The following is a 108628-nucleotide window of genomic DNA, read 5'->3' as shown; positions in this document are numbered from 1 at the left end:
GCTGCGCCCCAGGATGGGGCGTTCAGCGCGGTCCTCCCGGGAGCAAGAACGGAGCGAGGGAACCCCGGAGCGAAGCGTAGGGGCCGGATGATGGAGCGAGGATTTTTTGGTTCCTTTTTGATCCTTCAAAAAGGGACCCGCCGTAAGGGCGGAAAGGTGACGATGCGTCACCATCGCCAATGAATGCGCATGCAACGATAAAAACAAACCTCAAAACTATAGGCGCATTTAATTGAGATGCCAGCAGTCACCGGTTCCGCTTTTAAAACCACCAGCCCCGATTGACTCCACCCCCCGCCTGGGTAAGGCTACCCCTTCCCCCAAACCAAGAGACCACCAATGCTGATCGATCCCCGCAAGGCCACGCTGCTGGTCATCGACATCCAGGAAAAACTGATAGGCGCCATGAGCGACCCCGAGGGCACCGCAGCCCGCGCCCGCTGGCTCCTCGCGGCAACCGCCGAACTAAAACTCCCCACGGTAATCTCCGAGCAATACCCCAAGGGCCTGGGCCACACCCTGGCCGCCCTCAAGGCCGCAGCGCCAGCCGCCGAGATCGTCGAAAAACTGCACTTCTCCTGCGTAGCCGCCAAATGCCTGCCCAACAGCCTGCTTGAACGCGAACAGGTAATCGTCTGCGGCATGGAGACCCACGTCTGCGTGCTGCAGACCGTGCTCGGCCTGCGCACCCTGGGCAAGCAGGTGTTCGTGGTCGAGGACGCCTGCGACAGCCGCACCCCACAGAGCAAGGCTGCGGGCCTGGCGCGCATGCGTGATGCCGGGGCGCAGGTGGTCACCCGCGAGATGGTGCTGTTCGAGTTGCTGGGCAGCTCCAGCCACCCGCTGTTCCGCCAGATCAGCAAGACCTACCTGGTCGGTGAACAGCCCTGAACGCCCGCCTGCTGACCACCGCGCTGCTGACCCTGGGCCTGCTCCAGGGTTGCGCCGGGCGACGTGAGGAAGCCGCCGAGGCCGACCCGGCCAAGGTTCGCGCCCAGCTCGTGCGCCTGCTGCCGGCCCAGGTCAAGGACCGCCAGGGCTGGGCCGAGGATATCCAGGTGGCGTTCCAGGCCCAGGGCATCAGCCCGAGCAAGAGCAACCTGTGCGCGGTGCTGGCGGTGACCGAGCAGGAATCCACCTTCAACGCCGACCCGCAGGTGCCAAACCTGGGACGCATCGCCCGGGAGGAGATCGACCGCCGGGCGGCGCGCCTGCATGTGCCCCGGCTGCTGGTCGATAGCGCCCTGGACACGCCCTCGGCCAACGGCAAGACCTACCAGCAACGGCTGCTCGCCGTGCGCAGCGAGAAGCAGCTCAGTGCCCTGTACGACGAGGTGATCGGCGGCCTGCCGCTGGGGCGCTCGCTGCTGGGCGGGTTGAACCCGGTGCGCACCGGCGGGCCGATGCAGGTCAGCGTGGACTTCGCCGAGCGGCACGCCAAGGGCTATCCCTACGACCACTCGGGCAGCATCCGCCAGGAGGTGTTCAGCCGCCGTGGCGGGATGTACTTCGGCATCGCCCACCTGCTCGGCTACCCCACCCACTATGAACGCCAACTGTACCGCTTCGCCGACTTCAACGCGGGCTGGTACGCCAGTCGCAATGCGGCGTTCCAGGCGGCCTTGAGCCGGGCGAGCGGGGTGGCGCTGGCGCTCGATGGCGACCTGATCGCCCCCGGCGCCATACTGCCCGGCACCACCGAGCAGGCGGCGCGCAAGCTGGGGACGAAGCTAGGGTTGCGCAATCCGCAGATCAGGGCTCAGCTGGAGAAGGAGAATGGCCTGGAACTGGAGGACACCACGCTGTATCGCGGGGTGTTCGCCCTGGCCGAAGCGAAGGCGGGCAAGGCGTTGCCACGTGCGGTTTTGCCGGGGATCGAGCTGAAGAGCCCGAAGATCACCCGCAAGCTGACCACGGCGTGGTTTGCCGGCAGGGTGGATGAGCGGTATCAGCGGTGCATGAAGCGTTGACACGGTCCCTGCAGGAGGTCGCTGCGGCGCTGTCGATTAAGAAAGAGCTATACGCATCACCAGCGTGGGAGCGGGCTTGCCCCGCGATGAGATGCATGGCACCGGCTTCGCCGGTGTTCGCGGGTCAAGCCCGCTCCCACGCTGGTGATGCTCCCGACTTTGTTCCCTCTGCGATAGTGCAGCCTGAAGGGCTGGGCGATCTCCTGAAGGCGCTCAACTGTCACCGAGTGCCTTGACCACCTGCTCGACACTGGCCTTGAGCCCCGCCACGGTGTCGTCAGGATCGGCGTCCACCACCAGCAACTTCGCCCCGGACGCGGCGATCACCTCGGCCACCCTGGCATCCGGCTGACGATGATGCAGCACCAGCGCCACATCCTGCGCCTTGAGGTGCTCGCCCAGCGCCTTGAGCGCCGTCTCGTCCCATTTGTCGTCGGCGGGCAGTGGCTGTTCGACCACATCCAGGTTCAACCCGCTGGCCAGGTAGCCCAGGCGCTCGGACAGGCTGACCACAGTCAGGTTGTCGACCTCGGCCAGGCGTGTCTGGCTGTTGGCGGTCAGCTCCAGCATCTGCCGCTTGAGGCCGGCCAGGTTGCCCTGGATCTTCGCCTTGTCGGCTGGCGCAAGTCGTTCCAGGTCGTTGGCGACGACATCGGCCATGCGCCCCAGGTTGGTCGGGTTCAGCCAGGGGTAGGCGGTAAACGCCTCATCACCCTTGACCGCGATACCAGGCAGGGCGCCATCCACCGGCCGCGCGGCGTCGATCTCGACGATGCGGATATTGCTGCGCCGGGCCGTGGGATAGAGCGGGTCGTCACGCCAGATCGAGCGCACGCCGATCACCGCGTCGGCCTTCGACGCCGCCTTCTGCAGGCCGGCGCCGCCACGGCCGCTGAAGTACGACGGCTGGCGGCTGGCCGGCAGATTGGCCGGGGCGGCGCGCTTGAGCTGCACCGAGGTGCCGTCGAGCAATACGCTGGCCAGGCTGTGGGTCACCGGCAGGGTGGTCAGCACTTCAGTAGCATTGGCCAGCAGCGGCAGGCCACTCAGGGTCAGGGCCAGGGTCAGTTTCTTCAGGGTCATGCCGGGTTTCCTTGCAGGCGGGGGACGAGGGCGCGGGCCAGGGCGGCGAGGGCGAAGCAGATCCCGGCGACCAGGATGATCGCCGCGCCCGAGGGCACCGGCAGGTCGAAGACGATCGGCAGCAGGATGCCGAGCAGGGTGCTCAGGGTGGCGATGATCACCGAGACGAAGAAGAAGCCCTTGAGCGACTGGCTGACCAGCCGCGCCGCCGCCGCCGGGATCACCAGCAGGGCGCCGACCAGGATCGCGCCGATCACCTTCACCGAGGCCACGGTGACCAGGGTCACCAGGACCACGAACAGGTAGTCCAGGGTCTTCACCGCCACCCCGCGCACCGCCGCCAGCTGCGGGTTGAAACTAGCCAGCATGATGCGGTTGTACAGCGGCAGGGCCAGGGCCAGCACCAGCACGGCGACGATACCCAGCACCAGCAGGTCGTGGGCGCTGACGGTGAGCACCGAACCGAACAGCACGTTCTCGAGGATGTGCACGTTGATCTTGCCGGCCAGCATCAGCAACAGGCTCGCGCCCAGGGCCAGCGACACCGAGAGGAACACGCCGATCAGCGTATCCGGGGACAAGCCGGTGCGGTTGCGCAGGAAGTTGAGCAGGATGCCGAACAGCAGGCAGTAGCCGAACAGGCTGCCGTACGGGCCGGTGTAGGGCTCGCCGAGCAGGATGCCGATGGCCACGCCGGTCAGCGCGGCATGGCCGACCGCCTCGGAGAAGAAGGCGAAGCGCTTGACCACCACCAGGGTACCCAGCCCGCCCAGCACCGGGCCGATCATCAGGCCTGCCAGCAGGGCGTTGACCACGAAACCGTAGGCCAGCGCCTCCGGCAGGTAACCAGCGGTGGCCCAGTCCTGGACCAGCTGGCGGAAGGATTCGAAACTCATCAGGCAAGGCTCTCGCTGCGCGGATGGACGGAGAACAGCCCAAGCAGGCGCTCGGGAGTCAGGGCCTGGGCTGGCGGGGCGTCGAACAGCACCTGGCGGCTCAGCCCGGTGACCCGGTCGGCCAGGCGCAGCACCGCTTCCAGGTCGTGCTCGATCCACAGAACGGTGGTGCCGGCCTGGCGCCAGCCGTGCAGCAGTTGCTCGAACACCTGGATGCCGGCCTCGTCGAGGGCCGACATCGGCTCGTCCAGCACCAGCAGCTGTGGCTCGGGGATCAGCCCCTGGGCCAGCAGCACGCGCTGGCGCTCGCCGCCGGACAGCGCGCCCATGCGCCGCTTGCGCTTGTCGAGCATGCCTACCCGCGCCAGCGCCGCGTCGATCGCCGGGCGCACGCGTCGGGACAGGCCGAGGAATGCCGGGCGGCGCTGGCACATGGCGGCCATGAAGTCGTCCACGGTCATTGGCAGGCCACGGTCGAATTCCAGGGCCTGGGGCACGTAGCCGATCACTTCACGCTCGGTGGGCCAGTGCAGGGTCAACAGGCCCTGGTGCGGCATCTGCCCGAGCAGGGTCTTGATCAGCGAACTCTTGCCGCCACCGTTGGGGCCGACGATGGCGTGCACGCTGCCGGGGGCGACGCTGAAGCGCACGTTCTCGAGGATGCGTGTGCGGCCAAGGGTGAGGTCGATGCCGTCGAATTCGATACGCGGCCCGCTGGCGGTTGTGAGGTTGGCGGCGGCGGTCACGTGCGGTTCTCCTGGATGGCCTGGACCACCGTGTCGAGGTTGCGCTTCATCTCCACCTCGTACTTCTCGGTGGTGTATTCGCCGTAGGAGATGTGCGTGAGCGGGTAGATGCGCACGCCGGACTCGCGGTGGATGGTGTCGACGTAGGCCGAGGGGAAGTCCATCTCCGAGAAGATCACCTTCACATCCAGGGCCTTGAGCTGGTCGATGGTCTTCTTCAGCTGCGCCGGGCTCGGTTCGATGCCGTGGGCTGGTTCCACCACGGCGGTGACTTCCAGGCCGAAGTCGCGCACCAGGTAGTCGTAGGCGGCGTGGATGGTGGCGACACGGAAGGTCGCGTCCGGTGCCTCGGTGACCTTGGCCAGCGCCTCGGCACGCAGGGCACGCAGGCGCTTGGCGTAGGCCCGGGCGTTCTGCGTGTAGAACTTGGCGTTGTCCGGGTCGAGCTTGCCCAGTTCGCGGGCGATGTTGTTGACCTGGGCAATGGTGGCGCTGATCGACAGGAAGGTGTGGGGGTTGACCACCTTGCCGGCGCCGCGGGCGGCGATGCCGGTGGCCGCCAGCAGCGGCACGTTGGCGTTGGACTCGATGGTCTTGATGTCGGGCTTTTCGCTGGCGGCGATCATGCGGTCGGCGAAGTCGTCGTGGCCGACACCGTTGAGCACGATCACGTCGAGGCTGCCGATGCGCTTGATGTCCTCGGCGCGGGGCTCGTAGGCGTGGGGATTGAAGCCGGCCGGGATCAGCGGCACCACCTCGGCCTTGTCGCCGACGATGTTGCTCACGTAGCTGTAGTAGGGGTGCAGGGTGATGCCGATGCGCAGCGGCTTGCCATTGTCGGCGAGGGCCACGGCGGGCAGGGCGCAGGCCAGGAGCAGCGCCAGGGTGCGGCGGGCGAAGCGGAGCATGGGCAGGTCCTTAGTGACGGTGTTGGCGGGTGACCCCGGCGTCGTAGTGGGTGACGATCTGCTGCCAGCCGGCGGCGATCAGCGCATCGCTGTCCAGCGCGTCCGGGGGCAGGGCGGTGCTGTCGCGGCGCAGCCAGACATCCGGCTGGGCGTCGCTGGCGGCGGGCAGGATCACCAGGAAGCTGCCGGCCACCTGGGTGTCCTGACTGCGGCCCAGGTAGGCGCCGTTGGCCAGCAGCGACCACTGGTGGCTGCCGCGGCTCTGGCTGCTGGCGTCGTTGACGAACGGCGGCAGCCCCTCGTCGGCCAGGGCCTGGGCGTCCGGGGCGGTGCCGTTGTCCTCGCGCAGGGCGCGGATCTCCTCGACGGCCACCCACAGGTCGGTGTGGATGCCCTGTTCGGCGGCATTGAGGTCGCGGCGGGCGTCGAGCTGGTGGGCGGCGATGGCCTGTTCATCCTCGCGCTCGCCGCGCGCGGCCACCACGCTGGCGGCCAGCACCACGATCAGCAGCGCGGCCAGCAGCACATAAAGGGTCTCGTGCCCGGCGCCGGCCGGGCGCACCACCTGGGCGCGGCTCATGGCGCACCGATGTCGGCGTGGTCCACTTCCACCACGTGGCCGGGGCCGGCATCGAACAGCACGTAGAACTCACCGTCGGGGCGCTTGAAGGTCAGGGTCGAGTCGTCGCCGAGCTTGCTCGCCACCAGCACCTGCTCGTCGTAGCCGATCACGTCCAGGGTCACCCCGGGAGCGCCGCTGCCGTCGGAGAAGCCGCCCTTGCAGGTGATCTGCTCGCCGTGCTCGGTGCACTCGCACATCGGGTTGTGCGCCAGCGCCGGGGTGGCGGCCAGGGCCAAGAGGGGCAGGGCGAGCCTGCACATCAGCTGTTTCATTTGTTGCCTCCTTGTTTCTCGAGCCAGGCCGCGGTGGCGGGGGATGCCTTGGCCAGCGGCACCGCGGCCTGGTACATCTTGCCGTCCCAGCCTTCGATGGTGATCCAGATGTCGGCGTCGGGTCGGGTGCGTGGCGGGATCGGCAGCGAAGTGCCCATGCGCGCCGGCGCACCAAAGAAGATCGTGCCGGCGGCGCGCAGGCTGCGCGGCTTGCCCACCCGCAGGTAGATGGCCTTGGCGCCGTCGTTGCAGTTGCCGCAGGCGGCGTTGAAGGCCTTGAAGTAGCCGGCCGGGCCTTCGGCGCGCGGCGCCTCGTCGCGCAGTTCGGCCAGGTCCAGGGTCCAGCGTCCGACCTGGATATCCTCGACGATGTTGGCGCCCAGGCCGCTGTCGCCGCGGAACAGGCTGGCGTCGGCGAAGTACTTGGGCATGAAGCCCAGCGGCACGAGGATCAGCAGGATGTTCAGGTGGAAGCGCCATTTCAGCCACAGCTGCTTCAGGCCGCTGGGCGGCAAGGTATCGGTCTGGCTCAAGGTTGGGCCTCCAGGGTGGTTGGGCTGGCCGCGGCGCGCTTGCGTGCCGGACGCTCGCTGCGCTTGAGGGCGGCGAGGGTGGCCTGGGTGGTGCGTTTGGTCCAGATCAGCAGGCCGCTGAACACCATCAGGGTCAGTACCAGGCCGAAGAAGAACCAGATCAGCTTGATCGCCAGGCCACCGAAATCACCGGTGTGCAGCGGGCGCATGGATTCGGTGACGAACTCGAGGGCCGAGCGGTCGCCGAGCAGGAACTGGCTGTCGACGTTGCGCGTGTAGGGGTTGACCTCGGCGGTCTGGAACATCAGCGGGTACCAGCCGCGCCCGCCCATGCTGTAGTGGCTGTAGGCGGTGGCGGGCAGCGAGATGAAGCTGATGTCCAGGCCGGGAACTTTCTCGGTGGCGATGCGTGCCGCCTGGTCCAGGTCGATGCGTGGCGCCGGGCTGCCGTCGGCAGTCTGCGGTACCTGCTCGCGGGCGATGACCGGCACGATCGGCTCGGTGGAAACTGTCACATGGTTGTCGCCGAGGATCGCCTGGATCAGGAACCAGGTGCCGGTGATGGAAATGACCGCGATGAACCAGATCGACCACACCCCGGCCAGGCGGTGCAGGTCGCCCCAGAAGATCCGTGGGCCGTGGCCGGTACGTACTGGCTTGAAGAAACCGCGCCAGAACTTCTTGTACACCACCAGCCCCGTGACCAGCGAGGCCAGCATCGGCAGCCCGAGCAGCGACACCAGGTACCAGCCCCAGCTGTAGCCGTTGGTGAAGGGCACCAGCCACCAGCCGTGCAGGGCGCGGGTGAAGGCCTCGAAGTCGAAGTCCGGACGCTGCCCCTGTATGGCCCCGCTGTACGGGTTGACGTAGAGCAGCGCATTGGTGCCGTCGGCGCGGGTCACCGAGGCCTGCAGGGCGAAGTGCGAACCGTCTGGCTGGCTGAAGAAACGCACTGCCAGGTCCGGTTCGGCCTTGTGCATGGCGTCGAGCACCTGCTGGTAGCTCAGGCGCTGGCTGTCGTCGTCGGGCTTGCTGGCGCGCACATCAGCGTTGGCCAGCCAGACGATCTCCTGGCTGACCACCGCGAGCATGCCGGTGAAGCAGACGATCAGGACGAAGAACCAGATCGGCAGGGCAAGCCAGCTGTGGACCAGGAACCACAGCTTGGAATTGGATTTCTTTCTCGATTGTCGGGCCATCGCTCGGTCTTCTGCATATAAAAATACGGTCGAGTCTGTGCTCAACCTGGAAGGCTGCATAAGTAAGGACGAATGAGAATCAGAAAGCTGCCAAAGCAAATGAAAGAAAATGTTTCAAGAACTGGACGTGACCTCCGTCGAAACCGGCGCCTTGGCCGCGCGCGCCTGCTTCAGGCTGCGCTTGAGCGCGTTGGCGGTGGCCAGGGCGGTGCGCTTGCTCCAGATCAGCAGGCCGCTGAGCACCATCATGCTCAGTAGCAGGCCGAAGAAGAACCAGATCAGCTTGCTCGTCAGGCCGGCGAACTCGCCGGTGTGCAGCGGGCGCATGGACTCGGTGAAGATCTCCACCGCCTTGCGATCGCCGAGCAGGCGGCTGGCCTCCATCGCCCCGGTATAAGGGTTGATCTCGGCCTTCTGGTACACCAGCGGATACCAGCTCATGCCGCCGATGCTCAGGTGCGCATAGGCGTTGCTGGGAAAACCGACATAGTCGACGGTGAAGCCGGGAATCTCGCGCTGGGTGATCCTCACCGCTTCGTCCGGGCTGATCATCGGCGCGGGGCTGCCGTCGGCGGTCAGTGGCACCGTCTCGCGGGCTATCACCGGAATGATGGGCTGGCTGGAAATGGCGATATGGTTGTCGGCGAGCAGCGCCTTGACCAGAAACCAGGTACCGGTGATGGAAATCACCGCGATGAACCAGATCGACCAGATGCCGCTCAGGCGGTGGAAATCGCCCCAGAAGATCCGTGCGCCCTGGTTGAAGCGCAGGGTCGGCTTGAAGAAACCTTTCCAGAAGCGCTTGTAGATCACCAGGCCGGTGACCAGCGAGGCCAGCATCGGCAGCCCGAGCAGCGACACCAGGTACCAGCCCCAGCTGTAGCCGTTGGTATGCGGCACCAGCCACCAGCCGTGCAGTGCGCGGGTGAACTCTTCGAAGTTGAACTGCGGCGGGACGCCCTGAATATGCCCGGTATAGGGGTTGACGTAGACCCTCAGGGTACGGCCGTCGGGGTAGGTGACATCCGACAGCATGGCGAAGTGCGATTCGCTCAGGGTCATCAGGCTGGCCACGGCGATACCCGGCTGGTCGCGCTGCATGGCCACCAGCAGTTCGTCGTAGTTCAGCCGCCGGGCCTCGTCCGAAGGCGGGTTGGCGCGGGTTTGCGGGTTGGCCAGCCAGACGATCTCGCGGCTGATCACCGCCAGGGTGCCGGTGACGCAGACGATCAGCACGAAGAACCAGATGGGCAGGGCCAGCCAGCTGTGCACGAGGAACCAGATTTTCGAGCGTGACTTTTTCGACATGGGGTACGCAGTGTCAATGGCGAAGTTCAGGGGCAAAAGCCCGGCCGTATCTGAAAGAGACGCATGAGCAGGGCAAAACCTGATGGATCATTTGCAAGCAAGTGTTTCCAGGGTGGCCGTGCTGGCGATGCAGGCCCACGTGGGAGCGGGCTGGCCCCGCGAACACCGGCAGTGCCGGTGCCAGGCGCCACAGTGCCTGCATCGCTCCTGCAAAGGGACTAATTTGCCTGCCCCTCGAAACGTCCTCCTATCACCGGACGCGAGCGTGCCCCTGGGCCGTCGGTCCCTTTCATCGAATGTGTACAGGAGGCCCGTCATGGGTGTTGCTGTGGGATTTACAGTGCGTCCGCTGTTGCCGGAGCAGGGACGTTTGCCGTTGCTGGTGGAGGCGGGTGACGACGACACCAGCCTGTTGGAGGTGTTCGACGAGCTCAAGGCGCTGGTGGATGAACACCTGCTGCGCGACGGCGGCATCCTGTTCCGCGGGTTTCGCCTGGAGGGCGCCGAGCAGTTCCGCCAGTTCGCCGCCAGCTTCGGTCAACCGCTGCTCAACTACGAGTTCGGCTCGACGCCGCGCACCAACGTTACCCAGGGGGTCTACACCTCCACCGAGTACCCGGCGCACCAGCATATTCCGCTGCACAACGAGCAGGCCTACTCCCGCGACTGGCCGATGAAGATCTGGTTCTACAGCATGATCGCGGCAAAATCCGGTGGTCAGACGCCGATTGCCGACAGTCGCGAAGTCTATCGGCGGGTGCCGGTGCATGTCCGCGAGCGTTTCGTCAGCAAGGGCCTGATGTACGTGCGCAACTTCGGCAACGGGCTGGATGTGTCGTGGGAGGATGTATTCAATACCGATGACCCGCAGGAGGTCGAAGCCTACTGCAAGGCTCACGGCATCACCTGCGAATGGAAGGATGACGGCGAGCTGCGTACCCGTCAGGTGTGCCAGGCGGTGGCCGAGCACCCCGTGACCGGCGACATGGTCTGGTTCAACCAGGCGCACCTGTTCCATATTTCCAACCTGCCGCCCGAGGTGCGGGAAAGCCTGCTGGACATCGTCGATGAGGAAGACCTGCCGCGCAACGTCTACTACGGCGACGGTTCGCCCATCGAGGACGAGGTGCTCGATGAGATCCGTGCGGTGCTGGAGGACTGCAAGATCAGTTTCCTCTGGCAGGAGGGTGACGTGATGATGCTCGACAACATGCTCGCCGCCCATGCCCGTGCGCCGTTCGAAGGCCCGCGCAAGGTGATCGTGGCAATGGCCGAGGGGCATTCGCTGGAGCAGGCCTGACCTGCCGATCGCTCCTGCAGGCCGGCGCGACCTCCTGTAGGAGCGGCCTTGTGCCGCGAAAGGGGCGCACAGCGCCCCCATCACTCCCGCGTCGAGCCCCTCGCTAAATCATCCCCCCGCCCATTCGTTCTTGTTGATGCGCCCGGACCTTCCGGTCGCGCCGCCGATCAGCAAGGACCTCACACATGAATGCCGCAGACGCCCAGAAACTTTCCCGCCGTTTCATCGAGTTGCCCCTGGACAAGCGCCGCTTGTTCCTCGAAGGGATGCGACGCGAGGGTATCGATTTCGCGCAGCTGCCCATGTCGTCCTGTGCCGGTCTGAGCGAGCGCGACGGCCTGTCCTACGCCCAGCAGCGCATGTGGTTCCTCTGGCAGCTGGAACCCCACAGCGCCGCCTACAACCTGCCGATGGCCGTGCGCCTCGACGGCGAGCTGCAGGTCGAGGCGCTGGAGCGGGCGTTCAGCCTGCTGGTCGCCCGCCACGAATGCCTGCGCACCACCTTCGCCCAGGACGGCGAGCGGGCGTTGCAGCGGGTGGCGGAGCCTGCGCCGGTGAGCATCCAGCTGTTCGACCTGGCCGACTTGCCCGAAACCACGCGCTGGGAGCGCGCGCACCAGCAGATGGCTGCCCAGGCCACCCAGGCCTTCGACCTCGAAGGCGGGCCGCTGTTCGGCATCGCCCTGTTGCGCCTGGCGCCCCAGGAACACGTGCTGTTGCTGACCCTGCACCACATCATCGCCGACGGCTGGTCGATGAACATCCTGATCGACGAATTCATGCGCAGCTACGACGCCCTTGTGGCGGGGCGCGAGCCGCAGCTGGCGGAGCTCAAGGTGCACTATCGCGACTATGCGCTGTGGCAGCGCAGCTGGCTGGAGGCCGGCGAGCGCGAGCGCCAGCTGGACTACTGGCGCGAGCAGCTGGGTGAAGAGCACCCGTTGCTGGAGCTGCCGACCGACCGGCCTTACCCGGCCCAGCCCAGCCACCTCGGCGAGCGTCTGGAGCTGATGCTCGACGCGGGCCTGCGCGAGGATCTCAAGCAGTTGGCCCAGCAGCACGGCGTGACCCTGTCCACGGTACTGCTGGCCGTGTTCAAGACCCTGCTGTACCGCTACAGCGGCCAGACCGACATCCGTGTCGGCGGCCTGATCGCCAACCGCAACCGCAGCGAGACCGAAGGGCTGGTCGGCTTCTTCGTCAACACCCAGGTGCTGCGCAGCCAGTTCACCGCGCAGACGCCGTTCAGCGACCTGCTGCGCAGCCTGCACCAGGCCTCCGTCGGCGCCCAGGCGCACCAGGACCTGCCGTTCGACGCGCTGATCGAAGCCCTGCAGCCCCAGCGCAGCCAGAGCCATACGCCGCTGTTCCAGGTGATGTTCAACCACCAGCCGCTGGTCACCGACCTCAATGACGTGCGTCTGGACTGCGGCCTGCGCGTGGGCTACCTGAGCGCCGAGCAGCTGGCCGGCAGCCGCCGCCAGCATGCCGCCACCAGCGACCTGATGCTCGACACCCGGGAGGAGGGCGAGCAGCTGTTCGTCGCCTTCACCTATGCCACCGACCTCTTCGACGAAGCCACCATCGCCGCCCTGGCCGGGCACTGGCGCAACCTGCTGCGCGCGGTCTGCCAGGCACCGCGCCAGCGCCTGGGCGAGTTGCCGCTGCTGGCCGAGGCCGAGCGCCAGGCGCTGCTGTGCCCGGTGGCCGAGGTGTCGTCGCTGGTACCGGTGCAACGGCTGTTCGAAGCCCAGGCCGCCCGTAGCGGCGAGGCATTGGCATTGATCCTGGCCGACGGCGCCGCGGCGCCATCCATGAGCTATGCCGAACTCAATGCCCGCAGCAATCGCCTTGCCCATCACCTGCGCCATCAGGGCGTCGGCCCCGATGTGCTGGTGGGCGTGGCCCTGGATCGCTCGCTGGACCTGGCCGTGGCCCTGCTGGCCGTGCTCAAGGCCGGCGGCGCCTATGTGCCGCTGGATTTGCAGGCCCCGGCCGAACGCCTGGGCCATGTCTTCGAGGACAGCGGCCTGCAATGGCTGCTGACCACCACCGCCCAGTTACCCGGCCTGCCGGCGCAGGATGGGCTGCGCTGCCTGTGCCTGGATCAGTTGGCGCTGGACGATGAGTCGGCGGACGACCTGGCGTTGACCGTCACGCGCGACAACCTGGCCTATGTGATCTACACCTCCGGTTCCACCGGCCGACCCAAGGGCGTGGCCATCAGTCACGGCGCCCTGAGTGAGTTCATCGCCCGCGCCATCGACTACAGCGACCTGCGCGAAGGCGACCGCGTCCTGCAGTTCGCCACCAGCAGCTTCGACGGCTTCGTCGAGCAGTTCTTCCCGCCGCTGTGCCACGGCGCCTGCGTGGTGCTGCGCGATACCCGCCTGTGGGACAGCGCCGCCCTGCATGAGGTGCTGATCAGCCACGGCGTGACCCTGGCCGACCTGCCGGCTGCCTACTGGTACTGGCTGGTGCAAGACTTCGCGGCGCGTCCACCGGCCAACTACGGCGCGCTGCGCCAGATCCACGTCGGCGGCGAAGCGATGGCGGTGGACGGGTTGCGCCTGTGGCAACTGGCCGGGCTGGGTCATGTGCGCCTGCTCAACACCTATGGCCCGACCGAGGCCACGGTGGTCTCGACCATCCACGACTGCACCGGGCTCGGCCACGAGGCGGTGTCCTGGCGCGGCATCCCCATCGGCCAGGGCCTGGCGCAGCGCCGGCTGTACATCCTCGACGATGACCTCGAACTGCTGCCGCAGGGCGCCGTGGGCGAGCTGTACATCGGCGGCCCGGGCCTGGCCCGTGGCTACCACGGTCAACCGGCGCTGAGCGCCCAGCGCTTCGTCGCCGACCCGTTCGCCCATGGCGAGCGCCTGTACCGCACCGGCGACCGTGCGCGCCTGGGCGCTGACGGCGCCATCGAGTACATCGGCCGTGTCGATCACCAGGTCAAGGTCCGGGGTTTCCGCATCGAGCTCGGCGAGATCGAGGCGCGCCTGCAGCAGTGCCCGGGCGTTCGCGAAGCGGTGGTGCTGGCCCTGCCGATGACCGGCGGCCTGCAACTGGTCGCCTATGTAGTGCCCGACGCTGGCGAGCAGGATGCCGCCGAACAGGCGCGTTTCCGCCAGCAGGTGCGCAGCCTGCTCAAGGCGCGCCTGCCCGAATACATGGTGCCCGGCCACCTGTTGCTGTTGCCGCGCCTGCCCCTGACGCCCAGCGGCAAGCTCGACCGCAAGGCCCTGCCGGCACCGGACCCCAGTGCATTACAGGCTGAGTATCGGGCGCCGCAGAGCGCCATCGAGCAGCAGCTGGCGCAGATCTGGATACAGGTGCTGGGCGTGACCAAGGTCGGCCTGGATGATCACTTCTTCGAGCTGGGCGGGCACTCGTTGCTGGCCGCCCAGGTATTGGCGCGGATCAAGGACCAACTGGGCCTGGTGCTGCCGTTGCGCAGCCTGTTCGAACACCCGGCGCTGGGCGACCTGGCCGCCGAGCTGGGCCGTCTGGAGGGCGGTGATAAAGATGACGACTGGTCGGATATGGACGCGTTCATGAGTTCCTTGGAAGGGGTTGAGGCATGAGTGGCAACATGGCGGTACGCATTGCAAAACGGTTCGTCAGCCTGCCCCTGGAGCAGCGCCGGCAGTTCCTCGCCAAGCTGCGCGAGGACGGCAAGGACTTCAGCCTGTTGCCGGTGGTCGAGTCGCGTCACGACTTTGCCAGCATCCCCCTGTCCTTCGCTCAGCAGCGCCTGCTGTTCCTCTGGCAGCTGGAGCCACACAGCGCGGCCTACAACATGGCGGCCGGCCTGCGCCTGAGCGGCCGGCTCGACGTGGCGGCCCTGCAGCGCTCGTTCGAGCACCTGGTGGCGCGCCACGAGGCGCTGCGCACGGTGTTCCAGGTCGATGGCGAACAGCCGCGCCAGGTGATCCTCGCGACCCAGGCCGTACCCCTGGCGCAGGTCGATCTCACCGGTGTCGCCAGCGACCGGCGCGAGGCCGAGCTGGCCACGCAGGTGCGCGAGGCCAGCCACCAGCCCTTCGACCTGCTGCACGGGCCGCTGCTGCGCGCCAGCCTGTACCGGCTGGCGGCCGAGGACTATGTGCTGCTGGTGAGCATGCACCACATCGTCTCCGACGGCTGGTCGATGGATGTGATGGTCAAGGAGTTCGTGCACAGCTACCAGGCTTTCAGCCAGGGGCAGGCACCGCAGTTGCCGGCGCTGGAGGTGCAGTACGCCGACTATGCGATCTGGCAGCGCAGTTGGCTGGAGGCCGGGGAGGGCGAGCGCCAGCTCGGCTACTGGCGCCAGCAGCTGGGCGAGGAGCAGCCGCTGCTGGAGGTGGCCGCTGACCATGCCCGCCCGCTGACCCAGAGCTTCGACGGCCAGACCCTGAGCTTCGACTTCGGCGCCGAGCTGTCCCGACGCCTGGGCGGCTACGCCCGCGCCCAGGGCATGACCCTGTTCATGCTGGTGCTGGCGGGCTTCTCGCTGTTCCTCTCGCGCCAGGCCGGGCAGCGTGATATCCGCATCGGCGTGCCCAACGCCAACCGCGGCCGCGCCGAGGTCGAGGGGCTGATCGGTTTCTTCGTCAACACCCAGGTGCTGCGCTGCCAGGTGGACGAGCGCCTGAGCTTCGACGACCTGCTGGCCCAGGTGCGCGAGGCGGTGCTTGGCGCCCAGGCGCACCAGGAACTGCCGTTCGAGCAACTGGTGGACGCACTGGTGCCGGAGCGCAACCTGGGCCACAACCCGCTGTTCCAGGTCAAGTTCAACCAGAACGTCGGCATGCAACGCCAGCGCTCGCTGGCCCTGCCGGGCCTGAGCGTCGCCGAGTACCCGCTGGACAAGGTCGGCACCCACTTCGACCTGGCGCTGGACATCACCGACGACGGCCAGCTGATCCACGGCGAGATGACCTTCGCCAGCGACCTCTACCAGCGCGCCACGGTCGAGGCGTTCATCCCGGCGTTCATCGAGCTGCTGGGCCAGTTGCTCGACGCGCCGCAGCTGCCGCTGCATCGCCTGGCCGCGCCGCTGCGTGCCGGGCAGGCGCCGGAGCGCGAGGCGCCGGTACTGGTAGTGGAGCAATGGCAGGAGCAGGTGCGTCGGCAGCCCGAGGCGCTCGCCGCCCGTAGCCTGGAGCACAGCCTGAGCTTCGCCGCCCTGGACCAGGCTGCCAACCGTCTGGCTCACCACCTGCAACGCCAGGGCGTGACCCGCGGCCAGCCGGTGGCGGTGCTGATGGAGCGTTCGCTGGACTGGCTGACCTGCATGCTCGGCATTCTCAAGGCCGGCGCCGTGTACATGCCGTTGGACACCAAGGCGCCTGAAGCGCGTCTGCGGCAGATGCTCGATGCGGCGCAGGCCAAGGTGCTGTTGTGCGCCGCCGGCGATGCGCGCCTGACCAGCCTGGCCGCCGCCGATCGCCTGACCGTGGGCTATGTGCCCGAACAATGGCAGGACCTGCCGGCCAGCGCGCCGGCCATCACGCTGTGGGCCGAATCGCCGGCCTATGTGATCCACACCTCCGGCTCCACCGGCCAGCCCAAGGGCGTGCTGGTCAGTCATGGCGCCCTGGCCAGCTATGTCGCCGGCCTGCTCAAGCGCCTGGCGCCAGCACCGGAGGCGAGTATGGCGCTGGTCTCGACCATCGCCGCCGACCTGGGCCACACCGTGCTGTTCGGCGCCCTGTGCGCCGGGCGCCTGCTGCATGTGCTGCCCGAGGCGCTGGGCTTCGACCCGGACGCCTTCGCCCGCTACATGGCCGAACACCGGGTTGGCGTACTGAAGATCGTCCCTGGCCACCTGGCGGCGCTGCTACAGGCCGGCAACCCCGCCGATGTGCTGCCCGAGCAGGCGCTGATCGTCGGTGGCGAGGCCTGCACGCCCGCCCTGGTGGAGCAGGTGCGCCGGCTCAAGCCGGGCTGCCGCCTGATCAACCACTATGGCCCGAGCGAGACCACGGTCGGCGTGCTGACCCATGAGGTCACGACCCTCGCCGCCGAGGCCCGCGCCGTGCCGGTGGGCACGGCCCTGCCGGGCGCCCATGTGCTGCTGCTCGACGATGTGCTCAACCCGATCGCCGACCAGGTCGCGGGCGAGCTGTATATCGGCGGTGCCAGCGTGGCCCAGGGTTACCTCGGTCAGCCGGGCCTGACCGCCGAACGCTTCGTGCCGGACCCGACGCGGCCTGGCCAGTGCCTGTACCGCAGCGGCGACCGGGTGCGGCGCAACCGTGCGGGCCAGGTGGAATTCATCGGTCGCGCCGACGACCAGGTCAAGGTGCGCGGTTATCGTGTCGAACCAGCCGAAGTGGCGCGGGTGCTGCTGGGGCTGGACGGGGTCGCAGAAGCGGTGGTCCTGGCCCAGCCGGTGGACGGTGACGAGACCCGCCTGCAACTGGTGGGCTGGTGCGTGGGGCAGGGGCTGCAGGGTGAAGCCTTGCGCCAGCAATTGCAGGACCGCCTGCCGGACTACATGGTGCCATCACAGATCCTGCTCCTGGAGCGCCTGCCGCTGACCGCCAACGGCAAGCTCGACAAGCGCGCGCTGCTGGCACCGGGTGTCGCCCGGCGCCAGTACACAGCGCCAGTCGGCGAGATCGAGCAGGCCCTGGCGGCGATCTGGGCCGAGGTGCTCAAGCTCGACCAGGTCGGCAGTACCGACAACTTCTTCGAACTGGGCGGCGACTCGATCCTCAGCCTGCAGATCATCGCCCGGGCCAAGCGCCAGGGCATCAAGCTCAGCCCCAAGCAATTGTTCGAGAAACAGACCATCGGCCAGCTGGCGGCGGTGGCCAAACGCATCGAGAAAAAGGCAGCGGCGGTCGAGCAGGTCAGCGGCACGCTGGCGTTGTTGCCGATCCAGGCGCGCTTCTTCGAAACCGACATCCCTGAGCGCCAGCATTGGAACCAGGCTTTGCTGCTCAAACCGACCCAGCCGCTGCGCGCCGACTGTCTGACGGGCGCGTTGCAGGCGCTGGTCGACCAACACGACGCACTGCGCCTGCGCTTCTCCCAGCGCGATACCTGGCAGGCCGAGTTTCAGGCTGGCAAGGCCGACGACATGCTCTGGGTTCGTAAGTTGAACGAGATGGCCGAGCTGCCGGCCCTGGCCGAGCAGGCCCAACGCAGCCTCGACCTGGCCAAAGGGCCGCTGCTGCGAGCGCTGCTGGTCGACCTGCCCGAAGGCCAGCAGCGTTTGCTGCTGGTGATCCACCACCTGGTGGTCGACGGTGTGTCCTGGCGTGTGCTGCTGGAAGACCTGCAACTGGCCTACACGGCCCTGGTCGCGGGCAAGCCGCTGGCGCTGGCGGCCAAGAGCAGTTCGCTCAAGGCTTGGGCCGAGCGCCTTGGCGCCTATGCCCGCAGCCCCGAACTGCTGGCCGAAGCCGATTACTGGCTGGACGGCCTCGCAGCCGCTGGCGATGAATTGCCACGGGACAATCCGTCGGGCGCCCAGACCAACCGTCACGTCGCCCATGCCTCGTCGCGCCTGGACACCGCGCTGACCCGCAAGCTGCTGCAGGTGGCGCCCGCCGCCTACCGCACCCAGGTCAACGACCTGCTGCTGGCGGCCCTGGCGCGGGTGCTGTGCGACTGGACCGAAGAGAAATCGGTGCTGATCCAGCTGGAAGGCCATGGCCGCGAGGACCTGTTCCCGGAACTGGACCTAAGCCGCACCCTGGGCTGGTTCAGCAGCCTGTTCCCGGTACGCCTGACGCCAGCTCATGGGCTGGGCGCGGGATTGTGCGCAGTCAAGGAGCAGTTACGTGCGGTGCCGAACAAAGGCATCGGCTACGGCGTGCTGCGCTACCTCGGCGAGCCCGACCTGCGCGCGCGCCTGGCGGTATTGCCGCAGCCACGGGTGACCTTCAACTACCTGGGGCAGTTCGACGGCAGCTTCGCCGAGGCCGAGGGCGCGCTGTTCACTCCGGCCAGCGAGGCCAGCGGTGCTACCCAGGATATGGACAGCCCGCTGGGCAACTGGCTCGGTATCACCGGGCAGGTCTACCAGGGCGAGCTGGAGCTGGACTGGAGCTTCAGCCGCGAGGTGTTCCGTCCCGAGACCATCGAGGCCCTGGCGCGCCGCTACGAGCAGGTGCTGGCCGAGCTGGTCGAGCACTGCGCCCAGGCGCCGCACCAGGGCGTCACGCCATCGGACTTCCCGCTGGCCGAGCTGACCCAGGCGCAACTGGACGGCCTGCCGCTGGCGGCCGGGGAAATCGAGGACCTCTACCCGCTGTCGCCGATGCAGCAGGGCATGCTGTTCCACAGCCTCTACGAGCAGGCGGCGGGCAACTACATCAACCAGTTGCGCGTGGATGTGCGCGGGCTGGACATGGCGCGCTTCCGTGCGGCCTGGCAGGCGGTGGTGGACAACCACGAAGTGCTGCGCAGCTGCTTCCCGCAGGATCTGCCGGCACCGGTGCAGGTGGTACGGCGCCAGGTGCAGGTGCCTTTCGTCGAGCTCGACCAGTCCCAGGATCCGGATGCCGTGGCCCAGGCCGAGCGCCAGGCCGGTTTCGACTTGGCCAGCGGTCCGCTGCTGCGCCTGACGCTGATCCGCACAGGCGATGACAGTCATCACCTGATCTACACCAGCCACCATATCCTGATGGACGGTTGGAGCAGCTCGCGCTTGCTGGGCGAAGTGCTGCAGCGCTACAGCGGCGCGACGCCGGGCGGCAAGACCAGCCGTTATCGCGACTATATCCAGTGGCTGCAAGGCCAGGACCAGCAGGCCAGCGAAACCTTCTGGCGGGGGCAGGTGGCCGATTTGCAAGAACCGACCCGTCTGGTCCAGGCGTTCAAGTCCTCGGCCCAGGGGCAGGGCCATGGCGTCCTGGCGCTGCGTTTCGAGGCGCAGCAGACCCGGCAGCTGGCGGACTTCGCCCGGGACCAGCGCGTTACCCTCAACACCCTGGTCCAGGCCGCCTGGCTGCTGCTGTTGCAGCGCTACACCGGCCAGGCCAGCGTGACCTTCGGTGCCACCGTGGCCGGTCGCCCGGCGGAGTTGCCGGGTGTCGAGGAGCAGCTGGGGCTGTTCATCAACACCTTGCCGGTGGTCGCCAGCCCGCGCCCGGAACAGACCGTGGGCGAGTGGGTGCAGCAGGTCCAGGCGCTGAACCTGGCCTTGCGCGAGCACGAGCACACGCCGCTGTACGAGATCCAGCGCTGGGCTGGCTGGAGCGGCGAGGCGCTGTTCGACAACATTCTGGTCTTCGAGAACTACCCGGTGTCCGAGGCGCTGCAACAGGGCGCGCCGCAGGGTCTGCAGTTCGGCGAGGTGCTCAACCAGGAGCAGACCAACTACCCGCTTACCCTGGTGGTGCAAGTGGGTGAGCGCCTGGAGGCGAGCTTCAGTTTCGATCGCCAGTGCTTCAGCGAACAGGCCATCGACCAGTTGGCGGGGCACTTCCAGCACCTGCTTGCGCAGTTGGCGGCTGACGCTCAGCGTGCACTGGGTGCGCTCAGCCTGCCGGTGGAAGACCAGCAGGTAGTGGCCAGCTATCCGAGCACGGCTTGCACCCATGAGTTGATCGAGGCGCAGGCGGTGCGTACGCCTGAGGCGATCGCCGTGACCTTCGCCGGGCAGGCGCTGAGCTACGACCAGCTCAACCGCCGTGCCAACCGCCTGGCGCACAGGCTGCGCGAGCGGGGCGTGGGGCCGGATGTGCTGGTGGGTATCGCCGTGGAACGTGGCTTCGAGATGATCGTCGGCCTGCTGGCGATCCTCAAGGCAGGGGGCGCCTATGTGCCACTGGATCCGGAATACCCGCAGGATCGCCTGAGCTACATGATGGAAGACAGCGGCATTCAACTGCTGCTGACGCAAGGTCACCTGTTGGCGAATCTGCCCGTGCCGGCGCAGGTGCGTAGCTTGAAGCTGGAAGACGACCTGGCTGGCTACAGCGAGGAGAATCCCGCGCACCTGACTCAGCCGGACAATCTGGCCTACGTCATCTACACCTCGGGCTCGACCGGCAAGCCGAAAGGCACGCTGCTGCCGCACCACAACCTGCTGCGCCTGTTCAAGGCGACCGACGCCTGGTTCGGCTTCGGTCCGCAGGATGTATGGACGCTGTTCCACTCGTACGCGTTTGACTTCTCTGTGTGGGAGATCTTCGGCGCGCTGCTGCACGGTGGTCGTTTGGTGATCGTGCCGCGTGAAACCACGCGTTCGCCGGAAGACTTCCACCAACTGCTGGTGGAGCAGGGTGTCACCGTGCTGAACCAGACCCCGTCGGCTTTCAAGCCGCTGATGCGGGCGGCCTGTGACAGCACTGCCGATCTGGCGCTGCGCTACGTGATCTTCGGTGGTGAAGCCCTGGATGTGGCCGCGCTGCAACCGTGGTTCGAACGTTTCGGCGAGGACTGCGACAACCTGATCAACATGTACGGCATCACCGAGACCACGGTCCACGTGACCTACCGGCCAATCGGCTTTGCCGATACGCAACAGGCGGGTAGCCCGATCGGTGCGGCGATCCCGGACCTGTCGATGTATGTGCTGGACGCCGATTTCAATCCGGTGGCCAAGGGCTGCACGGGCGAGCTGCACGTCGGCCACGCCGGCCTGGCGCGCGGTTACCACAACCGTGCCTCGCTGACCGCCGAACGCTTCGTACCGGATCCGTTCTCCAGCGAAGGCGGACGTCTGTACCGCACCGGCGACCTGGCCCGTTATCGCGGCCAGGAGGTGATCGAATACGTGGGCCGGATCGACCATCAGGTGAAGATCCGTGGCTTCCGTATCGAACTGGGCGAAATCGAGGCACGCCTGCAAGAACATGCCGCCGTGCGCGAAGTGCTGGTGCTGGATATCGACGGGGCAGGGGGCAAGCAACTGGCGGCTTACCTGATCGCTCAAGACGAAAATGCAGACCACGCAGCATTGCGTGACACGCTGAAACAGCACCTGAAAGCCAACCTGCCGGACTACATGGTCCCGACCCACTTCCTTGTGCTGGACCAGTGGCCGCTGACGGCCAACGGCAAGCTGGACCGCAAGGCCCTGCCGAAGCCGGACGCCAGCCAACTGCAACAAGGCTACGTGGCGCCACGCACGGCGCTGGAACAACAACTGGCCGCGATCTGGAGCGAAGTGCTGAAGGTCGAGCAGGTGGGTCTGCACGACAACTTCTTCGAGCTCGGTGGCCACTCGTTGCTGGCCACCCAAGTGACCTCGCGGATCCGCCAGCGCTTGGAGCTGGAAGTCCCGCTGCGCAGCCTGTTCGAGTCCGCCGACCTGCTGGCCTTCGCCCAGGCTGCCGGCCAGGGTTCGGCCAGCCAGGCGCCGGCGTTCACTGTCGTGGACCGCAGCCAGCCGCTGCCGTTGTCCTACGCCCAGCAACGCCAGTGGTTCCTCTGGCAGCTGGAGCCGGACAGCGCCGCCTACAACATCCCTTCGGCCCTGCGTCTGAAGGGCGAGCTGAACATCGAGGCCCTGCGCAGCAGCTTCGCCGCGCTGATCGCCCGTCACGAAACCCTGCGCACCACCTTCAGGCAGCAGGGCGATAGTGCCGAACAGGTGGTGCACCCGACGCTCGATGTTCCGCTGCAGGTCGCGTCGGCTGCCCTGGATGAGACGGCGCTACAGGCCTGGGTCGAGGCCCAGGTGCGCGAGCCGTTCAACCTCGAGCACGGTCCGCTGCTGCGCGCCCGCTTGCTGCGCCTGGCCGCCGACGACCACGTGCTGGTGCTGACCCTGCACCATATCGTCGCCGACGGCTGGTCGATGCCGATCATGGTCGATGAACTGGTGCGCGGCTATGAAAGCCATCTGCAGGGTAAGGCCCCGCAGCTGCCGGCCCTGGCGTTCCAGTACGCCGACTACGCCGCCTGGCAGCGCCAGTGGATGGAGGCTGGCGAGCAACAGCGCCAGCTGGACTACTGGCAAGCGCGCCTGGGCAGCAGCCAGCCGATCCTCGAGCTGGCCACCGACCACCCGCGTCCCGCCGTGCAGCAATACGACGGCGCTCGCCTGCAGGTGAGCCTGGAGCCGGGCCTGGTTGCCCAGCTCAAGGCGCTGGCCGGGCAACAGGACGTGACCCTGTTCATGCTCCTGCTGGCGTCGTTCCAGGCCTTGCTGCATCGTCATTCCGGTCAGGCCGACATCCGCGTCGGCGTGCCGGTGGCCAACCGCACCCGGGCCGAGACCGAAGGGCTGATCGGCTTCTTCGTCAACACCCAGGTACTGGATGCCCGCTTCCAGCCGCAACTGCGCTTCGACGAATTGCTGCAACAGGTCAAGCACACCGCCCTGGGCGCCCAGGCGCACCAGGAGCTGCCCTTCGAACAACTGGTCGAGGCCCTGCAGCCGGAGCGCAGCCTGAGCCACAGCCCGCTGTTCCAGGTGATGTTCAACCACCAGACCCAGGTGCTGGGCGAATCCCGCGAGCTGGCGGGCCTCAGCCTGCAGGGTCTGGTCTCGGACAAGCAGACCGCGCAGTTCGACCTGACCCTGGACACCGCCGAGCACGAAGGCGGCCTGAGCGCGACCCTGACCTACGCCACCAGCCTGTTCGAGGCCGCCAGCGTGGCGCGCATGGCCGAGCACTGGCGCAACCTGTTGCAGGGCATCTGCCAGGACGCCGGGCAGCGGGTTGCCGAACTGCCGCTGCTGAGCCGCGAGGAGCGCGAGCGCACCCTGCACGCCTGGAATGACAGCGCCGCCGACTATCCACGCGGGCAGACCGTCCAGCAGTTGATCGAGGTGCAGGCCGCACGCACGCCGCAGGCCATCGCTGCGGTGCTGGGCGAGCAGTCGCTGAGCTATGAGCAGCTTAACCGTCGCGCCAACGCCCTGGCCCATCACCTGCGCAGCCTGGGCGTCGGCCCCGATGTGCTGGTGGGGATCGCCGTGGAGCGCAGCCTTGACATGCTGGTCGGCCTGCTGGCGGTACTCAAGGCTGGTGGCGCCTATGTGCCGCTGGACCCGCAGTTCCCCGAGGACCGCCTGGCTTACATGATGGAGGACAGCGGCATCCCGCTGCTGCTGACCCAGTCCAGCCTGCTGCAGCGCCTGCCGATTCCGCCGCAGGTGCACAGCCTGTGCCTGGACCAGCCGCTGCCAGCCGAGCACGGCGGGGACAATCCGCGCCAGCTGGCACTGCCGGAAAACCTCGCGTACGTGATCTACACCTCCGGCTCCACCGGCAAGCCCAAGGGCGTGACCATCCGCCACGACGCGCTGGTCAACTTCCTGTGCAGCATGGCGCGCCAGCCGGGCATCGACGCCCAGGACAAGGTGCTGTCGCTGACCTCGCTGTCGTTCGACATCGCCGGCCTTGAGCTGTACCTGCCGTTGCTGCGCGGCGCCAGCGTGGTGCTGCTGGGCGAGCAGGTGAACAAGGACCCGCAGGCCCTGATGGCGGTGATCCACGCCCAGGCGGTCAGCGTCGTCCAGGCCACGCCATCGACCTGGCGCATGCTGCTGGATGCTGCGGCGCCCGGTGCCTTCGCCGGCAAGAAGGTGCTGTGCGGCGGCGAGGCGCTGAGCGCCGAGCTGGCCCAGCGCCTGATTGCCCAGGCCGGGCATGTGTGGAACGTCTACGGCCCGACCGAGACCACCATCTGGTCGGCCTGCCACTACCTGACCGCCAGCGACGATGTGTGGCTGGGCCGTCCGCTGGCCAACACCCGCCTGCACGTGGTCAGTGACGAGCTCGACGTGTTGGCGCAAGGCGCGCGCGGCGAGCTGCTGATCGGCGGCGATGGCCTGGCGCGGGGCTACCACAACCGTCCGGGCCTCACCGCCGAGCGCTTCGTGCCGGATCCGTTCGCCAGCGAGCCGGGCGCGCGCCTGTACCGCACCGGCGACCTGACCCGCTACCGCGACGACGGCGTGATCGAGTATGTCGGGCGCCTGGACCACCAGGTGAAGATCCGTGGCTTCCGCATCGAGCTGGGCGAAATCGAGGAGCGCCTGCTGTTGCACCCGGCGATCCGCGAGGCCGCGGTGATCGATATCGACGGCCCGACCGGCAAACAGCTGGCGGCTTACCTGGTGCTGCACGACGCGCAGCAAGGCGTGGAAGCGCTGCGCGGCGAGCTGCGCGCGCACCTGAAGGCCGGGCTGCCGGACTACATGGTGCCGAGCCACCTGGTGGGCCTGGCGCGCATGCCGCAGACCCCCAACGGCAAGCTGGACCGCAAGGCCCTGCCGCTGCCGGACGCCAGCCAGCTGCAGCCGGCCCATGTGGCGCCGGTCACGGAGCTGGAGCGCAAGCTGGCGGCGATCTGGGCCGAGGTGCTGCATGTCGAGCGGGTGGGGCTGCAGGACAACTTCTTCGACCTGGGTGGGCACTCGTTGCTGATTGTCCAGGTGATCGGCCGGGTGCGCGAGCAACTGGGCGTCGACCTGAGCCTGAACGAGCTGTTCGAGCAGGCCACCCTGGCCGATTTCAGCCAGGTGGTCGAACGCAAGTCGGGGCAGGTCGCCAACGCCCATGACGAACTGACTAAATCCCTGGAGGCCTTGAAACGTCTTACTGCACAGGAAATAGATAATCTGATCGCTTAGCGGGAGACATTCAAAGTGCAAGAGCTGCTCGACTCCGTAAAGTCGCTGTCCACCAGGGAGCGCAAGGCATTGGCAGCCTTGCTCAAGCGCCAGGGTGTCAACCTCTACGGGGTCACCCCGATCTTCAGAAGGGATTCTGCGCACGGGGCAGCGCTTTCATACGCACAGCAGCGCCAGTGGTTCCTCTGGCAGCTCGATCCGCACAGCGCCGCCTACAACATTCCGGCGGCGCTGCGGCTCAAGGGCGCGCTGGATATCGAGGCGTTGCAGCGCAGCTTCGACAGCCTGGTGGCGCGCCACGAGACCCTGCGCACCACCTTCCGCCAGGAGGGTGACGGCGCGGTGCAGGTCGTCCATCCGCCCTTGCCGCTGGCATTGGCGGTTGAGCCGTTCGCGGTTGCCGATCCGGCGAATCTGGAAGCGGCCATCCGCGCGCGGGTGGAGGCCGAGGTGCAGCAACCCTTCGACCTGCAACAGGGCCCGCTGCTGCGGGTCAGGCTGCTGGTGCTGGGGCCTGAAGAGCATGTGCTGATCCTCACCGTGCACCATATCGTCTCCGATGGCTGGTCCACGCCGATCCTGGTGGACGAGCTGATCCGTCTTTACCAAGGCTTGCGCCAGGGCTCGCCGGTGACCCTCGCCGAGCTGCCGATCCAGTATGCCGACTACGCGCTGTGGCAGCGCGACTGGATGGAGGCGGGCGAGCAGGAGCGTCAGCTCGGCTACTGGCGCCAGCAGCTGGCCGGCGAGCAGCCGCTGCTGGAGCTGCCCGTCGACCGTCCGCGGCCGTCGGTGCAGAACTTCCACGGCGCGCGGCTGGCCATCGATATCGATGCCTCCCTGGCCCAGGCGCTCAAGGCCTTGGCGCGTCAGCAGGGGGTGACCCTGTTCATGCTGTTGCTGGCGTCGTTCCAGACGCTGCTGCACCGTTACAGCGGCCAGGCCGATATCCGTGTCGGCGTGCCGGTGGCCAACCGTGCCCGGGCCGAAACCCAGGGGCTGATCGGCTTCTTCGTCAACACCCAGGTGCTCAAGGCCGAGTTCGCGCCGCAGATCACCTTCACCGTGTTGCTGCAGCAGGTCCGCGAGGCCGCGCTGCAGGCCCAGGCGCATCAGGACCTGCCGTTCGAGCAACTGGTCGAGGCGCTGCAGCCCGAGCGCAGCATGAGCCACAACCCGCTGTTCCAGGTGCTGTTCAACCACCAGGCCGAAAGCCCGGGCATGGCCCGTCAGCTCGGCGAGCTGCAGGTCGAGGGCTTGAGCTGGGAAGGGCAGACCACCCAGTTCGACCTGATCCTCAACACCGCCGAACACGACGGCGGGCTGATCGCGGCACTGACCTACGCCACCTCGCTGTTCGACCCGGCCACGGTCGAGCGCATCGGCCGGCATTGGCGCAACCTGTTGCAGGGCATTTGCCAGGACCACGCGCAGCGTGTGGCGCAGTTGCCGTTGCTCGATGTGGCAGAGCAGGGCGAGTGGAAAGCTGATGTGCAGCAATATCCAGGCACGGCTTGTGCCCATGAGCTGATCGAGGCGCAGGCGGCACGTACGCCTGAGGCGGTCGCCGTGACCTTCGCCGGGCAGGCGCTGAGCTACGACCAGCTCAACCGCCGTGCCAACCGCCTGGCGCACAAGCTGCGTGAGCAGGGCGTGGGGCCGGATGTGCTGGTGGGCATCGCCGTGGAGCGCGGGTTCGAGATGATCGTCGGCCTGCTGGCGATCCTCAAGGCGGGTGGCGCCTATGTGCCGCTGGATCCGGAATACCCGCAGGACCGCCTGAGCTACATGATGGAAGACAGCGGTATTCAACTGTTGCTGACGCAAGGTCACCTGCTGGCGAATCTGCCCGTGCCGACGCAGGTCCGCAGCCTGAAGCTGGAAGACGATCTGGCTGGCTACAGCGATGAGAACCCTGCGCACCTGACTCAGCCGGACAATCTGGCCTACGTCATCTACACCTCGGGCTCGACCGGCAAGCCGAAAGGCACGCTGCTGCCGCACCACAACCTGCTGCGCCTGTTCAAGGCGACCGATGCCTGGTTCGGCTTCGGTCCGCAGGATGTATGGACGCTGTTCCACTCCTACGCCTTCGACTTCTCCGTGTGGGAGATCTTCGGCGCGCTGCTGCATGGTGGTCGTCTGGTGATCGTGCCGCGTGAAACCACGCGTTCGCCTGAAGACTTCCACCAGTTGCTGGTGGAGCAGGGCGTGACCGTGCTGAACCAGACCCCGTCGGCGTTCAAACCGCTGATGCGGGTGGCTTGTGACAGCTCTGCCGATCTGGCGCTGCGTTACGTGATTTTCGGCGGCGAAGCCCTGGATGTGGCGGCGTTGCAACCGTGGTTCGAGCGTTTCGGCGAGGACTGCGACAACCTGATCAACATGTACGGCATCACCGAGACCACGGTCCATGTGACCTACCGGCCGATTCGCTTCGCCGACACCCAGCAGTCGGGCAGCCCGATCGGTGCGGCGATCCCGGACCTGTCGATGTACGTGCTGGATGCCGACTTCAATCCGGTGGCCAAGGGTTGCACGGGTGAGCTGCACGTCGGCCACGCCGGTCTGGCGCGCGGTTACCACAACCGTGCCTCGCTGACCGCCGAACGCTTCGTACCGGATCCGTTCTCCAGCGAAGGTGGACGTTTGTACCGGGCCGGCGACCTGGCGCGTTATCGCGGCCAGGAGGTGATCGAGTACGTGGGCCGGATCGACCATCAGGTGAAGATCCGCGGCTTCCGTATCGAACTGGGCGAAATCGAGGCGCGCCTGCAAGAACATGCCGCCGTGCGCGAAGTGCTGGTGCTGGATATCGACGGGGCAGGGGGCAAGCAACTGGCGGCTTACCTGATCGCTCAAGACGAAAATGCAGACCACGCAGCGTTGCGTGACATGCTGAAACAGCACCTGAAAGCCAACCTCCCGGACTACATGGTTCCGACTCATTTCCTGGTGCTGGAACAGTGGCCGCTGACCGCCAACGGCAAGCTGGACCGCAAGGCCCTGCCGAAACCGGACGCCAGCCAGCTGAAACAAGGCTACGTGGCCCCACGTACGGAGCTGGAGCAACAACTGGCCGCGATCTGGAGCGAAGTGCTGAAGGTCGAGCAGGTCGGCCTGCACGACAACTTCTTCGAACTCGGCGGCCATTCGTTGCTGGCCACCCAAGTGACCTCGCGGATCCGCCAGCGCTTGGAGCTGGAAGTCCCGCTGCGCAGCCTGTTCGAGTCCGCCGACCTGCAGGCCTTTGCCCAGGCCGCAGGCCAAGGTTCGGCCAGCCAGGCGCCGGCGTTTACTGTCGTGGACCGCAGCCAGCCGCTGCCGCTGTCCTACGCCCAGCAACGCCAGTGGTTCCTCTGGCAGTTGGAGCCGGACAGCGCCGCCTACAACATCCCTTCGGCCCTGCGCCTGAAGGGCGAGCTGAACATCGAGGCCCTGCGCAGCAGCTTCGCCGCGCTGATTGCTCGTCATGAAACCCTGCGCACCACCTTCCATCAGGAAGGCGACCAAGCCTGTCAGCGCATCCACCTGGCCAGCGACTTCGACCTGGCTGTCGAAACGGTCAGCGCCGAAGCCCTGCAGGCACGTATCGTCGAGGAAACCGCCCAGCCATTCGATCTGGAGCACGGCCCGCTGCTGCGCGCCCGCCTGCTGCGCCTGGCCGCCGACGAGCATGTGCTGGTGCTGACCCTGCACCATATCGTCGCCGACGGCTGGTCGATGCCGGTCATGGTCGATGAAGTGGTGCGCCTGTATGCCGCTCATTGTCAGGGCATTGCCCCGCAACTGCCGGCCCTGGCGTTCCAGTACGCCGACTATGCGGCCTGGCAGCGCCAGTGGATGGAAGCCGGCGAGCAGGCTCGCCAGCTCGACTACTGGCGCCGACAGCTGGGTGATGAGCAACCGTTGCTGGAGCTGCCGACCGACCGTCCGCGGCCCCTGCAGCAGAACCACGCCGGCGCCCGCCTGGACATCCGTCTGGAGCGCGAGCTGGTCGAGGCCCTCAAGGCTACCGCACGGCAACAGGGCGTGACCCTGTTCATGCTGCTGCTGGCCTCGTTCCAGACACTGCTGCACCGTCTCAGTGGTCAATCGCAGGTGCGCGTCGGCGTGCCGGTGGCCAACCGCAACCGGGCCGAGACCGAGGGCCTGATTGGCTTCTTCGTCAACACCCAGGTGCTCGACGCCCGCTTCGACCTGCGCACCACTTTCGCCGAGCTGCTGCAACAGGTCCGCCAGACCGCCGTGCAGGCCCAGGCGCACCAGGACCTGCCGTTCGAGCAGCTGGTCGAGGCGCTGCAGCCCGAGCGCAGCATGAGCCACAGCCCGCTGTTCCAGGTGTTGTTCAACCACAAGACGGAAAACCCCGGCACGGCCCAGGAGCTGGCCGGGCTGCGGATCGAGGGGCTGGACTGGGAAGACCGTACCACCCAGTTCGACCTGGTGCTCAACACGGTCGAACACAGCACCGGGTTGAACGCCATCCTGAGCTATGCCACCGCGTTGTTCGACCCGGCCACGGCCGAGCGTCTGGGCGGGTACTGGCGCAACCTGCTGCAGGGCATCTGCCAGGACAGCGGCCAGCGCGTGGCGCAGTTGCCGTTGCTCGATGCGGCCGAGCTGGTCGAGCTGCAAGCGGATGTGCAGCGTTATCCAAGCGCCGAGTGCGCTCATGTGCTGATCGAGGCGCAGGCGGCACGTACGCCTGAGGCGATCGCCGTGGCCTTCGCCGGGCAGGCGCTGAGCTACGACCAGCTCAACCGCCGCGCCAACCGCCTGGCCCACAAGCTGCGCGAGCAGGGCGTGGGGCCGGATGTGCTGGTGGGCATCGGCGTGGAGCGCGGCTTCGAGATGATCGTTGGCCTGCTGGCGATCCTCAAGGCCGGGGGCGCCTATGTGCCACTGGATCCGGAGTATCCGCAGGACCGCCTGAGCTACATGATGGAAGACAGCGGCATTCAACTGCTGCTGACACAAGGTCACCTGCTGGCCGATCTGCCCGTGCCGACGCAGGTCCGCAGCCTGAAGCTGGAAGACGATCTGGCTGGCTACAGCGATCAGAACCCTGATCACCTGACGCAGCCGGACAATCTGGCCTACGTCATCTACACCTCGGGCTCCACCGGCAAGCCGAAAGGCACGCTGCTGCCGCACCACAACCTGTTGCGCCTGTTCAAGGCCACCGATGCCTGGTTCGGCTTCGGCCCGCAGGATGTATGGACGCTGTTCCACTCCTACGCCTTCGACTTCTCCGTGTGGGAGATCTTCGGCGCGCTGCTGCACGGTGGTCGTTTGGTGATCGTGCCGCGTGAAACCACGCGTTCGCCGGAAGACTTCCACCAACTGCTGGTGGAGCAGGGCGTGACCGTGCTTAACCAGACCCCGTCGGCGTTCAAGCCGCTGATGCGAGTGGCCTGTGACAGCGCTGATGATCTGGCACTGCGCTACGTGATCTTCGGTGGCGAGGCTTTGGACGTTGCTGCACTGCAACCGTGGTTCGAGCGTTTCGGCGAGGACTGCGACAACCTGATCAACATGTACGGCATCACCGAGACCACGGTCCACGTGACCTATCGGCCAATCCGCTTTGCCGATACGCAACAGCCGGGCAGCCCGATCGGTGCGGCGATCCCGGACCTGTCGATGTATGTACTGGATGCCGACTTCAACCCGGTGGCCAAGGGCTGCACGGGCGAGCTGCACGTTGGCCATGCCGGCCTGGCCCGCGGTTACCACAACCGCGCTTCGCTGACTGCCGAACGCTTCGTGCCGGATCCGTTCTCCAGTGAAGGCGGACGTCTGTACCGCACCGGCGACCTGGCCCGTTATCGCGGCCAGGAGGTGATCGAATACGTGGGCCGGATCGACCATCAGGTGAAGATCCGTGGCTTCCGTATCGAACTGGGCGAGATCGAGGCACGCCTGCAAGAGCACGCTGCCGTGCGCGAAGTGCTGGTGCTGGATATCGACGGGGCAGGGGGCAAGCAACTGGCTGCCTATCTGATCGCTCAGGATCCATCCGCCGATCACGCAACGCTGCGTGACACGCTGAAGCAGCACCTGAAAACCAACCTGCCGGACTACATGGTTCCGACGCACTTCCTGGTGCTGGAGCAGTGGCCGCTGACGGCCAACGGCAAGCTGGACCGCAAGGCCCTGCCCAAGCCGGACGCAAGCCAACTGCAACAAGGCTACGTGGCGCCACGCACGGAGCTGGAGCAACAGCTGGCGGCGATCTGGAGCGAAGTGCTGAAGGTCGAGCAGGTGGGTCTACACGACAACTTCTTCGAGCTCGGCGGTCACTCGCTGCTGGCCACCCAGGTAACCTCGCGCATCCGCCAGCGCTTGGACCTGGAAGTCCCGCTGCGCAGCCTGTTCGAGTCCGCCGACCTGCAGGCTTTCGCCCAGGCTGCCGGCCAGGGTTCGGCCAGCCAGGCGCCGGCATTCACGATTGTGGATCGCAACCAACCGCTGCGGCTGTCCTACGCCCAGCAACGCCAGTGGTTCCTCTGGCAGCTGGAGCCTGAAAGCGCCGCCTACCATATCCCCGCAGCCCTGCAACTGAAGGGCCGGATCAACCTGGAGGCGCTGCGCCAGGCCTTCGAAGCCCTGGTCGCGCGGCATGAGAGCCTGCGCACCACCTTCGAGCAACGGGGTGGCGAGGCACTACAGCATATCCAGGTGCCCACGACCTTCACCCTGGTGATGGAGTCGCTGCAGGACACCTCCACCGAGGCGGTCCGCGAACGCGTGGCCCGCGAGATCCAGCGCCCCTTCGACCTGACCCAGGGGCCGCTGCTGCGGGTACGCCTGCTGCGCCTGGCCGAGGACGAGCATGTGCTGGTGCTGACCCTGCACCATATCGTCGCCGATGGCTGGTCGATGCCGATCATGGTCGATGAGGTGGTGAGCGCCTACCTGGCCTTGAGCCAGGGCCGCCAACCCGAGCTGCCGGCCCTGGCCGTGCAGTACGCCGACTATGCCGCCTGGCAGCGCCAATGGATGGCGGCCGGCGAGCAGGCCCGCCAGCTCGATTACTGGCTGGCCCAGCTGGGCGGCGAGCACTATGTGCTGCAACTGCCCACCGATCACCCGCGTCCCACCGTGCAGAGCCACGCCGGACGCAGCCTCGCCATCGAGGTGCCGGCGCCGTTGGTCCAGGCCCTGAAGGCCCAGGCGCGCCAGCAAGGGGTGACGTTGTTCATGCTGCTGCTGGCCTCGTTCCAGAGCCTGCTGCATCGCCAGACCGGGCAGGCCGACATCCGCGTCGGCGTGCCGATCGCCAACCGCACCCGGGCCGAGACCGAAGGGCTGATCGGCTTCTTCGTCAACACCCAGGTGCTCAAGGCGCAGTTCGAGCTGCACACGACCTTCAGCGAGCTGCTGCAGCAGGTCAAGCACACCGCGCTGCAGGCCCAGGCCCACCAGGACCTGCCGTTCGAGCAACTGGTCGAGGCGCTGCAGCCAGAGCGCAGCCTGAGCCACAACCCGCTGTTCCAGGTGATGTTCAACCACCAGGCCCAGCGCTCGGATCAGGCGCGCGAGTTGCCGGGCTTGAGCATCGAAGGCCTGAGCTGGGGCAATCCAACGGCACACCTGGACCTGGCCCTGGACACCTTCGAAAGCGAGGATGGCCTGGGTGCGACCCTGACCTACGTCAGCGACCTGTTCGAGCACGCCACCATCGAGCGCATGGCCGCGCACTGGCTCAACCTGCTGCAGGCGGTCAGCACCCAGCCGGCCCAGCGCATCGTCGAGCTGCCGCTGCTGGACGCGGCGCAGCGCCAGACCATCCTTGAGCAATGGAGCCGACACGAGGCGGTCTACCCCGACCAGCGCACCGTGCAGCAGTTGATCGCCGACCAGGCCGCGCGCACGCCGCAGGCCACGGCGCTGATCTGCGAAGGGCAGCAGCTCAGCTACCAGGCCCTGGACCAGCGCGCCAACCAGCTGGCCCACCGCCTGCGCGAGGAAGGCATCGGCCCGGACGTGCGCGTCGGCATCGCCCTGCCGCGCAGCCTGGACATGGTGGTCGGCCTGCTGGCGGTGCTCAAGGCCGGCGGCGCCTATGTACCGCTGGACCCCGACTACCCGCACGAGCGCCTGGCCTACATGATGGAGGACAGCGGCATCGTCCTGCTGCTTGGCCACAGCACGCAGTTGCAAGGCCTGGCGGTGGCGCCGCAGGTACGCTGCCTGTGCCTGGACAGCGAACCGCTCGACGCCTGGCCGAACCATGCGCTGCCTGAACTGGGCGACCCCGACAACCTGGCGTACATCATGTACACCTCCGGCTCCACTGGCCGCCCCAAGGGCGTGGGCATCAGCGCCGCCGCCCTGAGCCGGCACGCCCATGTCGCCAAGGGCTTCTGCGGGTTGTCGGCGGCCGACCGGGTGCTGCAGTTCTCCACCTTCAACTTCGACGCCTTCGTCGAGCAGCTGTACCCGGCGCTGATCTGCGGCGCCAGCGTGGTGGTGCGCGGCCCGACGCTGTGGGACAGCGAGACCTTCTACCGCGAAGTGGTAACCCAAGGCATCACCTTCGCCGACCTGCCGACCGCCTACTGGCACCTGCTGGCCAAGGACTTCGCGGCCAAGGGGCCGCGTGACTACGGCGTGCTGCGCCAGATCCACATGGGCGGCGAGGCCATGGCCGCCGACGCCGTGCTGGCCTGGCAACAGGCCGGGCTTGGCCATGTGCGCCTGCTCAACACCTACGGGCCGACCGAGGCCACCGTCAGCGTCATGAGCCATGACTGCAGCGCCTATGTCACCGGCGAGCAGCCCCTGCCGGTGCAGATTCCGATCGGCAAGGCCCTGGCCGGCCGCTCGATCCACCTAGTGGATGCCGACGGTGACCTGGCCCTGCCGGGGGCCATCGGCGAACTGCTGGTGGGTGGCGAGCTGCTCGCTCGCGGTTATCACAACCGCCCGGGGCTGACCGCCGAACGCTTCATCCCCGACCCGTTCGCCACCACGCCGGGTGCCCGCCTGTACCGCACCGGCGACCTGGCGCGTTACCGTGAGCAGGGTGTGGTCGAGTACGCCGGGCGCATCGACCACCAGGTGAAGATCCGCGGCTTCCGCATCGAACTGGGCGAGATCGAGGCGCGCCTGCGCGAGCACCCGGCGGTGCGCGAAGTGCTGGTGGTCGATATCGACGGCCCGGGCGGCAAGCAGCTGGCCGCCTACCTGGTGCCCGACGCGATGCCCGAGGAGGACGCTGGCCTGCGCGCCGAACTGAAGGCGCACCTGGGCGCCAGCCTGCCGGACTACATGGTGCCGATGTACCTGGTGCTGCTTGAACGCATGCCGCTGCTGCCCAACGGCAAGCTCGACCGCAAGGCGCTGCCGGCCCCCGATACCCGTCAGGCGCAGTCGGCCTACGTGGCCCCGGTCAGCGAGCTGGAACAGCAGCTGGCGGCGCTCTGGGCCGAGGTGCTGGAGGTCGAGCGGGTGGGCCTGATGGATGACTTCTTCGAGCTGGGCGGGCATTCGCTGCTGGCGGCCCAGCTGATTTCCAAGATCAACTCGGGCCTGGGGATCGACATCCCGTTGCGCCTGCTATTCGAGAAACCGCAATTGAATGATTTTGCCCAGGCCTGTGCCTCCACCGGCCTGTCGTTGAGCGAGGACGGCTTGTCCGATATCGAAAGAATGATGAATGAAATGGCGGGCGTCTGAGATGGACAAGAGCACAGCAGAACGTATCGCCAAGCGCTTTGTGGGCCTTGCCCTGGAGCAGCGTCGGCAGATCCTCGACAAGATGCGCGAGACCGGGCAGAGCTTCCGCCTGCTGCCGATCGCCGTCACCCGCCACGACAGCCCGCGCATCCCGCTGTCCTATGCCCAGCAGCGCATGCTGTTCCTCTGGCAGCTGGAGCCGCAGAGCAGCTTCTACAACGTGCCGATGGCGGTGCGCCTGAGTGGTTCGCTGAACCAGCAGGCCCTGGCCGAGGCCCTGGACGCGCTGGTGCGGCGCCACGAGAGCCTGCGCACGCGCTTCGTCTCCGAAGAGGGCGAGTTCCACCAGCAGGTCCTTGAGCAGTCGGGTGTGAGCCTGGAGCTGCGCGAGGTGCAGGCCGGGCCGGGCGAAGATCTCGAACAGTGCCTGCGCGGCGCGGTGCGCGAGGCGCTGGATGCGCCCTTCGACCTGCTCGAAGGGCCGCTGCTGCGGGTCCGCTTGCTGCGCCTGGCGCCCAGCGAACATGTGCTGACGGTGTGCATGCACCATATCGCCTCCGACGGCTGGTCGGGCGAGCTGATGGTGCAGGAGTTCGTGCACCTGTACGAGGCGCTGTCCCAGGGCCGCGCCGCCGACCTTCCACCGCTCGAGGTGCAATACGCCGACTATGCGATCTGGCAGCGCGCCTGGCTCGAGGCCGGCGAGGGTGAGCGCCAGTTGCAGTACTGGAAGCAGCAGCTGGGGGATGAGCACCCGGTGCTGGAACTGCCGTTGGATCATGAGCGCCCGGCGCACCCCAGCTACCGCGGCGCGACCCTGCGCAGCGATGTGCCGGCGGCGCTGTCGGCCAAGCTCAAGGCCCAGGCGCGCAGCCAGGGCCAGACCGTGTTCATGCTGACCCTCGCGGCCCTGGCCGTGACCCTGGCGCGCTACAGCGGCCAGGCCGACATCCGCATCGGCGCGCCCAACGCCGGGCGCAACCGCAAGGAAGTCGAAGGCCTGATCGGCTTCTTCATCAACACCCAGGTGCTGCGGGTGCAGGTGGACGAGTGTCAGAGCGGCGCGGCCCTGCTGGAACAGGTGAAGCAGGCCGTCAGTGGAGCGCAGTCACATCAGGAACTGCCGTTCGAGCACCTGGTGGATGCCGTGGCGCCGGAGCGCTCGCTGGGCCACAACCCACTGTTCCAGGTGAAGATCAACCAGAACCTGGCCGACAGCGAAGCCGCCGCCCAGGCCCGGCAGACGCTGGGCGGCCTGAGCGTCAGCGGTTTTTCGGTCGAAGGCCGCGATGCCCGCTTCGACCTGGCCTTCGACTTCTCCGAAACGCCCGACGGCCTGCAAGGCTACTTCACCTACAGCACCGACCTGTTCGAAGCCGCGACCATCGAACGCATCGCTGCTTCGTTCCAGGCGGTGCTGCGCACCCTCGTGGAGCATCCTGAGGCGGCGCTGTTCGAGCATCCCGATACCCAGGCCGCGCAGGTCGAGACCAACCTGCGGGACTGGTCGCAGCCGGACTTCCTCGCCCTGTGGCGCCAGGGCTTGCAGGTCGGTGCCGGGCAGCCGGCGCTGCGCGCGGGTGATCGGATGGTCAGCTACACAGAGCTGGAGCAGCAGGCCAATCGCTTCGCTCACTATCTGACGGCGCAGGGCATCGCCCCCGGCATGACCGTGGCGCTGTGCCAGGAGCGCTCCATCGAGTGGGTGACCAGCCTGCTGGCCGTGCTCAAGCTGGGTGCGGTGTACCTGCCGCTGGACAGCCGCCAGCCCGCCGAACGCCTGCAGCAACTGCTGCAGGCCAGTGGCGCGCGGTTGCTGGTGCATGCCTTGGGCGATGCCCAGGCGGCGGGGCTGGGCGTATGCCCGGCGTTGGCCTATGACGCGGCGCAGCACGCTGACTGCAGCGACCAGCCACCGGCGGTACACATCGAACCGCAGCAAGCGGCCTACATCATCTACACCTCGGGTTCCACCGGGCAGCCCAAGGGCGTGGTGATCAGCCACGGCGCGCTGGCCAACTACCTGCAGGGCGTGCTGCAACGCCTCGACCTGCAACCCGGCGCCAGCCTGGCGATGGTCTCCACCGTGGCCGCGGACCTCGGTCACACCGTGCTGTTCGGCGCGCTGGCCTCGGGCCGGCTGCTGCACCTGCTGGGCCACGACCAGGGCTTCGACCCGGACGGCTTTGCCAGCTACATGGCCGAGCACCGGGTCGATGTGCTGAAGATCGTGCCCAGTCATCTGCAAGGCCTGCTGCAGGCCGCGCAGCCTGAGCGGGTGTTGCCCGAACAGCTGCTGATCCTTGGCGGCGAAGCCAGCTCCTGGGCCCTGATCGAGCAGGTCCGGCGCCTGAAGCCCGGTTGCCGGATCATCAACCACTACGGTCCGACCGAGACCACCGTGGGCATCCTCACCCACGAAGTCGGCGAACGCCTGCCCGGCTGGCGCAGCGTGCCGGTGGGTCGACCATTGGATAACGGCCAGGCGCGGGTGCTGGATGCCTACCTCAACCCGTTGCCCGAGCGGGTGGCCGGCGAGCTGTACCTGGGTGGCCAGGGCCTGGCCCAGGGCTATGTCGGCCAGCCGGGCCTGACCGCCGAGCGTTTCGTCCCCGATCCCTTTGGCCACAACGGCGAGCGGCTGTACCGTGCCGGTGACCGCGCGCGCCTGGATCAGGGCGTGCTGGAATACCTGGGCCGCGGCGACGACCAGGTGAAGATCCGCGGCTACCGGGTCGAGCCGGGCGAGGTCGGTCAGGTGCTGCAAGGCCTGCCCGGCGTCGGCGAGGCCGTGGTGCTGGCGCTGCCCCTGGACAGTGATCCGACGCGCCTGCAACTGGTGGCCTGGGCCGTGCCGGCGGCGGGCGTGGAGCTGCAGGCCGAGGCGTTGCGCCAGGCCCTGCAGGCGCGCCTGCCGGAGTACCTGGTGCCGGCTCAAGTGCTGTTGCTCGAGCGCCTGCCGCTGACCGCCAACGGCAAGCTGGACAAAAAGGCGCTGCCCAAACCGGGAGTGGCCAGGCAGCGTTACACCGCGCCTGTTGGCGAAATCGAGGAAAAACTTGCTGCGATCTGGTGCGAAGTGCTCAAGCGCGAGCAAGTGGGCAGCACCGATAACTTCTTCGAGCTGGGCGGCGATTCGATTCTCAGCCTGCAGATCATCGCCCGGGCCAAGCGCCAGGGCATCAAGCTGAGCCCCAAGCAGTTGTTCGAGAAGCAGACCATCGGCCAACTGGCGGCGGTGGCCAAGCTGATCGAGAAGAAACCGGCGGCCGAGGTGGTCGAGCAGGTCAGCGGCAGTCTGCCGTTGCTGCCGATCCAGGCGCGTTTCTTCGACACCGCGATTCCCCAGCGTCATCACTGGAACCAGGCGGTGCTGTTGAGCCCGCGCCAGCCGTTGACGGTGGCGTTGCTGCAGCCCGCGCTAAAGCAGCTGGTGGCGCAGCACGACGCCCTGCGCCTGCGTTTTTGCGAGGAGCAGGGGCAGTGGCAGGGGCAGTTCGCGCCGGTCGATGCGCAGCAATTGCTGTGGGTGCATCAACTGGACGATGCCGCGCGCCTGCCGGAACTGGCCGACGAGGCCCAGCGTAGCCTGGACCTGAAGCATGGCCCGCTGCTGCGGGTGGTGCTGATCGACCTGCCCGAAGGCCAGCAGCGCCTGCTGGTGGTGATCCATCACCTGGTGGTCGACGGCGTGTCCTGGCGCGTCCTGCTCGAAGACCTGCAGGCGGCCTGCCAGGCCCTGGCGGCCGGCAAGACGCCGGTACTGCCGGCCAAGAGCAGCTCGCTCAAGGCCTGGGCCGAGCACCTGCGCGAGCATGCCCGCAGCCCCGCGCTGGTGGCCGAGCTGGCTTACTGGCAGGCGCAGTTGCAGGGTGTCAGCGACGCCCTGCCTGGGGCGAACCCTGAGGGCGGCCAGCAGCGCAAGCATGAGATCTCGGTGCGCACTCAGCTGAACGCCGAGCTGACCCGGCAACTGCTACAGGAGGCGCCAGCCGCCTACCGCACCCAGGTCAACGACCTGCTGCTGACGGCGTTGGCCCGGGTCATCCGCCGCTGGACCGGCGAGGCGCATGCGCTGATCCGCCTGGAAGGCCATGGCCGTGAAGACCTGTTCGACGACCTCGACATCACCCGCACGGTGGGTTGGTTCAGCAGCCTGTATCCATTGAAACTGACCCCGGCAAGCGAGATGGGCGCGTCGATCATGGCGGTCAAGGAGCAGCTGCGCGCGGTGCCGGCCAAGGGTATCGGCTACGGCGTGCTGCGCTACCTGGGCGACGAGCAGGCCCGCCAGGCTCTCGGCGCCCTGGCCCAGGGCAGCATCGTGTTCAACTACCTGGGGCAGTTCGACGGCAGCTTCGACAGCGAACAGGGCCTGTTCGTCCCGGCGCCGGAAGGCGCGGGGCAGGGGCAGAGCCCGGAGGCGCCGCTGGGCAGCCTGCTGAGCATCGATGGCCAGGTTTACGCCGGCGAGCTGGCCCTGGACTGGAGCTTCAGCAGCGCCGTGTTCGAGCGCGGACAGATCCAGCGCCTGGCCGACGAATACGCCGAGGAACTGCGCCTGCTGATCGCCCATTGCACCACCGCTGGCGTGGCGGGCGTGACGCCGTCGGACTTCCCGCTGGCCAGCCTCGACCAGCGCCAGCTGGCGGCGTTGCCGGTGGCCGCGAGCAATATCGAGGACATCTACCCGTTGTCGCCGATGCAGCAGGGCATGCTGTTCCACAGCCTCTACGAGCAGGCGGCGGGCAACTACATCAACCAGCTGCGGGTCGAGGTGCAGGGCCTGGATGTGCCGCGTTTCGTCGCGGCCTGGCAGGCCACCCTGGACAGCCACGAGGTACTGCGCAGCAGCTTTGTCAGCGGTTACGACCAGTCGCTGCAGGTCGTCCTGCGCGAGGCACGCCTGCCGCTGGTGGAGCTGGACTGGCGCGACCAGGCCGACCTGCCTACGGCGTTGCAGGCCTGGGCCGAGGCCGACCTGCGCGCCGGCTTCGACCTCGCCTGCGGCCCGCTGCTGCGCCTGGCGGTGATCCGTACCGGCGAGCAGCACTACCAGCTGGTGTTGACCAACCACCATATCCTGCTGGATGGCTGGAGCAGCTCGCGGCTGTTCGGCGAGGTGCTGCAGCGTTACGCCGGTGTTGTGCCTGCGGCCAAGACCAGCCGTTACCGCGACTATATCCAGTGGCTGCAACGTCAGGACCAGGCTGCCAGCGAGCGCTTCTGGCGCGAACGCACCGCCGGCTTGAACGAACCCACCCGGCTCGCCCAGGCGTTCCGCTCCGAGGCTCATGGGCAGGGACAGGGTGAATATCCGGTGCTGCTCGACCCGCAACGCACCCAGCGCCTGGGCGAGTTTGCCCGGGAACAGCGGGTCACCCTTAACACTCTGGTCCAGGCGGCCTGGCTGCTGCTGTTGCAGCGCTATACCGGGCAGTCCAGCGTGACCTTCGGCGCCACCGTGGCAGGTCGCCCGGCCGAGTTGCCGGGTGTCGAGGAGCAGCTGGGGCTGTTCATTAACACCCTGCCGGTGATCGCCACCCCGCGTCCGGAACAGACCGTGGGCGACTGGGTGCAGCAGGTCCAGGCGCTGAACCTGGCCTTGCGCGAGCATGAGCACACGCCGCTGTACGAGATCCAGCGCTGGGCCGGCTGGAGCGGCGAGGCGCTGTTCGACAATATCCTGGTGTTCGAAAACTATCCGGTGTCCGAGGCGCTTCAAGCCGGTGCGCCTCAGGAACTGGCATTTGGCGAAGTGGTCAGCCAGGAGCAGACCAACTATCCGCTGACCCTGGTGGCACAGGTGGGTGACAGGCTGCTGGCCAGCTTCAAGTTTGATCGCGCCAGTTATGCCGAATCGGCCGTCGAACAGTTGGCGGCGCACTTCGTCGAGCTGCTGGAAGGATTGGCGGACTCGTCGCAGCGGGCGCTGGGTGACCTGGCCTTGAGCGGGGCGGCGGAGCAGGAGATTGCCAGTTTCCCGAGCGAAGCCTGTGCTCATGTGCTGATCGAAGCGCAGGCGGCGCGCACGCCTGAAGCGGTTGCCGTGACCTTCGCCGGGCAGGCGCTGAGCTACGACCAGCTCAACCGTCGCGCCAATCGCCTGGCGCACAAGCTGCGCGAGCAGGGCGTGGGGCCGGATGTGCTGGTGGGTATCGCGGTGGATCGCGGTTTCGAGATGATTGTCGGCCTGCTGGCGATCCTCAAGGCGGGTGGCGCCTATGTGCCGCTGGATCCTGAATATCCGCAGGACCGCCTGAGCTACATGATGGAAGACAGCGGCATTCAACTGCTGCTGACGCAAGGCCATCTGCTGGTCGATCTGCCCGTACCGGCGCAGGTTCGCAGCCTGAAGCTGGAAGATGATCTGGCCGGCTACAGCGATGAGAATCCCGAGCACCTGAGCCAGCCGGATAACCTGGCCTATGTGATCTACACCTCGGGCTCCACTGGCAAGCCCAAAGGCACCTTGCTGCCGCACCACAACCTGCTGCGCCTGTTCAAGGCCACCGATGCCTGGTTCGGCTTCGGCCCGCAGGACGTGTGGACGCTGTTCCACTCGTACGCCTTCGACTTCTCCGTTTGGGAGATCTTCGGTGCGCTGCTGCACGGCGGTCGCCTGGTGATCGTGCCGCGTGAAACCACGCGCTCGCCGGAAGATTTCCACCAACTGCTGGTGGAGCAGGGCGTGACCGTGCTCAACCAGACCCCGTCGGCGTTCAAACCGCTGATGCGAGTGGCCTGTGACAGTGCTGATGATCTGGCCCTGCGCTACGTGATCTTCGGTGGCGAGGCCCTGGATGTGGCGGCACTGCAACCGTGGTTCGAACGCTTCGGTGAAGACTGCGACAACCTGATCAACATGTACGGCATCACCGAGACCACGGTCCACGTGACCTACCGGCCGATCCGCTTCGCCGATACGCAGCAACCGGGCAGCCCGATCGGTGCGGCGATCCCGGACCTGTCGATGTACGTGCTGGATGCCGATTTCAACCCGGTGGCCAAGGGTTGCACGGGCGAGCTGCACGTTGGCCATGCCGGCCTGGCCCGCGGTTACCACAACCGTGCCTCGTTGACCGCCGAACGCTTCGTACCGGATCCGTTCTCCAGCGAAGGCGGACGTCTGTACCGCACCGGCGACCTGGCCCGTTATCGCGGCCAGGAAGTGATCGAATACGTGGGCCGGATCGACCATCAGGTGAAGATCCGTGGCTTCCGTATCGAACTGGGCGAGATCGAGGCACGCCTGCAAGAGCACGCTGCCGTGCGCGAAGTGTTGGTGCTGGATATCGACGGGGCAGGGGGCAAGCAACTGGCGGCTTACCTGATCGCTCAAGACGAAAATGCAGACCACGCAACGCTGCGTGACACGCTGAAGCAACACCTGAAAGCCAACCTCCCGGACTACATGGTCCCCACGCACTTCCTGGTGCTGGGTCAGTGGCCGCTGACCGCCAATGGCAAGCTGGACCGCAAGGCCCTGCCCAAGCCCGACGCCAGCCAGTTGCAACAAGGCTACGCGGCGCCACGTACGGAGCTGGAGCAACAGCTGGCGGCGATCTGGAGCGAAGTGCTGAAGGTCGAGCAGGTGGGTCTGCACGACAACTTCTTCGAACTGGGCGGTCACTCGCTGCTGGTGATCACCTTGGTAAACCGGGTGCGCGAAGCCTTCGCCACCAACATCAGCCTGCATGAGTTCATGCTGATGGCGAGCTTCGAGGAACTGGCGAACTTCATCGGTGGCGGCAAGGATCGCCTGAAATCGTCGGTGATCAACCTCAACGGTTGCCAACTGCAGCGTCCGGCGCTGTTCTGCCTGCCGCCGGGCGGTGGCGGTGCCTACGCCTACTACCCGCTGGCGAGCCGCCTGGCCGACGAGCGTCCGGTGTATGGCCTGGTCAACAAGTGCTACGCCGAGCCGGGCTGGGTGGACGAGTCCTGGGAGGCGATGGTCGGCTACTACGTCGAGCAGATTCGTCGTACCCAGGCCAATGGCCCTTACCATTTGCTGGGCTGGTCCCTGGGCGGCGCCCTGGCGCTGGAGGTGGCTCACGCCCTGGAGCAGGCAGGCCAGGAAGTGGGCTTCGTCGGCCTGGTCGATACCCTGCTGCCGAAGGACGTGTCCGGCCTTGAGGCCGAGCCCGTCGAGGTGGTGCAGGTGGCGCGGGCGGACGAGAGCCTGCTGCGGGGGCTGCTGGCTTTCGCTCCGGGTGTTGGTGAAGCCCGTATCGTCGGCTTTATCGATGAGGCCGGGCGTCTGCCTGCCGGGGTCGACAGGACCGAGTGGGTCATCGAGCAGGTGGCCGCTGCGGGGGGCGTCAGTGCCGAGCGGCTGCGGGCCATTCACGAGGATGTGCATCTGCAGCGGGAGATCGTTGATGGTTTCGCTGTCCTTGATCGCAACGTCGAACTGAGCCAGGCGTTTCGCCTGCGGCCGCTGGCGGTCCGGGTGGATTGCTGGTGGGCCAGCGAGAGTCGTAGCCTGGAGCGGGTGCGTATGGGGGAGGCGGGGTTGCTGGCGCAGGCTTCGGTCAACGGGTTGGCCAGTTCTACGGTGATCGCTGATGGGCATGAAGGGGTTATCAATGCCTTGGCGTTTGTCGATGGGCTGGTGGGGAGGTTGGCTGATAAGGCTTGATTGGGGGCGGGTGGGGCGTTGGGTCCTACCCGTTTTCTTATTGCGTACCTGGTGATTTTTATGGTGTCTTAGTTGTCAGAGCTTTGAAAACTATTGTTGTTGGGTGGTTTTGAAAGTTGTATGTGCATTCATTTAGGATGTCGACGCTTATTCACCTTTCCGCCCTTACGGCGGGTTACTTTGGTCGTGGCCAAAGTAACCAAAGCCGTGGCGCTCCATTCATCCGGCCCTACGCTTCGCTCCGGGTTCCCTCACTCCGGTCTTGCTCCCGGGAGGACCGCGCTGTAGGGCCCATCCTGGGCCCCAGCGCTTGACGGGCATCCATGCCCGTCACCTCCCTCCGCAAGACCTCCGTTCGGCCTCCTGAAGTCGCGAAGTTACGAGCGGCGCCTGGACTGGCGTAGCTGTCGCTAGTTCAAACTTAATTAATCTCTCGATCGCATCGCGGGGCAAGCCCGCTCCCACGCGATAGTCGACGTTATATAGAACTCTGTAGGAGCGGGCTTGCCCCGCGAAAGGGCCGAAAAAGCCAATACATAACTAACTGTAAAACAACTGACTTCGCATTTCTTGCTCTTGCTCTTGCTCTTGCTTCTAAGCGCGCAATAGTTCAGGCGCCGCCAATTGCGACTTCAGGAGGCCGAGCGGAGTTCTTGCGGAGGGAGGTGACGGCCATGGATGGCCGTCAAGCGCTGCGCCCCAGGATGGGGCGTTCAGCGCGGTCCTCCCGGGAGCAAGAACGGAGTGAGGGAACCCCGGAGCGAAGCGCAGGGGCCGGATGAACGGAGCGGAACGGTTTTGCCTACTTTTCCCTAGAGAAAAGTAGGTCGCCGTAAAGGCGAAAAGGTGACTAAATGTCGATATCACCTACGAATGCGCATAAAAAACTAGAACAATCACCAAAAAACCAGAACCAGAACCAGAACCTTCAGGCAATAAACTCCGACTCCACCTCACCATCATCCTGCCGAACACTAAGCACCACAGCCCCCCCACACAACCCAACCAACCCCACACTGGCCACCACGATATCCCCCATCCCCATACCGGCAAGCAGCAAAATCAGACTGATCCTGAACAGTGTGGTCATGGCCATCTCCAAGGCAGGGCGAACGAACTCCGTAAAACCACCATAACCCCGAAGCCCCCCATGCAAAGCGCCAGGACAAGCGATTGGCACTGAATCCACCCGCTTTGGCAGAAAGCCCGTCACTTGACGCCACCCACCATCCCTGATTTCATTGAAACCGTTTTCATCAACCCTGCAAAAGCGCAAACAAGAAGGAAACAGGGTGAACAAAGAGCCAACATCCGTCCGCGGTCGGGTCACCATCAGCGAAGTCGCCAAGGCCGCCGGCGTTTCCAAGGCCACGGTGTCGCGCTACATGGGCGAGGACCGGCAACTGCTCGCCGAAGCCACCGCGCAACGCATCGAGGCCGTCGTCGAACGCCTCGGCTACCGCCCCAACCGCATGGCCAGCGCCCTCAAGCGCGGCCGCACCGGGCTGATCGGCATGCTCCTGGCTGATATCCGCAACCCCTATTCGGTGGCGGTGATGCACGGCGTCGAGACTGCCTGCCGCCAGCACGGCTACAGCCTGGTGGTGTGCAACACCGACTACGACGACGACCAGGAACGCAGCCACCTGCAAGCCCTGCAGTCGTACAACGTCGACGGCCTGATCGTGAACACCCTCGGCCACCGCGCCGACGAGCTGGCCAAGCTGGCCCTCGACCTGCCGATGGTGCTGGTCGACCGGCAACTGTCCGGCCTGGCAGTCGACCTGGTGGGGCTGGACAACAGCGACGCCGTCGAGCAGGCCCTTGATCACCTGCAGCGTTGCGGTTATCGCGACATCCTCGCCGTGACCGAGCCGCTCGACGGCACCAGCTCCCGCCAGGAGCGAGTTGACGCCTTCCAGGCCTCCATCGCCCGGCGCCGTGGCCTGCGTGGGCAGGTGCTGGCGGTGGGCGCGGACTTGCCGGAGCAGCTGGGCAGCTTCATCGCCGGGGCAGGGCAAGGCCCGCAGGCCTTGTTCACCTGTAACGGCGTTGCCACCCTGGAGGTGGTACGCGTGCTGCACGCCCGTGGCGGAACGCTGTTCCAGGACGTCGGCCTGCTGGCGCTCGACGAGCTGGACTGGTACCCGTTGGTGGGCAGCGGCATCACCGCCCTGGCCCAGCCCACCGGGCGGATCGGTGCCGCAGCGTTCCAATGCCTGCTGGAGCGCCTGCAAGGCAGCGGTTCGCCGGCGCGGCGCCTGGATTTGCAAGCCGAGCTGATCCCGCGAGGCTCCACCCGATCACAAGCCTGACGGCGTCCTTGACGCCGTTGCTGCTGGCGAAAAATGAAACCGGTTTCATCTACAAGAACAAGGACCACACACATGCAATCGCCCATTGTCTCCATCAGCTTGTCGAGTTTCGGTGCCGATGCCGTGCGGCGCCTGGGTCAGGCCAGCTACCTGCCGTTGCTGGCCGCCGCCGGTGCGCGGCGGGTGGAATGGCGTGAGGAACTGTTCGACGCCACGCCCGCTGCCACCACCCTGGCCAACCTGGCCGCCGAGCATGGCCTGCAGAGCCTTTACTCCACGCCACTGGAGCTGTGGCGCGAGGATGGCAGCCTGGAGCCGGCCATCGCCCAGCGCCTGCAACTGGCAAGCGAAATCGGCGCGGTGGCGCTGAAGGTGTCGCTGGGGCATTACCAGCCAGGCTGTGACTTGCAGGCCCTGGCGCCATTGCTGGGGCACAAGACAGCGCTGTATGTGGAAAACGACCAGACGCCTTACGGCGGACGGCTGCAGGTCCTGGAACGATTCTTCCGCGAGGCGCAGGAGCAGGGCGTGGCACCGGGCATGACCTTCGATATCGGTAACTGGTACTGGCATGACGAATCACCGCTGCTGGCGGCACAGCTGCTGGGCCGTTGGGTGCGCTATGTGCACTGCAAGGCCGTGGCCCGGCGTGCAGACGGGCGCCTGGTCGCGGTCGTGCCCCAGGCGCTTGACCTGGCCCAGTGGCGCGAGCTGATGACCTATTTCGCCCCGGACCTGCCGCGGGCTATCGAATACCCCCTGGCCGGTGATGACCTGCTGGCGCTGACCGCGCGGCAGGTCGCGCAACTGGCGCAGCTGGAAGGGCAGGTGTGCCATGGCTGAGCGCGACGTCCTGTGTTTCGGTGAAACCATGGCCATGTTCGTGGCCGCGCAGCCGGGCGAACTGGCCCAGGTCGAGGGTTTCGGCAAGCGCATCGCCGGTGCCGACAGCAACGTGGCCATCGGCCTGGCGCGCCTGGGCCTGGGGGTGCGCTGGCTGAGCCGGGTGGGTAACGACTCGCTCGGCGCCTTCGTGCTCGACACCCTGCGCCAGGAAGGGCTGGACTGTTCGAGCGTCGAGATCGATGACGAGCATCCCACCGGGTTCCAGCTCAAGGAGCGCTGCGATGACGGCCGCGATCCGAAAGTCGAGTATTTCCGTCGTGGCTCGGCGGCCAGCCGGTTGTCGCCGGCTCAACTGCAACCCACGTTGCTGGAGGCCCGACACCTGCACGCCACCGGCATTCCGCCGGCCTTGTCGGCCAGCTGCCGCGCGCTCTGCCACCAGTTGCTGGGCGACATGCGCGCCCATGGCCGCAGCATTTCCTTCGACCCCAACCTGCGGCCTTCGCTGTGGCCGGACCGCCAGACCATGGTGCGCGAGATCAACGCCCTGGCGTTCAAGGCCGATTGGGTCCTGCCCGGGCTTGAGGAGGGGCGCCTGCTGAGTGGCCGCGATTCGCCGCAGGCCGTTGCCGAGTTCTACCTCGAGCAGGGCGTGCAATGCGTAGCGATCAAACTCGGCGCCGAAGGTGCCTACTGGCGCGACGCCCAAGGTCAGCACGGTGTGGTCCCAGGTGTTCCGGTGGCCCGGGTCGTTGACACCGTGGGTGCGGGCGATGCCTTCGCCGTCGGCGTGATCAGCGCCTTGCTCGAGGGCCTGCCACTGCGCCGGGCCGTGGCCCGGGGCAACTGGTGCGGCAGCCGGGCGGTGCAGAGCCGGGGCGACATGGAAGGCCTGCCGCAACGCCACGAACTGGACCTGCACGAACACGCTTCGATCCAACCACGCTGAATCGCCGGACCGTCCGGCACCTGATGTGACAAGAACAACAAGACCAGGAGAATCCCCATGCAGCTTGATCGACTCGCTCCCAGACGCTGGTGGTACATCATGCCCATCGTCTTCATCACCTACAGCCTGGCCTACCTCGACCGGGCCAACTATGGCTTTGCCGCGGCCTCGGGCATGGCCGACGACCTGAAGATCACCCCGGCGCTGTCGTCGCTGCTCGGCGCGCTGTTCTTCCTTGGCTACTTCTTCTTCCAGGTGCCGGGCGCCCTCTATGCGCAGAAGCGCAGCGTGAAGAAGCTGATCTTCGCCAGCCTGATCCTCTGGGGTGGCCTGGCGACGCTGACCGGCGTGGTGCACGACGTCTACCTGCTGATCGTCATCCGCTTCCTGCTGGGCGTGGTGGAGGCGGCGGTGATGCCGGCCATGCTCATCTACCTCTGCCACTGGTTCACCCGCGCCGAGCGCTCGCGGGCCAACACCTTCCTGATCCTCGGCAACCCGGTGACCATCCTGTGGATGTCGGTGGTTTCGGGCTACCTGGTGCAGCAGTTCGACTGGCGCTGGATGTTCATCATCGAAGGCGCGCCGGCGATTCTCTGGGCCTTCATCTGGTGGCGCCTGGTGGATGACCGTCCGGAGCAGGCCAAGTGGCTGGATACCCGCGAGAAGGCGGCGCTGCGCCAGGCGCTGGACGCCGAGCAGCAGGGTATCAAGCCGGTGAAGAACTACCGCGAGGCGTTCCGCTCGCCTACGGTGTTGATCCTGTCGCTGCAGTACTTCTGCTGGAGCATCGGCGTGTACGGCTTCGTGCTCTGGCTGCCGTCGATCCTCAAGCAGGCGGCGGCGCTGGACATCGTCACCGCCGGCTGGTTGTCGGCGGTGCCGTACCTGGGGGCGGTGGTGGCCATGCTCGGCGTGTCCTGGGCCTCGGATCGCCTGCAGAAGCGCAAGCGTTTCGTCTGGCCGCCACTGCTGATCGCCGCCCTGGCGTTTTACGGCTCGTACAGCCTGGGCACCGAGCATTTCTGGTGGTCCTACGCCTTGCTGGTGATCGCCGGGGCCTGCATGTACGCGCCCTACGGGCCGTTCTTCGCCATCGTCCCCGAGCTGCTGCCGGCCAACGTCGCCGGGGGCGCCATGGCGCTGATCAACAGCATGGGCGCGCTGGGCTCGTTTTCCGGCTCGTGGCTGGTGGGCTACCTCAATGGCGCCACCGGCGGACCCGGCGCCTCCTACCTGTTCATGTGCGTGGCGCTGCTGCTGGCCGTGGCCCTGACCGCCGTTCTCAACCCCTTGCAACAGACACGCCGGCAAAGCCTGGCGCCCAGCCGATAGGTACCGTGCAATGAAGAAACGCATCGTCCTCTACAAACGCCTCTCCGACGCGCTCATGGCCCGCCTGCAGGCGCACGCCGAGGTGACCCTGGTCGAATCGCCCAGTGCCGACGGCCTCGCCCGCCTGCGTGCGGCGCTGCCGGGCGCCCATGGGCTGCTCGGCGCCAGCCTGCGCCTGGACGCCCCCTTGCTCGACCTGGCGCCGCAGCTGGAAGTGGTCTCCAGTGTATCGGTCGGCGTCGACAACTACGATATCGACGCCTTCGACCAGCGCGGCGTGCTGTTGACCAACACCCCCGACGTGCTCACCGAAACCACCGCCGACACCGGCTTCGCCCTGATCCTCGCCTGTGCCCGGCGGGTCGTCGAGCTCGACGGCTGGATCCGCGCCGGCCACTGGCAGGCAGGTATCGGGCCGGCGCAGTTCGGTTGCGATGTGCAGGGCAAGACCCTGGGCATCGTCGGCATGGGCCGTATCGGCGAGGCCCTGGCCCGCCGCGCCCATGCCGGTTTCGGCATGCGCGTGCTGTACCACACCCGCCAGCCACGGCCCGAGGTGGAGGCGCGGTTCGCCGCCGCGCATCGCAGCCTGGAGGCATTGCTGGCCGAGTCCGATTTCGTCTGCCTGTGCCTGCCGTTGACCGCCGCGACCGAGAACCTGATCGGCGCACCACAGCTGGCGCTGATGAAACCGTCGGCGGTCCTGGTGAATATCTCCCGTGGTCGGGTGCTGGACGAGGCTGCATTGTTCCAGGCCCTGGCCGAGCGGCGCATTCGCGGCGCCGGCCTGGACGTGTTCGTGCGCGAGCCGTTGCCGGCCGATTCGCCGTTGCTGCAACTGGACAACCTGGTGGTGACGCCGCACATCGGCTCGGCCACCGAGGAGACCCGCGAGGCCATGGCCCGTTGCGCCGTTGAAAACCTGCTGGCCGCCTTGGCCGGCGAGCGGCCGCAGAACCTGGTCAACCCGCTTGCCTGGTCGCGGCGAAACCCATGAGCGGGGCGAGCACTGTGCTTGCCATAACAACAGCCCTTGCCCGATTCGATATCCCGGGGTCGCGCCGCGACCCTTTGGCAAAACAAGGCCGCTCCGCCGAGACAGCGCTGTCTCGGCCTGTGGCTCCGGGATCTTCAACGGTGAAAAGGGCGACGATTTCCGTATGACCTGATCAACAGAGAGACATCCTCATGTCCAAGGACCAACCCGCCTCCGTGCAACCGGCGCGCCGGGCGTTCCTGCGCCAATCCCTGACCCTGATCCCGGTGGCGACCCTCGCCGGCACGGGACTGGGCAGCGCAGTGCTCGCCGACAGCGTCACCCCGGCACCTGCCGAACCGGCCCGAGCGGCCCCGGCACGGGCCTACCAGCCGAGCTTCTTCACCCGCGAGGAGTGGGCCTTCGTCAGCGCCGCCGTGGCCGTGCTGATCCCCACCGACGCCCTCGGCCCCGGTGCGGCCGATGCCGGCGTGCCCGAGTTCATCGACCGTCAGCTCAACACCCGCTACGGCAGCGGTGGGCTGTGGTACATGCAGGGGCCATTCCGCCCCGACGCGCCCACCGAGCTGGGTTACCAGCTCAAGCTCAGCCCTCAGGAGATCTACCGGCTGGGCATCGCCGAAACCGACGCCTGGTGCCAGGCGCAGTTCGGCAAGGCGTTCGCCCAGCTCGGCCTTGAACAACAGCAGCAGGTGCTCGAGGCCCTGGACGGCGGCAAGCCGGTCTTTGCCACGGTGCCGGCGGCCACCTTCCTCGGCATGCTCTGGCTGAACACCCGTGAGGGCTTTTTCAGCGACCCCCTGCACGGCGGCAACCAGGGCCTGGCCGGCTGGAAGCTGGTCGGCTTCCCCGGCGCCCGCGCCGATTTCATGGACTGGGTGGAGCGCGACGAGCGCTATCCCTTCCCGTCAGTGTCCATCAGCGGCGAGCGAGGTTGAGCCATGAGCCAAGTGATGAAGAAAGTCGATGTGGTCATCGTCGGGTTCGGCTGGGCCGGGGCGATCATGGCCAAGGAACTGACCGAGGCCGGCCTGCAGGTGCTGGCCCTGGAGCGCGGCCCTGCCCGCGACACCTACCCGGACGGCGTCTACCCGCAGACCATGGACGAGCTGACCTACAACTCGCGCAAGAAGCTGTTCATGGACATCTCCCGCGAGACCGTGACCCTGCGCCACAGCGTCAACGACGTGGCCGTGCCGTACCGCCAGTTCGGCGCCTTCCTGCCCGGCACCGGCACGGGCGGAGCGGGGCTGCACTGGTCCGGCGTGCATTTTCGCGTCGACCCGGTGGAGCTGCGCCTGCGCAGCCACTACGAGGAGCGCTACGGCAAGCGTTTCATTCCCGAGGGCATGACCATCCAGGACTTCGGCGTCAGCTATGAAGAGCTGGAGCCGTACTTCGATTTCGCCGAGAAGGTGTTCGGCACCTCCGGCACGGCCTGGTCGATCAAGGGCCAGGTGGTAGGCCGCGACAAGGGTGGCAACCCGTTCGCCGCCGACCGCTCCAGCGACTTCCCGCTGGCGGCGCAGAAGAACACCGTGTCGGCGCAGCTGTTCGAGAAGGCCGCCCGCGAGGTCGGCTACCACCCCTACAACCTGCCGTCGGCCAACACCTCAGGGCCCTACACCAACCCCTACGGCGCGCAGATGGGGCCGTGCAACTTCTGCGGCTATTGCAGCGGCTATGCCTGCTACATGTACTCCAAGGCCTCGCCCAACGTGAACATCCTCCCGGCCCTGCGCCAGGTGCCGAACTTCGAGCTGCGCAACAACGCCCATGTGCTGCGGGTCAACCTGACCGCCGACAAGCGCCTGGCCACCGGCGTGACCTACGTCGACAGCCAGGGGCGAGAGGTGGAGCAACCGGCCGACCTGGTGATCCTCGGCGCGTTCCAGTACAACAACGTGCGCCTGATGCTGCTCTCGGGCATCGGCAAACCCTACGACCCGGTGAGCAACGAAGGGGTGGTCGGACGCAACTTCGCCTACCAGAACATCTCCACCGTGACCGCGTTCTTCGACCGCGACAGCCACCACACCAACCCCTTCATCGGCGCCGGCGGCAACGGCGTGGCGGTGGACGACTTCAACGCCGACAACTTCGACCATGGCCCCCACGGCTTCGTCGGCGGTTCGCCGTTCTGGGTCAACCAGGCCGGCGCCAAGCCGATCTCCGGCATCAAGGTGCCGCCGGGCACGCCGAAGTGGGGCAGTGGCTGGAAGGCCGCGGTGGCCGACAGCTACCGGCACATGCTGTCGATGGACGCCCATGGCGCGCACCAGTCCTACCGCGACAACTACCTCGACCTGGACCCGGTGTACAAGGATGCCTACGGTTTGCCCCTGCTGCGCATGACCTTCGACTGGAAGGACAACGACGTGAAGATGAACCGTTTCATGGTCGAGCGCATGGGCAAGATCGCCGAGGCCATGGGGCCCAAGGCGATCAGCGCGGGCAAGAAAGCCTTCGGCCAGCACTTCGATGCCTCCACCTATCAGACCACCCACCTCAACGGTGGCGCGATCATGGGCACCGATCCGAAAACCAGCGCGCTCAATCGCTACCTGCAGTGCTGGGACGTGCACAACGTGTTCGTGCCCGGCGCCTCGGCCTTCCCCCAGGGCCTGGGCTACAACCCCACCGGCCTGGTGGCGGCACTGACCTACTGGTCGGCGCGGGCGATCCGCGAGCGCTACCTGAAGAACCCCGGTCCACTGGTGCAGGCATGAGGAAGGCCAACATGAAGACATTGCTCATCGCCATGCTGGGCCTGGGCGCCAGCACCTTGCTGCAGGCCGCCGACGCGGTGGACCCGGCGCAGGTCAGGCAAGGCGAATACCTGGCCCGCGCCGGCGACTGCGTGGCCTGCCACACCGCCAAGGGCGGCAAGCCGTTCGCCGGCGGGCTGCCCATGGAAACGCCCATCGGCACCCTGTACTCGACCAATATCACGCCCCATGCGAGCGGCATCGGCCAGTACAGCTACGAGGACTTCGAGCGTGCCGTGCGCCAGGGTATCGGCAAGGATGGCAGCACGCTGTATCCGGCCATGCCGTACCCGTCCTATGCCCGGGTCAGCGACCAGGACATGCAGGCGCTCTACGCCTACTTCATGCACGGCGTGCAGCCGGTGGAGCAGCAGAACAAGGACAGCGACATTCCCTGGCCGCTGAGCATGCGCTGGCCGTTGGCGTTCTGGCGTGGGTTGTTCGCGCCGGCGGTCAAACCGTTCGAAGCCGCCGGGCGTGATTCGCTGGTGGCGCGCGGCGCCTATCTGGTCGAAGGGCTGGGGCACTGTGGCGCGTGCCACACGCCGCGGGCGCTGACCATGCAGGAAAAAGCCCTGGATGCCGGCGACGGCGCGGCATTCCTGTCCGGCAGCGCGCCCCTTGAAGGATGGATCGCCAAGAGCCTGCGCGGTGACCACAAGGATGGCCTGGGCAGTTGGGACGAGGCGCAGATCGTTGCCTTCCTCAAGACCGGGCGCAACGAGCGCACCGCAGTGTTTGGCGGCATGAGCGATGTGGTCGAGCACAGCATGCAGTACATGAGCGACGCCGACCTGACCGCCATCGCCCGTTACCTCAAGACCTTGCCGCCGGTGAACCCGGACGACAAACCGTTCCGCGAGGACCCTGCCGTCGCCCAGGCGCTGTGGCAGGGCAATGATGGCAAGACCGGCGCGGCGCTCTACGTCGACAACTGCGGTGCCTGCCACCGCACCGACGGCAAGGGCTACGCCCGGGTGTTCCCGGCGCTGGCCGGCAACCCGGTGGTGCAGGGCGAGGATGCCACCTCGTTGATCCACATCGTGCTGGAGGGCGCGACCCTGCCGGCCACGGCGACGGCGCCCTCGACCTTCAGCATGCCGGGCTTCGGCTGGCGCCTGTCGGACCAGCAGGTGGCCGATGTGGTCAACTTCATTCGCGCCAGCTGGGGCAACCAGGCACCGGCGGTGAACGCGGGGCAGGTGGCGCAACTGCGCAAGCAGGCGCCGCCGGCACTGAAGGCCGAGTCGTTGATCGGCGATACCACGGGTATCCAGGAGCCCTGAGCAGTGGCCGGGGGCAACGGGTCTGCACGACCTTGCCCCTGGCCCCGCCACTCAGAACCAGCGGTCGTTGCGTTTACGGCCGCGGGTCAGCGCCGGCAGGATCAACCCCGCCAGCAGCCCGGCCCCGGCGATGCTGCCGCCGTAGACCATGTAGCGCATCATCACCTGCTTGTTCTCGTCACCCAGGCGCGCCTGGGTGTCGCGCAGGGTCGACTGGCTCTGCGCCAGTTGCTCGTTGAGCGCCTTGTTGCGGCTTTCCAGCTCGTCGATCAGCGCCTTGCGCGAGTCGAGGGTCTCCTGCATGCCCTGCACGCGGTTCTTCCAGCTCTCGTCGATGTTCTTCAACTGGCCGGACAACTCGGCCACCTGGGCGTCGAGCTGCGGCAGGCGCTCGTTCTGGCCGGGCACGGCCTGCAGGTCGTTGCTGAGGATCCACACCAGGTCGCCGCTCTGTCCGCGCACCTGGCTGTAGTTGCCCTGGCTGGTCACCAGGCTGACCTTCTGCCCGGACTTGAGCGTGCCGACTATGCGGTGGCCATCGGTGGGACCGCTGCGCACGTAGGTGCTCAGGCTGTCGCTGACCCAGCGCGCATCGCTGGCCGGCTCTTCGGCGTGGGCCGGAACGGCAAGGGCGATCAGGGCGGCGATCAGGCCGCCGCGCAGGGCGGTGAGGGCAGGGGAAGCGGGCTGGATGTCTGGCATGCTGGTCTTCGCTGAAACAGGACGAATGAAGGCCCGATGACTGGGCCGGCGATCCGGTCGGGTGGATTGACCGTCAGCGAAAGACCGTTTTTTTGTAGGCAGGTTCACTACCTGGTGCAGGAAATGTCTGCAGGATGTTGCTGGCCGTATCTCTAGCAGCGTGGGAGCGGGCTTGCCCCGCGATGCGATCGATGGCACCGACTTTGTCGGTGATCGCGGGGCAAGCCCGCTCCCACGCTGCCCCAGCTAAATCACAGCATTACTTTTTGCTCCATTGCAGCGGCTACCTCAGGCCACCACCTCATAGCACGGCACATACGCCGCCCCACCGGGCAGCTTCATGCGGTGCTGGTCGACGAACGCCTGCAGCAGGCGCCCGAGCGGGTCGAGGATCGCCGCGTCGCCGCGGATCTGGTACGGCCCGTGCTCCTCGATCAGGCGGATGCCCTTGTCCTTGACGTTGCCGGCGACGATCCCGGAGAACGCCCGGCGCAGGTTGGCCGCCAATTCGTGGGGCGGCAGTTCGCGGCGCAGGGCCAGGTTGGCCATGTTCTCGTGGGTCGGGTCGAACGGGTGCTGGAAGCCCTCGTCGATCTTCAGCAGCCAGTTGAAGTGGAACGCGTCGTTACGTTCACGGCGGAACTGCTTGACCACCTTGAGCCCCTCGACCATCTGCCGGGCCACTTCGGCCGGATCGTCGATGATGATCTGGTAGTGACGCTGGGCGGCCTCGCCGAGGGTTGCGCCGACGAAGGCGTGCAACTGCTGCAGGAAGGCTTCGGCGCTGCGCGGCCCGGTGAGCACGACCGGGAACGGCAAGTCCTGGTTGTCCGGGTGCATGAGAATGCCGAGCAGGTACAGGAACTCCTCGGCGGTGCCGGCGCCGCCGGGGAAGATGATGATGCCGTGGCCGACGCGGACGAAGGCCTCCAGGCGCTTCTCGATGTCCGGCAGGATCACCAGTTCGTTGACGATCGGGTTGGGCGCCTCGGCGGCGATGATGCCCGGCTCGGTCAGGCCCAGGTAGCGACTGCCGTGCATGCGCTGCTTGGCATGGGCAATGGTGGCGCCCTTCATCGGCCCCTTCATCACGCCCGGGCCGCAGCCGGTGCAGACATCCAGCTTGCGCAGGCCCAGCTCGTGGCCGACCTTCTTGGTGTACTGGTATTCCTCGCTGCTGATCGAGTGCCCGCCCCAGCACACCACCAACTTCGGCTCGACGCCCGGGCGCAGGGTGCGGGCGTTGCGCAGCAGGTGGAAGACGTAGTCGGTGAGGCCTTGCGAGCTTTCCAGGTCGATGCGCTGGCTGGCCAGCTCGCTCTCGGTGTAGACGATGTCGCGCAGGGCGCTGAACAGCATCTCGCGGGTGCTGGCGATCATTTCGCCGTCGACGAAGGCGTCGGCCGGGGCGTTGAGCAGCTCAAGGCGCACGCCGCGGTCCTGCTGGTGGATGCGTACCTCGAAGTCCTTGTAGGCCTCGAGGATGGTCTTGGCGTTGTCGACATGGGCGCCGGTGTTGAGGATGGCCAGGGCGCACTGGCGGAACAGGGTGTAGAGGCTGCCGGTACCGACTTCGCTCAGTTGCTGGACTTCACGTTGCGACAGCGTCTCCAGGCTGCCCTTGGGGCTGACGGAGGCGTTGATGACATTGCGTTGGGGCATCTGGTCTTTCCTGTGCGGGTAAAACATCCTTCTTGGACAACACCATACAAGCAAATGTGCGTGGCAACGAGGGGGCGGGTGAAAAAGCCTGGCTGGCAATCGTGGGAGTGGCCTTTGTGGGAGAGGGCTTGCCCCGCGATCAGGGCCGGTAAGGCATCGCGGGTCAAGCCCGCTGCCACGAAGGTCACCTCACCTTGAACACATGCCGCAGGTACGCCACGAAATTCTCGTCCCGGCACTGGGTCTTGCCCGGGCTGTCGGAGATCTTCGCCACCGGCGCGCCGTTGCAGGCGGTCATCTTGATCACCATGTTCATCGGCTTTACCCCGGGGATATCGCAGGTGAGGTTGGTACCAATGCCGAAGCTGACATGGATCCTGTCATTCAACGCACGGTACAGCTCAAGCATCTTCTGGAAATCCAGTCCATCGGAAAAGATCAGCGTCTTGCCCTTCGGGTCGATCCCCAGCCGCTCATAGTGGGCGATGGCTTTCTCGGCCCAGGCCAGCGGATCGCCCGAGTCATGGCGTAGGCCATCGAACAGCTTGGCGAAGTACAGGTCGAAGTCGTGCATGAACGCATCCATGCCGATGCAGTCGGTCAGGGCGATGCCCAATTGGCCACGGTACTCGCGTACCCAGCATTCCAGTGCGGCGGCCTGGCTGTCGACCAGGCGCGGACCAAGTTGCTGGTGGGCCATGAACCATTCGTGGGCCATGGTACCGATGGGCTTGATCTGGTATTCGCGGGCCAGGTGCACGTTGCTGGTACCGACGAAACGCCCGGGAAAATCACGCTTGAGGATATGCACCACTTCTTCCTGTACCCGGTAGGAGAATCGCCGGCGGGTACCGAAGTCGGCCAGTTGCAGACCGGCCAGCTCGTCGTCGCTGGCTTCGGCCCTGAGCCAGTCGAGCTTTTGGTACAGGCGCTCGCCGACCTGCTCGATCAGCACCTCGCGATAGCGGTAGCGGTTGCGTACCTCGCTGATGATCGCCAGCAGCGGGATCTCGAAGAGGATCACGTGCAACCACGGGCCGCGTACGCGGATCGCCAGTTGCCCGGCATCGTCCAGGCCAACCTGCACGTAGCGCAGGTTGAAGCGGAACAGGCTGAGGAAGCGGATGAAGTCCGGCTTGATGAACGGGATCTTCTCCAGGTAGGCCAACTGGTCGTGGGTGACCGAGACATCGGCCAACTGCTCGATCTGGTAGCGGATCTCGGCGAGGTAGGGCGCCAGGTCCTCGTCGTTGCGGCAACGGAACTCCCATTCCACCTCGGCGTTGGGGTAGTTGTGCAGCACTGCCTGCATCATGGTGATCTTGTAGAAATCGGTATCCAGCAGGTTCTGGATGATCCGTGGACCAAAGACGCTGTCGCTCATGGGCGGGCCTCCTTGATTTGGTCGAGCCGGGTATCGAGGGCCTGTTCGTCGGTGCACAGGTGGATGCCGGTGATGGCCATTTCATCGCAGGCCGCCTGTGCGCCCTCGGCGCTCAGGGCGCGGCAGGCCGGCAGGTACAGCAGTACCTCGAAACCGGCGCGGCGCAGTTGCAGGGCAGTGGTGCGCACGCAGTAGTCCAGTGCCAGGCCGCCGACGATGATCGCCTGTACCTGCTGCACCTTGAGGTACTCGATGACGCCGGTGGAGCGGCGCTCGGCCAGGTCGTGGTAGCAGGCGCCGTAGGGGTGCAGGTCGGGTTCTACGCCTTTCCAGACGAAGTAGTCGTAATCGATGGGGGCGGGCAGGCCGGGCAGCAGCTCGAAGCCCGGCGTGCCGGGGACGCAGTGGCTGACCCAGGTCAGGTCGGCATTGGCCAAGGTCAGTGGTTGCAGCATCTGGCCCGGCTCGGCGACCACCCAGGCGGCGTTGGCCGGGTGGGCGTCCTTGCTGCCCAGGCGCAGCGAGGCGCGTTGGGCCATGGTGTTGAGCGCGGGGGCGATCAGGTGGCCGCCCGGAACGGGTAGCTCATGGGGTGCGTTGGCGGTGAAGCCGTTCTGCGCGTCGACGTCGAAGCTGGCAATGTTCATTTGGGGCCTCCTCTCGCTTGGATGGCCATATATTTCACCTGGTGCATTAAGTGTGTCAAGCCATATCCTTAATTAAGTTTTATACTTGACCAACTTAATTGCCCTGGTGGAATATTTGCGTATTTGAAAATGGAGTGCCATCTTGAGCAGCGCAGAAGTCCTGGCCAGCGTGGATATCGTCGCCCTGCGCCTGACGCCTGAGAGCCAGCGCCTGCAGGTCCTGCTGCACCAGCGCCAACGCACGCCCTACAAGGGCCAGTGGGCCTTGCCGGGCGTCATCGTCAATGGCAGTACTGCGGACAACAACCTGGATGCCGCCGCCTGCCGGGCACTTGCGGAAAAGGCCAAGGTGTACCCGCGCCACCTGGAGCAGGTCGGCACCGAGGGCAATGCTTCCCGCGACCCACGGGGCTGGACATTGAGTACTTACTACCTGGCGTTACTCGACCCTGCGGTCGTGGTCGAGGATCAGCAGATTGCCTTCTTCGATCTGCAAGGCGTCCTGGATAATGAGCCGCCGTTGCCGTTCGATCATCGCCTGCTGGTCGAGCGCGCCTATGAACGGCTGGCGGCCAAGGCCGTGTACACCAACCTACCGTTGTATCTGGCACCCGAGCGCTTCACCGTGCTGGACGCCCTGGCCGCCGCGCAGGCGTGCCTGGGACAGCCGGTCAACAACACCTCAATGCGCAAACGTCTGGAGCGCATGAAGAGCGAAGGTTGGGTGCAGGACACCGGAGAGAAGAACCAGCCCAGGCTGGGGCGGCCACAGCAACTGTACCGACATACCCCACAGGGGAGCGGGGCGTTCATGTTCGACCGGAGTTTGCTGGCGGGAGGATAGTCAGGAGAGGTCGCGGCCTCTTCCTGCAGTCGTCGAGTAGCGACTATCCTTGCCCCATGACCAACCTGCCTCCCCAACGCCATCCTTGTCCACCGGGCGCCTGCGACTGCGGCCGCGAACGCCTGGCCGACGGCCCCGAGCGACGCATCCTGCTGCTCACCCGTGAGGAGGAGAAGCGCCTAGTCGAACGCCTGGAAAATCTGAAGGATCTGGAGGACCTGCAGCACCTGCAGGCGCGCCTCTACGAACAACTGGGCATCCGCGTGCATATCGCCCCTGGCTTCAACGAGGTGCGCACCATGCGCGGCATCGTCATCGAGCTTGCGGCGCAGACAGGCCTGTGCCGCAAGACCCGCCAGTCGATCCCGGCCGCCATTCGCCGTGGCCTCGAGCGCAATCCGCAGGTAGCCTTCCGCCTGCTCGACGCCCACGACCTGCTGCGCGACGCCTGAGCCTCAGCGCATCGCCGCCAGCTTGATACCAAAGCCCACCAGACAGACACCGGCCAGGCGCTCCAGGGCATGCGTCACCCGCGGGCTGGCGCGCATGCGCTCGGCCAGGCGGTGGGTGAGCAGCACCGCCACCAGGCCGTAGAGCAGGGTCAGGCCGGCCACGGTCAGCGCCATGAAGGCGAAGGTCACCACGCCCTGGTGGCGCACCGGGTCGATGAACAGCGGGAAGAACGCCATGTAGAACATGATCGCCTTGGGGTTGAGCAGGGTGATCATCATGGTCTGGCGCAGGTAGCGGCCGCTGGCCATGCCGCTGTCGCGCGGCGCACCGCCGGGCTTGCTCAGCACCATGCGCAGGCCGAGCCAGGCCAGGTAGGCGGCGCCGGCCCACTGCACCACATGGAAGGCGGCCGGGTAGGTGGCCAGCAGGGTGGCGACGCCGGCCACCGCCAGCCACATCAGCACCTGGTCGCCGAGGATCACCCCGAAGGTGGCGGCCAGGCCGCCCTTGATGCCGCCCTTGCCGGTGGCGGTGATCAGGGCGAAGTTGCCGGGGCCGGGGATCGCCAGGAGGATGAGGAACGCGATCACGAAAGCGCCGTAGTCGGTCACGCCGAGCATGGGAAGTCTCCTGGGGAAGGTGGGCGGGCAGATCACGATATATGCCATTATTCGCGGGACTTGCAAAGCCATGGCGGCACAGGGAGGTGAAGATGGCGTTCAGCGCGGATGAGCGGGCGGTATTGCTGGCGGTCAAGGGCGTGGGGCCGACCGTGGTGCAGCGGCTCGAGCAGTTGGGTTATGACTCGCTGGCACGACTGGCCGGGGCCGATGCCCTGCAGATCGTCAGCGAGGCGGCCGGGCTGGTGGGCAGCAGTTGCTGGAAGAACAGCCCGCAGGCGCGGGGGGCGATACAGGCGGCGATTGCGCGGGCCAGGGAGGTTGCTTTTTGACGGGCTGTCCAGATGTGGCACGCACGTTGACCGTTTCCCCTGTAGGAGCGGCCTTGTGCCGCGAAAAGGCTGCGTAGCGGCCCCAGGGGTTCAGCGTTGACACATCAATCGCCGGGGCTGCTACGCAGCCCTTTCGCGGCACAAGGCCGCTCCTACAGAGGGGCGTGCAGGGCCTTTGGAGCAGCATAAAAAAGCCCCGAAGACCAAGGCCTTCGGGGCAAACGGTTGGGGGAGGAACCAACCAAAGGAGTCTTCACATCAGGGGGCGATCAGCGCGAGCTGGCCACCACGTCGGGTTGCCAGCCGCCGCCCAGCGCCTTGTAGATCGCGACGATGCCGCTGTACAGCTCGACCTCGCCCTGGGCCTGGGCGTCTTCGGCGCTCAGGCGTTCGCGCTCGGCGTCGAGCAGCACCAGGTAGTCCACCGTACCTTCGCGGTAGCGCACCGAGGCCAGTTCCGCCGCCTTGCGGCTGGCGTCGCTCTGGCGCATCAGCGCCAGCAGGCGCTGTTGGCGCTTGCCGTAGTCGCTGAAGGCATTGGAGGATTCCTCCAGGGCCAGCAGCACCTGCTGTTCGTAGTTGGCCAGGGCACCCTCGGCATCGGCCTTGGCGCCGCGCAGGCGGGCGCGCACGCTGCCCAGGTCGAAGGCTGCCCAGGTGATGCTCGGGCCCAGCGCCCAGGCATTGGCAGCCGAGGAGCCGATCTGCGAGCCGCGCGCGGCGGTGAAGCCGAGGAAGCCGCTCAAGCTGACCCGTGGGAACAGGTCGGCGGTGGCCACGCCGACGTTGGCCGTGGCCGCCGCCAGCTGGCGCTCGGCGCTGCGGATGTCCGGGCGGCGGCGCAGCAGCTCGCCGGGGTCGCCCACCGGCAAGGCCTTGGCTATGGCGGGCAGGGCCTTGGGCGCCAGGTCCACGCTCAGGGCGTCCGGGCGCTGGCCGAGCAGGGTGGCGATGCGGTTCTTCGCCCGTACCTGTTCGGCCTGCAGCTGTGGCACGGTGGCTTCAACACCCGCCAGGCGGGCGTCGGCGCGGACCACGTCGAGCTCGTTGCCGACCCCGGTATCGCGCAGGGTCACGGTGATGTCCCGCGACTGCTGCTGGGTCTTGAGGTTGGCCACGGCGATCTGCTCGCGCAACTGGGCGCCGCGCAACTGGCCATAAGCGTCGACCAGTTCGGCGATCAGGCTGACCTGCAGCTGCTGCAGGTCGGCCTCGGCGGCGGCTTCCTGGGCTTCGCTGGCTTCGATCTGGCGCTGGATGCGGCCGAACAGGTCTAGCTCCCAGGCCATGTCCAGGCCCAGGTCATAGCGCTCGCTGTTGACCCGGCGCTCGGTCTGGCCGGGTACCTGGCCCTTGCCCAGGTCGCTACTGGCGCGGCTGGTGACCACGGGGATCTGGTCGTTGGACACGTCCTCGCGAATCGACCGCGCCGCTTTCAGGCGGGCGAAGGCCACGCGCAGGTCGCGGTTGCCGTCCAGCGACGCCTGTACCAACTGGTTGAGCACCGGGTCGTCGAACTGCTTCCACCATACGCTCTCGAAGCGGCTGCGGTCGAAGGCCTTGGCTTGCAGGCTGCTGTCGAGCTGCGCCGGTTCCGTGGCCGGGGTCTTGTAGTCCGGGCCCACCGCGCAGGCCGCCAGGGCCAGTGCCAGCAGGCTCGGGGTCAGGGGTTTGAGCAACTTCATGCGTGGTTCTCCAGGGCCACTGCGTGCCCGGCCTTGCGGGCCTGGCGACGCTCGACGAAACGGCGGATCAGGAAGAAGAACACCGGGGTCAGGAACAGGCCGAACACGGTCACCCCGATCATCCCCGAGAACACCGCCACACCCATGGCGTGACGCATCTCGGAACCGGCGCCGGAGCTGAACACCAGCGGCACCACGCCCATGATGAAGGCGATCGAGGTCATCAGGATCGGCCGCAGACGCAGGCGGCAGGCTTCCAGTACCGCAGCCAGCGGGTCGAGGCCCTTGGCCTGTTCATCCTTGGCGAACTCGACAATCAGGATCGCGTTCTTGCACGCCAGGCCCACCAGTACGATCAAGCCGATCTGGGTGAAGATGTTGTTGTCGCCACCGGAGACGATCACCCCGGTGATGGCCGACAGCAGGGTCATCGGCACGATCAGGATCACCGCCAGCGGCAGGCTCCAGCTCTCGTACTGGGCGGCCAGCACCAGGAAGGCCAGCAGCACGCAGAGCGGGAACACGAACAGCGCGGTGTTGCCTGAGAGGATCTGCTGGTAGGTCAGGTCGGTCCATTCGAAGGTCATGCCGTTGGGCAGTTCCTCCTTGAGCAGTTTCTCGATCGCCGCCTCGGCCTGGCCGGAGCTGTAGCCTGGGGCCGCGGCACCGTTGATCTCGGCGGTGATGAAGCCGTTGTAGTGCATGACCCGGTCAGGCCCGGAGGTGTCGCTGACCTTGAGGAAGGTCGCCAGTGGGATCATCTCGCCCAGGTTGTTGCGCACCTTCAGCTGGCCGATCTGCTCGGCGTCGAGGCGGAACTGCTGCTCGGCCTGGACGTTGACCTGGTAAGTGCGGCCAAAGCGGTTGAAGTCGTTGGTGTACAGCGAGCCCAGGTAGACCTGCAGGGTGTCGAAGATGTCATTGATTGCCACGCCGTGGGTCTTGGCCTTTTCCCGGTCGATGGCGGCATCGACCTGCGGCACGTTGACCTGGTAGCTGGTGAACAGGCCCGCCAGTTCCGGCACGTTGTGGCTCTTGGCGATGATGTTCTGGGTCTCTTTGTACAGCGCTTCGTAGCCCAGGTTGCCGCGGTCCTCGATCTGCAGGCGGAAGCCGCCGATGGTGCCCAGGCCTTGGACCGGCGGAGGCGGGAAGATCGCGATGTAGGCGTCCTGGATATCGGCGAACTGGGCGTTCAGGGCCGCCGCGATGGCCGCCGCCGACTGGCTCGGGTCCTTGCGCTCGTCGAACGGCTTGAGCGGGGTGAACACGATGCCGCTGTTCGGGCTGTTGGTGAAGCCGTTGATCGACAGGCCCGGGAAGGCCACCGAATCAGCCACGCCCGGTTGCTTGAGGGCGATCTCGCTCATCTTCTTGATCACCGCCTCGGTGCGGTCGAGGCTGGCGGCGTCAGGCAGCTGGGCGAAGGCCACCAGATACTGCTTGTCCTGGGCCGGGACGAAGCCGGTCGGGGTGGACGAGAAGCCCAGGTAGGTCAGGCCCATCAAACCGGCATAGACGAACAGGGCAATGCCGCTGGAGCGGATGACCCGGCGCACGCCGCCGACATAGCCATGGCTGGCGCGGTCGAAGAAGCGATTGAACGGGGCGAACAGCCAGCTGCCCAGCAGTTTTTCCAGGAACCGCGAGAAACGGTCCTTGGGCGCGTGGTGGTCCTTCAGCAGCACGGCGGCCAGGGCCGGCGACAGGGTCAGCGAGTTGAATGCCGAGATCACGGTGGAGATGGCGATGGTCAGGGCGAACTGCTTGTAGAACTGCCCGGTGAGGCCGGAGATGAACGCGGCGGGCACGAACACGGCGCACAGCACCAGGGCGGTGGCGATGATCGGGCCGGTCACTTCGCTCATGGCCTTCTGCGTGGCTTCCAGCGGTTTCAGGCCAAGGCCGATGTTACGCTCGACGTTCTCCACCACGACGATGGCGTCGTCCACCACGATACCGATGGCCAGTACCAGGCCGAACAACGACAGCGCGTTGAGCGAGAAGCCGAACAGGTGCATCACCGCGAAGGTGCCGATCAGCGAGACGGGCACGGCCATCAGCGGGATGATCGAGGCGCGCCAGGTCTGCAGGAACAGGATCACCACCAGCACGACCAGGATCAGGGCTTCGAACAGGGTGTGTACCACGGCTTCGATGGAGCCACGAACGAACACGGTCGGGTCATAGACGATGCTGTAGTCCATGCCTTCCGGGAACTCTTTCTTCAGTTCGGCCATCTTCGCCCGCACTTCGTCGGAGATCTCGATGGCGTTGGAGCCTGGGCGCTGGAAGATCGGGATGGCCACCGCCGGCTGGTTGTTCAGCAGCGAGCGCAGGGCGTACTGGCTGGAGCCGAGCTCGACCCGGGCGATGTCCTTCAGGCGGGTGATCTCGCCGTTGGCACCGGCACGGATGATGATGTTCTCGAACTCTTCCTCGTTGACCAGGCGGCCCTGGGTGTTGATCGACAGCTGGAAGCTGGTCGAACCCGGGGCGGGCGGGGCGCCCAGCTGGCCGGCGGCGACCTGGCGGTTCTGCTCGCGAATGGCGGCCACCACGTCGCTGGCGGTCAGGTTGCGCGAAGCGGTCTTGTTCGGGTCGAGCCACACCCGCAGCGAGTAGTCGCCCATGCCGAACAGCTGCACGTCACCGACGCCACCGAGGCGCGCCAGCTCATCCTTGATGTTGAGGATGGCGTAGTTGGACAGGTAGAGCATGTCGTAGCGGTTGTCCGGCGAGGTCAGGTGCACGACCATGGTCAGGTCGGGCGAGGCCTTGTCGACGGTGATGCCGATGCGCGTCACCTCTTCCGGCAGCTTGGGCTGGGTACGGGTCACGCGGTTCTGCACCTGCACCTGGGCGTTGTCCAGGTCGGTGCCCAGGGCGAAGGTGATGGTCAGGGTCAGCTTGCCGTCGGCGGTGGACTGCGAGGACATGTACAGCATGTTCTCGACACCGGTGATGGCCTGCTCCAAGGGCGCTGCGACGGTCTCGCCGATCACCTTGGGGTTGGCGCCGGGGAAGTTGGCGCGCACCACCACGGTGGGCGGCACCACTTCGGGGTATTCGCTGATCGGCAGCTGGAACAGCGAGATCGAGCCCGCGATCAGCAGCACCAGCGACAGCACCGCGGCGAAGATCGGCCGGGTAATGAAGAATTTCGAAAAGTTCATCGGTGTTGTCCCTTAACCGCGCGGCGCTTGGGCGCTGGCGACTTTGACATTGGCGCCGGCAACCTTCGGCGCCGGGTTGCTGGCCTCCAGGGCCTGGCGCTGCTGGGCGAGGGCGGCGAGGGTCTGCTCGCTGGCCATCGGCGTTTCCTCAGGGGTGACCGGCGAGCCCGGGCGCACGCGCTGCAGGCCCTTGACCACGATGCGGTCGTCCTTGGCCAGGCCGCTACGGACGATGCGCAGGCCTTCGAGCTTGGGTCCCAGTTCCACGGCGCGGTAGGCGGCCTTGTTGTCCTTGTCCATGACCAGCACGAACTTCTTGCCAAGGTCGGTGCCGACCGCTTCGTCGTTGATCAGCACGGCGTCGTACTGGGCGCTGCCGACCAGCTTCAGGCGCGCGTACAGGCCCGGGGTGAACTGGCCGTCGCGGTTGTCGAACACGGCGCGGCCACGGATGGTGCCGGTGCGCGGGTTGACCTGGTTGTCGACGAAGTTCATCTGGCCCAGGTGCGGGTTGCCGGTCTCGTTGGTCAGGCCCAGGTACACCGGGGTGCTCTGGCCGCGCTGGCCGTCGCGGGCGAGCTGGCTGTACTTGAGGTACACGCGCTCGTCGGCGTCGAAGTAGGCGTACACCTTGTCGGTGGAGACCACGCTGGTCAGCGGGGTGACGTCGGCGCTGACGATGTTGCCGGCGGTGAACTGGGCGCGGCTGACGCGGCCACTGATCGGCGCGGTAACGCGGGTGAAGCTCAGGTTCAGGCGGGCCAGGTCGAGCTGGGCCTGGATCGCGTCGACCCCGGCGCGGGCCTCGGCGGCGGCGCTGCTGCGCGACTCGGCCAGTTCCGCAGAAATCGCGTTGCTGTCGCGCAGGCGCTCGCCACGGCGGGCTTCGTTGGCGCTGCGGATGGCGGTGGCCTTGGCCTGTTGCAGCTGGGCTTCGAGGCGGCGCACTTCTGCCTGGAACGGGCGTGGGTCGATCTGGAACAGCAGGTCGCCTTTCTTGACCTGGGCGCCTTCGGTGAAGGCCACCTGGTCGATCTGGCCGGACACCCGTGGACGTACTTCGACGGTTTCCGGCGCTTCGAGGCGGCCGGTGAACTCGTCCCATTCGTTGATCGGCTGTTCGATCACCTTGGCTACGCTGACCTTGGGCGCGGCGGGAGCCTGCACGGCGTCGGGGGTGCGACCGCAAGCGCTGAGCACCACCACTGCCAGGGCAGCGAGGGGGAAGCGCAAGGGTTTGAGTGAGTGATCCATGGAGAACTCCGCCAATGTATTAGTAGTGGGCGGAGTGTGAGTGTCTTGCGCGTGGCGCACGAATCAAACGGAGCGAAGGTTATTATCACGCGCAATGATAGGTCGGGTGCCGTCATCGATCCGGACGCATGGTTTCAGGCCGGCATCACCCCGTGTAGGAGCGGCCTTGCGCCGCGAAAGGGCTGCGCAGCAGCCCCAGGATTTCAGCGTTGACGCATCAATTGCCGGGGCTGCTTAGCAGCCCTTTCGCGGCACAAGGCCGCTCCTACAGGGGGATGGTGTAATTCGGCAGTCAGCGTGGCCCGCCGGATGCCTTCTCACGCAACGCCTTGGCCACTTTCGCCTCGATCTCGTAGGCCGGCCCCTCCAGTGCCTGGTAATCCCGGGTATAGCGCCTGGCGAATTCCTCCACTCCCAGTTCCTGGTACTGCTGCACATGCTTGAGCTCATGGGCCCACAGCGCCACGTTGTCCTCGGCATCGGCGCTGCGACGGAAAATGATGGTGTCGATCAGGGTTACCGCGTTGACGTCCGGGTTCTGCAGCAATGCGTTGGCGGCGCTGATCTGCTGTTCATCGCCCACCCGGTAGCGCGCCGCGTCGAGCACGGCGAAATCGTACCAGGGCTCGAGCTGGGCGCGGATATGCAGGGGAATCGGCTGGCTGCCGCTGGCGGTGGCCTCATCGCGAGCCTGGCGTAGGGCGAATACCAGGCTGCCGCTGGCCATGCGCTCGACATCCTGCAGCACCTGGCCGCCCTGGTTGGGGTCGATGGGCGCGCAGAAACACACCACCAGGCATACCTGGTATTGCCCGACCGGGCAGCTGTCCTGGGCGAAGGCGGGCAGAGTCAACAGCAGTCCCAGCAGCGTACTAGCGAGCCTCATCGAAGACCCGTCCGACCAGTTTGCGGCTGGCGTCCAGCACCTGCGCCTGCACCGGCTCGCTGGCCAGCATACGGCCCACCACCAGTGCGCCGACGCACTGACTGAGCAAGGCCCAGGCCAGCTCGGAGTCGTCGAGGGTCTCGCTCCACGCCTGGTGCAGCTCCACCAGCCAGTGTTCGGCCTGTTCGCGCACCGGTCGCTCGGCGCGGGCGATCTCCACCCCCAGTGGCGGCAGTGGGCAGCCGCCCTCGGCATTGTGCAGGTGGGCCAGGCTCAGGTATTGCTCGAGCAGGCGCTTGAGCCGGGGCCGATCGGTGCCACGCTCGACCAGACGCGCCAACGGGCTGTTGGCCAGTTCGCGGCGGACGATCTCGCTGAACAGGTCGTCCTTGGACGGGAAATGGTTGTAGAAGGCGCCGCCGGTCAGGCCGATGGCCTTCATCAGCCCGGCCACGCCGGTGGCGGCGAAACCCCCGCGCTTGGCCAGGGCGCCGCTGCTGGCCAGCAGCTTTTCGCGGGTCTGTTGCTTGTGGTCGGTGCTGTAGCGCATGCGCGGAACCTCTTGGCGCGGGCTTGACGATAGGCTGATCGTAGCATAGCGTTCGTTTACTAAACGATCATTCATCAATGGAGCGGTCCATGGCAGAACAACAAAAGGTCGTGCTGGTGATCGGCGCGGGCGACGCCACCGGGGGCGAGATCGCCAAGCGTTTCGCCCGCGAGGGGTATGTCGCCTGCGTGACCCGGCGCCAGGTGGAAAAACTGCAGCCGCTGGTCGATGAGATCCGCGCCGCAGGTGGCCAGGCCCATGGCTTCGGGTCCGATGCGCGCAAGGAAGAAGACGTCGCCGAGCTGGTCGAGACCATCGAGCGGGATATCGGCCCGATCGACGCCTTTGTCTTCAATATCGGCGCCAATGTTCCGTGCAGCATCCTCGAGGAAACCCCGCGCAAGTACTTCAAGATCTGGGAAATGGCCTGCTTCGCCGGGTTTCTCACCGCCCAGGCGGTCGCCCGGCGCATGGTGACCCGCGAGCGCGGCACCATCCTCTTTACCGGCGCCACCGCCGGTACCCGCGGGGCGGCCGGTTTCGCCGCCTTCGCCGGGGCCAAGCATGGCCTGCGCGCCTTGGCCCAGAGCATGGCGCGGGAGCTTGGGCCGCGCAACATCCATGTCGCCCATGTGGTGGTCGACGGCGCCATCGACACCGCGTTCATCCGCGACAGCTTCCCCGAACGCTATGCGCTCAAGGACCAGGACGGCATCCTGGACCCTGCGCACATCGCCGACAGCTACTGGTTACTGCATGCCCAGCCACGGGATGCCTGGACCTTCGAACTTGACCTGCGCCCGTGGATGGAGCGCTGGTAAGTCCCACCCTCATACAAGGAACGAATCATGAGCAAGACCGTCGAGTTCTTCCTGGACCTGGGCAGCCCGGCCACTTACCTGGCCTCGACCCAGCTACCCGCCCTGTGCGCGCGTCACGGGGCGCGGTTGGTGTACAAGCCGATTCTGCTGGGCGGGGTGTTCCAGGCCACCGGCAACGCCTCGCCGGTCATGGTGCCGGCCAAGGGGCGCTATATGCGCATTGACCTCAAGCGCTACGCCGACCGCTATGGCGTGCCCCTGACCCTGCCGCCAGGGTTTCCGGTCAACACCCTGACCTTGATGCGCGGGCTGACTGGCGTCCAGTTGTTTGCCGAGGAACGTTTCGAAGCGCTGTTGAAGGTGCTGTTCGAAGGGCTGTTCGTGCACGGGCGCAATCTGGCAGACCCTGCGGTATTGGGTATGACCTTGGCCGCAGGAGGCTTCGAGGCCGAGATGTTCCAGGAGCTGGCCGTGCGACCCGAGGTCAAGGACGCCTTGCGCAAAGCTACCGAGGAGGCGGTCGAACGTGGCGTGTTCGGGGCGCCGACATTCTTCGTCGACGGGCAGATGTTCTTCGGCCAGGACCGGCTGGATTTCGTCGAGCAGGCTTTGGCCCGGCAGGCATGACGATCTGGCCATGCCACCCCCCTATAGGAGCGGCCTTGTGCCGCGAAAGGGGCGCGAAGCGGCCCCGGCGATCTTTGCGTCAACGCTGAAACCCTGGGGCCGCTTCGCGCCCCATTCGCGGCACAAGGCCGCTCCTACAGGGGATCAGACCAACTGTCGTTCTATTTGATCGCGTTCCCAGAGGCTCAGGTGATCCACCGGATTGGTGCCATAGCGGTGCCAGTCGTCCAGCGTGCCCTGGCGCCCATCCGGGCTCTGGCAGTGGCTGCAGTGGGCCAGTCCCTCGCTGTCCAGCACCAGGCTCAGGCGCCAGCCGTCGACTAGCACCTCGACCTGCCCGCCGGCCAGGCGGGCGACCGTTACCAGCGATCGGACGCCAAGGGCGGCGTCACGCAGGCACTGGTACGCCTCGCGGCTGGCGACGGTGGTCATGGGCGGATCAGAAGTTCGCCGGGGTATTGGCGCTGATGATCTCGGCCTCGTCGGGGCCGATGTTCTTGAAGGTGTGGGGCAGGGTGGTAGGGATGTAGTAACCATCGCCGGCGTTAAGCACGCTGACCTGGCCATCGACCCACAGCTCCATGGTGCCTCGGGTGACCAGGCCGCATTCCTCGCCTTCGGCGTGGACGATCGGCTCGCCGGAATCGGCGCCCGGCGCATACAGCTCGCGCAGCATGCGCATCTGCCGGCCTTCGACACTCGCACCGACCAGCAGCATGCGCAGGCCGTTACGGCCCAGGTCGGGCTGCTCGCCGCCACGGAAAACGTAACGTTCCTCGCGCACCGGCTCGTCGAAACTGAAGAACTCCGCCAGGGACATGGGGATCCCTTCGAGCAGTTTCTTGAGGGAACTGACCGAAGGGCTGACCCGGTTCTGCTCGATCTGCGAGATCGTCGAGTTGGTCAGCCCGCTGCGGCGGGCCAGTTCCCGTTGGGAGAGGTTGTTGCGTTCACGCACCAGTTTGAGTCGTGTCCCCGTGTCCATAGCCGCCTTGTTTGCAGAGGTGTCAAAAATAATGGGCGAGGCATTAAAACACACTCTGCAGGCTTGCGCGCTGTGCGTCTCAGTGACGCTGGTCGCTCGCTGCCGGCCACAGCCCCACCAACAACAGCAGGGCACCGACGGCAAGGAACGGCAGGCGCGGGTCGAGGGCATAGACCAGAGTGCCGGCCAGCGGCCCGATCACCGCGCCCATGCCCTGGGCGGCGCCGATCGAGCCGGCCGTGGCACCCTGTTCGCTGGCGTGCATGGCGTTGGCCGCCAGGGCGGAGAATGCCGGGAAGACGAAGCCCATGCCAAACGCAGCGACGAAGAATGCGCTCCACAGCCAGGGTGCGTGGGTTGCCAGCGCTGCGGCAGCGAAGCCGAGGCCGGAGATGCTGGCGCCGACACGGATCATTTTCGCCGGCGGCCACTCGAGCCTGCGCAGGAACACCTGCGCCAGCATCAGCGCCACGCCCACGCAGGTCAGGGCGATGCCCGCGGCCTGGGCGGCGTCGCCGGCCTCCAGGTGCAGGCGATCGAGGGCGAAGAAACCGACGGCGATCTGCGACACGGTGATGCTCAGCATGGCGCTGAAGGCCACCAGCAACGGGCGGCGCAGGCGTGGATCGGACAGGCGCACCGGATTGGGCGCATGAACGTGTGCCAGTGGCTGCGGCTTGAGCTTGAACAGCAGCACCACGAACGCCGTGGCCGGCAGCAGCGACATGGCATAGAACGGCAGGCTCAGGCTGTAGCGCGACAGCAGCGCGGCCAGTGCCGGGCCGACCACCAGGCCGACGGCATTGGCCGCGCCCAGCGAAGCCATGGCCCGCGCCCGGCGCTGGGGCTCGACATGGTCGGCAATCAGGGCATTGCCGCCCACCGGCAGCGCGGCATAGAAGGCGCCGATCAGGCCGCGGGCCAGCATCAGCCCGAAGAACGCCACGCTCGCGCCCGGCAGCCAGCGCAATGCGCCGTCGATGAACAGGCACAGCACCCAGTAGGCCAGGGTGAAGCCGCCGCTGCCCAGCAACAGTACGCGGCGCCGGCCATAGCGGTCGGCCAGGCGCCCCCAGGGCCGCGCCAGCAGCACCCAGACCACGCCGGCCACGGTCACCGCCGCGCCGGCCTGCCAGGTGGCCATGCCCAGCAGGCGGGCGATGGGGCCGATCAGGGCGACGAAGGCCATCATCGACATGGTGCAGGCCATGTTCACCAGCATCAGTGGACGCAGGTCCAGGGTGCTGGACGGGGTCAAGGCGGCAGGGTCCTTTGCAACGTTCATGGGGCAGTCCGGGGCAGTTCGACGAAATGAGCGCCAATGTTAGTAATAATTATTTACATGTGTCGACCCCGGCAATGCTCATTCACTGCGGCGCAGCGGGCCTGGCCACATGCTACGCAAGACGCCGTCGCGGCGCACCAGGGCATGCACCAACGCCGCCCCCAGGTGCAGCAGCACGGTGGCGAACAGCAGGTAGCCGGCCCAGCCGTGGGCCTGGCGCAGTATGGCGTACAACTGCAAGTCGTGGGGGGCGATGGCGGGCAGTTGCAGGGGCCGTGGATAGCCACCGGCCGAGAGCATTGCCCAGCCGAGCAGCGGCATGGCCAGCATCAGGCCGTACAGCAGCAGGTGCGAGGCGCCGGCGGCCAGCCGTTGCAGGCGCGGCAGGTCGCCGGGCAGCGCCGGGTGTGGCAGGGCCAGGCGCAAGGCGATACGCAGGATCACCAGCACCAGCAGGGCCAGGCCTGTGGCCTTGTGCAGCTCGACCAGCAGCGGATGCCGTGGCGACAGGTCGCCGACCATGTTCACGCCGATGAACAGCATGGCCAGGATCAGCGCGGCCATCAGCCAGTGCAGCAGGCGGGCCAGGGGGTGGAAGGCGGTGGCGGTCATGGGCGGGCTCCTTCGCTCAGCGCTTCGTGGCTGCGGCGGTTGAACGACACTGAATAGGCGGCCGAGCGGGCGGCGAGGATCGGGTCGGCGGACGGTTCGATGCCGTGGGGCAGGATCAGCGGGTCGAAGTTCAGGTCGCGGCAAGCGCCTTGCTCGGGGCCGTCGACCCGTTCCACGACCAGGGTGCCGGCGTCGATGCTGCGACGTTCGACGGGCCAGGGACGGGCAGGGTCGTCCACCGGGTCGCCGGGCTCGGCCAGGGTCAGGCGCAGGGTCCAGCGCAGCGGGCCCTGGGCCAGGCGTTGCTGCAGGTCGTGCTGGAGGAACTGCCGGTCATCGACCTGGGCGGGCAGGGCAGCGAACGTTGTCTGCGGCTCCAGGGCCCAGCGTACCGGGTGGGCGTTGCCCTGGGCATCGATCAGGCGAAAGGCATTGATGCTGTTGTAGGCGGTGCTGGCGAAGCTGTCGCTGGGCTTGTAGCTGGCCGCCCACTGGCGAAACGCCGCGCTTTCCGGGTGGCTGGCGAAAAACGCCTGCAGCTTCGCTGGGTCCGGCTTGCCGGTGGCCGGGTCGGGCGCCCCGGCCAGCACCTGCTGGTAGAACGCCTCGGGCGTGCTCACCGCCAGCACCGGCGGGTTGTTCATGCCGGTGCGCCAGACCTGGCCGTCGTCGCTGCTCAACTGGATGGCCAGGCTGCGTACCGGTATGGCGGTGTCCGGGGCGAAGGGGTTGGCGCCGCCGATGGCGAAACGACCGATCACCGGCACCTGGGCCTGGCTGAAGACGCGGGCGCTGGAGAGCGCCGCAGCCTGCCCGCTGGCCTGGAAGTAACCGCTGACGCACAGGCCTTTGGCATGGTTTTTCCGATAGCCGGGATAATGGCCGGCCTGGGCCTCGAAGGTGTCGATGATGCGCTGCGGGGTCAGCCCTGGCGCGCCGATCCAGCCGGCGGCATAGGCGAAGCCCGCTCCGAGGGCGGCGAGGGTGGCGCCGATGGCGGCCAGGCGCACGGCCTTGGCGGTGCCATGCAGGGGAGTGGTCATGGGGACGCTCCGGTCAGGTGGGATGAGCCGGTACGACGCAAGGGCGAACGATTTATTCCCGCCGGGGGAATAGATTTCGTGCCGGGCCGTCTGCCCATTACACTGACTGCCCATTGGGGCCCGGAACCCGACCATGCACGATCTGGACGACCAACAATGGCGCGAGCTGCTGCAACGCCTGCGCCGCTTCGCCCTGTGGCTGACCCGCGAGCCCGGCGGCGCCGACGACCTGGTCCAGGCCACGGTCGAGCGTGCCCTGAGCCGCCGTGGCCAGCAGCGCGACGCCGACAGCCTGCGGCCCTGGCTGTTCACCATCCTTTACCGGCTGTTCCTCGACGGCAAGCGCCGCGAGCGCCTGCACGCCCGCTGGCTGGCCTGGTTCGGTCGGGGCCAGGCCGAGGAACCGGCCGGTGGCGAGATCGAGAGCATCGTCCTGGCCCAGGCCGATCTGCGCGCCTTCGCCCGGCTGTCGGCGGAGCAACGCGCCCTGTTGCTGCTGGTCAGCGTCGAAGGCCTGAGCTACAAGGAGGCGGCCGACACCCTCGGCATTCCCATCGGCACGGTGATGTCGCGCCTGTCGCGTGCCCGTGCCGCCCTGCGTGAACTGACCGAGGGCAACCCCACGCCCCCGGCCCTGCGGAGACTCAAATGACGCGCCTGATCCCCACCGAGCACGAGTTGCACGCCTATGTCGACGAGCGCCTGGAGCCGGCTCGTCGGGCCGAGGTCGAGGCGTGGCTGGCGGTCAATCCCGAGGAGGCGGCGCGGATCGAGGCCTGGCGCGGCGATGCCCGGCGCCTGCGGGCGGCCCTGGCCGGCTTCGGCGAGCAGCCCAGCGATCCGGCGCTGGACCTGGCGCCCCTGCGCCGCCGCCTGCGCCAGCGTCGGCAATGGCGCCTGGCACAGGCGGCGGTATTGCTGCTGGCCATGGGCCTGGGCGGCCTGGGCGGCTGGCAGGCACGTGAGGCGACGCTGTTCGCCGGCATGTTGCCCATGGCCGATGCGGTGGAGGCCCACCGACTGTTCGCCGACGCAAGCACGCTGGATATCCAGGCCAGTGATCCGGCGCGGCTGCAGGCCTGGCTGGGACGTCACTTCAACCGTGTCGGCCAATTGCCGGACCTGTCTGGCTATGGTCTGCAGCCGGTGGGCGCACGCCTGCTGAGCAACGAGGCGGGGCCGGCGGCGCTGCTGGTGTTCCAGGACCGCCAAGGGCTGCGCATCAGCCTGTTCCTGCGCTCGCCCGGCGAACACTTCGAGCGCATGCCCAGCGGCCAGCGCACCGACGGCCAGTTGCAGGCCCGCTACTGGTCCCACGGCGACTACAACTTCGCCCTGGTCAGTGCGGTGGATGATGCCCGTGGCGAGCAGGTGCGCCGGGCGCTCGGCGTCAGCCTGTAGGCCAGTCACCTGTCCCGGGTATCGATGCTCACCACCACCGACATCCCCGGCCGCAGCTGCCTGGCCTCGGGCTGGTCGCCATCGACGGTGATCCGCACCGGGATGCGCTGGGCGATCTTGACGAAGTTGCCGGTGGCGTTGTCGGCCTGCAGCAGGGCGAATTCCGAGCCGGTGGCCGGGGAGATCTGCTGCACGTGGCCGCGCAGCTTCAGGTGGTTGAGCGCATCGACGGTGAAGGTGGCGGGTTGGCCGATGCGCACCTTGGCCATCTGCGTTTCCTTCAGGTTGGCGATCACCCACAAGGTGTCCGGCACCAGCGCCATCAACTGCGCGCCGGGATTGACGTAGGCGCCCAGCCGGGTGCCGATCTGCCCCAGTTGGCCGTCCCGCGGCGCCTTGACCCGGGTGTTGTCCAGGTCGATGCGGGCCAGCTCCACGGCGGCCCTGGCATTCTCCACCGAGGCCTGCAGCGCGGCACGGTTGACGATTACCGTCTCGCGGTCCTGGCGGGCGATTTCCAGCGCGGCCCTGGCCTGGGCCAGGCTGGCGACGGCGGCGGCATGGCTGGCGCGGCTCAGGTCCAGTTCGCGGCGCGACACCGAGCCGTCGCTGACCAGCGCCTGGTTGCGCTGCAGGTCGGCCTTGGCCTTGTCGGCCTGGGCCGCGGCGTCGCTGATCGCGGCCTGACGCTGGGCGATGCCGGCCTCGGCGCTGTTGCGCTGCTGCAGGTTGTTGGCCAGCGCCGCCTCCTGCTGTTTGAGCTGGGCGATGGACTGGGCCAGGCGCTGGGTGTAGATACGGTCATCCAGGCGCACCAGCAGGTCGCCCTGCTTGACGAACTGGAAGTCGTGCACCGGCACCTCGATGATATAGCCGCCCAGTTGTGGCCCGATAATTGTCACCTGGCCGCGCACCAGGGCGTTCTCGGTGCTCTCGATGGCGCTGCTGAACGGCGGCAGGCGCCAGGCGTACAGCACCAGCAGGATGCCGGCCAGGGCCACGGCGGCGAAGCTCAGCGACGACAGCAGGCGCACCCGCCGGCTGCGCGCCGGGCTGGTCGGTTCGCTGGGTGGTTGCGCGCCTTCCGGGGTTTCGGCGATGGCGGTGGTGGTGGTCGTTGGCGTCTCTTGGGTCATCGGCTCGGGGTACCGCTGGTGGAGTGGTTGTAGCGCAGGTACAGGCTGCGGATGAAGATCCAGATCATGGTCAGGATAGCGATGGCGCCGATCAGCATGAACACATCGTTGTAGGCCAGCACATTGGCCTCGCGGGTCGCAGCGTTGGCCAGCAGGCGCATGCCGGCCTCGTTGCGCAGCGCCGGGTCGGCGAACACCCCGGCGTAACCGGCGCCACCGCCCTGCACGCGGGCGCTGACCAAGGGTTCCAGGGCGCTCAGGCGATCCATCAGCTGGTTGGAGTGGAATTTCTCGCGCACGGTCTGGAAGGTGCCCAGCAGCGCCGAGCCGATCAGCCCGCCGAGGTTGTTGCAGATCCCGAACAGCACCGAGAAGCTCACCAGGTTGCGCGGGTTGGCGCGCACATGGCCGATGCCCAGCGCCATCGACGGGCCGACGAAGAACGTGCTGCCGAAGGCCAGGAGGAACTGGCTGAGGTACATCTGCGCCGGACGGGTCAGGTTGCTCGAGGTGCTGTCCATGAAGGCGCCGGTGGCCATGGCCGCCAGGGAGATGAACAACGGCAGCACCAGGTGCTGGGGGTTGATGGTCAGGGCGCTGGTGGCCAGGCCCGTGACCGCGCCCAGCAGCATCACTGCGTACAGCGCGCGCATCTGCTCGTTGCCCATGTTCAGTGCCTGGAGAAAACCCACGGCGCCGGTGGACTGCTCGGAGATCACCATGCGGATCAGGATCACGCACAGGGCCAGGCGGATGATCGCGCCGCTGCCCAGCCAGCGGGTCATCAGCAGCGGGTTGCTGCGGTTGTGCTCGATGGCCAGGCCCGAGAGGATCAGGGCGATGGAGCACGCCAGGGCGACGCCGATCCACGGCGCGTCGAGCCACCAGTCGATGCGCCCCAGCGACAGCGCCGCGCAGAGCAGGGCGGTGCCACTGGCCATCAGGGTGAAGGTGAGGAAATCCAGGGGCTCGAAGGTCTTGAAGCGATCGCCGGGGGGCAGTTTGAGCAGCAGCACGCAGCCCAGCGCGGCCAGGGCCAGGCCCAGCTCGAACAGGTACAGCCCCCGCCACTCGGCGATCTGCAGCAGGTCCTCGGAGAACACCCGGGCCAGCGGCACCGCCAGCTGCGAGGCGCCAAGGCCCAGGACCATCGCCTTGAGCCGCCACTGCGCGGGGAAGGCCTGGATCATGTAGTACAGGCCCAGCGAACTCAGCGCGGCGCCGACCATGCCATGGGCGGCGCGCACGGCGATGGCCGAGTTGAGGTCGTTGACGAACAGGTGGGCGAGGGTGACCAGGGCATAGAGCACCAGGAACACCTCGGTGAAGGCGCGCAGGCCGAACTCCTGGCGGAACTTCACCAGCAGCAGGTTCATCGACACGTTGGTCATCACGAAGGCCGCCGGCAGCCAGGCCATTTCGGCACTGGTGGCACCCAGCGCGCCCTGCAGGAACGGCAGGTTGGCGACCACCAGGGCGTTGCCCAGGCCGCCCGTGATGGCCACCAGCAGGCCGACCAGGCCGAAGGCCAGGCGCTTGGCCGGGGCGTGCAGCGGCGTCGAGGGCGAGCCGGGCAGGCTGGGCTTCTCATGGGGGAGCCACTGGCGGGGGGCGTACTTGTCCATCGGGTTGTCCGTTACCGCGGGTAATCCGACTCTACGTCAATGGCCGTTTGGATGAAATCATCGCTCAAACGCAGAGCGCCAGGCGCATGGCGCAGCGATTGCCCAGGCCATGGGCCAGCTCGCCGGCAAGGATGCCTTGCAGGCGCGCATCAAGCTGCGGCGCGGGGATGCGCTCGAAACCATAGCGGGCGTAGAACGGGGCATTCCAGGGGACATCGTCGAAGGTGGTCAGGGTCAGCCAGGCCAGGCCGTTCAGGCGCGCGGCTGTACGCGCCTGGTCCAGCAGGCCGCGACCCAGGCCCTGGCCCTGGGCTTCCTGGCGGACCGACAACTCATGGATGTGCAGGGCGTCGCCTGTGGTGCTGGCGCAGAGAAAACCCAGCGGCAGGTCCCGGCCATCCACGGCAACCCAGCTGCCGCCCTCGGTGACGAACGCCAGGTGCTCGGCCTCGTTCATCACATCGCTGTCGGCCAGCCAGGCCAGGTGCGGCAATTGCCGGAAAGCCTGGGCCGCAGAGCGTTCCAGGGTAGGGAGCAGGGGGATGTCGCTGACGCGGGTGGGGCGCACGTGCATGGTGGATCAGGACCTGTAGGAGATCGCCCAACCCATTGGGCTGCGCTGTTGCATAAAGAACTGTACCCCTGTGGGAGCGGGCTTGCCCGCGAAGCAGGCGTCGCGGTGCTGGGCACCGGCTTTGCCGGTGATCGCGGGGCTAGCCCGCTCCCACGCTGTTCCAATCTGCGCAGGAAGAGTGGAGTTTGCCAGATCGGCGTGTGAAGGTGTTGCATTGTAATTGTTATAACGTAACATTTATAGTCTTCCTTTCATCCAGGGCCTCCACCGTGATCCGCAGAAACCCCTCCGGCCATCTCCCGCAAATCGCCGAATCGGCCTATATCGATCACACCGCCATCATCTGCGGCAAGGTGATCATCCACGACAACGTGTTCGTCGGCCCCTATGCGGTGATCCGCGCCGACGAGGTGGACGGCAGCGGCGACATGCAGCCGATCGTCATCGGCGCCAACTCCAATATCCAGGACGGCGTGGTGATCCACTCCAAGTCCGGCGCGGCGGTGCGCATCGGCCAGTACAGCTCGATCGCCCACCGTTCCATCGTCCATGGTCCGTGCGAGGTCGGTGACCGGGTGTTCATCGGTTTCAACAGCGTGCTGTTCAACTGCAAGGTCGGCGACGGCAGCGTGGTGCGGCACAACTCGGTGGTCGATGGTCGCGACCTGCCACCGCGCTTTTATGTGCCGCCCACCGAGCACATCGGCCCGCACACCGACCTGGAGCGTTACCCGCCGGTCAGCGTGTCGGCCTCGGAGTTCTCCGAGGACGTGGCGCGCACCAACATCGACCTGGTCCAGGGCTACAAGGCCCTGCAGAACGAGTTCTGAACATGGACACATTGCTGGTGCGCAACGCACGGCTGGTCAATGAAGGGCGCGAGTTCGAAGGCGACCTGTTGGTGCGCCACGGGCGCATCGAGCGGATCGCCGGCAGCCTCGACAATGCCCGGGCGGCGCTGGAGATCGATGCCCGGGGTGCCTGGCTGCTGCCGGGGATGATCGACGACCAGGTGCATTTCCGCGAGCCGGGGGCGCCGCACAAGGGCAGCATCGCCAGCGAGTCGCGGGCGGCGGTGGCCGGGGGCATCACCAGCTACATGGACATGCCCAACACCAACCCGCCGACCCTGACCCTGGAGGCGCTGGCCGACAAGAAGCGACGGGCGGCGGCGAGTTCGCGGGCCAACTATGGCTTTCACTTCGGCGTGAGCCGCGACAACCTCGACACCATCGCCGCCCTCGACCCGCGCGAAGTGGCCGGGATCAAGGTGTTCATGGGGGCCTCCACCGGCGACATGCTGGTGGACGATCCGCAGGTGCTGGAAAAGCTCTTCGTCTATGCGCCGACCATCGTCCTGGCCCACTGCGAGCACACCCCGAGCATCCTCGAGAACGAGGGCTGGTGGCGCGCCCGCCACGGAGAGTTCATTCCCCCGGCCGCGCACCCGCTGATCCGCGACGCCGATGCCTGCTACCGCTCCTCGAGCCTGGCGGTGGAGTTGGCCCGGCGCTTCGGCACGCGCCTGCACGTGTTGCACCTGAGCACGGTGCGGGAACTGGCATTGTTCCAACCGGGCCCGGTGAGCGGCAAGCACATCACCGCCGAGGTGTGCCTGCACCACCTGCTGTTCGACGACAGTGACTACGCAAGCCTCGGCCACCTGATCAAGTGCAATCCGGCGATCAAGACCGGCACCGACCGCGATGCCCTGCGCAAGGCCCTGGCTCGCGATCGCATCGATGTGATCGGCACCGACCATGCGCCGCATACCCTGGAGGAAAAGCGCCGGGTGTATACCCGTGCGCCGTCGGGCCTGCCGCTGGTGCAGCATGCCTTGCCGGCGGCGTTGGAGCTGGTCTGCGAAGGGGTGCTGAGCATGGCCCAGGTGGTGAACAAGACCAGCCACGCAGTGGCCGAACTGTTCGCTATCCGCGAACGCGGTTTCCTGCGCGAGGGCTATTGGGCGGACTTCGCCATCGTCGAGCGCCTGGCCAGCCCACGGGCGGTGGCGGACGACCCGATCCTGGCGCATTGCGGCTGGACGCCGTTCCAGCAGCGCGCCTTCCACCATGTGGTGCGCAGCACGGTGGTGTCCGGGCAACTGGCCTGGCACCAGGGGCGGGTACGCGACCAATGCCAGGGCTTGCCCTTGATGTTCGACCGCTGAATCCCCCCAGATCGCCCATCCCTTCGGGCTGCTCTGTCGCGCACGGAACAGAAGAGCACGCATCACCAACGTGGGAGCGGGCTAGCCCCGCGATCACCGGCAAAGCCGGTGCCATACACCGCATCGCGGGGCAAGCCCGCTCCCACGCTGTTCAAGTCAGCAAGTTACGTTTTGTTCCATGAGGGCGGTCTCGCGCCCCCAGCATTCTGGAGTTACCCCCATGACTGAAGAGCAACTGCTGCAACAACCCGCCAGCGCCTACATGAACGAACCCCAGCGCCAGTTCTTCCGCAACCTGCTGCTGACCCAGCGCGGCGAGCTGCAGACGCGCATCGAGCAGGAGTTGCGCGCCCTGCGCGAACAGGAAGTGCACAGCGACCCCGCCGATATCGGCAGCGCCGAGGAAGAACGTCACTGGCAACTGCGCTCGCTGGAGCGGGAGAAGAAGCTGCTGGACAAGATCGACCAGGCGCTGGAGCGCCTGGCCCGGGGCGATTACGGCTGGTGCGAGGAAACCGGCGAGCCGATCGGCCTGCGCCGCCTGCTGCTGCGGCCCACCGCCACCCTGTGCGTCGAGGCCAAGGAGCGCCAGGAGCTGCGCGAGCGGCACGTACGTGACGATGTCTAGTCAGTGGCCAGGCCTTGGGCCTGCAACTGCCAGCGCACCGCGCTCACGCCTTTCTCCAGGCTCACCCGCCCGACCAGGCGCTCCAGCTGGGTCGGCGCCTGCGGCGTGCCGAGCAGCTCGGCGCGCACTTCCAGGCGTGCCGGATCGGCCAGGTCCTCGCTGTGCAGCGACTGCAGGCGCAGGCCCGGGTCGCTGAGGCTGTGCAGCATCAGGCTGCGCACCTGGATCTCGTCCTCGGCGCGGCAGACGATGCGCACCTCGTAGCGCTGCTCGACCTCGCTGGCCGGCACCACGTCCTGGCGGTCCAGGCGCTGGGCGAGGTCGCGCAGCAGGATGTTGGCGCACAGCACCACCAGGCTGCCCAGGGAGGCCTCCAGCAGCAAGCCGAGGCTGCACAGCACGCCGACCGCGGCGGTGCACCAGAGGGTAGCGGCGGTGTTCAGGCCGCGCACGTTGAAGCCGTCGCGCATGATCACGCCACCGCCGAGAAAGCCGATGCCCGACACCACATAGGCGGCGATGCGTGAGGCATCGGTGGGTGCCATGCCCGGCACGGCCTGGGTCATCAGCACGAACAGGCAGGCGCCGGTGCTGACCAGGGCGTTGGTGCGCAGGCCCGTCAGGCGCTGGCGCAGTTGACGTTCGGCACCGATCAGGGCACCGAGCAGCAGGGCCACGCTGACGCGCAGCAGAAAGATTTTCCAATCCATAGCGAACTCCGTTCCGCGGGCGATGGCCCGCACGAGCACCGACCGCAGACGGCGCGAATGAAAGCGAGGAATGCGCAGGACCACGCGCCATGCCAGGTGGCAGGGCAGGAAAGGAAGGAGGAATGTTCAGCCCCGCAGGGCCGAAGGGAACCACCGTCTACCGTGTGCGGCGAGACAGTGGCAGGAACGCTGCCGGACTAGCTCGCCGTGTGGGCCTGTCGCAATCGACTGGGGCTACTGTCCAATGCAGTGGACTCCTGTGTGGGGGATGCTTGAGTGCGCGGCGGACCATACGCCTCGACCCGCGCAGGGTCAAGGCGTGAATCATGACAATTGCGTTACGCCAGGCGCTGGCAGACGTAGGCCTGGGTCCGGTAGGGGAAGGCGATGCGCTCGCGGCCCTTGAGGTCCGGGTGGTTGTCGATCAGCTCCTGCAACCGGGCCATGACCCTGTCCTGTTCGGCCTGGGGCAGGGCGGCGATGAAGCTGACCGAGCGCAGGCGTTCGAGGATCACCGTCTGCGGGCTGCCTTGATGGACGTGGGGCAGGGTGGTCAGTTGCGGCGCGCTGAAGCGGCTGCCCGCGAAGGCGTCGCGCCAGCGACCGGTGTGAAAGCGTGGGGTGTCGCCCTCGTAGGGGGTGATGATCTCGGTGATCCGCGCCACCCAGTCCACCGCTTCGTCACGCACGTTCCAGATCAGCCCCAGGCGGCCGCCCGGCGCCAGCACCCGGTGCATTTCGCGCAGGGCAGCGGCGTCGGCGAACCAGTGGAAGGCCTGGGCGCAGACCAGCACCTGCTGGCTGGCGTCGGCCAGCGGGATGTGCTGGGCGGTGCCTTCGAGCACCGGGACCTCGGGCAGCCGCTCGCTGAATCGCTCGCGCATGGCGGCCACCGGCTCCACCGCCGTCAGGCGCGGCGCCAACGCGGCGAGCAGGCGGGTGAACTTGCCGGTGCCAGCGCCCAGGTCGAGGACCGGGGTGCCGGCGCCGATGCCCAGGGTGTCGCGCAGCCAGCCCTGCAAGGCGCTGGGATAGTCGGGCCGGCCCTGCTCGTAGTTGCTCGACTGGCGGGTGTAGCCGGTGCTGGCTGAGACGTGTACATCCTTCATGGAAAATCCCTCCGAATGACCTGGCGGCAATGGTACCCTTGCGCCTTTCGTTGCCAACCCCCCGGACCGATCCATGTTGTTCAATCTCGCCGTGCTGTTCGGCACCCTGGTGGCCATGGAGGGCGTCGGCACGCTGGCCCACAAGTATGTCATGCACGGCTGGGGCTGGTGGCTGCACCGCTCGCACCATGAGCCGCAGCTGGGCATGCTGGAGACCAACGACCTCTACCTGCTGGCCCTGGGCCTGATCGCCACGGCGCTGGTGGCCCTGGGCAAGGCCGGGCATGCACCGTTGCAATGGGTTGGCGCTGGGGTAGCGGGGTATGGCGTAGCCTATGTGCTGGCCCACGATGGCTTTTTCCACCGGCACTGGCCGCGAGCACCGAAACCGGTCAACCGCTACCTCAGGCGCCTGTATCGGGCGCATCGCCTGCACCATGCGGTGAAGGGGCGCCAGGGCAGCGTTTCGTTCGGCTTCTTCTACGCGCCGCCCTTGCGGGTGTTGAAGCAACAGCTGAAGCGGCGGCGGGGCTGAGCTTCACGCCTCTCCCCGACCTTCAGGCGCCGCCGGCCTACCAGGCCAGCGGATGCTCGAATCCCTTCCAGCACAACCAGCGCCTCACCTCGCCATGCGCCCCGGTGCCGATCTGCCATTGCGGCCTGCCGCTGTCCAGGGCGATCAGTGAAATGAAACCGGCATGGCTGGCCACCGCCAGGGTGCGGCCATCGGCGCTGATGTCCATGGCGCTGATGGTCGAGCCGAGGTAGTGCTGCCAGTGCTCGCTGCCGTCCTCGCCGAAGGCGCGCAGGTAGCCATGGGCGTCGCCGACGATGTACTCGCTTTCACGGGCCACGCCGGCGTAGATCCGTGCGCCGTCCTGCAACAGCGGCGTGCGCGGGTCCTCGCTGTAGAAACCGGTATCCAGCCCCGGCAGGTCGGCCACCCGCACGCCGACGGTGCCGCCCCGGTAGAAGTGGCAGGCGTTGAGGATCAGCTGGTCGCCACGCCGGTTGAACAGGGCGAAGTGCGGGTATTCGCTGGCCGGGCCCACTTCGGCGATGGGCTTGAACTGCTCGTCGAGCACCAGGTGTCGGCCGCATTGCTCGCCCAGGGCGATCAGCCGGCCATCCGGTGACAGCGCGGCATGCTCCATGGCCAGGCCCAGGACGATGTCGTCCGGATCGGTGCCCTGGCGCAGTTCATCGAGAATGTCCGCCTGCCGCGGCAACAGGCGCGTGGCACCGCTGGCGGCGAGCACGAAGATGCCGTCGCTGCTGACCAGCAGGACCCGCTGGCCATCGGGGAAGGGCAGCAGCGCGGTGGGTATCGGCGGCAGGTCGAGGGGGTCGAACGGGTAGCCGGCGGGCAACCCTTCCAGGCCATGGGGCCAGGCCAGCCTGGCCACCTGCGGGCCGCCCCAGCCATCGGTCACGCGCACCCCTTCGGCATTGGCCAGGGCGTAGTAGCGCCGTTGCGGGCAGCGGCCGAAATGCTCGACGCCGATCACCGGGGTGACGCCCTGGTCGTCGATGCGCAGCACCTGCCCCCGGTCGAACGGCATGCCGATGCGCGCCAGCAGGCTGCCGTCGTCGAGCAGCAGCAGGCTGCCGATGCCCTGGGCCTGTTCCTCGAACAAGGGCACCAGTGGCAGGTGCGCCGGCGGCCAGGCCTCGCGGAACAGCTGGCGCTGTGCCGGGTCGACGCCGGGCTGGTTGATGGCCCGCAGCGCCGCCAGCCAGGCGTCGAGCAGGTGTTCGGTGGCCGCTGCCTGCGGCTCTTCCAGATCGTCCCAGCCTTGCGCACGGCCCTGCGCGACATAGCGGTTGATGGCCTCGGCGTAGGCGATGACCGCCTCGCGCCACTGCTGCTGGGGGTGCTGCTTGTCCATGGGCGGATCGAACTCCTTGTTCCGCAGGGGGGGTGGCGATGCCACAAAAGGGTGCATGGTACTCCGTCCGCACCCGAGGTTGTGAGGGCCGGGCTTGATGCGTACCATGCTGGGCATCCTTCCAATAATCAAACGTGCGTCACCGGCCTGGCACCTGGGCGGGCGGTGTGCGTCCTGTTGCCTTGCCCGCGGAGAAAAACCTCTTCACATGAATGGACCCGTACCTACCTCCATGCCTCCCGCAGCCGGCAATGGCAATTGGCTGAGCGTCATCGCCCTGGCCCTGGCGGCGTTCATCTTCAACACCACCGAGTTCGTCCCGGTGGCGCTGCTCAGCGATATTGGCCGCAGCTTCGAGATGACCACCGCGCAGGTCGGCCTGATGCTGACCATCTATGCCTGGGTGGTGGCGCTGGCGTCGCTGCCGATGATGCTGATGACCCGCAATATCGAGCGGCGGCGCCTGCTGCTGATCGTGTTCCTGGTGTTCATCGCCAGCCACCTGTTGTCGTGGTTGTCGCAGAGCTTCGCCATGCTGCTGGTCAGCCGTATCGGCATCGCCCTGGCCCACGCGGTGTTCTGGGCCATTACTGCGTCGCTGGCGGTGCGCGTGGCGCCGCCCGGCCAGCAGGCCAAGGCGCTGGGCCTTTTGGCCACCGGCACCACCCTGGCGATGGTCATGGGCATCCCGCTGGGGCGGGTGGTGGGCGAGGCGCTGGGCTGGCGCATTACCTTCCTGTGCATTGCCGGGGTGGCGCTGGCGACCATGCTGTGCCTGATGAAGTCGCTGCCGCTACTGCCGAGCCAGAACTCCGGCTCGCTGCGCAGCTTGCCTATCCTGTTCAAGCGCCCGGCGCTGGTGATCACCTACGTGCTGGTGACGCTGGTGATCACCGCGCAGTTCACCGCCTACAGCTACATCGAGCCGTTCGCCCTGCACGTGGCGCAGATCAGTGGTGAACACACCACGTTGCTGTTGTTGCTGTACGGTGGTGCCGGCGTGTTCGGCTCGGTGCTGTTCAGCCGCTACAGCGAGCGCTTCCCCCATGGCTTTCTGGTGGGCGCCATCGGCGCGCTTGCCGCGTGCCTGCTGTTGCTGTTGCCGCTGTCGGGCAATTTCCAGGTGTTCGCCGCCCTGAACATGGTCTGGGGCGTGGCGATCCTGAGCTTCAGCCTGGCCCTGCAGTCCAAGACCCTCAAGCTCGCCTCGGACGCCACCGACGTGGCCATGGCGTTGTTCTCGGGGATCTACAACATCGGCATCGGCGGCGGCGCGCTGCTGGGCAGCATCGTCAGCAGCCAGCTGGGCGTGGCGCATATCGGCCTGGTCGGTGGCGGCGTCGCCGTCGTTGGCCTGGTGCTGGCGCTGGCCAGCATCCAGCGCTTTCGCGAGGCCCTGACGCGAGTTCCCGGCCAGGCCTGAACCGCGACCTCTGTAGGAGCGGCTTTAGCCGCGATCACCCGCGAAGCGGGTGCCAGGCTCCGCGTTGCCTGCATCGCGGCTAAAGCCGCTCCTACAGAAAAAACCCGCTTCCCGGCACCTCCACCCCTGGGAATCTCTCCCGACTGATCCGCATCAATCCCCCTGGCAACCAGCGCCCCTGTAATAGGGGCGCTTGTGCATCGGCAAGGCTGCCACTAATATCCAAGCGTTTTCTTGTGTAATTGCCTGTTCCCCCTGGCCAGGCCATCAATACGGACGTTGATATGGATTTGCACACCTCCCTGTGGCTGTTCCAGGCCATCCAGGCCGTGGGCCTGGCGTTATGGCTGAGCATCGCGGTATTGAACAACCTGCAGGCTTTCGCCAGTTCCGTCGGCGCCATCGGCGCCACCCTGGCCATGGCGCCGCTGCGCCAACCGCCGGCCATCGACTTCCCCCTGCTGCGCCGGGCCTGCCAGTCGGCCGGCCTGGCCCGCGCCGCGCTGCTGGTGATCCTGCTGCTGCAGATCGTCGCCAGCCTGGCGGCCTGGGTCGGCTGCTACGGGCTGATCATCGCCCAGGATCCGCTCATGGCCCGCGCCTGGCTGAACCTGGCGCTCGCCGCGTTCCTAGCCTTCACCTTCGCCATGCTGCTCGGTGGCCTGTGGTTCGGCTACTGGATTCGCCAGGAAGGCCTGCAGCTCACCCATCTGGTGCTGGTGCTGTGGGCGATCCTGGCGTTCTTCCTGTTCAACCTGAACTGGGCCTGAGGCGAGGACGCGCGATGAATAGCAAGACGATACTTGGCAGCGCCCTGGTACTGGCGCTGGTCACCGCCGGCGGTCTGGCCTGGCGCCACACCGGCCAGGCCCAGGCCACGGCGACACCGGCGCGGCACCTGGTCAAGGTGGCCCTGGCCACGGTGCAGAAAGCACCGCAAAAACGCGCCTTCGCCGGCGTCGGCGAGCTGGAGGCGGTACACCAGGTGCTGGTCTCGGCCGAAATCGGCGGACGGGTGACGGCGATCAACTTCACATCCGGCCAGCAGGTGCGCAAGGGCGATGTGCTGGTCACCCTCAACGATGCCCCGGAGCAGGCCGAGCGCCTGCGCCTGAAGGCCCAGCTGGACAATGCGCGGACCAACCACCGGCGGGTCAAGGACCTGCTGCGCGAGAACGCTGCCACCCAGGAACAGCTGGACAATGCCCTGGCGGCCCGCGACATGGCCCAGGGCGAGCTGGCCCGCACCGAGGCGGTGATCGCCCAGAAGGCGGTGCGCGCACCGTTCGACGGGCGCCTGGGCATCCGCCGGGTGAACCAGGGGCAGTACCTCAATGTCGGCGATCCGGTGGTCAGCCTGATCGACACTCGCAGCCTGTATGTCAACTTCTCCCTCGAAGAGCAGTTGAGCGCCCAGCTGCGCCCCGGCCAGCCGGTCGAGGTGCGCCTGGACGCCTTCCCCGACACACCGTTCACCGCCCATATCACGGCCATCGACCCGCTGATCGGACGGTCGCGCACGGTGCAGGTCCAGGCCACCCTGGCCAAACCTGATGCGCGCCTTGCGGCCGGCATGTACGCCAGCGTGCAGGTGGCCAGCCCCGATGACGGCCAGGTGCTGACCGTGCCGGAAACCGCGGTGGCCTACACCGCCTATGGCGACACGGTGTTCGTCGCCCGCCGCGATGACGCCGCCGATGCCCTGGTGGTGCAGCGGGTGGCGGTGCGCACCGGCGAGCGCCAGGCCGGCCGTGTGGTGATCGAGCAGGGTCTGAACGAGGACGACCAGGTGGTGGTATCCGGGCAGTTGCGCCTGAGCGACGGTACCGCCGTGCAAGCCACCGAAGACACCCTGCAGGCCCCGGCCAGCGGCGCCTGACCCCAGCGAGAACATGCCATGACATTCACCGACCTGTTCGTGCGCCGGCCTGTGCTGGCGCTGGTGGTCAGCACCCTGATCCTGTTGCTTGGGCTGCTGTCGCTGCTGCAGTTGCCGATCCGCCAGTACCCGCTGCTGGAAAGCTCGACCATCACCGTGACCACTGAATACCCCGGCGCCCCGGCCGAGCTGATGCAGGGCTTCGTCACCCAGCCGATCGCCCAGGCGGTGTCGTCGGTGGAAGGCATCGACTACCTGTCGTCCTCCTCGGTCCAGGGCCGCAGCCTGGTGACCGTGCGCATGGAGCTCAACCGCGACTCGACCCAGGCGCTGACCGAGGTGATGGCCAAGGTCAACCAGGTGCGTTACCGCCTGCCGGAGCGCGCCTACGATCCGGTGATCGAGCGCTCGGCCGGCGAGTCGACGGCGGTGGCCTATATCGGCTTCGCCAGCCCGAGCCTGCCGATCCCGGCCATGACCGACTACCTCACGCGGGTGGTCGAGCCGTTGCTCAGCACCATCGAGGGCGTGGCCAAGGTCCAGGTGTTCGGCGGCCAGACCCTGTCGATGCGCCTGTGGATCGACCCGGCGCGCCTGGCCGCCCGGGGCCTGACCGCCGCCGACGTGGCCGAGGCGGTACGGCGCAACAACTATCAGGCGGCGCCCGGCAAGGTGAAGGGCCAATATGTGATTGCCAATATCCGCGTCGACACCGACCTGACCTCGGTCGGCGACTTCCGTGAGCTGGTGATCCGCAACGACGGCAATGGCCTGGTGCGCATCCGTGACATCGGCACCGTCGAGCTCGGCGCCGCCTCGGCCGAGACCAGCGCCAGCATGGACGGCGTACCGGCGGTGCACCTGGGCCTGTTCGCCACCCCGGGCGGCAACCCGCTGGTGATCGTCGAGGGCATCCGCCAGCTGTTGCCGCAGATTCGCCAGACCCTGCCGCCGGACGTCAAGGCCGAGCTTGCCTTCGAGACGGCGCGCTTCATCCAGGCCTCCATCGACGAGGTCACCAAGACCTTGCTCGAAGCCCTGGCGATCGTGGTGGTGGTCATCTACCTGTGCCTGGGTTCGCTGCGCACGGTGCTGATCCCGGTGGTGACCATTCCCCTGTCGATGCTTGGCGCGGCGGCGCTGATGCTGGTGTTCGGCTTCAGCATCAACCTGCTCACCCTGCTGGCCATGGTGCTGGCCGTGGGGCTGGTGGTGGACGATGCCATCGTCGTGGTGGAGAACGTCCACCGCCATATCGAGGAGGGGCGCACGCCGGTGGCGGCGGCGTTGATCGGAGCCCGCGAGGTGGCCGGGCCGGTGATCGCCATGACCATCACCCTGGCAGCGGTGTACGCGCCGATCGGCATGATGGGCGGGCTGACCGGCGCGCTGTTCCGCGAGTTCGCCCTGACCCTGGCCGGCGCGGTGGTGGTCTCCGGCGTGGTGGCCCTGACCCTGTCGCCGGTGATGAGCTCGTTCCTGCTCGATGCGCGCCAGTCCGAAGGGCGCATGGCCCATACCGCCAACCGCTTCTTCGATTGGCTGGCCGAGCGCTATGCCCACGTACTGGGATTCTCGCTGAAGCACCGCTGGATCAGCGTCGGCTTCGCCTTACTGGTGCTGGTCAGCCTGCCGCTGCTGTACAGCCTGCCGCAGCGCGAGCTGGCGCCGACCGAGGACCAGGCCGGGCTGCTCACCGCGATCAAGGCGCCGCAGCATGCCAACCTGGCCTATGTCGAACGTTTTGCCGACAAGCTCGACGCGGTCTACCGCACCCTGCCGGAGACCGTCAGCACCTGGATCATCAACGGCAGCGACGGCATCGCCTCGGGCATCGGCGGCATCAACCTGCAACCGTGGGACGAGCGCGCGCGCAACGCCTCGCAGATCCAGCTCGACCTGCAGGCGGCGGTCAACGATGTCGAGGGCACCAGCATCTTCGCCTTCCAGCTGCCGGCGCTGCCGGGCTCCACCGGTGGACTGCCGGTGCAGATGGTGTTGCGCAGCTCCCAGGACTACCGGGTGCTGTTCGACACCATGGAGCAGGTCAAGGCCAAGGCCCGGCAGAGCGGCCTGTTCGCCGTGGTCGACAGCGACCTGGACTACAACAACCCGGTGGTGCAGGTGCGGGTCGACCGGGCCAAGGCCAACAGCATGGGTATCCGCATGCAGGACATCGGCGAGTCGCTGGCGGTGCTGGTGGGGGAGAACTACCTCAACCGTTTCGGCCTCGACGGCCGTTCCTACGACGTCATCGCCCAGAGCCCGCGTGACCAGCGCCTGACCCCGCAGGCCCTGACCCGACAGTACGTGCGCAGCGAGGAGGGCCGGCTGGTGCCGCTGTCCACCGTGGTGCAGGTCAGCGAGCAGGTCGAGCCCAACCGCCTGACCCAGTTCAACCAGCAGAACGCGGCGACCTTCCAGGGCATCCCGGCGGCCGGGGTCACCCTGGGCGACACCGTGGCCTTCCTTGAACAGGTCGCGGCTGAATTGCCTGTTGGCTTCAGCATCGACTGGCAGTCCGACGCCCGCCAGTACCAGCAGGAGGGCAACGCCCTGATGCTGGCCTTCCTCGCCGCCGTGGTGGTGATCTACCTGGTGCTGGCGGCGCAGTACGAGAGCCTGGTCGATCCGCTGATCATCCTGATCACCGTGCCGCTGTCGATCAGCGGCGCGCTGCTGCCCCTGGCGCTGGGGGTGGCCACGGTGAACATCTACACGCAGATCGGCCTGGTGACGCTGATCGGGCTGATCAGCAAGCATGGCATCCTCATGGTCGAGTTCGCCAACACCCTGCAGGCCGAGCAGCACCTGGACCGGCGCACGGCGATCGGCAAGGCGGCGCAGATCCGCCTGCGGCCGATCCTGATGACCACGGCGGCCATGGTGGTGGGGCTGATCCCGCTGCTGTTCGCCTCGGGCGCCGGCGCCGCCAGCCGGTTCGGGCTGGGCGTGGTGATCGTCACCGGGATGCTGGTGGGGACCTTGTTCACCCTGTTCGTGCTGCCGACCATCTACAGCCTGCTGGCCCGTGACCATGCCAGCACCGCGCGTTCGGCGCGGGCGCGGTCGTTGGCCGAAACCCTGGAGGGCCAGCCATGAAGCCTGTATTCGTCGTTTCCCTGATGGCCCTGGCCTTGACTGCGTGCAGCGTCGGCCCCGACTACCAGAAGGCCGAGGTACCGGCCACTGGCGTGCACAGCCCGCAGCGCGCGGCCTTCGCCGCCCGTGGCGAGTTGCCGGCGCAGTGGTGGCGGTTCTTCGACGACCCGCAGTTGGTGCGCCTGGTCGACCAGGCCCTGGCCAACAACCACGACATCCGCCAGGCCCACGCCAACCTGCTGGCGGCGCGGGCGCTGTTCGACGACCGCAGCCTCGACCGCTATCCCTGGGTCACTGCCCGCGCCGGCTACAACCAGAGCCTGGAGCAGCAGCAACCGGCCGATGGCAGCGACCCGCGACGCATGCGCACCGAGCAGTACCGCGCCGGTTTCGACGTGCAGTGGGAGATCGACCTGTTCGGTCGCCTGCAGCGCCTGACCGACGCCGCCGAGGCTCGCGCCGACGCGGCGGCGGCGGACCTGCGCCAGGCGCGGCTGAGTATCGCCGCGGAGGTGGCCCGCAACTACTACCTCCAGCTTGGGCTCAAACGCAGCCTGACCGTGGCCGAGGACCAGGTCGAGGCCTGGCGCGAGACCCTGCAGCTGACCAGTGCCCAGGTGCGCGCCGGCAGTGGCCAGTACGAAGACCAGCAGAACGCCCACGCCAACCTGTTGCTCAGCGAGGCGGCAGTGCCGCCGTTGCAGGCGGCGATCCAGCAGGCCAGCTACCGCCTCGACGTGCTGACCGGACAGGTGCCGGGCAACCAGGAGCAGGGCGCCGCGCCGTTCCTGCCGCCGTTGGCGCGCCAGTTGCCGCTGGGCGATGTCGACGTATTGATCGGCCAGCGCCCCGATGTTGTCGGCGCCGAGCGTGAGCTGGCAGCCAGCACCGAGGACGTCGGCGCGGCCACCGCCGAGCTGTACCCGCGCCTGGACCTGGGCGGCTTCATCGGCTTCTTCGCCCTGCGCAGCGGCGACCTGGGCAGTGCCGCCCGTGCCTACGAGCTGGCGCCGGTGGTGACCTGGCCGGCGCTGCGCCTGGGCAACGCCCGAGCCCGCCTGCGGGTGCGCGAGGCGCTGGCCGAGGGCAGCCAGGCACGCTACCAGCAGGCCGTGCTGCTGGCCCGCGAAGAGGTGGAAAACGCGGTGACGCAACTGGTGCGCAACCAGGCACGGCTGCAAAGCCTGGTGGCCTCCGCCGGCCACGGCAGCGAGGCCATCGACATTGCCAACAAGCGCTACCGGCGCGGCGCGGGGACCTACCTGGCGGTGCTGGAGAACCAGCGTGCGCTGTTCTCGATCAAGCGCGAGGTGGCCGAAGCGGAGACGGCCTCGTACCTGGATGCGATTGCGCTGTACAAGGCGTTGGGGTGGGGGAGTGCGGCCCAGTAGCACCTGTCGGTCATTCATGTCGTACTAACAGGGCTGGCAACCATGGCCTGTCAGGCATGGCCACGTTGCAACAGATGTAGGAGCGGATTCATCCGCGATGCGCCGCGCGGGCGGCGCTCGATCTTGAGCGCCGCGCAATGCTATCGTCGAGCGCCCCTAATTTTCCCCAAGCGTCCTTCGTTTTCATGGAAGCCGCCCTGCGCCCGGCGCGTTCGGCACTCATCATTCAAGGAGACAGGCAATGACTTCCGTTTTCGACCGCGACGATATCCAGTTCCAGGTAGTGGTCAACCACGAAGAGCAGTATTCCATCTGGCCCGACTACAAGGCGATCCCCAACGGCTGGCGCGCGGTGGGCAAGAGCGGCCTGAAGAAGGACTGCCTGGCCTACATCGATGAAGTCTGGACCGACATGCGCCCACTGAGCCTGCGCCAGAAGATGGCCGAAGCCGCGGCGCAGTAAGCCGGTGTCGAGCCTGAACCTGCTGTGCCTGCCATACTCCGGCGCCAGCGCCATGGTCTACAGCCGCTGGCGACGCAAGTTGCCGGCCTGGCTGCAGGTGCGCCCGGTGGAACTGCCCGGTCGCGGCGCACGCATGGGCGATGACCTGCACACCGACCTGCGCGGCCTGGCCCGGCAGCTGGCCCATGAGCAGCGCGCCGCCACCCAGGCACCCTACGCCCTGCTCGGGCACAGCCTGGGGGCGCTGGTCGCCTTCGAGTTGGCCCACGAGCTACGGGCGCTGGGCTGTCCACCGCCGCTGGCGTTGTTCGCCAGTGGCACCGCGGCGCCGACCCGCCGCGAGGACTACGCCGGCGGCAAGTGGACCGAACCCCGTGGCGACGCCGAGCTGATCGCCGAACTGCGCAAGCTGGGCGGCACCCCCGAGGAAGTACTGGCCAACCAGGAGCTGATGAGCCTGACCCTGCCGATCGTGCAGGCGGACTTCCTGCTCTGCGGCCGCTACGCCTACCAGCAGCGCCAGCCGTTGCAATGCCCGCTGCACGTACTTGCCGGCGAGGATGACCGCGCCAGTGACGAACAGTTGCAGGCCTGGGGGCGGGAGACCGTGGGTGCGCATTCGCTGGCGAAATTCCCCGGCGGGCATTTCTTCATCCACGAGCATGAAGACCAGGTGCTCGATGTGCTCTGTCGGACCCTGGAGCCGCTGCGGCTCTGTGCCTGAGCGGCGGTTGCCGTCGCGTTGTAGCGCCGCTTCAAACGTGGCTTAGCTGTTTTCCCTGCGTTGGGTTGGTCGCTGGTTCTCCGGCGACCAGGCCTGATATTTTTGCCAGTTGCAGGCCTGTTGTGTTGCACGCAGAGTCATACGGATAGACAACTCGTTCAGGAGTTTTCATGCCGGACTCGACCATCACCTCGAATATTGCATTGCTGGCAACCGACCGGCATGGCTCGGTATTGCGTCAGCATGCAGTACAGGCCAGCCCCCCGACGCCCTACACAGCATTCGGGTTCCGGCCTATTGCCAATGAACTGCCCTCGGTGCTTGGGTTCAATGGCCAACTGCAAGATCTGAAGACCGGAATGTATCTGCTTGGTAATGGCTACCGGGTGTACAGCCCGATGTTGATGCGTTTCTTGTCACCAGACAGCCTGAGTCCCTTTGGCGAGGGGGGGCCAAACGCTTACGTTTATTGCAGCGGAGATCCAGTGAACGCTGTCGATCCATCAGGGCACACGCGTACCTACAAGATAAAGATAAAGATCAAGATCGACCGTACCAGCGGCCCAGTTCCCGGCGGAGAGTATGTCCCTAGCCGACAACAGGCCTCAAACCGCACTGGAGATACCGTGAGTCTCGTGCATGAAGCGCAATCCTACGAGGCTACGTCGCACGTGGAAAACCTTTATGTGTTCGAGTCCGGTGACGGTAAACCCATCTATGTCCTCGCGTTTCACGTAAAGGAAATGCAGGAAATAGCTGGTCGTTGGGAAGCGATAGCTAGGGAGGGGACTGATAGCGAAGGCGCTTTGGATGCCTTGACCAGCCGGACTAAGGAAATAGCAAAGATGGGTGCAAGCCTATATAAACAAGCGGCTGATCGCGAAAATAGAAACGTGAATTTTGTGCAGGATAACAATCCGCTGGTCAGGGAAAGCTGAGGTCTACATCTAATATCAGCGAAGGGAGTCATTCACGGTGCGCAGCGCGGGCAACGCTTCGTCTCACCGCTTTCTATCACTTTCCGCAAGTATCCAAGCCTCGATTCAGGCACGGCCCTATGTATGCGGAACAGCCTTGACCATCCCCGCATACTGCGCCTTCAAATGCCCCTGCTCATCCAGCAAATACGCATCCATCACCTCCCGCACCACCGGCCCCGCCACCCGACCACCGGCCTCGCCGTTCTCGATCATCACCGCCACCACCATCGCCGGGTGCTCGGCCGGTGCGAAGCCGACGAACAGGGCGTTGTCGCGGTGGCGCTCGAGGGTCTTGTTGCGGTTGTAGCGTTCGCCCTGCTTGATCGCCACCACCTGCGCCGTGCCGCTCTTGCCGGCGATGCGGTACTGCGCGCCGGCGGCGGCGGCGCGGGCGATGCCGCGCGGGTCGTGCATGACCATCTGCATGCCCTGGCTGACCTGGTCCCAGGCGTGCCGGTCGTGCAGCACGATATCCGGCATCGGGTTGGGGTCGACCGGCGCCTGGCCGCCGATGGTCAGAGCCAGGTGCGGGCGGTGCCAGGCGCCCTTGCTGGCCAAGAGGCTGGTGGCCTGGGCCAGTTGCAGCGGCGTGACCTGCATGTAGCCCTGGCCGATGCCGAGGATCAGCGTCTCGCCGGGGAACCAGGCCTGGCGCCGGGTAGCGCGCTTCCAGGCCTGTGACGGCATCAGCCCGGGGGCTTCCTCGAACATGTCCAGCGAGACCTTCTGGCCCAGGCCGAACTCGGCCATGTAGTCGTGCAGGCGGTCGATGCCCAGCTTGTGCGCCAGGTCGTAGAAGTAGGTGTCGTTGGAGCGCATGATCGCCGTGTACATGTCCACCCAGCCATCGCCCGTGCGGTTCCAGTTGCGGTACTTGTGGTCGTAGTTGGGCAACTCGTAGTAGCCGGGGTCGAAGACCCGGCTGGCGGGGTTGATCACGCCGCTGTCGAGGCCGGCGATGGCCACCTCGGGCTTGACCGTCGAGCCGGGGGCGTACAGCCCGCGCAGCACGCGGTTGAACAGCGGCCGGTCGATGGAATCGCGCAGGGCGGCGTACTGCCTGTAGCTGATGCCCTTGACGAACAGGTTGGGGTCGAAGGCCGGGTTGCTGACCATGGCCAGCACATCGCCGTTGGCCGGGTCGAGCACCACCACCGCGCCGCGCCGGTCGCCCAGGGCTTTCTCGGCGGCCTGCTGCAGATGGGCGTCGAGGCTCAGCACGATGTCCTTGCCCGGCACCGGGTCGTGGTGGTTGAGCACGCGCATCACCCGGCCCTGGGCATTGGTCTCGACTTCCTCGTAACCCACCTGGCCGTGGAGTTCGTTCTCGTAGAATCGTTCGATACCGGTCTTGCCGATCGACTGGGTGCCGCGGTAGGCGGTGCTGTCGAGGGCCTTGGCTTCCTTTTCGTTGATGCGCCCGACGTAGCCCACCGAATGGGCGAAGTGCTCGGCCAGCGGGTATTCGCGGATGAACTGCGGCTCGACCTCCAGCCCCGGCAGGCGGAACTGGTTGACCGCGATCAGGGCGATCTGCTCTTCGCTCAGGCCCACCAGCAGGGTCACCGGCTCGAACGGCTTGCGTCCGCGGCGCAGGTCCTTGTCGAACTGCTGGCGGTCGTCCTCGGACAGCGTGAGGATCTGCGCCAGGCTGTCGAGCACCCGCGCCGGGTCGCCAGCCCGCTCGCGGGTCATGGTCAGGTTGAAGCTGGGCTTGTTGTCGGCCAGCACCACGCCGTTGCGGTCATAGATCAGGCCGCGTTCCGGTGGAATCGGCAGCACGTGCACGCGGTTGTTCTCCGACACCGCGCTCTGCTGGTCGTGCTGCAGCACCTGGAGCGCATAGAGCCGACCCACCAGCACCGCCACCAGGCTCATCACCAGCAGGGCGCAGGCCAGCAACCGGCGGTTGACCAGGTGCTTTTCCGTTTCGTGGTCCTTGAGGGGAATGGGCTGGGGCATGGGCTTCGTGGTGTCACGCAATGGGGTCGCGATGCTACGCGGGCGGGCAGGGGGGCTCAAGGCGAGCCCAGCCGCGCAGCCACCACGCAACGCCGCTCGGCCCCGCTTCCAGGGGGTTGGCGGCATATATGAAGTTTCCTTCATGGAACGCTGGGAACGATCGGATTTGTGCCGAAGGGATGGGATTTGTCAGAATACGCGACAATTAATCATTATCATTCGCAAGGTAATCCATGCAGTCGGCTCTTGCTTCCCATGCCCCGGTGCGCATCCTCGCCATCGAGGACAGCGACGGCAACCCGCTGTCGGTGGTGCCGGAGTACACCGTCAACACCATGCTCGACTGGCAGGTGACCGAGGCCCTGTCGCTGAGCCTGACCGGCACCTACTACGGCAAGCAGGAGCCGCGGCGGTTCAACCCGACCCGCGAGGTCAGCGTTACGGCTCAGAACGAGCTGAAGACCCTTGATCCGTACCATGTCTGGGGCATCGGTGGCACTTACGCGCTGAACAAGAACCTGTCGTTCGGCGCCGGTATCAGCAACCTGTTCGACAAGCGCGTTTACCGCGAAGGGGCGGGGACCCGCGCCGGCGCCGCCACCTACAACGAGCCGGGGCGCGCGTTCTATGCGTCGGTGACCACCTCGTTCTGATGACAAGCGGGGCTGCTGCGCAGCCCTTTCGCGGCACAAGGCCGCTCCTACAGAGGGACGTGATCTTCTGTAGGAGCGGCCTTGTGCCGCGAAAGGGGCGCAACGCGCCCCCAAGGATTGCAAACCGTGAACCTCTCCTGGCCCATGCTCTCGCGCATCGTCGCCGCCGTGCTGTTGGCGCTGATCGGCTTCTGGCCGCAACTGCCGCAGCGCCTGGGATGAAGCAGAAAACCATCACCCAATCCCTTTCATGGCTGCACACCTGTTGCGGTTTGCTGTTCGCCAACTTTCTCATCGGCACCCCGGTCGCTGCGGCCTGGTGTGACGTGGCTATTCGTGGTGCGGTTCGCCCAGGAAGGTCAATGAGCTGAACAGGCTCTGTTGCGCCACGGGGGAACCTTCGGGCAAAGGCTGCGTGGCTTGGGCGGCAATGATGTTCAGGCCCTCGTTGCGCACCTTGATCAGCGCCCGGCCGTCAGCGCCGGTCGTGGCGCTGACCTGATCAGGCGCGCCCCGGTAGTCGCCCTGCAGGGGAATGCCCGGCGCGGGCTTGCCGTCGATCAGGACCTGTACTTCCAGCAGGTTGCCGGGCCCCACCTTGAGCGGGTCGCTCAGCGGCACGATGGCCAGGCGCAGCATGTCCAGCTTGGGCAAACGGGTGCTGCCCTGGTAGATGGCCAGGCTGTACTTGAAGCTGTGAGTCGAGGCGATGGCATCCTTGACCTGGGTGCGGTCCTGGTTGACCCATTGTTTGTCCGGGCGCTGTGACCACGGTCCGTTGTCCAGCACCACGGCCAGTGCCGCGGGCGGGGAGAGCGGTTGCAGGCGAGCATGGTCGGCCAGGCGCTCAACGCTGACCGGAATCATCTTGCCGGCGCTGTCGAACGCCCAGGCGCGCTTGATCTTCTCGGCCTTGTAGGCGTCATCCTCGGCGCCATGGCCGTATACCGCCTCGATATTGCCGCGTCGCTGCTCGGTCCACAGGCCGTGGGCGCCGGCGTCGGCGCTGATGGTCATGGCCAGCAGGGCGGCCAGTTTCAGTGATGGATGCATGACAGTCCCTTGAATCAGAGGTTTAGAGGTTCAGGGTCAGGCTTACGCTGACGTTGCGCGGATCGCCCGGCAGCACCCACGAACTGTTGTACGAGCGTTCGTAGTACTTGCGATCAAACAGGTTGTTGAGGTTCAGCCCCACGGTGACCTGTTCGCTGGCCTTGTAGTGCGCCAGCAGGTCGACCGTGCTGTAGGCGTCCAGGGTGAAGTGGCTGCCGGCCTGGCCGGAGCGCTCGCCGACATAGTTGAACGCCGCGCCGATGTCCGAGCCGCGCAGGGCGCCGTCCTGGAACTCGTACACGCCCATCACGCTGCCACTGTTGCGGGCAATGCCCAGCAAGTCGCTGCCCTTGGGCAGGGCCGCGTCGCCCTTGGTGACCTCGGCATCGATGTAGGCGTAGGCACCGATCACCCGCACCGCGTCGGTCAGTTGGCCGCTGAACTGCAGGTCCAGCCCCTGGCTGCGCGCTTCGCCCGCCGCCACGCTTTCGCCGAGTGCGTCGGTGGTGATGACGTTTTCCTTGTCGATATGGAACAGCGCGATGGTCGCGCCCAGGCGGTTGTCGAGCAGGTCGAGCTTCAGCCCGGTCTCGTAACCGATGCCTTTTTCAGGCTTGTAGACTTGGCCCTGTGTTCCGATGGTATTGGGCTTGAACGAGGTCGAGGCGTTGGCGAACACGCCCACTTGCGGGGTCAGTTGGTACAGCAGCCCTATGCGCGGCGTGGCGACATCCTTCGCCTGGCTGTTGCTGACCCCGGTGGAGCGGTTCTGCGCAGTCTGTTCAATGCGCTCCAGACGCACACCGAGCAGGCCGCGCAGGCGCTCGGTGAAGGCGATCTGGTCCTGCAGGTTGAGGGCATGGCTTTCGGTGCGTTCGAAGAAGTCGTTGGCCCGTGTAAGCGCCGGCTTGGGCTTGCCGTACACCGGGTTGTAGATGTCCAGGCCATAGCCTGCCGAGGTCGCGCTTTGCGGGTATTTCTGGCTGTTGCGGTAGTTTTCGTATTCAAGCCCGATCAGGCTCTGGTGCTGCCAGCCGAGCAGCTGGAACTGGCCGTGCAGCTCGGCCTGGGTGATGTTGTCGTTCCACTCGAAGTCACGCTCGCGGTAGAAGCGGGTGAGGGTGTTGCCGACCAGGGCCTGGGGCTCGGAGCTGTTGCCCTTGAGCGTGCCCTGGGTGTAGTGGTTGGCCAGGCGCAGCTTCCAGTCGTCGTTGAGAAAGTGCTCCAGCGCCAGGTCGAGGGTCTGGTTGTCGTTGCGGATCTTGCCGTCGTTGGGTTCGCCCATGAAGGCCGAGCGCGGCACCGAACCCATCTGGCCGTTGACCGCCGGAATGCCCCGATCAAACACCGATTCGGTGCGCGAGAACTCGGCATCGAGCATCACCCGGGTGTCCGGCGACAGCTGCCAGCTCAGCGACGGGCTGACGATGCGTCGTTCACTGTTCACGTGATCGCGGAAACTGCCGTTGTCCTCGACCGCCAGGTTGATCCGGCCCAGCAGGTTGCCTTCGCTGTCCAGGGGCGCGTTGGCATCCAGGGCGGTGCGGTAGCGGTCCCAGCTGCCCGCGCTCAGGCTGAGGGTGCTGAAGGTCTCGGCCTGGGGGCGCTTGCTGACGATATTGACCAGCCCGCCAGGGTCGCCACGGCCATAGAGGCTGGCGGCCGGGCCCTTGAGCACTTCGATGCGCTCGATGCTGGAGGTGTCCGGGGAACTGTAGCTGCCGCGGTTGATGGCAAAGCCGTTCTTGTACAGCTCGCCGGTGGTGAAGCCGCGCACGCTGTAGTTGAGGAAGGTCAGGCCGCCGAAGTTGTTCTGCCGCGACACGCCGCCGGCGAAATCCAGGGCGCGGTCGATGCGGGTGGTGTTGAGGTCCTTGATCACCTGGGCGGGCACCACCTGGATGCTCTGCGGGGTGTCGCGGATATCGCTGTCGGTGCGGGTGGCGGTGGCCGAGCGGGTGGCGCGATAGCCTTGCACCGGGCCGTCGGCACGCTCTTCGAGGTAGGCGTCGGTGATCGAGGTTTCCTCCAGCAGCAGGGGTTGGGCTGCCGAGAGGGGTTGGCCGAACAGGCCCAGGGTGAGGCCGGCCAGAAGCGGTGCGCGAGGGTTCACGAGGGATCTCCAATTAATATGTAATAACGTAACATTTAAGATTGCTCTGACGCCATAGGGAGCTGTGGTTTACGGCGTGATTGTCAGATGGGAATGATTCGCGTTATTGTAATGTTATTACGTAACTGGAGGTTCCCATGCAAGTACTGTCCTCACTCAAGCAGGCCAAGCGCCGTCATCGTGATTGCCAGGTGGTCAAGCGTCGTGGCCGGATCTATGTGATCTGCAAGTCCAATCCGCGGTTCAAGGCCAGGCAGGGCGGGGTGAAGAAGAAGCGGGGGTAGCACGCTGTCCTGGTCGAATCGAAGAATTACGTTTGGCTCCATGAGAGATCGTCCAGCCCTGTTATTTCTGTGGGAGCGGGTTTATCGGACCGCCGCACCGCCGCGAACACCGGCGGAGCCGGTGCCATTCACCGCGCTGGATTCTTCGCGGGTAAACCCGCTCCCACAGAGTCAAGCTAAACCAATGGGTTACATGTCGTCCCATAGGAGCCCACCAGAAAGTGACGCACCTGATGCCATACCTTGGACGCAGAGGCTACCGGAGCGTCCTGCGCAAACGCCGCCAACCCAGCACCACACCACTGAGGGCAATCACCAGTCCACCGCTACTCAGGACGATGATCAGCCCTTCCCGCAACAGCGGCCGCGCCAGCAGCGGTTGCCAGTCCCAGCTGTGCAACAGGTTGAACAACCAGCGGCCGGTGCGTTGCGCCCGGTCGTGGCTGGTCACCAGCATGCCGCTGGCCGGGTCCATGTAGGCCCAGGTGCCGGCCGGGTCGTCGAAGCGCAGGCGCAGCACAGGTAACGGCCTGGACTGGAAACCGTACATGCTCTGCGGATCGCGGGCGAAGTAGTGGAAGTCGTAGGCGGTCTGCCAGTCGTCTTGCACCGCAATGCCCGGGGCCATGACCTGCGCGGCCGTCAGCAGACGTTGCCGGGCAAACGCCCGGGCCGGTGGCGCGCCGGCTTCAAGGATGCGGCTGTCGCCGTTGGCGTTGCGTGCCACCAGGTAGGTGACGTCGGCCAGGCGCTGCCACTGCAACTCGACGGCATTGAAGCCTGCCTCATCGCGCAACCGCGCCAACGCGGTGGCGATCGGCAGCTTGAGGTCGGCGGCGCGCAGCGGGCCGGGTTGCAGGGCGATCTGCGAACGGCTGTCGGTCAGGCCCCAGGGGCGCATCGACATCAGGCCACTGAACACCCACAACACCAGCACGCCGCCGAACAGCAGCCCGCCGATGTGGTGCCAGCGCAGCCAGCCGCTCGGGTAAGGGCTGCACGAGCCGCTGCGATAGCGCTTGCGCAAGCGTAGGCGCAGGATGCCCACCGCGATGCCCAGGACCGCCATCAGCGTGCCGAGCACGGACAGGCCGATCACCAGCGTGCGCCAGCCGTTGTCGAAGCCGAACCCGCCGCGCAAGGGATAGAGCCAGTGCAGCCAGGCACCGACCCAGTTCCAGGCGCGCTCCTGCGCGGTGGCGTCGCGGACCACTTCACCGCTGCGCCCGGACAGGTACAGCCAGGTGCCGGCGGCATCGTCCACCCGCACCCGGTGCAAGGGCCGGTCACCGTCCAGTGCCCGGGAGTGGGTCCACATGTCCTCGTCCACCGTGCCCTGGTAGGCCAGTGCCGCGTCACCGGCGTACTGCCGGGCATTGGCCAGGGCCCAGGCGGCATCGGCCTGAGCCAGGGACGCGCCGCTGGCGGCATCGAGGGTGACGCGGCGCCCGTCGGCCAGCTCCAGCAGGTAGTGCGCCCGCCCGCCCAGGCTGGTCAGGTGCAGTGCCTTCAACGGCTGCTGCGCCCACTGCGCCGGCAACTCGGCGCAGCAACCCGCCGGCAGTGCCGGCAGGTGGGCCAGGCGCTCGGCCGGGGTCAACTTGGGGTAGCCGACATACAGCATGACCACCCCGGAGACGAACCACAGCGCCATGAACAGGCAGGCGACGATACCCAGCCAGCGGTGCCACAGGTACAGCTGGCGTTTCAGGCCCATCAGTAGCGCCACTGCACAGCGACTTCCAGGCTGCGCGGCTCACCCAGGTAGTACTGGGTGTTGGTCTGGTGGATGAAGCGGGCGTAGACCTCGTCGGTGAGGTTGCGCAGCCGCGCGCTGAGCTGCACGTGCTGGTCCAGGTCGTGGGTCATCGACAGCCCGTAGACGGTGTACGACGGCACCCAGGCGGTGTTGGCGGTATTGGCGTACACCGACGACACATAGCGGGCGTCGGCGCCGACCTGCCAACCCGGCGCCAGGTCGTAGGTCAGCCACAGGTTGGCGACCCGGTCGGGGATGTTCACCGGGTTCTTGCCCTTGCGCGAGTACACCACGCCGCCGATGGTCTCGTTGAACTCGTCGTACTCGGCGTTGACCCAGCTGAAGTTGCCCGCCGCCAGCAGCTTGGGCGTGACCTTGAACGAGGCCGCCAGCTCGATGCCGGTGGACGTCTGCTGGCCCGCCTGCTCGGTGGTGTTGGGCACGGTCGAGGAGGGCACCGAGATGTTCTTGCGCACGATGCGATAGGCCGCTGCAGTGGCCGAGCCGCGCCCATCGAGGAAGTCGAACTTGCTGCCCACTTCCACCTGGCGGCCGGTGCTCAGGTCGAAGTCGCCGACCTGGCTGAGCGAGGCGCCGGTGAGCGAGCCTCCCGGCGGCTCGGCCGAGGTGCTGTACTGGGTGTACAGGCTGACATTGGGCGTCAGCTCGTAGACCAGGCCCAGGCGGCCGGTGAAGGCGTCCCAGCGCCGGTCCAGCTTGGCCCGGGTCACGTGGTCGACCACGTCGAAGTCGATATGGTCGTAGCGCAGCGCGGTGATCAGCGACAGCTGGTCGGTCAGGCGGGTGCGGTTTTCGACGAAGCCCGCGGTGGTGTCGGTGTTGGTGCTGCGGCCTTTGGCCCGCGGCGCGTCCATGCCGGGGATGTCGAGGAAGTGATCAGGTTGGAAGCCGTTCGGGTCGATGCGGTCGAAGGCACCCTTGGACAGCGGGTAGTTGGTCTGTTGGTTGCGGTTGTAGTCCACGCCGAACGCCCAGTCGCTGGCCAGGCCGAACAGCTGGCCCTGGTGGGTCAGCTCGACGCGGTTGCCGTTGACCTCCTGGTCGTGGCGCTGGCGGTAGCCGCCGGAGCGGTCGATGGCGGTGTTGCCGGCGTTGTAGCGGTACACCTCGAGGTTGCGGTAATCGCGCTGGCCGTTGTAGTGGTAGAAGGTGTTGCGCAGCTGGTTGCTGTCATCGATGCGGTAGTCGGTGATCGAGCGCAGCCAGCGCGTGCGCTGCTCGTAGCGGCCGTCCTCGACGTTGTAGTTGTTGAAGCGATTGTGCTTGTCGATATGCAGGGTGCCGACCGCCGGCTGCAGCACCGGCGAGCCCCAGTACGGGCTGTCCTCTTTTTCTTCCAGGTACTCGATGGCCAGGGTGTGCGACAACTGGTCGTTGATGTCGCTGAGCAGCGAGAAGGCCAGGTTGCCGGCCCCGTTCTCCTGGCGGTCGATGTAGCCATTGGTGCTGGTGCGGCTGTAGTCGAGCCGGGCGTAGTGGCGTCGGCCGTCGCCGCTGTTGAGCGCCTTGTTGAAGCCGACCGAGGTCTCCATCGTGTCGTAGCGGCCATAGCTGACGCGGCCTTCGAAGATGTCTTCGTCGCGGTTGGCCAGCTTGGTGATCATGTTCAGGCTGCCACCGACGGCGCCGCTGCCGTTGAGGAACGACGAGGGGCCGCCGAGCAGTTCGACACGGTCGTAGATCCACGCCCCGACCGGTCGCCCGGCAGCGCCGTACTGCAGGTTGATGCCATTGAACAGCTGGCTGACCTGGGCACCGTTGAAGCCGCGGTACGACACGTAGCCGCCCCAGCCGGGCGGTGCCGAAGCGTTGACCCCGGGCAGGGCGTTGGCGGCGTCCTGGAAGTTGCGCGCGCCGATGCGTTCCATGGTCTTGCGGTCGGCGACGCTGACCGAGGCGGGGTTTTCGCGGGCGCTGAGGTTCAGCCGCGAGCCACTTTCGATAGGGCGGTCAAGGTCGAGGCCGGTGGCCTCCTTGGGTTGGTCGGCGGTGGCCGTGACGTTGCTGGCGGGCAGGGTCAGGGTGTCATCCTGCGCCCAGGCGCAGGTTGCGCTGCCAACGAGCAGCGCCAAAGTGGTCATGCGAAACATGCAAGGCTTCCTGGCTGAAATCGGTTAGCGCACGCCCGCTGCCGATCAGGCAGCGCAGGGCGTGGCGATGTCAGAACGCGAGAAGCGAAGCAGGAGAGGCGCGCGGATTGACCAGTGGCCAGCGCTGCTTGGGCAGGGGTGGCGCGGGTTGCCTGGGTAAGGGTTTGCTCGACTCCCCGGCGAGCAAGGCCAGCAGGCCGAAGAACACGGCCAGCAGGGTGGCGCTGAACAGGCTGGCGATCACGCAGTCGCCGCCGGCGGGCAGCACCGGGTCGCTGATGTCCTGGTCGCCCTTGAACACGCCGCTGCTGTCGGCCGCGCACCAGGCGGCGTCATCCAGGCCGGCCAGGCGCAAGCCCGCCATCTGGCCATGGCCCATGGCGCACAGCAACGAGCCGAACAGGATGCTGAAATACAGCACCCAGGCGACTTGCGATCGTGTGTGGCGGGCCAGCTTCATCGGCAAAGCTCGAAGGGAATGAGAATAGGTTCGGCGTGCGGATTCTACAGCGTTTGAAACATCTGCCTAGAGTGCTCGGCCGATAAAAAACATTCGAATCGATTCACCTGGCTGGCTTGACGCCTCTCGGCCCCAGGTGTTCAGATGCCGACCGATTTCAGGTGTCCCATGCCGCCGCGCATGGGGTGAAACGGGAAACCGGTACGCGCTTCGCGCCAGTCCGGTGCTGCCCCCGCAACGGTATGCAAGTGATGCCTTCGACAGACCACTGTGGCTAATGCGCCATGGGAAGGTGAAGGTGTCTTGTCTTGCGAGCCCGGAGACCGGCCTGGAATGTGGTAGGCAAACTCCTGCGGTGGGCGGGCATGGGCCGGTATTGGCTGTGCGCGATCCCTGCTCCTGCGTGCTTCTGCGAAAGTCACTTTCGAGAAGAGCATGATTGCTGTGATTCACTCCCGACGTTTCTCCCCCAAGGCCCGGACCCTGCTTCTGGGCTGCCTGGCCAGCCCCCTGGCACTGGCCGAAAACACCCCTCTGATCCTCGACCAGCAGATCGTCGCCGCGCCCTCGGTGGAGTCGACTACGGTCGCCGCCATGGCCCAGTACGGCAGCAAGGTCGAGATCGTCAGCCGCGAGCAGATCGAGCGCGCCGGCCCCGGCGCCGACATCACCCGGGTGATGCAGATGTTCATCCCCGGCTTCTACGTCGCGCCGAAGAACGGCCCGTTCGACTACGGCACCTACTCGCTGCTGGGCGGGCGCAACGACGACACCTTGATCCTGCTCGACGGCGTGCGCCTGAACAACCGCCTGTACGGTGGCCTGTACCTGGACACCCTGCCGGCCAACGCGGTGGAGCGCATCGAGGTGCTCAAGGGCGGCCAGAGCCTGTTGTTCGGCACCCAGGCGGTGGCGGGGGTGATCAATATCGTCACCCGCAGCCCGCAGCGCCGCGAGGCTTCGGGGGAGGTCAACCTGGGCCTGGACAGCTTCGCCGGCAACAGCAAGGACGCCCGCGTCGAGCGGATCTTCAGCAATGGTTTCGGCGACCTGGGGCTGCTGGCCTATGTCAGCCACAATGTCTCCGACGGCTACCAGCCGTTTCGCAATCGCGACTACAGCGGCAACGTCAGCGACAAGAAACGCGGCTACGAGGTGACCACCTTCGGTGGCAAGGCGATCCAGGCCTTCGGTGACGATGCGCGGCTGGAGCTGTTCTACCAATACACCGACGCCAACCTCGATTTTGCCCGGCCGGTGAACAACTACAAGACCACCAACGACCGCGTGCAGCAGATCGCCACCGCCACCTTCGAGCAGCGCCTCAACGAGCGCCTGAGCTACTTCGTCAAGGGCCATGTCAACGACTGGGACACCCGCTACACCCGCATCAACAACCGCGCCGACGGCAGCCGCAACGTGGTCAACCACAACGACTACTGGGGCTTCACCGACTGGGGTGTGCAGGCCGAGGGCAAGGCCGAGCTCGACGGCGGCCATGTGCTGGTGTTCGGTTCCGACAACCAGTGGTTCAAGGGCCAGGACGACGTGCTGGTGATCGACGACAACAAGGCCCAGGCCAATGCGCTGTATGCCCAGCTGCGACCGAGGATCGAGGCCCTGCCGAACTGGCACCCGAGCCTCGGCGTGCGCCACGAAGCCATGAGCGGCGGCGACAGCGCCACCGTCGGCATGCTCACCTCGCTGTACGACCTGAACGACAACTGGCAGCTGCGCGGCCAGTACGGCAGCGCCTACAAGCTGCCCAACGCCGAGCAGCTGTTCGTCAACGAGCCTGGCGACGAGATCGGCAACCGCGACCTCAAGCCCGAGAAGAGCCGCAATGCCGAGCTTGGCCTGGACTACCACGGCCTGCTGCTGGCGCGTGAGTTCAGCGCCAGCGTCACCGTGTTCCGGCGCAAGATCACCGACCTGATCACCCTGGACGGCAGCCAGTGGGTGAATGGCCAGGGGCAGGTGCAGATGCGTGGTTTCGAGGCCGATGCACGTATCCAGCTCGACGACCAATGGAGCCTGCAGGCCGACATGACCCGTAACCTCACCGAGTCGCGCACCGGGGCGACGATCAACGACGTGCCGAGTTTCTTCGCCCGCTCGCGGCTCGGCTACGAATCGGCAGACCGCAGGTGGGGTGCCGGAGGGGCCATTCGCTACATTCGCGACGTGGTCAGCTCCAAGGGCGTCGACTATGGCCATTACTCGGTGGTCGATGCCGATGCCTATCGCTACCTGGATGGCGCCCGCCAGCACCGGCTGAGCCTGCTGGTGGAGAACCTGTTCGACCGCGACTATGTCACCAGCCGGGCGAGCAATGTCGACAACCTCGGGCGGCCGTTCACCAGCGAACTGCGGTACACCTACACCTTCTGAGGGGCGTGAGCATGGACTATCAGCGTGTGCTGTTCGTGGGCCCCGGTCTGGCGAGTGGCTCGGTGGCCGAGGCGTTCGGCGCCGAGGTTCGCGACCTGCGTGGCCGCGAGGCGGACCGGGATATCGTCGATACCCTGGAGGGCTTCGACGGGTTGTGGGTGGTTATCCGCGAGGCCCTTGACCTGGGCATTGAGCGCTTGCTGGTAGTGGACCTGGAACCCACCTCGGACAGCGCCTACCTCGACTGGCTGCGCGATGAACTGGGGCGCCTGGCGCAAGGTCGCGACGGCATCTGGGTCACGGCCCAGGCCCTGGGTCGGCGCGGGCTGGATGCTCGGGCGGCGTGTGCCAGCATCGGCGAGCATGCCCGTCACCTGCCATGCGACCAGGTAAACGCGGTGGCCAGCGACCCGGACTGGTCGCGGGTACCCGAGCATGCCCGCCAGGTGTTCCTGTGCACCGGCCCACGCTGCGTGCGGCGCGGTGCCTTGCCATTGTGGAAACGCCTGCGCCGCCAGTTGCTGGAGCGTGACCTGATCGAGACGCCGGGCGGCGTGCTGCTGACTCGCACCGGGTGCCAGTTCCCCTGCAACCTGGGGCCAGTGCTGACGGTGCACCCGGACGGCTGCTGGTATCGGATACGTGATGATCGGGAGGTGGAGGAATTGGTGGAAACGCATCTAGAGGGCGGAAGGATCGCCGAAAGATTGCTGATCAAGGGAGGGACATGCAATGCGTAAAGCCTGGTTGCTGTCGCTGGCCCTGTGCTGTGGCACACCGGCCCTGGCCGAGCGCTTTCGCAACTGCGGGCAGGACTGGCAACGGCCTGCGGCGACGCCTGCGCGTATCGTCGCCCTCAACCAGCAC

The 108628-nt window shown here is 66.8% G+C and carries 76 protein-coding genes and 1 riboswitch (1 of these 77 cut by a window edge); of the genes, 39 read left to right on the top strand and 37 right to left on the bottom strand.

From position 1 onward, the window contains the following. Nucleotides 1–339: 339 nt before the first annotated feature. Together LU671_RS15760 and LU671_RS15755 are read left to right on the top strand one after the other, a co-directional pair. Nucleotides 340–891 (top strand): isochorismatase family protein, encoded by a 552-nt coding sequence (locus LU671_RS15760; RefSeq protein ID WP_232856166.1) that lies wholly within the window; start codon nt 340–342, stop codon nt 889–891. Beyond that, nucleotides 888–1970: a DUF1615 domain-containing protein gene (locus tag LU671_RS15755; RefSeq protein WP_332880081.1), complete on the top strand. Its 1083-nt coding sequence runs from the start codon at nt 888–890 to the stop codon at nt 1968–1970. The genes LU671_RS15760 and LU671_RS15755 overlap by 4 nt, the downstream gene beginning before the upstream one ends. A gap of 213 nt (nt 1971–2183) precedes the next feature. Here LU671_RS15755 and LU671_RS15750 read toward each other — a convergent pair whose 3' ends face one another. From LU671_RS15750 to LU671_RS15710, 9 genes are all read right to left on the bottom strand, one after another. Continuing rightward, on the bottom strand, nt 2184–3053 hold the full coding sequence (locus LU671_RS15750; RefSeq protein WP_232856165.1) for a metal ABC transporter substrate-binding protein: 870 nt from the start codon (nt 3051–3053) through the stop codon (nt 2184–2186). After that, the gene (locus LU671_RS15745; RefSeq protein ID WP_028692191.1) at nt 3050–3949 is read right to left on the bottom strand and encodes a metal ABC transporter permease; all 900 of its coding nucleotides are present in this window, start codon (nt 3947–3949) and stop codon (nt 3050–3052) included. The genes LU671_RS15750 and LU671_RS15745 overlap by 4 nt, the downstream gene beginning before the upstream one ends. After that, the gene (locus LU671_RS15740) at nt 3949–4695 is read right to left on the bottom strand and encodes a metal ABC transporter ATP-binding protein (RefSeq protein ID WP_232856164.1); all 747 of its coding nucleotides are present in this window, start codon (nt 4693–4695) and stop codon (nt 3949–3951) included. The genes LU671_RS15745 and LU671_RS15740 overlap by 1 nt, the downstream gene beginning before the upstream one ends. Then, entirely contained in the window at nt 4692–5603 is a 912-nt protein-coding gene (locus LU671_RS15735; RefSeq protein WP_198745327.1) for a metal ABC transporter substrate-binding protein, read from the bottom strand. The genes LU671_RS15740 and LU671_RS15735 overlap by 4 nt, the downstream gene beginning before the upstream one ends. Nucleotides 5604–5613: 10 nt before the next feature. After that, the gene (locus tag LU671_RS15730) at nt 5614–6183 is read right to left on the bottom strand and encodes a DUF6162 family protein (RefSeq protein WP_232856163.1); all 570 of its coding nucleotides are present in this window, start codon (nt 6181–6183) and stop codon (nt 5614–5616) included. Continuing rightward, nucleotides 6180–6497 (bottom strand): hypothetical protein, encoded by a 318-nt coding sequence (locus LU671_RS15725; RefSeq protein ID WP_232856162.1) that lies wholly within the window; start codon nt 6495–6497, stop codon nt 6180–6182. The genes LU671_RS15730 and LU671_RS15725 overlap by 4 nt, the downstream gene beginning before the upstream one ends. Next, entirely contained in the window at nt 6494–7030 is a 537-nt protein-coding gene (locus LU671_RS15720; RefSeq protein WP_232856161.1) for a thiamine pyrophosphate-binding protein, read from the bottom strand. The genes LU671_RS15725 and LU671_RS15720 overlap by 4 nt, the downstream gene beginning before the upstream one ends. Next, nucleotides 7027–8229, bottom strand: coding sequence for a PepSY-associated TM helix domain-containing protein (locus LU671_RS15715; RefSeq protein ID WP_232856160.1), 1203 nt, complete (start codon nt 8227–8229; stop codon nt 7027–7029). The genes LU671_RS15720 and LU671_RS15715 overlap by 4 nt, the downstream gene beginning before the upstream one ends. Nucleotides 8230–8343: 114 nt before the next feature. Then, on the bottom strand, nt 8344–9537 hold the full coding sequence (locus LU671_RS15710; protein ID WP_232856159.1) for a PepSY-associated TM helix domain-containing protein: 1194 nt from the start codon (nt 9535–9537) through the stop codon (nt 8344–8346). A 316-nt stretch (nt 9538–9853) separates the two neighbouring features. Between LU671_RS15710 and LU671_RS15705 the strand changes: the two genes are divergently transcribed. The 5 genes from LU671_RS15705 to LU671_RS15680 all read left to right on the top strand — a co-directional run bounded on the left by LU671_RS15705 (nt 9854) and on the right by LU671_RS15680 (nt 43707). After that, on the top strand, nt 9854–10837 hold the full coding sequence (locus LU671_RS15705; RefSeq protein ID WP_232856158.1) for a TauD/TfdA family dioxygenase: 984 nt from the start codon (nt 9854–9856) through the stop codon (nt 10835–10837). A 185-nt stretch (nt 10838–11022) separates the two neighbouring features. Then, on the top strand, nt 11023–14427 hold the full coding sequence (locus LU671_RS15700) for a non-ribosomal peptide synthetase (RefSeq protein WP_232856157.1): 3405 nt from the start codon (nt 11023–11025) through the stop codon (nt 14425–14427). Further along, nucleotides 14424–25376, top strand: coding sequence for a non-ribosomal peptide synthetase (locus LU671_RS15695; RefSeq protein ID WP_232856156.1), 10953 nt, complete (start codon nt 14424–14426; stop codon nt 25374–25376). Before LU671_RS15700 ends, LU671_RS15695 begins: the two co-directional genes overlap by 4 nt. A gap of 15 nt (nt 25377–25391) precedes the next feature. Continuing rightward, on the top strand, nt 25392–35063 hold the full coding sequence (locus LU671_RS29445; RefSeq protein ID WP_332880080.1) for an amino acid adenylation domain-containing protein: 9672 nt from the start codon (nt 25392–25394) through the stop codon (nt 35061–35063). A gap of 1 nt (nt 35064) precedes the next feature. Next, nucleotides 35065–43707: an amino acid adenylation domain-containing protein gene (locus tag LU671_RS15680; RefSeq protein ID WP_232856155.1), complete on the top strand. Its 8643-nt coding sequence runs from the start codon at nt 35065–35067 to the stop codon at nt 43705–43707. A 928-nt stretch (nt 43708–44635) separates the two neighbouring features. Here the strand turns inward: LU671_RS15680 and LU671_RS15675 are convergent. Beyond that, nucleotides 44636–44797 (bottom strand): hypothetical protein, encoded by a 162-nt coding sequence (locus tag LU671_RS15675; RefSeq protein ID WP_203652433.1) that lies wholly within the window; start codon nt 44795–44797, stop codon nt 44636–44638. 202 nt (nt 44798–44999) lie between these two features. On the opposite strand from LU671_RS15675, the gene LU671_RS15670 reads away from it, so the two are divergent. The 8 genes from LU671_RS15670 to LU671_RS15635 all read left to right on the top strand — a co-directional run bounded on the left by LU671_RS15670 (nt 45000) and on the right by LU671_RS15635 (nt 54203). Then, entirely contained in the window at nt 45000–46022 is a 1023-nt protein-coding gene (locus tag LU671_RS15670; RefSeq protein ID WP_232856154.1) for a LacI family DNA-binding transcriptional regulator, read from the top strand. A 72-nt stretch (nt 46023–46094) separates the two neighbouring features. Beyond that, on the top strand, nt 46095–46865 hold the full coding sequence (locus LU671_RS15665) for an AP endonuclease (RefSeq protein WP_232856153.1): 771 nt from the start codon (nt 46095–46097) through the stop codon (nt 46863–46865). Continuing rightward, complete coding sequence (locus LU671_RS15660; RefSeq protein ID WP_232856152.1) at nt 46858–47817, top strand: sugar kinase; 960 nt, start codon at nt 46858–46860, stop codon at nt 47815–47817. Before LU671_RS15665 ends, LU671_RS15660 begins: the two co-directional genes overlap by 8 nt. A gap of 57 nt (nt 47818–47874) precedes the next feature. Beyond that, nucleotides 47875–49152, top strand: coding sequence for an MFS transporter (locus LU671_RS15655; RefSeq protein WP_232856151.1), 1278 nt, complete (start codon nt 47875–47877; stop codon nt 49150–49152). 10 nt (nt 49153–49162) lie between these two features. Next, nucleotides 49163–50149, top strand: coding sequence for a 2-hydroxyacid dehydrogenase (locus LU671_RS15650; protein WP_232856150.1), 987 nt, complete (start codon nt 49163–49165; stop codon nt 50147–50149). 191 nt (nt 50150–50340) lie between these two features. Next, the gene (locus tag LU671_RS15645) at nt 50341–51087 is read left to right on the top strand and encodes a gluconate 2-dehydrogenase subunit 3 family protein (RefSeq protein WP_232856149.1); all 747 of its coding nucleotides are present in this window, start codon (nt 50341–50343) and stop codon (nt 51085–51087) included. 3 nt (nt 51088–51090) lie between these two features. Further along, nucleotides 51091–52878: a GMC family oxidoreductase gene (locus LU671_RS15640; RefSeq protein ID WP_232856148.1), complete on the top strand. Its 1788-nt coding sequence runs from the start codon at nt 51091–51093 to the stop codon at nt 52876–52878. A gap of 11 nt (nt 52879–52889) precedes the next feature. Beyond that, nucleotides 52890–54203 (top strand): cytochrome c, encoded by a 1314-nt coding sequence (locus LU671_RS15635; protein ID WP_232856147.1) that lies wholly within the window; start codon nt 52890–52892, stop codon nt 54201–54203. Between the two features lie 51 nt (nt 54204–54254). On the opposite strand, the gene LU671_RS15630 is transcribed toward LU671_RS15635, so the two are convergent. From LU671_RS15630 to LU671_RS15615, 4 genes are all read right to left on the bottom strand, one after another. Continuing rightward, on the bottom strand, nt 54255–54905 hold the full coding sequence (locus LU671_RS15630; protein ID WP_232856146.1) for a TIGR04211 family SH3 domain-containing protein: 651 nt from the start codon (nt 54903–54905) through the stop codon (nt 54255–54257). Between the two features lie 288 nt (nt 54906–55193). After that, complete coding sequence (ppnN, locus tag LU671_RS15625; RefSeq protein ID WP_203652441.1) at nt 55194–56567, bottom strand: nucleotide 5'-monophosphate nucleosidase PpnN; 1374 nt, start codon at nt 56565–56567, stop codon at nt 55194–55196. Nucleotides 56568–56751: 184 nt separating this feature from the next. After that, the gene (pncB, locus tag LU671_RS15620; RefSeq protein ID WP_232856145.1) at nt 56752–57951 is read right to left on the bottom strand and encodes a nicotinate phosphoribosyltransferase; all 1200 of its coding nucleotides are present in this window, start codon (nt 57949–57951) and stop codon (nt 56752–56754) included. Beyond that, nucleotides 57948–58598: a nicotinamidase gene (locus tag LU671_RS15615; protein WP_232856144.1), complete on the bottom strand. Its 651-nt coding sequence runs from the start codon at nt 58596–58598 to the stop codon at nt 57948–57950. The genes pncB and LU671_RS15615 overlap by 4 nt, the downstream gene beginning before the upstream one ends. Before the next feature lie 142 nt (nt 58599–58740). Here LU671_RS15615 and LU671_RS15610 point away from each other — a divergent pair, with 142 nt between their 5' ends. Both LU671_RS15610 and LU671_RS15605 read left to right on the top strand, forming a co-directional pair. Next, nucleotides 58741–59442 carry an NUDIX hydrolase gene (locus LU671_RS15610; protein ID WP_203652446.1) on the top strand — a complete coding sequence of 234 codons (702 nt, stop codon included), beginning with the start codon at nt 58741–58743 and terminating at the stop codon, nt 59440–59442. Between the two features lie 56 nt (nt 59443–59498). Further along, on the top strand, nt 59499–59894 hold the full coding sequence (locus tag LU671_RS15605) for a hypothetical protein (RefSeq protein ID WP_232856143.1): 396 nt from the start codon (nt 59499–59501) through the stop codon (nt 59892–59894). A 3-nt stretch (nt 59895–59897) separates the two neighbouring features. Here LU671_RS15605 and LU671_RS15600 read toward each other — a convergent pair whose 3' ends face one another. Next, nucleotides 59898–60515, bottom strand: a complete 618-nt coding sequence (locus LU671_RS15600) for a LysE family transporter (RefSeq protein ID WP_232856142.1) — start codon at nt 60513–60515, stop codon at nt 59898–59900. Nucleotides 60516–60607: 92 nt separating this feature from the next. Between LU671_RS15600 and LU671_RS15595 the strand changes: the two genes are divergently transcribed. Beyond that, nucleotides 60608–60847, top strand: a complete 240-nt coding sequence (locus LU671_RS15595) for a helix-hairpin-helix domain-containing protein (RefSeq protein WP_110738643.1) — start codon at nt 60608–60610, stop codon at nt 60845–60847. Nucleotides 60848–61116: 269 nt separating this feature from the next. Here LU671_RS15595 and LU671_RS15590 read toward each other — a convergent pair whose 3' ends face one another. The 5 genes from LU671_RS15590 to LU671_RS15570 all read right to left on the bottom strand — a co-directional run bounded on the left by LU671_RS15590 (nt 61117) and on the right by LU671_RS15570 (nt 68398). Continuing rightward, nucleotides 61117–62532 (bottom strand): efflux transporter outer membrane subunit, encoded by a 1416-nt coding sequence (locus LU671_RS15590; RefSeq protein ID WP_232856141.1) that lies wholly within the window; start codon nt 62530–62532, stop codon nt 61117–61119. After that, complete coding sequence (locus LU671_RS15585) at nt 62529–65708, bottom strand: efflux RND transporter permease subunit (RefSeq protein ID WP_203652451.1); 3180 nt, start codon at nt 65706–65708, stop codon at nt 62529–62531. The genes LU671_RS15590 and LU671_RS15585 overlap by 4 nt, the downstream gene beginning before the upstream one ends. A 12-nt stretch (nt 65709–65720) precedes the next feature. After that, on the bottom strand, nt 65721–66962 hold the full coding sequence (mexE, locus tag LU671_RS15580; protein ID WP_203652452.1) for a multidrug efflux RND transporter periplasmic adaptor subunit MexE: 1242 nt from the start codon (nt 66960–66962) through the stop codon (nt 65721–65723). 292 nt (nt 66963–67254) lie between these two features. Then, nucleotides 67255–67848: an eCIS core domain-containing protein gene (locus LU671_RS15575; protein WP_232856140.1), complete on the bottom strand. Its 594-nt coding sequence runs from the start codon at nt 67846–67848 to the stop codon at nt 67255–67257. Beyond that, the gene (locus LU671_RS15570; RefSeq protein WP_232856139.1) at nt 67835–68398 is read right to left on the bottom strand and encodes a TetR/AcrR family transcriptional regulator; all 564 of its coding nucleotides are present in this window, start codon (nt 68396–68398) and stop codon (nt 67835–67837) included. The genes LU671_RS15575 and LU671_RS15570 overlap by 14 nt, the downstream gene beginning before the upstream one ends. Before the next feature lie 89 nt (nt 68399–68487). Between LU671_RS15570 and LU671_RS15565 the strand changes: the two genes are divergently transcribed. Together LU671_RS15565 and LU671_RS15560 are read left to right on the top strand one after the other, a co-directional pair. Next, nucleotides 68488–69219, top strand: coding sequence for an SDR family oxidoreductase (locus LU671_RS15565; protein ID WP_232856138.1), 732 nt, complete (start codon nt 68488–68490; stop codon nt 69217–69219). Nucleotides 69220–69246: 27 nt separating this feature from the next. Further along, nucleotides 69247–69846 (top strand): 2-hydroxychromene-2-carboxylate isomerase, encoded by a 600-nt coding sequence (locus tag LU671_RS15560; protein ID WP_232856137.1) that lies wholly within the window; start codon nt 69247–69249, stop codon nt 69844–69846. A 144-nt stretch (nt 69847–69990) separates the two neighbouring features. Here the strand turns inward: LU671_RS15560 and LU671_RS15555 are convergent, their stop codons facing one another. The 5 genes from LU671_RS15555 to LU671_RS15535 all read right to left on the bottom strand — a co-directional run bounded on the left by LU671_RS15555 (nt 69991) and on the right by LU671_RS15535 (nt 73771). Further along, entirely contained in the window at nt 69991–70278 is a 288-nt protein-coding gene (locus LU671_RS15555; protein ID WP_232856136.1) for a DUF7693 family protein, read from the bottom strand. A 7-nt stretch (nt 70279–70285) separates the two neighbouring features. Beyond that, complete coding sequence (locus tag LU671_RS15550; RefSeq protein WP_050705832.1) at nt 70286–70831, bottom strand: cupin domain-containing protein; 546 nt, start codon at nt 70829–70831, stop codon at nt 70286–70288. Between the two features lie 79 nt (nt 70832–70910). Then, nucleotides 70911–72116, bottom strand: coding sequence for an MFS transporter (locus LU671_RS15545; RefSeq protein ID WP_203652457.1), 1206 nt, complete (start codon nt 72114–72116; stop codon nt 70911–70913). 78 nt (nt 72117–72194) lie between these two features. Next, nucleotides 72195–72728, bottom strand: a complete 534-nt coding sequence (locus LU671_RS15540) for a cytochrome b (RefSeq protein WP_232856135.1) — start codon at nt 72726–72728, stop codon at nt 72195–72197. Continuing rightward, entirely contained in the window at nt 72725–73771 is a 1047-nt protein-coding gene (locus LU671_RS15535; RefSeq protein ID WP_232856134.1) for a catalase family peroxidase, read from the bottom strand. The genes LU671_RS15540 and LU671_RS15535 overlap by 4 nt, the downstream gene beginning before the upstream one ends. Before the next feature lie 133 nt (nt 73772–73904). Between LU671_RS15535 and LU671_RS15530 the strand changes: the two genes are divergently transcribed. Both LU671_RS15530 and LU671_RS15525 read left to right on the top strand, forming a co-directional pair. Beyond that, nucleotides 73905–74423 (top strand): sigma-70 family RNA polymerase sigma factor, encoded by a 519-nt coding sequence (locus tag LU671_RS15530; RefSeq protein WP_232856133.1) that lies wholly within the window; start codon nt 73905–73907, stop codon nt 74421–74423. Next, entirely contained in the window at nt 74420–75172 is a 753-nt protein-coding gene (locus LU671_RS15525) for an anti-sigma factor family protein (protein WP_232856132.1), read from the top strand. Before LU671_RS15530 ends, LU671_RS15525 begins: the two co-directional genes overlap by 4 nt. A 5-nt stretch (nt 75173–75177) precedes the next feature. Here LU671_RS15525 and LU671_RS15520 read toward each other — a convergent pair whose 3' ends face one another. The 3 genes from LU671_RS15520 to LU671_RS15510 all read right to left on the bottom strand — a co-directional run bounded on the left by LU671_RS15520 (nt 75178) and on the right by LU671_RS15510 (nt 78507). After that, nucleotides 75178–76308: an HlyD family secretion protein gene (locus LU671_RS15520; protein WP_232856131.1), complete on the bottom strand. Its 1131-nt coding sequence runs from the start codon at nt 76306–76308 to the stop codon at nt 75178–75180. After that, nucleotides 76305–77933: an MFS transporter gene (locus tag LU671_RS15515; protein ID WP_232856130.1), complete on the bottom strand. Its 1629-nt coding sequence runs from the start codon at nt 77931–77933 to the stop codon at nt 76305–76307. The genes LU671_RS15520 and LU671_RS15515 overlap by 4 nt, the downstream gene beginning before the upstream one ends. Before the next feature lie 64 nt (nt 77934–77997). Beyond that, entirely contained in the window at nt 77998–78507 is a 510-nt protein-coding gene (locus LU671_RS15510) for a GNAT family N-acetyltransferase (RefSeq protein ID WP_232856129.1), read from the bottom strand. A 269-nt stretch (nt 78508–78776) separates the two neighbouring features. Here LU671_RS15510 and LU671_RS15505 point away from each other — a divergent pair, with 269 nt between their 5' ends. The 3 genes from LU671_RS15505 to dksA all read left to right on the top strand — a co-directional run bounded on the left by LU671_RS15505 (nt 78777) and on the right by dksA (nt 81305). Next, on the top strand, nt 78777–79337 hold the full coding sequence (locus tag LU671_RS15505) for a gamma carbonic anhydrase family protein (protein ID WP_062362175.1): 561 nt from the start codon (nt 78777–78779) through the stop codon (nt 79335–79337). Between the two features lie 2 nt (nt 79338–79339). Beyond that, nucleotides 79340–80677 carry a dihydroorotase gene (locus LU671_RS15500; protein WP_232856128.1) on the top strand — a complete coding sequence of 446 codons (1338 nt, stop codon included), beginning with the start codon at nt 79340–79342 and terminating at the stop codon, nt 80675–80677. Nucleotides 80678–80897: 220 nt separating this feature from the next. After that, entirely contained in the window at nt 80898–81305 is a 408-nt protein-coding gene (gene dksA, locus LU671_RS15495; RefSeq protein ID WP_232856127.1) for an RNA polymerase-binding protein DksA, read from the top strand. Here the strand turns inward: dksA and LU671_RS15490 are convergent. Both LU671_RS15490 and LU671_RS15485 read right to left on the bottom strand, forming a co-directional pair. Next, nucleotides 81302–82015, bottom strand: coding sequence for an MgtC/SapB family protein (locus LU671_RS15490; protein WP_186712495.1), 714 nt, complete (start codon nt 82013–82015; stop codon nt 81302–81304). The genes dksA and LU671_RS15490 overlap by 4 nt on opposite strands. Before the next feature lie 338 nt (nt 82016–82353). Continuing rightward, nucleotides 82354–83124 (bottom strand): class I SAM-dependent methyltransferase, encoded by a 771-nt coding sequence (locus LU671_RS15485; protein ID WP_232856126.1) that lies wholly within the window; start codon nt 83122–83124, stop codon nt 82354–82356. A 73-nt stretch (nt 83125–83197) separates the two neighbouring features. On the opposite strand from LU671_RS15485, the gene LU671_RS15480 reads away from it, so the two are divergent. Next, a complete protein-coding gene (locus LU671_RS15480; RefSeq protein ID WP_186712493.1) occupies nt 83198–83659 on the top strand; it encodes a sterol desaturase family protein in 462 nt (153 codons plus the stop codon). A 37-nt stretch (nt 83660–83696) separates the two neighbouring features. On the opposite strand, the gene LU671_RS15475 is transcribed toward LU671_RS15480, so the two are convergent. Then, nucleotides 83697–85013 (bottom strand): hypothetical protein, encoded by a 1317-nt coding sequence (locus tag LU671_RS15475; protein ID WP_232856125.1) that lies wholly within the window; start codon nt 85011–85013, stop codon nt 83697–83699. Between the two features lie 208 nt (nt 85014–85221). Here LU671_RS15475 and LU671_RS15470 point away from each other — a divergent pair, with 208 nt between their 5' ends. The 8 genes from LU671_RS15470 (at nt 85222) to LU671_RS15435 (ending at nt 94933) form a co-directional block, all read left to right on the top strand. Further along, a complete protein-coding gene (locus LU671_RS15470; RefSeq protein WP_232856124.1) occupies nt 85222–86436 on the top strand; it encodes a sugar transporter in 1215 nt (404 codons plus the stop codon). 284 nt (nt 86437–86720) lie between these two features. Beyond that, nucleotides 86721–87206: a DUF2165 family protein gene (locus tag LU671_RS15465; protein ID WP_203652469.1), complete on the top strand. Its 486-nt coding sequence runs from the start codon at nt 86721–86723 to the stop codon at nt 87204–87206. 14 nt (nt 87207–87220) lie between these two features. Further along, the gene (locus tag LU671_RS15460; protein ID WP_203652470.1) at nt 87221–88315 is read left to right on the top strand and encodes an efflux RND transporter periplasmic adaptor subunit; all 1095 of its coding nucleotides are present in this window, start codon (nt 87221–87223) and stop codon (nt 88313–88315) included. Nucleotides 88316–88333: 18 nt separating this feature from the next. Further along, on the top strand, nt 88334–91417 hold the full coding sequence (locus tag LU671_RS15455; protein WP_203652471.1) for a MexW/MexI family multidrug efflux RND transporter permease subunit: 3084 nt from the start codon (nt 88334–88336) through the stop codon (nt 91415–91417). Next, on the top strand, nt 91414–92808 hold the full coding sequence (locus LU671_RS15450; protein WP_232856123.1) for an efflux transporter outer membrane subunit: 1395 nt from the start codon (nt 91414–91416) through the stop codon (nt 92806–92808). The genes LU671_RS15455 and LU671_RS15450 overlap by 4 nt, the downstream gene beginning before the upstream one ends. 241 nt (nt 92809–93049) lie before the next feature. Further along, nucleotides 93050–93271, top strand: a complete 222-nt coding sequence (locus tag LU671_RS15445; protein ID WP_003256222.1) for an MbtH family protein — start codon at nt 93050–93052, stop codon at nt 93269–93271. 4 nt (nt 93272–93275) lie between these two features. Next, a complete protein-coding gene (locus LU671_RS15440) occupies nt 93276–93995 on the top strand; it encodes a thioesterase II family protein (protein ID WP_203652473.1) in 720 nt (239 codons plus the stop codon). Nucleotides 93996–94165: 170 nt separating this feature from the next. Continuing rightward, nucleotides 94166–94933, top strand: a complete 768-nt coding sequence (locus LU671_RS15435) for an RHS repeat-associated core domain-containing protein (RefSeq protein ID WP_232856122.1) — start codon at nt 94166–94168, stop codon at nt 94931–94933. 117 nt (nt 94934–95050) lie between these two features. Here the strand turns inward: LU671_RS15435 and mrdA are convergent, their stop codons facing one another. Beyond that, nucleotides 95051–96937, bottom strand: a complete 1887-nt coding sequence (gene mrdA, locus LU671_RS15430) for a penicillin-binding protein 2 (RefSeq protein ID WP_232856121.1) — start codon at nt 96935–96937, stop codon at nt 95051–95053. A 233-nt stretch (nt 96938–97170) separates the two neighbouring features. Here mrdA and LU671_RS15425 point away from each other — a divergent pair, with 233 nt between their 5' ends. Then, on the top strand, nt 97171–97590 hold the full coding sequence (locus LU671_RS15425; RefSeq protein WP_232856120.1) for a TonB-dependent receptor domain-containing protein: 420 nt from the start codon (nt 97171–97173) through the stop codon (nt 97588–97590). A 330-nt stretch (nt 97591–97920) separates the two neighbouring features. On the opposite strand, the gene LU671_RS15420 is transcribed toward LU671_RS15425, so the two are convergent. Next, on the bottom strand, nt 97921–98643 hold the full coding sequence (locus LU671_RS15420) for a DUF4198 domain-containing protein (protein ID WP_203652479.1): 723 nt from the start codon (nt 98641–98643) through the stop codon (nt 97921–97923). Between the two features lie 22 nt (nt 98644–98665). Beyond that, nucleotides 98666–100756, bottom strand: a complete 2091-nt coding sequence (locus LU671_RS15415) for a TonB-dependent siderophore receptor (protein WP_232856119.1) — start codon at nt 100754–100756, stop codon at nt 98666–98668. A gap of 137 nt (nt 100757–100893) precedes the next feature. Between LU671_RS15415 and ykgO the strand changes: the two genes are divergently transcribed. Continuing rightward, nucleotides 100894–101040, top strand: coding sequence for a type B 50S ribosomal protein L36 (gene ykgO, locus LU671_RS15410; protein ID WP_023632134.1), 147 nt, complete (start codon nt 100894–100896; stop codon nt 101038–101040). 256 nt (nt 101041–101296) lie between these two features. Here the strand turns inward: ykgO and LU671_RS15405 are convergent, their stop codons facing one another. The 3 genes from LU671_RS15405 to LU671_RS15395 all read right to left on the bottom strand — a co-directional run bounded on the left by LU671_RS15405 (nt 101297) and on the right by LU671_RS15395 (nt 105370). Then, a complete protein-coding gene (locus tag LU671_RS15405) occupies nt 101297–102751 on the bottom strand; it encodes a PepSY domain-containing protein (RefSeq protein WP_232856169.1) in 1455 nt (484 codons plus the stop codon). Between the two features lie 5 nt (nt 102752–102756). Continuing rightward, the gene (locus LU671_RS15400) at nt 102757–104910 is read right to left on the bottom strand and encodes a TonB-dependent receptor (protein WP_232856118.1); all 2154 of its coding nucleotides are present in this window, start codon (nt 104908–104910) and stop codon (nt 102757–102759) included. A 70-nt stretch (nt 104911–104980) separates the two neighbouring features. Then, a complete protein-coding gene (locus LU671_RS15395) occupies nt 104981–105370 on the bottom strand; it encodes a DUF2946 family protein (RefSeq protein WP_203652483.1) in 390 nt (129 codons plus the stop codon). Nucleotides 105371–105512: 142 nt separating this feature from the next. Further along, a riboswitch (cobalamin riboswitch) is annotated at nt 105513–105716 on the top strand. An 89-nt stretch (nt 105717–105805) separates the two neighbouring features. On the opposite strand from LU671_RS15395, the gene LU671_RS15390 reads away from it, so the two are divergent. The 3 genes in view from LU671_RS15390 to LU671_RS15380 are tightly spaced (at most 11 nt apart) and all read left to right on the top strand, a layout consistent with a single transcriptional unit that may run on beyond the window. Next, nucleotides 105806–107761: a TonB-dependent receptor plug domain-containing protein gene (locus LU671_RS15390; RefSeq protein WP_232856117.1), complete on the top strand. Its 1956-nt coding sequence runs from the start codon at nt 105806–105808 to the stop codon at nt 107759–107761. A gap of 11 nt (nt 107762–107772) precedes the next feature. After that, a complete protein-coding gene (locus LU671_RS15385; protein ID WP_269806746.1) occupies nt 107773–108501 on the top strand; it encodes a (2Fe-2S) ferredoxin domain-containing protein in 729 nt (242 codons plus the stop codon). Further along, nucleotides 108494–108628 carry the 5' portion of an ABC transporter substrate-binding protein gene (locus tag LU671_RS15380; RefSeq protein WP_232856115.1) on the top strand. It continues 789 nt past the right edge of the window, so only the first 135 of its 924 coding nucleotides appear in the window; it begins with the start codon at nt 108494–108496; its stop codon lies off the right edge, out of view. Before LU671_RS15385 ends, LU671_RS15380 begins: the two co-directional genes overlap by 8 nt.

Source organism: Pseudomonas sp. NMI760_13 (genome assembly GCF_021283245.1).
In the GTDB taxonomy this organism is placed as follows: Bacteria; Pseudomonadota; Gammaproteobacteria; order Pseudomonadales; family Pseudomonadaceae; genus Aquipseudomonas; species Aquipseudomonas peradeniyensis.
The sequence above is the reverse complement of the archived record's forward strand: the minus strand, read 5'-3'. Positions and strand labels throughout refer to the sequence as shown.

Bases quoted from the DNA above. Each gene is read 5' to 3' on its own strand.
- LU671_RS15760 (WP_232856166.1), top strand. From the start codon at position 340: ATGCTGATCGATCCCCGCAAGGCCACGCTGCTGGTCATCGACATCCAG.
- LU671_RS15750 (WP_232856165.1), bottom strand. From the start codon at position 3,053: ATGACCCTGAAGAAACTGACCCTGGCCCTGACCCTGAGTGGCCTGCCG.
- LU671_RS15745 (WP_028692191.1), bottom strand. From the start codon at position 3,949: ATGAGTTTCGAATCCTTCCGCCAGCTGGTCCAGGACTGGGCCACCGCT.
- LU671_RS15735 (WP_198745327.1), bottom strand. From the start codon at position 5,603: ATGCTCCGCTTCGCCCGCCGCACCCTGGCGCTGCTCCTGGCCTGCGCC.
- LU671_RS15730 (WP_232856163.1), bottom strand. From the start codon at position 6,183: ATGAGCCGCGCCCAGGTGGTGCGCCCGGCCGGCGCCGGGCACGAGACC.
- LU671_RS15725 (WP_232856162.1), bottom strand. From the start codon at position 6,497: ATGAAACAGCTGATGTGCAGGCTCGCCCTGCCCCTCTTGGCCCTGGCC.
- LU671_RS15715 (WP_232856160.1), bottom strand. From the start codon at position 8,229: ATGGCCCGACAATCGAGAAAGAAATCCAATTCCAAGCTGTGGTTCCTG.
- LU671_RS15710 (WP_232856159.1), bottom strand. From the start codon at position 9,537: ATGTCGAAAAAGTCACGCTCGAAAATCTGGTTCCTCGTGCACAGCTGG.
- LU671_RS15705 (WP_232856158.1), top strand. From the start codon at position 9,854: ATGGGTGTTGCTGTGGGATTTACAGTGCGTCCGCTGTTGCCGGAGCAG.
- LU671_RS15700 (WP_232856157.1), top strand. From the start codon at position 11,023: ATGAATGCCGCAGACGCCCAGAAACTTTCCCGCCGTTTCATCGAGTTG.
- LU671_RS15695 (WP_232856156.1), top strand. From the start codon at position 14,424: ATGAGTGGCAACATGGCGGTACGCATTGCAAAACGGTTCGTCAGCCTG.
- LU671_RS15680 (WP_232856155.1), top strand. From the start codon at position 35,065: ATGGACAAGAGCACAGCAGAACGTATCGCCAAGCGCTTTGTGGGCCTT.
- LU671_RS15675 (WP_203652433.1), bottom strand. From the start codon at position 44,797: ATGACCACACTGTTCAGGATCAGTCTGATTTTGCTGCTTGCCGGTATG.
- LU671_RS15665 (WP_232856153.1), top strand. From the start codon at position 46,095: ATGCAATCGCCCATTGTCTCCATCAGCTTGTCGAGTTTCGGTGCCGAT.
- LU671_RS15660 (WP_232856152.1), top strand. From the start codon at position 46,858: ATGGCTGAGCGCGACGTCCTGTGTTTCGGTGAAACCATGGCCATGTTC.
- LU671_RS15655 (WP_232856151.1), top strand. From the start codon at position 47,875: ATGCAGCTTGATCGACTCGCTCCCAGACGCTGGTGGTACATCATGCCC.
- LU671_RS15650 (WP_232856150.1), top strand. From the start codon at position 49,163: ATGAAGAAACGCATCGTCCTCTACAAACGCCTCTCCGACGCGCTCATG.
- LU671_RS15645 (WP_232856149.1), top strand. From the start codon at position 50,341: ATGTCCAAGGACCAACCCGCCTCCGTGCAACCGGCGCGCCGGGCGTTC.
- LU671_RS15640 (WP_232856148.1), top strand. From the start codon at position 51,091: ATGAGCCAAGTGATGAAGAAAGTCGATGTGGTCATCGTCGGGTTCGGC.
- LU671_RS15635 (WP_232856147.1), top strand. From the start codon at position 52,890: ATGAAGACATTGCTCATCGCCATGCTGGGCCTGGGCGCCAGCACCTTG.
- LU671_RS15630 (WP_232856146.1), bottom strand. From the start codon at position 54,905: ATGCCAGACATCCAGCCCGCTTCCCCTGCCCTCACCGCCCTGCGCGGC.
- ppnN (WP_203652441.1), bottom strand. From the start codon at position 56,567: ATGCCCCAACGCAATGTCATCAACGCCTCCGTCAGCCCCAAGGGCAGC.
- pncB (WP_232856145.1), bottom strand. From the start codon at position 57,951: ATGAGCGACAGCGTCTTTGGTCCACGGATCATCCAGAACCTGCTGGAT.
- LU671_RS15615 (WP_232856144.1), bottom strand. From the start codon at position 58,598: ATGAACATTGCCAGCTTCGACGTCGACGCGCAGAACGGCTTCACCGCC.
- LU671_RS15605 (WP_232856143.1), top strand. From the start codon at position 59,499: ATGACCAACCTGCCTCCCCAACGCCATCCTTGTCCACCGGGCGCCTGC.
- LU671_RS15600 (WP_232856142.1), bottom strand. From the start codon at position 60,515: ATGCTCGGCGTGACCGACTACGGCGCTTTCGTGATCGCGTTCCTCATC.
- LU671_RS15595 (WP_110738643.1), top strand. From the start codon at position 60,608: ATGGCGTTCAGCGCGGATGAGCGGGCGGTATTGCTGGCGGTCAAGGGC.
- LU671_RS15590 (WP_232856141.1), bottom strand. From the start codon at position 62,532: ATGAAGTTGCTCAAACCCCTGACCCCGAGCCTGCTGGCACTGGCCCTG.
- LU671_RS15585 (WP_203652451.1), bottom strand. From the start codon at position 65,708: ATGAACTTTTCGAAATTCTTCATTACCCGGCCGATCTTCGCCGCGGTG.
- mexE (WP_203652452.1), bottom strand. From the start codon at position 66,962: ATGGATCACTCACTCAAACCCTTGCGCTTCCCCCTCGCTGCCCTGGCA.
- LU671_RS15575 (WP_232856140.1), bottom strand. From the start codon at position 67,848: ATGAGGCTCGCTAGTACGCTGCTGGGACTGCTGTTGACTCTGCCCGCC.
- LU671_RS15570 (WP_232856139.1), bottom strand. From the start codon at position 68,398: ATGCGCTACAGCACCGACCACAAGCAACAGACCCGCGAAAAGCTGCTG.
- LU671_RS15565 (WP_232856138.1), top strand. From the start codon at position 68,488: ATGGCAGAACAACAAAAGGTCGTGCTGGTGATCGGCGCGGGCGACGCC.
- LU671_RS15560 (WP_232856137.1), top strand. From the start codon at position 69,247: ATGAGCAAGACCGTCGAGTTCTTCCTGGACCTGGGCAGCCCGGCCACT.
- LU671_RS15555 (WP_232856136.1), bottom strand. From the start codon at position 70,278: ATGACCACCGTCGCCAGCCGCGAGGCGTACCAGTGCCTGCGTGACGCC.
- LU671_RS15550 (WP_050705832.1), bottom strand. From the start codon at position 70,831: ATGGACACGGGGACACGACTCAAACTGGTGCGTGAACGCAACAACCTC.
- LU671_RS15545 (WP_203652457.1), bottom strand. From the start codon at position 72,116: ATGAACGTTGCAAAGGACCCTGCCGCCTTGACCCCGTCCAGCACCCTG.
- LU671_RS15540 (WP_232856135.1), bottom strand. From the start codon at position 72,728: ATGACCGCCACCGCCTTCCACCCCCTGGCCCGCCTGCTGCACTGGCTG.
- LU671_RS15535 (WP_232856134.1), bottom strand. From the start codon at position 73,771: ATGACCACTCCCCTGCATGGCACCGCCAAGGCCGTGCGCCTGGCCGCC.
- LU671_RS15530 (WP_232856133.1), top strand. From the start codon at position 73,905: ATGCACGATCTGGACGACCAACAATGGCGCGAGCTGCTGCAACGCCTG.
- LU671_RS15525 (WP_232856132.1), top strand. From the start codon at position 74,420: ATGACGCGCCTGATCCCCACCGAGCACGAGTTGCACGCCTATGTCGAC.
- LU671_RS15520 (WP_232856131.1), bottom strand. From the start codon at position 76,308: ATGACCCAAGAGACGCCAACGACCACCACCACCGCCATCGCCGAAACC.
- LU671_RS15515 (WP_232856130.1), bottom strand. From the start codon at position 77,933: ATGGACAAGTACGCCCCCCGCCAGTGGCTCCCCCATGAGAAGCCCAGC.
- LU671_RS15510 (WP_232856129.1), bottom strand. From the start codon at position 78,507: ATGCACGTGCGCCCCACCCGCGTCAGCGACATCCCCCTGCTCCCTACC.
- LU671_RS15500 (WP_232856128.1), top strand. From the start codon at position 79,340: ATGGACACATTGCTGGTGCGCAACGCACGGCTGGTCAATGAAGGGCGC.
- dksA (WP_232856127.1), top strand. From the start codon at position 80,898: ATGACTGAAGAGCAACTGCTGCAACAACCCGCCAGCGCCTACATGAAC.
- LU671_RS15490 (WP_186712495.1), bottom strand. From the start codon at position 82,015: ATGGATTGGAAAATCTTTCTGCTGCGCGTCAGCGTGGCCCTGCTGCTC.
- LU671_RS15485 (WP_232856126.1), bottom strand. From the start codon at position 83,124: ATGAAGGATGTACACGTCTCAGCCAGCACCGGCTACACCCGCCAGTCG.
- LU671_RS15480 (WP_186712493.1), top strand. From the start codon at position 83,198: ATGTTGTTCAATCTCGCCGTGCTGTTCGGCACCCTGGTGGCCATGGAG.
- LU671_RS15475 (WP_232856125.1), bottom strand. From the start codon at position 85,013: ATGGACAAGCAGCACCCCCAGCAGCAGTGGCGCGAGGCGGTCATCGCC.
- LU671_RS15470 (WP_232856124.1), top strand. From the start codon at position 85,222: ATGAATGGACCCGTACCTACCTCCATGCCTCCCGCAGCCGGCAATGGC.
- LU671_RS15465 (WP_203652469.1), top strand. From the start codon at position 86,721: ATGGATTTGCACACCTCCCTGTGGCTGTTCCAGGCCATCCAGGCCGTG.
- LU671_RS15460 (WP_203652470.1), top strand. From the start codon at position 87,221: ATGAATAGCAAGACGATACTTGGCAGCGCCCTGGTACTGGCGCTGGTC.
- LU671_RS15455 (WP_203652471.1), top strand. From the start codon at position 88,334: ATGACATTCACCGACCTGTTCGTGCGCCGGCCTGTGCTGGCGCTGGTG.
- LU671_RS15450 (WP_232856123.1), top strand. From the start codon at position 91,414: ATGAAGCCTGTATTCGTCGTTTCCCTGATGGCCCTGGCCTTGACTGCG.
- LU671_RS15445 (WP_003256222.1), top strand. From the start codon at position 93,050: ATGACTTCCGTTTTCGACCGCGACGATATCCAGTTCCAGGTAGTGGTC.
- LU671_RS15435 (WP_232856122.1), top strand. From the start codon at position 94,166: ATGCCGGACTCGACCATCACCTCGAATATTGCATTGCTGGCAACCGAC.
- mrdA (WP_232856121.1), bottom strand. From the start codon at position 96,937: ATGCCCCAGCCCATTCCCCTCAAGGACCACGAAACGGAAAAGCACCTG.
- LU671_RS15425 (WP_232856120.1), top strand. From the start codon at position 97,171: ATGCAGTCGGCTCTTGCTTCCCATGCCCCGGTGCGCATCCTCGCCATC.
- LU671_RS15420 (WP_203652479.1), bottom strand. From the start codon at position 98,643: ATGCATCCATCACTGAAACTGGCCGCCCTGCTGGCCATGACCATCAGC.
- ykgO (WP_023632134.1), top strand. From the start codon at position 100,894: ATGCAAGTACTGTCCTCACTCAAGCAGGCCAAGCGCCGTCATCGTGAT.
- LU671_RS15400 (WP_232856118.1), bottom strand. From the start codon at position 104,910: ATGTTTCGCATGACCACTTTGGCGCTGCTCGTTGGCAGCGCAACCTGC.
- LU671_RS15395 (WP_203652483.1), bottom strand. From the start codon at position 105,370: ATGAAGCTGGCCCGCCACACACGATCGCAAGTCGCCTGGGTGCTGTAT.
- LU671_RS15390 (WP_232856117.1), top strand. From the start codon at position 105,806: ATGATTGCTGTGATTCACTCCCGACGTTTCTCCCCCAAGGCCCGGACC.
- LU671_RS15385 (WP_269806746.1), top strand. From the start codon at position 107,773: ATGGACTATCAGCGTGTGCTGTTCGTGGGCCCCGGTCTGGCGAGTGGC.